The organism is Flexilinea flocculi (genome assembly GCF_001192795.1).
GTDB classification, from domain to species: Bacteria; Chloroflexota; Anaerolineae; order Anaerolineales; family Anaerolineaceae; genus Flexilinea; species Flexilinea flocculi.
In genome coordinates, this window is the sequence record NZ_DF968179.1 from 270311 (window position 1) to 385653 (window position 115343).

Annotated in this window: 85 protein-coding genes and 3 tRNA genes (1 of these 88 cut by a window edge); 52 read left to right on the top strand and 36 right to left on the bottom strand. The window is 41.4% G+C overall.

Features of this window, described 5'->3' with window-relative positions; all coding sequences use genetic code 11:
- The 3 genes from ATC1_RS01160 to ATC1_RS01170 all read right to left on the bottom strand — a co-directional run.
- The coding region (locus ATC1_RS01160; RefSeq protein ID WP_172667686.1) for an aspartate/glutamate racemase family protein at positions 1-481 on the bottom strand (481 nt) is incomplete at its 3' end.
- A gap of 3 nt (positions 482-484) precedes the next feature.
- Positions 485-1075 carry an indolepyruvate oxidoreductase subunit beta gene (locus ATC1_RS01165; RefSeq protein ID WP_172667687.1) on the bottom strand — a complete coding sequence of 197 codons (591 nt, stop codon included), beginning with the start codon at positions 1073-1075 and terminating at the stop codon, positions 485-487.
- A gap of 20 nt (positions 1076-1095) precedes the next feature.
- Positions 1096-2883, bottom strand: coding sequence for a thiamine pyrophosphate-dependent enzyme (locus tag ATC1_RS01170; RefSeq protein WP_062277335.1), 1788 nt, complete (start codon positions 2881-2883; stop codon positions 1096-1098).
- A 688-nt stretch (positions 2884-3571) separates the two neighbouring features.
- Here ATC1_RS01170 and ATC1_RS01175 point away from each other — a divergent pair.
- From ATC1_RS01175 to ATC1_RS01185, 3 genes are all read left to right on the top strand, one after another.
- Positions 3572-4447 carry a GNAT family N-acetyltransferase gene (locus ATC1_RS01175; protein ID WP_062277338.1) on the top strand — a complete coding sequence of 292 codons (876 nt, stop codon included), beginning with the start codon at positions 3572-3574 and terminating at the stop codon, positions 4445-4447.
- Between the two features lie 318 nt (positions 4448-4765).
- Entirely contained in the window at positions 4766-6805 is a 2040-nt protein-coding gene (locus tag ATC1_RS01180; protein ID WP_062277341.1) for an ABC transporter substrate-binding protein, read from the top strand.
- A 330-nt stretch (positions 6806-7135) separates the two neighbouring features.
- Positions 7136-7363: a PspC domain-containing protein gene (locus ATC1_RS01185; RefSeq protein WP_062277346.1), complete on the top strand. Its 228-nt coding sequence runs from the start codon at positions 7136-7138 to the stop codon at positions 7361-7363.
- 100 nt (positions 7364-7463) lie between these two features.
- Here the strand turns inward: ATC1_RS01185 and ATC1_RS01190 are convergent, their stop codons facing one another.
- The 3 genes from ATC1_RS01190 to ATC1_RS01200 all read right to left on the bottom strand — a co-directional run bounded on the left by ATC1_RS01190 (position 7464) and on the right by ATC1_RS01200 (position 11734).
- Positions 7464-8750, bottom strand: coding sequence for a Glu/Leu/Phe/Val family dehydrogenase (locus ATC1_RS01190; protein ID WP_062277348.1), 1287 nt, complete (start codon positions 8748-8750; stop codon positions 7464-7466).
- 577 nt (positions 8751-9327) lie between these two features.
- Complete coding sequence (locus ATC1_RS01195) at positions 9328-10476, bottom strand: pyridoxal phosphate-dependent aminotransferase (protein ID WP_062277351.1); 1149 nt, start codon at positions 10474-10476, stop codon at positions 9328-9330.
- 220 nt (positions 10477-10696) lie between these two features.
- Positions 10697-11734 carry a sugar phosphate nucleotidyltransferase gene (locus ATC1_RS01200; protein WP_062277353.1) on the bottom strand — a complete coding sequence of 346 codons (1038 nt, stop codon included), beginning with the start codon at positions 11732-11734 and terminating at the stop codon, positions 10697-10699.
- Positions 11735-12492: 758 nt separating this feature from the next.
- Between ATC1_RS01200 and ATC1_RS01205 the strand changes: the two genes are divergently transcribed.
- The 3 genes from ATC1_RS01205 to ATC1_RS01215 all read left to right on the top strand — a co-directional run bounded on the left by ATC1_RS01205 (position 12493) and on the right by ATC1_RS01215 (position 14268).
- Positions 12493-12565 (top strand) — tRNA-Pro (locus tag ATC1_RS01205).
- A 336-nt stretch (positions 12566-12901) separates the two neighbouring features.
- Entirely contained in the window at positions 12902-13636 is a 735-nt protein-coding gene (locus ATC1_RS01210; RefSeq protein WP_062277356.1) for a dolichyl-phosphate beta-glucosyltransferase, read from the top strand.
- Positions 13633-14268, top strand: a complete 636-nt coding sequence (locus ATC1_RS01215) for a ribonuclease HII (RefSeq protein WP_062277359.1) — start codon at positions 13633-13635, stop codon at positions 14266-14268. Before ATC1_RS01210 ends, ATC1_RS01215 begins: the two co-directional genes overlap by 4 nt.
- Positions 14269-14381: 113 nt before the next feature.
- Here ATC1_RS01215 and ATC1_RS01220 read toward each other — a convergent pair whose 3' ends face one another.
- The 4 genes from ATC1_RS01220 to ATC1_RS01240 all read right to left on the bottom strand — a co-directional run bounded on the left by ATC1_RS01220 (position 14382) and on the right by ATC1_RS01240 (position 19454).
- A complete protein-coding gene (locus ATC1_RS01220; RefSeq protein WP_062277364.1) occupies positions 14382-15668 on the bottom strand; it encodes a glucose-1-phosphate adenylyltransferase in 1287 nt (428 codons plus the stop codon).
- 318 nt (positions 15669-15986) lie between these two features.
- The gene (locus ATC1_RS01230) at positions 15987-18278 is read right to left on the bottom strand and encodes a ComEC/Rec2 family competence protein (RefSeq protein WP_062277368.1); all 2292 of its coding nucleotides are present in this window, start codon (positions 18276-18278) and stop codon (positions 15987-15989) included.
- Positions 18265-18660 carry a GtrA family protein gene (locus ATC1_RS01235; protein WP_062277371.1) on the bottom strand — a complete coding sequence of 132 codons (396 nt, stop codon included), beginning with the start codon at positions 18658-18660 and terminating at the stop codon, positions 18265-18267. Before ATC1_RS01235 ends, ATC1_RS01230 begins: the two co-directional genes overlap by 14 nt.
- The gene (locus ATC1_RS01240; protein ID WP_062277373.1) at positions 18657-19454 is read right to left on the bottom strand and encodes an inositol monophosphatase family protein; all 798 of its coding nucleotides are present in this window, start codon (positions 19452-19454) and stop codon (positions 18657-18659) included. Before ATC1_RS01240 ends, ATC1_RS01235 begins: the two co-directional genes overlap by 4 nt.
- A gap of 424 nt (positions 19455-19878) precedes the next feature.
- Here ATC1_RS01240 and ATC1_RS01245 point away from each other — a divergent pair, with 424 nt between their 5' ends.
- Positions 19879-20628: an MBL fold metallo-hydrolase gene (locus ATC1_RS01245; protein ID WP_062277376.1), complete on the top strand. Its 750-nt coding sequence runs from the start codon at positions 19879-19881 to the stop codon at positions 20626-20628.
- 138 nt (positions 20629-20766) lie between these two features.
- Here the strand turns inward: ATC1_RS01245 and gpmI are convergent, their stop codons facing one another.
- The 5 genes from gpmI to ATC1_RS01275 all read right to left on the bottom strand — a co-directional run bounded on the left by gpmI (position 20767) and on the right by ATC1_RS01275 (position 27950).
- Positions 20767-22335: a 2,3-bisphosphoglycerate-independent phosphoglycerate mutase gene (gene gpmI, locus ATC1_RS01250; protein WP_062277379.1), complete on the bottom strand. Its 1569-nt coding sequence runs from the start codon at positions 22333-22335 to the stop codon at positions 20767-20769.
- Between the two features lie 75 nt (positions 22336-22410).
- Positions 22411-23964, bottom strand: a complete 1554-nt coding sequence (locus ATC1_RS01255) for an LCP family glycopolymer transferase (RefSeq protein ID WP_062277381.1) — start codon at positions 23962-23964, stop codon at positions 22411-22413.
- A gap of 19 nt (positions 23965-23983) precedes the next feature.
- Positions 23984-24199 (bottom strand): Trm112 family protein, encoded by a 216-nt coding sequence (locus ATC1_RS01260; protein WP_062277384.1) that lies wholly within the window; start codon positions 24197-24199, stop codon positions 23984-23986.
- A gap of 318 nt (positions 24200-24517) precedes the next feature.
- On the bottom strand, positions 24518-26392 hold the full coding sequence (locus ATC1_RS01270) for a VanW family protein (RefSeq protein ID WP_062277390.1): 1875 nt from the start codon (positions 26390-26392) through the stop codon (positions 24518-24520).
- A 16-nt stretch (positions 26393-26408) separates the two neighbouring features.
- Positions 26409-27950: a hypothetical protein gene (locus tag ATC1_RS01275; protein ID WP_062277393.1), complete on the bottom strand. Its 1542-nt coding sequence runs from the start codon at positions 27948-27950 to the stop codon at positions 26409-26411.
- Between the two features lie 422 nt (positions 27951-28372).
- On the opposite strand from ATC1_RS01275, the gene ATC1_RS01280 reads away from it, so the two are divergent.
- From ATC1_RS01280 to ATC1_RS01315, 7 genes are all read left to right on the top strand, one after another.
- Positions 28373-29599, top strand: coding sequence for a hypothetical protein (locus tag ATC1_RS01280; protein ID WP_062277396.1), 1227 nt, complete (start codon positions 28373-28375; stop codon positions 29597-29599).
- Between the two features lie 74 nt (positions 29600-29673).
- Positions 29674-30744, top strand: coding sequence for a GDP-mannose 4,6-dehydratase (gmd, locus tag ATC1_RS01285; protein WP_062277400.1), 1071 nt, complete (start codon positions 29674-29676; stop codon positions 30742-30744).
- Between the two features lie 17 nt (positions 30745-30761).
- Positions 30762-33548: a DNA polymerase I gene (gene polA / locus ATC1_RS01290; RefSeq protein WP_062277403.1), complete on the top strand. Its 2787-nt coding sequence runs from the start codon at positions 30762-30764 to the stop codon at positions 33546-33548.
- Positions 33549-33733: 185 nt separating this feature from the next.
- Complete coding sequence (locus tag ATC1_RS01295; protein WP_062277406.1) at positions 33734-34348, top strand: RNA polymerase sigma factor; 615 nt, start codon at positions 33734-33736, stop codon at positions 34346-34348.
- On the top strand, positions 34349-35158 hold the full coding sequence (locus tag ATC1_RS01300; protein ID WP_062277409.1) for a hypothetical protein: 810 nt from the start codon (positions 34349-34351) through the stop codon (positions 35156-35158). It begins immediately after the preceding gene.
- Positions 35159-35530: 372 nt separating this feature from the next.
- On the top strand, positions 35531-37687 hold the full coding sequence (gene glgP / locus ATC1_RS01310) for an alpha-glucan family phosphorylase (protein ID WP_062277414.1): 2157 nt from the start codon (positions 35531-35533) through the stop codon (positions 37685-37687).
- Between the two features lie 77 nt (positions 37688-37764).
- Positions 37765-38295 carry a DUF2179 domain-containing protein gene (locus ATC1_RS01315; protein ID WP_062277416.1) on the top strand — a complete coding sequence of 177 codons (531 nt, stop codon included), beginning with the start codon at positions 37765-37767 and terminating at the stop codon, positions 38293-38295.
- A gap of 423 nt (positions 38296-38718) precedes the next feature.
- Here the strand turns inward: ATC1_RS01315 and hcp are convergent, their stop codons facing one another.
- Positions 38719-40356 carry a hydroxylamine reductase gene (gene hcp, locus ATC1_RS01320; RefSeq protein ID WP_062277420.1) on the bottom strand — a complete coding sequence of 546 codons (1638 nt, stop codon included), beginning with the start codon at positions 40354-40356 and terminating at the stop codon, positions 38719-38721.
- A 575-nt stretch (positions 40357-40931) separates the two neighbouring features.
- Between hcp and ATC1_RS01325 the strand changes: the two genes are divergently transcribed.
- The 7 genes from ATC1_RS01325 to ATC1_RS01360 all read left to right on the top strand — a co-directional run bounded on the left by ATC1_RS01325 (position 40932) and on the right by ATC1_RS01360 (position 49125).
- A complete protein-coding gene (locus ATC1_RS01325) occupies positions 40932-41846 on the top strand; it encodes a CPBP family intramembrane glutamic endopeptidase (RefSeq protein WP_062277423.1) in 915 nt (304 codons plus the stop codon).
- A 125-nt stretch (positions 41847-41971) separates the two neighbouring features.
- A complete protein-coding gene (locus tag ATC1_RS01330) occupies positions 41972-43249 on the top strand; it encodes a hypothetical protein (protein WP_062277439.1) in 1278 nt (425 codons plus the stop codon).
- Positions 43250-43551: 302 nt separating this feature from the next.
- The gene (locus ATC1_RS01335; protein WP_062277442.1) at positions 43552-44874 is read left to right on the top strand and encodes a M16 family metallopeptidase; all 1323 of its coding nucleotides are present in this window, start codon (positions 43552-43554) and stop codon (positions 44872-44874) included.
- A complete protein-coding gene (locus ATC1_RS01340; RefSeq protein ID WP_062277445.1) occupies positions 44861-46144 on the top strand; it encodes a M16 family metallopeptidase in 1284 nt (427 codons plus the stop codon). Before ATC1_RS01335 ends, ATC1_RS01340 begins: the two co-directional genes overlap by 14 nt.
- 2 nt (positions 46145-46146) lie before the next feature.
- A complete protein-coding gene (gene acpS, locus ATC1_RS01345) occupies positions 46147-46518 on the top strand; it encodes a holo-ACP synthase (protein ID WP_062277449.1) in 372 nt (123 codons plus the stop codon).
- Positions 46519-47199: 681 nt separating this feature from the next.
- Positions 47200-48186, top strand: a complete 987-nt coding sequence (locus tag ATC1_RS01355; protein WP_152024192.1) for a TolB-like translocation protein — start codon at positions 47200-47202, stop codon at positions 48184-48186.
- Between the two features lie 186 nt (positions 48187-48372).
- Complete coding sequence (locus tag ATC1_RS01360; RefSeq protein WP_062277458.1) at positions 48373-49125, top strand: EFR1 family ferrodoxin; 753 nt, start codon at positions 48373-48375, stop codon at positions 49123-49125.
- 94 nt (positions 49126-49219) lie between these two features.
- Here ATC1_RS01360 and galE read toward each other — a convergent pair whose 3' ends face one another.
- The 13 genes from galE to nagA all read right to left on the bottom strand — a co-directional run bounded on the left by galE (position 49220) and on the right by nagA (position 64505).
- Complete coding sequence (gene galE / locus ATC1_RS01365; protein ID WP_062277462.1) at positions 49220-50233, bottom strand: UDP-glucose 4-epimerase GalE; 1014 nt, start codon at positions 50231-50233, stop codon at positions 49220-49222.
- A 195-nt stretch (positions 50234-50428) separates the two neighbouring features.
- Positions 50429-51397, bottom strand: a complete 969-nt coding sequence (locus ATC1_RS01370) for a glycosyltransferase family 2 protein (protein WP_062277465.1) — start codon at positions 51395-51397, stop codon at positions 50429-50431.
- A gap of 186 nt (positions 51398-51583) precedes the next feature.
- Positions 51584-53851 carry an ATP-dependent helicase gene (locus tag ATC1_RS01375; protein ID WP_062277468.1) on the bottom strand — a complete coding sequence of 756 codons (2268 nt, stop codon included), beginning with the start codon at positions 53849-53851 and terminating at the stop codon, positions 51584-51586.
- Between the two features lie 58 nt (positions 53852-53909).
- Positions 53910-54974: an A/G-specific adenine glycosylase gene (mutY, locus tag ATC1_RS01380; protein ID WP_062277471.1), complete on the bottom strand. Its 1065-nt coding sequence runs from the start codon at positions 54972-54974 to the stop codon at positions 53910-53912.
- Between the two features lie 260 nt (positions 54975-55234).
- Complete coding sequence (locus ATC1_RS01385) at positions 55235-55537, bottom strand: hypothetical protein (RefSeq protein WP_062277474.1); 303 nt, start codon at positions 55535-55537, stop codon at positions 55235-55237.
- Positions 55527-56249 carry an MBL fold metallo-hydrolase gene (locus ATC1_RS01390; protein ID WP_062277476.1) on the bottom strand — a complete coding sequence of 241 codons (723 nt, stop codon included), beginning with the start codon at positions 56247-56249 and terminating at the stop codon, positions 55527-55529. Before ATC1_RS01390 ends, ATC1_RS01385 begins: the two co-directional genes overlap by 11 nt.
- A 328-nt stretch (positions 56250-56577) precedes the next feature.
- Entirely contained in the window at positions 56578-56943 is a 366-nt protein-coding gene (locus tag ATC1_RS01395; protein ID WP_062277479.1) for a YccF domain-containing protein, read from the bottom strand.
- Positions 56940-58496 carry a hypothetical protein gene (locus ATC1_RS01400; protein ID WP_062277482.1) on the bottom strand — a complete coding sequence of 519 codons (1557 nt, stop codon included), beginning with the start codon at positions 58494-58496 and terminating at the stop codon, positions 56940-56942. Before ATC1_RS01400 ends, ATC1_RS01395 begins: the two co-directional genes overlap by 4 nt.
- A gap of 7 nt (positions 58497-58503) precedes the next feature.
- The gene (locus ATC1_RS01405; protein WP_062277483.1) at positions 58504-59628 is read right to left on the bottom strand and encodes a glycosyltransferase; all 1125 of its coding nucleotides are present in this window, start codon (positions 59626-59628) and stop codon (positions 58504-58506) included.
- A 3-nt stretch (positions 59629-59631) separates the two neighbouring features.
- Positions 59632-61032 carry an oligosaccharide flippase family protein gene (locus ATC1_RS01410; RefSeq protein ID WP_062277485.1) on the bottom strand — a complete coding sequence of 467 codons (1401 nt, stop codon included), beginning with the start codon at positions 61030-61032 and terminating at the stop codon, positions 59632-59634.
- Positions 61033-62004 carry an SDR family NAD(P)-dependent oxidoreductase gene (locus ATC1_RS01415; RefSeq protein WP_062277487.1) on the bottom strand — a complete coding sequence of 324 codons (972 nt, stop codon included), beginning with the start codon at positions 62002-62004 and terminating at the stop codon, positions 61033-61035.
- A gap of 3 nt (positions 62005-62007) precedes the next feature.
- Positions 62008-63327, bottom strand: coding sequence for a nucleotide sugar dehydrogenase (locus ATC1_RS01420; RefSeq protein WP_062277489.1), 1320 nt, complete (start codon positions 63325-63327; stop codon positions 62008-62010).
- Positions 63324-64505, bottom strand: a complete 1182-nt coding sequence (gene nagA, locus ATC1_RS01425; RefSeq protein WP_062277490.1) for an N-acetylglucosamine-6-phosphate deacetylase — start codon at positions 64503-64505, stop codon at positions 63324-63326. Before nagA ends, ATC1_RS01420 begins: the two co-directional genes overlap by 4 nt.
- A 489-nt stretch (positions 64506-64994) precedes the next feature.
- Between nagA and ATC1_RS01430 the strand changes: the two genes are divergently transcribed.
- The 6 genes from ATC1_RS01430 to ATC1_RS01455 all read left to right on the top strand — a co-directional run bounded on the left by ATC1_RS01430 (position 64995) and on the right by ATC1_RS01455 (position 72024).
- Positions 64995-65546 (top strand): NADH-quinone oxidoreductase subunit NuoE family protein, encoded by a 552-nt coding sequence (locus ATC1_RS01430; protein WP_062277493.1) that lies wholly within the window; start codon positions 64995-64997, stop codon positions 65544-65546.
- A complete protein-coding gene (locus tag ATC1_RS01435) occupies positions 65539-67419 on the top strand; it encodes an NADH-quinone oxidoreductase subunit NuoF (protein WP_082174606.1) in 1881 nt (626 codons plus the stop codon). The genes ATC1_RS01430 and ATC1_RS01435 overlap by 8 nt, the downstream gene beginning before the upstream one ends.
- A gap of 8 nt (positions 67420-67427) precedes the next feature.
- Positions 67428-69173: an NADH-dependent [FeFe] hydrogenase, group A6 gene (locus ATC1_RS01440; protein ID WP_062277495.1), complete on the top strand. Its 1746-nt coding sequence runs from the start codon at positions 67428-67430 to the stop codon at positions 69171-69173.
- A 288-nt stretch (positions 69174-69461) separates the two neighbouring features.
- Positions 69462-69533: transfer RNA gene (locus ATC1_RS01445), tRNA-Ile, on the top strand.
- 297 nt (positions 69534-69830) lie between these two features.
- The gene (locus ATC1_RS01450) at positions 69831-70775 is read left to right on the top strand and encodes an NAD-dependent epimerase/dehydratase family protein (RefSeq protein WP_062277499.1); all 945 of its coding nucleotides are present in this window, start codon (positions 69831-69833) and stop codon (positions 70773-70775) included.
- Positions 70768-72024, top strand: coding sequence for an aminotransferase class I/II-fold pyridoxal phosphate-dependent enzyme (locus ATC1_RS01455; protein ID WP_062277502.1), 1257 nt, complete (start codon positions 70768-70770; stop codon positions 72022-72024). The genes ATC1_RS01450 and ATC1_RS01455 overlap by 8 nt, the downstream gene beginning before the upstream one ends.
- Before the next feature lie 216 nt (positions 72025-72240).
- Here the strand turns inward: ATC1_RS01455 and ATC1_RS01460 are convergent, their stop codons facing one another.
- The 3 genes from ATC1_RS01460 to ATC1_RS01470 form a co-directional block, all read right to left on the bottom strand.
- Complete coding sequence (locus ATC1_RS01460; protein WP_062277505.1) at positions 72241-74088, bottom strand: formylglycine-generating enzyme family protein; 1848 nt, start codon at positions 74086-74088, stop codon at positions 72241-72243.
- 595 nt (positions 74089-74683) lie between these two features.
- A complete protein-coding gene (locus ATC1_RS01465; protein ID WP_062277508.1) occupies positions 74684-75322 on the bottom strand; it encodes a hypothetical protein in 639 nt (212 codons plus the stop codon).
- 84 nt (positions 75323-75406) lie between these two features.
- Positions 75407-76420, bottom strand: coding sequence for a S66 family peptidase (locus tag ATC1_RS01470; RefSeq protein WP_062277511.1), 1014 nt, complete (start codon positions 76418-76420; stop codon positions 75407-75409).
- A 600-nt stretch (positions 76421-77020) separates the two neighbouring features.
- On the opposite strand from ATC1_RS01470, the gene ATC1_RS01475 reads away from it, so the two are divergent.
- Together ATC1_RS01475 and ATC1_RS01480 are read left to right on the top strand one after the other, a co-directional pair.
- The gene (locus ATC1_RS01475; protein ID WP_062277514.1) at positions 77021-77596 is read left to right on the top strand and encodes a hypothetical protein; all 576 of its coding nucleotides are present in this window, start codon (positions 77021-77023) and stop codon (positions 77594-77596) included.
- A gap of 192 nt (positions 77597-77788) precedes the next feature.
- Positions 77789-78916 carry a hypothetical protein gene (locus tag ATC1_RS01480; protein WP_062277517.1) on the top strand — a complete coding sequence of 376 codons (1128 nt, stop codon included), beginning with the start codon at positions 77789-77791 and terminating at the stop codon, positions 78914-78916.
- Between the two features lie 96 nt (positions 78917-79012).
- Here the strand turns inward: ATC1_RS01480 and ATC1_RS01485 are convergent, their stop codons facing one another.
- On the bottom strand, positions 79013-79348 hold the full coding sequence (locus ATC1_RS01485) for a cupin domain-containing protein (protein WP_062277520.1): 336 nt from the start codon (positions 79346-79348) through the stop codon (positions 79013-79015).
- A 49-nt stretch (positions 79349-79397) separates the two neighbouring features.
- Between ATC1_RS01485 and ATC1_RS14870 the strand changes: the two genes are divergently transcribed.
- The 3 genes from ATC1_RS14870 to ATC1_RS01495 all read left to right on the top strand — a co-directional run bounded on the left by ATC1_RS14870 (position 79398) and on the right by ATC1_RS01495 (position 84433).
- A complete protein-coding gene (locus ATC1_RS14870) occupies positions 79398-79550 on the top strand; it encodes a hypothetical protein (protein ID WP_172667688.1) in 153 nt (50 codons plus the stop codon).
- A 94-nt stretch (positions 79551-79644) separates the two neighbouring features.
- Positions 79645-83043: a YfhO family protein gene (locus ATC1_RS01490; RefSeq protein WP_062277523.1), complete on the top strand. Its 3399-nt coding sequence runs from the start codon at positions 79645-79647 to the stop codon at positions 83041-83043.
- A gap of 46 nt (positions 83044-83089) precedes the next feature.
- Positions 83090-84433 carry a YfhO family protein gene (locus ATC1_RS01495; RefSeq protein ID WP_062277525.1) on the top strand — a complete coding sequence of 448 codons (1344 nt, stop codon included), beginning with the start codon at positions 83090-83092 and terminating at the stop codon, positions 84431-84433.
- A gap of 192 nt (positions 84434-84625) precedes the next feature.
- Here the strand turns inward: ATC1_RS01495 and ychF are convergent, their stop codons facing one another.
- Positions 84626-85702: a redox-regulated ATPase YchF gene (gene ychF / locus ATC1_RS01500; RefSeq protein WP_062277529.1), complete on the bottom strand. Its 1077-nt coding sequence runs from the start codon at positions 85700-85702 to the stop codon at positions 84626-84628.
- 52 nt (positions 85703-85754) lie between these two features.
- On the opposite strand from ychF, the gene ATC1_RS01505 reads away from it, so the two are divergent.
- From ATC1_RS01505 to ATC1_RS01540, 8 genes are all read left to right on the top strand, one after another.
- Positions 85755-85835 (top strand) — tRNA-Leu (locus ATC1_RS01505).
- A 454-nt stretch (positions 85836-86289) separates the two neighbouring features.
- Positions 86290-87030, top strand: a complete 741-nt coding sequence (locus ATC1_RS01510; protein ID WP_062277531.1) for a DUF6754 domain-containing protein — start codon at positions 86290-86292, stop codon at positions 87028-87030.
- Positions 87031-87039: 9 nt separating this feature from the next.
- Entirely contained in the window at positions 87040-87678 is a 639-nt protein-coding gene (locus tag ATC1_RS01515; protein ID WP_062277535.1) for a hypothetical protein, read from the top strand.
- Positions 87675-90194: a hypothetical protein gene (locus ATC1_RS01520; RefSeq protein ID WP_062277537.1), complete on the top strand. Its 2520-nt coding sequence runs from the start codon at positions 87675-87677 to the stop codon at positions 90192-90194. The genes ATC1_RS01515 and ATC1_RS01520 overlap by 4 nt, the downstream gene beginning before the upstream one ends.
- Positions 90191-90883 (top strand): hypothetical protein, encoded by a 693-nt coding sequence (locus ATC1_RS01525; RefSeq protein WP_062277540.1) that lies wholly within the window; start codon positions 90191-90193, stop codon positions 90881-90883. Before ATC1_RS01520 ends, ATC1_RS01525 begins: the two co-directional genes overlap by 4 nt.
- Position 90884: 1 nt before the next feature.
- On the top strand, positions 90885-92636 hold the full coding sequence (locus ATC1_RS01530) for a glutamate mutase L (RefSeq protein WP_062277542.1): 1752 nt from the start codon (positions 90885-90887) through the stop codon (positions 92634-92636).
- A 200-nt stretch (positions 92637-92836) separates the two neighbouring features.
- Positions 92837-93904: a hypothetical protein gene (locus ATC1_RS01535; protein WP_062277544.1), complete on the top strand. Its 1068-nt coding sequence runs from the start codon at positions 92837-92839 to the stop codon at positions 93902-93904.
- A 15-nt stretch (positions 93905-93919) separates the two neighbouring features.
- Positions 93920-96007, top strand: a complete 2088-nt coding sequence (locus ATC1_RS01540; protein WP_062277546.1) for a hypothetical protein — start codon at positions 93920-93922, stop codon at positions 96005-96007.
- Between the two features lie 145 nt (positions 96008-96152).
- On the opposite strand, the gene ATC1_RS01545 is transcribed toward ATC1_RS01540, so the two are convergent.
- Positions 96153-97616 carry a phosphoglucomutase/phosphomannomutase family protein gene (locus ATC1_RS01545; RefSeq protein ID WP_062277550.1) on the bottom strand — a complete coding sequence of 488 codons (1464 nt, stop codon included), beginning with the start codon at positions 97614-97616 and terminating at the stop codon, positions 96153-96155.
- Positions 97617-98077: 461 nt separating this feature from the next.
- Here ATC1_RS01545 and ATC1_RS01550 point away from each other — a divergent pair, with 461 nt between their 5' ends.
- The 6 genes from ATC1_RS01550 to ATC1_RS01575 all read left to right on the top strand — a co-directional run bounded on the left by ATC1_RS01550 (position 98078) and on the right by ATC1_RS01575 (position 104864).
- Positions 98078-98761: an acetyltransferase gene (locus tag ATC1_RS01550; protein ID WP_062277554.1), complete on the top strand. Its 684-nt coding sequence runs from the start codon at positions 98078-98080 to the stop codon at positions 98759-98761.
- Positions 98762-98770: 9 nt separating this feature from the next.
- The gene (locus tag ATC1_RS01555; RefSeq protein WP_062277557.1) at positions 98771-99196 is read left to right on the top strand and encodes a bactofilin family protein; all 426 of its coding nucleotides are present in this window, start codon (positions 98771-98773) and stop codon (positions 99194-99196) included.
- Positions 99197-99429: 233 nt separating this feature from the next.
- Positions 99430-100614: a DegT/DnrJ/EryC1/StrS family aminotransferase gene (locus ATC1_RS01560; protein ID WP_236688099.1), complete on the top strand. Its 1185-nt coding sequence runs from the start codon at positions 99430-99432 to the stop codon at positions 100612-100614.
- A gap of 18 nt (positions 100615-100632) precedes the next feature.
- The gene (locus ATC1_RS01565) at positions 100633-101544 is read left to right on the top strand and encodes a PH domain-containing protein (protein ID WP_062277560.1); all 912 of its coding nucleotides are present in this window, start codon (positions 100633-100635) and stop codon (positions 101542-101544) included.
- A gap of 147 nt (positions 101545-101691) precedes the next feature.
- Entirely contained in the window at positions 101692-103725 is a 2034-nt protein-coding gene (locus ATC1_RS01570) for a hypothetical protein (RefSeq protein ID WP_062277563.1), read from the top strand.
- Between the two features lie 32 nt (positions 103726-103757).
- The gene (locus ATC1_RS01575; protein ID WP_062277566.1) at positions 103758-104864 is read left to right on the top strand and encodes a glycosyltransferase family 4 protein; all 1107 of its coding nucleotides are present in this window, start codon (positions 103758-103760) and stop codon (positions 104862-104864) included.
- Between the two features lie 31 nt (positions 104865-104895).
- Here ATC1_RS01575 and ATC1_RS01580 read toward each other — a convergent pair whose 3' ends face one another.
- Positions 104896-106371, bottom strand: a complete 1476-nt coding sequence (locus ATC1_RS01580; RefSeq protein ID WP_062277568.1) for an oligosaccharide flippase family protein — start codon at positions 106369-106371, stop codon at positions 104896-104898.
- A 392-nt stretch (positions 106372-106763) separates the two neighbouring features.
- Between ATC1_RS01580 and ATC1_RS01585 the strand changes: the two genes are divergently transcribed.
- From ATC1_RS01585 to ATC1_RS01610, 6 genes are all read left to right on the top strand, one after another.
- Positions 106764-106979 carry a hypothetical protein gene (locus ATC1_RS01585; RefSeq protein WP_062277571.1) on the top strand — a complete coding sequence of 72 codons (216 nt, stop codon included), beginning with the start codon at positions 106764-106766 and terminating at the stop codon, positions 106977-106979.
- Complete coding sequence (locus ATC1_RS01590; protein WP_062277575.1) at positions 106976-108376, top strand: class I SAM-dependent methyltransferase; 1401 nt, start codon at positions 106976-106978, stop codon at positions 108374-108376. Before ATC1_RS01585 ends, ATC1_RS01590 begins: the two co-directional genes overlap by 4 nt.
- A 59-nt stretch (positions 108377-108435) precedes the next feature.
- Positions 108436-108780 carry a hypothetical protein gene (locus ATC1_RS01595; RefSeq protein ID WP_062277578.1) on the top strand — a complete coding sequence of 115 codons (345 nt, stop codon included), beginning with the start codon at positions 108436-108438 and terminating at the stop codon, positions 108778-108780.
- Between the two features lie 165 nt (positions 108781-108945).
- On the top strand, positions 108946-110883 hold the full coding sequence (locus ATC1_RS01600) for a sulfatase-like hydrolase/transferase (RefSeq protein ID WP_152024193.1): 1938 nt from the start codon (positions 108946-108948) through the stop codon (positions 110881-110883).
- 177 nt (positions 110884-111060) lie between these two features.
- Positions 111061-113295 carry a hypothetical protein gene (locus tag ATC1_RS01605; RefSeq protein WP_062277583.1) on the top strand — a complete coding sequence of 745 codons (2235 nt, stop codon included), beginning with the start codon at positions 111061-111063 and terminating at the stop codon, positions 113293-113295.
- A gap of 1 nt (position 113296) precedes the next feature.
- A protein-coding gene (locus ATC1_RS01610) for a glycosyltransferase family protein (RefSeq protein WP_062277586.1) crosses the window boundary here: on the top strand, positions 113297-115343 show its 5' portion. Its footprint extends 200 nt past the window's final position; the window shows 2047 of its 2247 coding nt (coding positions 1-2047); the start codon lies at positions 113297-113299; the stop codon falls past the right edge of the window.

Sequence of the window (115343 nt, forward strand, 5' to 3'; positions counted from 1 at the left end):
ATGCGGGCTTTCCCTTTTCGGGATCGGCATCCATTTCCAGCACGGACATGCCCAACACCGGTGAAGCAGCATAGGACTGAGACAATCCGCGGAAAGCGGTGTGCCATTCACGCGTGGGTACGCGGCGTTTCATGCCGGTCATGATGGAAAATTTATGACCCAGCATGGCTGCCACATGCAGCGTGGATTCTTCAATGCCGATAACCGGAATTTTGGAGATTTCTTTTGCCGCGTCCAGTCCGGGATCGGAGAAACAGGCAATGATAATGGCATCAAAACCGTCTTCATTGGCTTTTTTGACCAGATCCATGATGTGATATGCGGCAAGCGTTTCATCATAGGCCGATTCAATCGAGACTGGCCCGTGTTCCGGACAGATCACCGTCAATTCGCAGTCTTGCCGGCGGATCTTATTCAGTGTTTCGCGCAAGTGATTGGTCACACTTGTCGAAGAATTGGGGTTAATCACACAAATACGCATTATCTATTTTCCTTTCATCCAATTGCGGCCTTCACGGAATGCCTGGATATTGAGTTCGGTGAACTTTTTCGGAACGCGTTCTTCCAGTACTTTTTCCCAGACTGCTGCCTCGATATCAAATAACGAGGATAACGCACCCAGCAGCACAATATTCAGAACCTTGGAATTGCCGATGCCCAGTGCCAGATCAACTGCCGGGATCTTGTAGATGGCTTTCGCCGTGCGGTTCAGAGAAGTCTCAATGACTTCATCGGACGGGTATTCTGCCAGACCGCTGGAGACCAGCACCGGATAGATCTTCTGCTGATTGACCAGAATGGTTCCGCTTGATTTGACCTGTCCCAGATGACGCAGCGCTTCCAATTGTTCAAAAGCGACGAGATAATCCACGCGGCCTTCCGGTACGATCGGTGAATAGACTGTTTCTCCCCAGCGCACATGCCCCAGCACGGCGCCGCCGCGTACGGACAAACCCAGCAGATCCGACTTTTTGACATCATATCCGGCTGCCAAACCGACCGCAGCCATAATTTCACTTGCCAGGACAGTTCCCTGTCCGCCTACTCCGGTAATTAAGAAGTTGATTGTTTCCATTTTCATCCGTCCTTTTCCGTTCATGCAGCCTGGGTTGATACAATTGCTTTGCGTGGACATACCTGCGCGCAAATTGTACAGCCGACACACAGCACCGGATCGATCGACGACTTCTTCCTTCCGGTCTTCTCATCCACAATCTCCGACCTGGCAATGGCAGAGCATCCCAGTTTGAAACAGGTGCCGCATCCGTTGCAGTCTTGTGTCACCGTAAAAGCCGGTTTTGTGTTTTTCCCGACAAAGAAGCACGGACCTTCGACAATAATGAAGGACAGACCCTCATGATTCAGCCCTTCTTTGATGGCTGCATCAACCGATTTGACATCAAACGCGTTCGCTTTGAGCACATGTTCGACACCGATCGCCCGTACCAGCTTCTCAATATCAACGCGCTTGCCTTTCCCTTCCAGTGTGTTCTCGGTGCCCGGATGGTCCTGATGGCCGGTCATGGCGGTGGTGGAATTGTCCAATACCATCAGCGTCACATTGCTGCCGTTGTGCACCATATTCAACAGCGGCGTCACACCGTTATGGAAGAAAGTTGAATCGCCCACGATACCGATGATCTTCTGCCCCGTTTTTTCGATGCCGCCGATTTCAAATCCGTGCGCCACACCGAAACCAGCCCCCATGGAACCCATAAAATCGGTCGCATGAAAAGGCGCCAATGCGCCCAGGTTATAACAGCCGATATCGCTGACGATGATCAGGTCTTTGATTTTTGCCAGATTGAAGAACGTGCTGCGATGCGGACAGCCCGGACATAAGACGGGGGATCGTCCTGGAAGTCCCTGCGGTGTCAGAGCACGCTGTTCGGCGACTTTTTCCCAGGGGATGATACCGGCCTTGGCACAGGCTTTCTCAATGTCTCCGGTCAGCAATTCGCCATATCGCGGGAAGATGTCTTTGCCGATGCAATCAATGCCCATGGCTTTGACTTGCTGCTCAATAAAGGGATCCAATTCTTCGATGACCATCACCTTTTCAACACCTGCAGCCAGTTCACGGATCAGCCCTTCCGGCAGCGGATACGTCATGCCCAGTTTCAAAAAGGTTGCATCCGGGAAGATCTCTCTGGCATAGTGATAGACCGGTCCGGAGGCAATGATGCCCAGTTTCCGATCTCCCCACTCCAGGCGGTTGATCGCGATCTTGTTGGAGGTCTCGACCAGTTTGATCAGCCGTTCTTCGATCATGGGGCGTTTCTTCTGAGCAAACATTGCCGAACAGACATATTTTTCCTGATTTCGAACCCATTTCTCAGGAATCTTTTCATCATCCCAATTCCGTTCACCCAGTTCCACCGGAGAAGCGGAATGAGCAACCCGCATACAAGTTCGATACAAAACCGGAACATCCCATTCTTCGGACATCTCCATCGCGATTTTGACAAAGTCTTTCGCTTCCTGACTGTCAGCCGGTTCGAGCATCGGCATCTTGGCGAATGGCGCATAATGACGGTTGTCCTGTTCATTTTGTGAACTGAACATGCCCGGATCATCTGCGACAATAATCATCAATCCGGCTCGCATTCCGGTGTAGACTGCGAAGAAAAAGGCATCCGCAGCGACATTCATGCCAACCTGTTTCATCGTTGTAATCGCCCGCCGTCCGGCATAGGCTGCCCCGATTGCTGCTTCTGTGGCCGTCTTTTCATTCGTTGACCACTCCGCGTAGATTTCTTTATATTGGACAATGTTCTCCAGTATTTCCGAACTGGGTGTACCCGGATATCCGGTTGCTGCTTTCACTCCGGCTTCATAAGCCCCGCGTGCAAGCGCTTCATTGCCCGTCATCAATTTCTTCATAGAATCTCCTTTTTTTTATTTATTCCTGAAAAATGAACCAATAAATTCAAAATACAAATAGACCCTCTGACCAGGTGAAAATTAAATATATATCACATCGCAAACCGCAGTTTGCCGGTTCAGAAAGGTAATTATTGTTTTAAACGAATTCTGATAATTTGAACGGTGGGGAGACTATTGGATTGTAAAGTATTGAACAGTAAAAGATCAGAGAATCGGGATTCCCCTTTTTCTCTCAGAGCAACGTCACTGACGGTCTGTATATTTTTTACTGTCATTTTCCCTATAAACCTTTAATAAAACCAGTTTAGTTTACATATTTATTGAATGAATGTCAAGGTTTGCACATAGCAACCAGACTTGGAAACGCTGGAAAGATGATTTGTAATTGTGTTGTTTTTACATGGAGTGTAAAAACAACACAATTACAAACTTTCTCTCTTTTTTTCTATTATCTTCTTAACTTTTCGAATAATTATCCATAGATTATCAGCTTTACCAGTAATTTGATTTATGAAAAGAAATCATTGTTGTACTGATAGCTTCGCGCGAAACCATAAGTACAACAAATTTTCTTGATTGATTCAAAAAGATAAATCCAGATTTCGAATTGCTGCAACTTTACATTGTTTCTGCATAATGATATGATGTTCGACAATTACTAACAATATGACAGGAATAATATTTCATGGAGATTAAACTCAGATTAGAAAGTGAAAAAGATCATAACGTTACAGAAAATGTTATCCGCGAATCATTTTGGAATCATGACCAGCCTGGTTGCGAGGAACATTTCATTTTGCATCAACTGCGACTGACAGCATCTTTTATTCCAGACCTTTCCTGGGTTGCAGAAATAGGGGACCAAATTGTCGGAAGTATTGTATATAGCAAGGGAGAAGTGATCAATTACAATTCTGAAAAATTTGAAATCATCTTTCTCGGACCAATGGGTGTATTACCAGAATGGCGAAATCATGGGATTGAAGAAAAACTGATTGATCATACGCTGAAGTTGGCAGAGGAGCTGGGATTCAGCGTTGTTGCTACGTTTGGAGATTTAGAATTTTTCAGTCGTTTCGGATTTGTAAATTCCAATCAATATCGAATTAGAGCAATCGATTACAAGAATTCCCATCCTTTATTGATCAAGGGATTTTTCCCAGATAAACTGGAAAAAATCAGCGGAAGACTCACCTTGAATCCGGTTTTTAATGTCGATCAACCTGCATTGGCTGAATTTGATGCAAATTTCCCACATAAAGAAAAAAAAGTAACACACCAATTGGATGAAATCTCGATGCATCATCAGGAGATCAAGTGGAAGCGTTATAACCGGATTGGCGGTTTTTTTATGGGAGCTTTAATTGCATTAATTTTATTCGGAATTCCTGAGTCCTGGCTTGATGATGGATTGCGATTGACGATTATGCTGGTCGTGGTTCTTTTTGTCCCGCGATTTCTTGAAAAACGTCTGAAAAGGGATTTACGTCTTGGCAGGTATTGGATGGCTGGAACGTTGGCTGCCGGTATCCTTTTCTATATACTTCTTCACTTTATCTGAAAAATCGAAAAATCAGTCCTGATTTCTTATTATTTAAGAATCATTCAGAAAAAAATGAATGAACGAGGTGATTAATCAGCAGTATTCATTTTGTGATTACCTGTAAAATAATTTGATTTTTTCCCTTATACATCAACAACGATAATACGAATTTTGAAAAACTCTTTGGAAAAGAAAGGAAATTTGTTATTCTTTAATATTTACGCTCTGCGTAAAAACTACAGAATAACCAGTAATTCTTCCTGTATTTCGAACTGCTGTTATAAAAGTGATTCCTGATAAAAAGGTATAATCAAAAAAGATTGTCTAAGGAGTAATATGGGGAAAATATCGATTCGAAAAATCCTGTGGCTGTGTTTTTTTATCTGTGTAATTTCGGCTTGCAATATACCTTTATCGAGTACAGGCACAGAGAATCCGAAAAGTTCAACCAGTATTGAAACAATATTAACGGAAATGGCGATGAAGACGATGGAAGCTGCTCATAGTGGAACGAACGAAACCACTGGAAAAACGCCAGAACCGGAACCGAGTCAGGTTCATACGGTTGATCCTTCAAAAGTTCTGAACGTTTGCCTGGGAAAAGAACCCGAAAGCCTGTTTTTCTACAATTCTTCATCCAGATCCATGTGGTCAGTGCTTGAAAGCATCTATGATGGACCTTTTGATGTGATGAATGGAGAGAGTTACCCGAGAATTTTTGAAGATATCCAAATTGAAAAAGAAGCAGTATCAGTTTCTGAAGGATCTCTGATCACCAATGCAAGGGGTGAATTGGACTCTCTGAAAAAAGGAGTTGAGATGATTCCTGCTGAAGGCATTGGACTTTGCGGAGCCGATCAATGTGTTTTCACATGGGATGGAGCAACTCCAGTTACCATGATCCAGACGACAATCATTTTTACAATCAAAGCCGGGATCAAGTGGTCAGATGGCGAATCACTAACCAGTAATGATTCTGTTTTTTCCTGGAAAGTGGATGCTGACAAGAATGTGAAAACATCTAAAAAGTTTCAAAAATTAACTGAATCTTATACTGCTTTGGACGACCTTCGGATCGAATGGAAAGGTGTACCGGGGTTTATCCCGCAAAAGAGTTCTGACGTTTTTTGGATTCCGCTGCCAGAACATTTGTTGTCTGGAAAGGCAGTTGCCGACATTTTAAAAGACCCTGAGGTCAATACATCTCCGATCGGTTGGGGAGCTTATAAAATTCATAAATGGATTCCCGGCGATAGGATTACTGCGATTCGAAATGAATACTACAATAATTTTTCTGAAACAGAGCCATTTTTTGATCAAATCGTCTTTCGATTCTTAGGATCAGCCGGAGATAATAATCTTGCGGCTTTGGAAAGCGACAGTTGTGACATAATCGACACAACCGTTGAGCTTCGTAAGGATCTGGAACCAATTTTGGAAGATGTTCGTGATGGAAAGATGGCAGTTTATGTCGCACCTCAATCCTCATGGGAACAAATCACCTTTAATTTACAACCTGCTGCAGCGGATCAGATCCGTTTCTTCTCTGACATAAATGTCCGCACAGCGATTGCCAAATGCATTGACCGGAACCAATTGATTCGGAAGGTTTTCTATGGTCAAACTGAAGTTCCATACGGTTTTTATCCGGGGGGACATGCGCTGTATGTTCCGGATGCTTCGGCATTATCCTATGATCGGGAAGGAGCTGACAGTTTACTGACAGCTGCAGGATGGGTCGACCATGATCAAAATCCAGAAACACCGAGAATCGCGCAGGGAATTGAAGGAATTCCGGATGGAACAGAAATGATTTTGCGATTCGAGACTTCCAATTCAACACTCCGCCTTCAAATTGCGGAAAATATTTCAGAATCATTACAGACTTGCGGAATTGGTGTGTCATCGAATACGAATACTTTGGATCAGTTTTATGCTCAGGGACCGGATGGACCTCTTTTCGGAAGAAAATTTGATATTGCGATGTTTGGTTGGTCTGGAGCAGACCAATTCCCTTGTTCGATTTATTTGAGCAACCAAATTCCGACTGATGAGAATTTTTGGATTGGTACCAACGTGGGCGGTTATCAATCGAGTGAATACGATCGTCTATGCGGAGCAGCAAGAATGAGTAATCTTTTCTCGCCGGGAAAAAACGATGATCAATGGGCTGTTCAGAAAGTTTATGCCGCTGATCTTCCGGTAATTCCGCTGTATTTTGATTTTTCTATTGCCGTATCGGATGTTAATATCTGCGGGATACGCAATGAATCTGGTTCAAGAAGTCTTTTATGGAATCTTGAAACGCTATCATCTTCAGAAGATTCCTGCGCAGTTTCACAATGGAATAATATCTATGCGGATAATCCGCAATGATGATACGATCGGATGAGCTCTGATTGAAAACTGCAAATCGAAATATGAAAAATATTATTTTTATTGTTCTTATAGTTTTTCACTTCGAGTAAAACTATAAGAACAATAAATTTTCTTTCTTTATTCAAAAAGTCAATCCAAATTTCAAATTGCTGGATAGAAAAACGATTGTTCGATGATTGACAGAATGATCCTGCATTTGCACAATGGAGCGATTGAGAATATCCTGGAGCCGGTTTAAGATTTGCATTGTAATCAGGTAAAATGAAAAAGACATGAAACGAAATAATCGCTTTTCCGTATACTTATGTAGGATACAGAGGAGTAAATATGAAAAAGAAACTATATCGTAGTGTAAAAAATCGAGTCGTTGCAGGTGTTTGCGGCGGTTTAGGAGATTTTTTTGAAATTGATGCCAACCTGATTCGAATTGGTGTCATTATCCTGAGTGTTGCGTCTGCTTTTATTCCGATTCTAATTGTTTATGTTGCTTGTGCATTATTAATCCCGTTGGAACCGGAAAAACCTGGCGACATGACGATAGATATCAAAGAATAAGGCCAAATCTTACTGCAATGTAAATAATACTTAATCAAACAATCCCGCTTTTTGAAGCGGGATTGTTGTTGGAAAAACAATTGAAATTCAGTAACGGAACCTATACCCAGCCGCGCAGCTTCATGGCTGTCACGACTCGTTGGATTGAGACCATATAAGCAGCATCCCGCATGTAAACTTTACGTTCTTTTGCCATTTCATAGACAGAATTGAAAGCAACGGACATCTTTTCATCTAACTTACCGTTGACTTCTTCTTCTGACCAGTAGAAATTCGCATCATTTTGAACGCTCTCGAAATAGGAACAAGTGACGCCGCCGGCGTTGCAGAGGAAATCAGGAATAATAAAATACCCTTTTTGTTTGATGATTTCATCGGCATCCGTTGTAGTCGGACCATTTGCGGCTTCAGCAATAATTTTTACCTGGCTGCTGATCTTATCGACATTGTCTTTTGTGATCTGTCCTTCTAGAGCTGCAGGAACCAGTACATCAACATCCATGCTGAGCCATGCATCACCTGATAGGACTTCATATCCTTTTTCGCTTGCTTGTTTCTTGTCGATCATACCATATTGGTCTGTAATTTCCATCAGGAAATGCGGATCAATACCATCGGCTTTGTAAAATGTATAACTGGTTTTGTCGATACGATCCCAGCAGGAAACGCATTTGACAATACCTTGCAGTTTTTCAATAAAATTAATGGCTGTAAATTGAGCAACATTGCCGAATCCCTGAATGGAAGCAGTCATTCCTTTGGAAGCCAAATTTAATTTTTTCATCGCTTCGCGGATGCATACCACGACACCAAATCCTGTTGCCTGATTCCGGCCTAATGAGCCACCGGCTCCTACCGGTTTACCAGTGACAACGCCCGGTGTATATTGCCCGGAGAGTTGTGAATATTCATCCATAAACCAGCACATCATTTGCGCATTGGTTCCCATATCTGGTGCGGGAATATCCGTACGCGGTCCGAAATCTTTCCAAAGAAGCCGGCAATAATTGCGTAATAAACGTTCTTTTTCATGAACGCTCAGTGTTGTCGGATCAACTACTACACCACCTTTACCGCCACCCAGAGGGATATTCGCAACAGCGCATTTCCAAGTCATCCACATTGAAAGAGCACGGACGGTGTCAAATGTTTCATGTTGATTAAAACGCAATCCGCCTTTATTCGGACCAAGTGCATCATTATGTTGTACACGAAAACCGTCAAAAATTTTCAATTCGCCATTATCCATCCTGACAGGAATTCGAACATGAAATTCTTTTTTTGGATAACGCAGATATGCCCGTACTTCTTCATCCAGATCCAGCATATCAGCAACATGGTCAAATTGTTTTTGTGCCATTTCAAACGGATTTACTACTTCAGTCATTTTAATTTATCTCCCTTTTTTTTATAATGAAAAACGGTATTCGAAAGAATTGACCGCTAATCAACAACATAAGGACAGAAATACCGCTACAATTTTCTAAAAGAATTCATTGCCTGTCAACAATTCAATTCGGATAAATAACTTTCAATAGTGGTGAATTGCAACTGATTTGTCATGAGGCTGTACACAAAGAAGAATAAATCATCTGTTATAGATGTTATATTTTGTAGATGTCTGACAATTTTATCTAACCACCAAGTTCAAATTATAGTACAAATTTTTATTATTTGAAAAATACGCAAGAACTTCACAATAGCAAAGTATCCCCGATTGATTCGAATCGTAAGCAAATATTTCGAATTACTGAGGAATGATATCCTGCTGCTATTATTGATGCGAATCTGTTGGCAGAGTGCGTTGTAATACTCTGCAAAAATTTATCAAGAAAAAACAGACAGCGGTTCATCTTTAAACCGCTGTCTGTTATTTTATTTTTTGGAAATTAATTCTGAAAACAGGTTTGTAAAGTAATTTTTTTGAAGTATCTACGAAAATCTTCCGCTTGGATGAATAAACGTCAGAGTCGATTAACAAAGCGGTCAATTCGCTGCAGCGCCTGTTCAATTTTTTCGTATGAAGTTGCATAAGATATTCTGACGCATTCTTCGCCTCCGGGTCCAAAACCGGCGCCAGGAATCAGCGCTACTTTTTCTTCTTTGAGCAGTCTCGTTGCAAACGTGTCACAATCTAATCCCGTGTTTGAAATTTTTGGAAATGCGTAGAAAGCCCCTTTTGGTTCAACCATATCGAGACCGATTTCCTTCATACCTTTCACAACCAACTTCCTTCTGCGATCATATTCAGCAACCATTCGATCGACGTCTTCCTGTGTGTCTCTCATGGCTGCGATTGCAGCATGTTGTGAAATGGAAGGAGCGGACATGATGAGATACTGATGCATTTTAAATGGACCTTCGATAATTTCAGCAGGTGCAGCAACATAACCGATTCGGAATCCTGTCATCGCATATGCTTTTGAAAATCCCCCAAGAAGGATTGTCCGATCATAAATTCGTTCAATTGCCGGAATACAAACGTGTTGGACACCATAGACTAATTGATCATAAATTTCATCGGAAATAATTGCCAGGTCATATTTTAAGGCGAGATCACATAATGCCTCGATGGTTTCTCTTGACGCAACTTTACCTGTTGGATTGCTGGGGAATCCTAAAAGAATTCCTTTCGTTCTTGGTGTGATGGCTGCTTCTACAGCTTTCAAATCCACATCAAAATTATCTTCAAATTTGCATGCCACTTCCACCGGTTTCCCGGACGCTAAAATAATTGCTCCCTGGTAAGAAACAAAACAAGGGGTAATAACGATCATCTCATCACCGGGATTGATTAATGAGGCTACTGCCAAATAGAGACCTTCAGAAGCACCGACAGTAATTAAAATTTCTTTTTCTGGATGATAATAAACTCCATATTTCTTATAGAGGTGCTGGCTGATAGTCTCTCTTAATTCGAAAACACCGAATGATGAGGTGTAATGAGTTTTCCCGGTTTTCAGAGCATCGATTCCGGCATTGATTGTCGGTCCTGAAGCATCGAAATCAGGCTCACCAACCCCAAGGGAGATTACATCTGCAGGAACATCAAAAAACTTTCTGATGGCAGAAGGTTTGATGTTTTTTGCCCGTTCGGAAAACTTATTCCACATAGATCAAATCCTCACTTTGTTGTTAGATTTTTGAATAAAAACTAAATCACGATTTGTTGAAAATACCGGCAGAGTGCAGATTGGAAATTTCTTGTCTGGTCTATTAATCTCTCAGACTTGAAGACAATCGGCTCTTTTAAACGGATCTCTGGCATGTTTTTTCAGCAAAAAAGCATACTGAAGTAATGAAATCACTGGTGATCATCGATTATCGGTTGAATTAATCGTCTCCCGTAATTGAATTGTCTCCAATAAATAGACGTTTTGAATGATTGTTAATTTGTGCTTTAGTTCCAACCATGCTGTCCTTCATCACAATATTGGATATTACCGATTTCTCAGCAATGATGGTGTTTTCAATTACTGCATTTCGGATTTCACATCCCCCTGCAATCGATACATACGGGCCAATGCAAGCGTGTTCAATAATTGCATCCTCTGCAATGAACACCGGCGGAATAATGGCTACACTTTTTCTTTGGCTGGCTACGGATGAGTTGTCATTACCGTGATCCAAAAAATATTGATTGGATGATAGGACAGTCTCGGGTACTCCTGTGTCCAACCATAGTTTTGTTTCTTCTGTTCGGAATTTTGCGCCGTGTTGAATCATGACGTTGATTGCATCAGCGATGTAATACTCATTTTTCAAGGAAATGTTTTTACTGATTTGTTCTTCAATTGCTGCGATTAAGTCTTTGCCTTCGCTGAAATAATAAAAACCTACAATTACTAATTTGTGTTCATCTGTGGCCGGTTTTTCAATAAACCGTTCAACCTGGTTGTTCGGGTCAGTGATGGCGACACCAAAACGTTGTGGCTCGGGATTCCATTGTACCCAGGCGATGCCATCCGATTTTTCATTTGCGAGAAAAGACAGGTCTCCTTCAATAATTGTGTCTGAAAAAGTCATCAGCATCGGACCGTGGATTAACTCTCGCGCCAAATAGATCGCATGGGATTGTCCTTTCATTTCTTCCTGAACAACAAATCGGCATTTCACGTCAGGATAATGGGATTCCATATAAGATTTAATTTGCCAGCCATTTGGAGCAATGATGAAAATGAATTCCTGTTCAAAATCTTGATTAAGACTTGAAAATTCAGAAAGCAGATAATCTAATGATGTTTTTCCAGCAATGTCGATCAAAGGTTTGGGTTTACTCCAGGTTAAAGGCCTCAAGCGGGATCCGAAACCTGCCATTGGAATAACAATTTGTATGTGCTTTTTCATAATTTCAATTTGTCCTGTTTTCATATTAATCTTCGTCGAAAGATGAGAATAAGAGCTGTATTCTATTTTTTTTAGAATCTGTTCATCTTCGATGAGATAAAAAAAATTAAAGAATTTTACAATTATATTCTGTTTTAAACTTTTTCGAATTGGGTCGTTCCATGCCAGTGATTTGAAATATCGAGTATTTTTTCAAATGAAGAGATTCTTTGTAATGATTCTATGTATCTTGTGTAAAAACATCATCACAAAATTTTGCCTCACCCTGTTTTAAATATTGCGGAGTGATTCGTAAATAAAAAACCTTAGAATATCTCAATTATTTTAATGAAAATTACGGTTGGAGAAGACTGTTTATTTCAAATTTAGTTTTGATTATAACCGGTTGCTATTATTTAGAAGTATTTCAATGATCAGCAATCCGAAATTGGGAATTCGGAGATACGAATAAAAAATGTCGCAAAAATATTAAAAACGCTTGTTTTATTAATAATGGTATTTATGAAATTCTTTGAAAACTAGTTAAAGGTAATGGATGAAACCCGTCATTGTTATAACTCTGTAGAGGCAAAGCAATCTCCTGCTACAAGCAAGAATAGATTGCTTTGTCGGGCTACCGTCTCCTCACAATAACAGATTAATCCATGAATGATTCTTCCTATAAATCTTTGGTCCAAAGTATAAAAATTAACTCACAACAAAAATTCCTGATGAATTGATGAACAGATCATCACTTTTCTTGACGAATTTATCAAATTGAGTGTATACTCTTACTGCATTTTCGGGGTGTAGCGCAGTTGGTAGCGCACCGCGTTTGGGACGCGGGGGTCCGCGGTTCGAGTCCGCGCACCCCGACTTTTTTGGACAGTTCTGAATTTTTCCATGAAAAATTTGGAGCTGTTTTTATATCAAAAGAATCCTTGAGGATCTTTAGTCAGGACAAAACATAATCTGACAGGAGATGATTAAAAGCTTTATTGGTGCTTATTTTTTTTCAAACAATCGGCTCCATCATTTCGAACGATGGATCTGATATTCAGATCAAACGAGAAAACCTATTGTTCTTGCGCGGAACAAAAATAATACCACAACAATATATTCATTTTTTCCAAATTGCGAAACACTGATCAGTATCGGAATTGTTTCTATGGTAATATTTGTACATATACTATCGAAAAAACAGGTTATTTCTTGAACACAGACGTTTTATTATCGATCATTCTCCCTGCATATAATGAAGAAGAAAGACTTCCGGACTGTATGGAAAAAGTAGCCGGATTTATTTCCCGCCAGAACTTCCCTGTCGAAGTATTGATCATTGAAAACGGGAGTAAAGACAAGACGTACGAGTTGGCAAAGAAATTTGCAGAAAAATACGATTGGCTGCGCGTATTTCGTGAGGAAAAACCGGGGAAAGGTCGTGCAGTTCGCCGTGGAATGTTAGAATCTCATGGACAATATCGATTTTTCGCGGATGTCGATTTTTCTATGCCGATCGATGAAATATTGCATTTTCTGCCTCCGGCTTTGTCAAATTATGATGTGGCTATCGGTTCTCGTGAGGGAAAAGGTGCTATCCGATATAATGAACCTCCATTTCGCCATTTTACCGGACGCGTATTTAATTGGATTGTCAGAATTATGGCAGTTCATAAAATTCAGGATACGCAATGTGGATTTAAGTGTTTCCGTGCGGATACTGCTGAAAAACTATTTTCCGTTCAGTTATTGGATGGCTGGGCTTTTGATGCGGAAGTTTTATTTATTGCGCAGCATTATGGCTTTAAAATCATTGAAGTTCCGGTTCAGTGGTACTATAACGGGCAAAGCAAAATCAATGTTGTGAAAGATTCATGGCGGATGTTTAAAGAATTAATACAAATACGGAAAAATTACTATAAAGGTCGTTATCAGATTCAGAAATGATTGAGAAACCAACCTTAGATCTTGAGAAAGCCTTGTGGGAACAGGGTTTTTTTTATATTGCAGGGATTGATGAAGCTGGCCGCGGCGCCTGGGCGGGACCGGTGATGGCTGGCGCAGTCATCCTTCCTGTTGATCAGGATTTACTGAACATCATGGATGGCGTACGTGACAGCAAACAAATGACTGCATCGGAACGCGATTATATGACAGCGGTTATTATGGAACATGCGCTAAGCTGGGCAGTCGGTTCTGCAGATCATCAGGAGATAGACCAATTTGGGATTCTACCGGCAACACGCCTGGCGATGGAACGTGCAATCCAGGGTTTATCCATAAAACCGCAATATTTATTGTTGGATTATGTCTGGCTTCCCCGTCAGATGACACCTCAGCAATCGATGCCGAAAGGTGATGTCCATTCACTCAGTATTGCGTCTGCATCCATCCTCGCAAAAGTATTTCGGGATCGCTGGATGACAAATGAAGCGGCGGTGAGATATCCGGTTTATGGGTTCGATCAGCATAAAGGATACGGAACGCAACTGCATCAGTCACGTCTTGAGGAATATGGTCCGTGTGAAATCCATCGGAAAACATTTCATCCGATTTTGAAAGACCTTTCGTTGTATTAAACAAAATTCCAGACAAACATTGTCTGGAATTTTGTTACAATTCTGCCGATTATAGACGAATTTTCTGTACTTTTCGTATTTAAAATTGCAAGAGAAAATTTTGTGTATCGTTCCTATTTACTGGCAGGTTCAATCACAGTACCGGCTTTAATGACAGTATTTTTAGGGATGATTACGATGCCATCTCGAACATAATATTTTTTAATAGGATCCGGATCATCGAATTCCGCATCATCAGGGAACGGGCGGATGATCACATTGTCTCCAATTCTTGCATTTTTATCGATAATTGCTTTCTCAATAAAACAATTCTTTCCGATTCCAAGCGGAATATTAAAATACTTCTTGTCGGTTGAACTCTTTTCGAAAACATCATCATCCACACCCATAATAATCGTATCTTTAATTTCTGTACCGCTATCGATTGAACTGCGAAGACCAACTATGGAATGCTCAATTCGTGCTGCCCGTATCTTACAGCCTTTTGAAATCAGCGCTTTCTGGATAACCGTATTATCGACAGTCGTGATTGGCATGGTTGTATTGTAGGTATAAATCGGATATCGCGGATCATAAAAATTAAAATTCGGTTTATCTTCTGTTAATTGAAGATTTGTCTCATAAAATGCACGAATGGTTCCAATATCTTCCCAGTAGTCATTAAAAATCCATCCGTAAACATCGTAGCGATCAATGGTATATGGTATTAAATGTTTACCAAAATCTGAATAGTCCAACGAACTTAGCAGACCCACCAGAAGATCTTTGTTAAAAAGGTATATACCCATAGAACCTAAATAGGGCTTTTCTTCATCCTCTAAACTTCTGAGATCTTTCAGTATTTCCGGATCATTCGGCTTTTCTTTGAAATCCGTAATCTTGTCTTCTGGATTGCGTTTTAGAATGCCGTACCGATTCGCTTCATTTTTGTGAACAGGCTGAGTTGCTACAGTTACATCTGCATTGTGGTCGATGTGAAACTGCAGCATCTCGGCATAATTGCAACGATATAGATGATCTCCGGAAAGGATCAGGACATAATCTGTTCTGGCAGTGATGATCTCACTGAGCTGTTTTCGAACCGCGTCCGCAGTTCCTTGATACCAATCATTATTATCAGCCCTTTGTTCTGCAGCCCAGATTTGGACCCATCCAGGATGAAATGTATCGAAGTGATACGTACCGGAGATGTGCCGATGCAAAGAGACAGAGTTAAATTGCGTCAATACAGCAATTTTATATATTCCGGAATTAATGCAATTGCTGATTGGAATATCGATCAGGCGATATTGCCCTGCAATCGGAACTGCCGGCTTTGCTCTCATTTGAGTCAGGGGGAAGAGACGCGTCCCCCTGCCTCCTCCAAGAATTACAGCTAATACTTCATCTAAAGGCAACATAATCATCCTCCTGAAATATACTGTGATGCGATCAATTGGATCAGTAATCCGAAATTTTGAAAAAATTTTTTTCAAAAGAGAGAAAATTTATTGTTATTTATTTTACGCTCCAGAAAAAAACAACACAATAGGTCTTAATCTTTCGCTGATTTCGAATTCCTGCTGTATTGATTTGATTCTATCAAAGATTTGTTATTTCGAGGTATTCTTTTATAGCAATTTGAAGAGCATATTCATATTGTGAACTGCTGATTCTTTTAAGGCAATTTTATTCCAGTATTGAACTTGATCGATTACCTGTTTTGGGGGATATGATTTTCAGTAAGCTATCCCATCATATAACCAGAGATCATTTCCATTTGAGTAAATTTCCATATCCTGGTTTTTTACCGCTTCAACGATGACAGGGAAAGCATTACAAATGCCTTCTTTGCAGGTAAAGCTTTGAATGAAATTCTTCCAATCATCATAATTATCATTCTTGCCCAATAAAATTATGGTTGTCTGCTCGATGATATCTTCTCTGTTTTGTTTTTGAATTTGACGAACTGTAATGCCCATCGGGATGAAGAGCTGCATCTTTTTGTAGCCTATCATCCATCCATGATGATGCAAGTAGGCAATAGGATTACTTAGGGTCATATCTTCCGTTTTCATTTCAAATCCCTGCGATATTTTTGGCAGATTAAAATGGAATAAATCCATCTTTTGATTGGCCGACACGCCATCCAGGTAAATGATTTCGGGCATATCGTGAATATTTTTCAAGAAGTTGTCTTTCATCCAGACCTCTGAAAAATCGAAAACAACTGCTCGTACGGTATCCACATCAAAGATGCGTCTTTCCAGCAGATTCTGAGCAGCGTAGTTGGAAATATTGGATGCAATCAGAATTTTCTGATGAAATGGTGTCTGAATTTGAATCTGCTGTGATTCGCTATTCTCAGAATATACAATCTTTAGCCGGTGATCATTTTGATCCAAAGCCTTTTTCCAGATCATGACTGACAAGAGGAACAATAAAAACAAACCTTTTTCAATCAATTTTTCTTTTTCCCATCGAAAGATATTTTTCCGGAAGATCCAGAGAAAAAGAATTACGGCGATAATAAGCCAGGCAGATTTTTCAGTGAGTTTGACAAATCGGGACGCATCCGGCAAACCAGCACAGAGCTGGACAACGCGGATTGTATATGCTGGTGCAACCCATACCAATCCTGCAACAAGCGTTCCCAACGGCTCGAAAAGGTAACTTACAGCGACAGAAAGGATACCCCCGAGCATAATCATTGACTGAAACGGGGTGATCAAGAAATTGGCGAACAGAGAGACCATCGAACATTGCTGAAAAGCAGATGCCGAAATCCAAACTGTGAATATTTGTGCTGTCAATGAAATCAACAACATCTCATCAAGAAAATTGATAAGAAATGTTCTTGCTTCTTCCGGTAATTTGCGGATTTTTTTTAGTAAATAACTGAAGCGTGTTAGCACCGGATCTTTAAACAGCAGAATCCCTAACGTAGCCATGACGGATAGCTGTAAGCTGATCTCCAGCAATGATTTTGGATTTGCAATACCGATCAAACATACCGAGAACAGCAATGAATGAACTCCGCTTTTTGAACGTCCGATTGTCATACCGATAATTGTGATGGAACACATGATCGCAGCACGGAGAATCGCGGATTTGCCACCAGTGATCAACGCGTACAGAAAAATCAGCGGAATGGTCACCAGGGGCGACCACCAGCGATGAAACAGCGCTTTGGATAATTTAAGCAGCAGCCAGGTTAAAACCGCGAAATTAGCGCCGCTGATTGCTATGATATGCGCTGTTCCGGTTCTTTGAAATGCTTCTTCAATATCCGGCGAAATTTTGCTTTCGTCTCCTAAAATAATCCCTGCCATTAATGCACTTTCAGGAGCCGGATAGAGCTGATAAACGCGATTTAAAAGCTGTTTTCTGATTTTATAAATTCCAGCCAGAAAGCGGCTACCCTGATTTTGGGCATTTCTTTCTATCGCGGGGCTGTACATCAGCGCATCGACATTTTGAGAATCCAGATATCTTTGATAGGACGATAAATTATCTGTTCCAATTAAGGTGATTTTACCGCTGAGGCGAACTCGATCGCCATATGAAATTTCGTCGTCAGCCTGATAGAGAATTGCCAGGATCGTTCCTTTGATCGGAATTTCGGATTCCTGATGGATGGAATCCGCCTGGACTCGCAGATAGGTTCGATTGGTTTTTACTTCAGGCGGACGTATAACGATTCCTGTGACAGATATTTTTTCATCCAAATTGATCTCTGCGAAACCGGTAAAAGGGTTTTTTAAATCCGAATACTGAAAAGTTGTTCGAGACGCAGCCATGCAGAATAAAACCAGCAACAAAGCGATGCGGGCGGCTTTTTTGGATGGTTGTTCCAGAATATATTGAGCGGATTTTCTACGAAACAGAAAAAAGAGAATGAGTGACAAACAACCTGTGATCATCCAGACAGCGACAGCGATTTTAATTTGCTGCGCAATCAAGAGACCGGCAAGAATTGACAGATAAAAATATATTGCGTCGGAAGGTTTGAAAAGCTTATTGTCTGTCACCGAATGCTGCCAACCGGTTTATGAAAAACTGAACCAAAGCAACAAAAACGATTGAGAATAATTTGGTTAAGAAAATATCAACCTCCAATAAATTTCCAAGGAACAAGATTAAAGATGATAATCCAAGGCCAAAAAGACCGGTCAGGTAAAACAAAGTAAATCTTTTTTTTATTTTATCGGTTTTTCGAAAATTATATCGGCTGTTCAGAAAAAAGCTTAGAAAAATGCCGCAGTGAACACTGAAAATATTTGCAATAAATTCATCGATACGAAATCCTTTATAAAGGGATGCAAACACAGCAGCATCAAAACCGGCGCTGATTCCACCAATAATTCCATAAAGTATCAAATTACGTAGAAATAACTTCTTATCTTTCATCATTCGTTATTGCTTTCATTCATAGCAGTTCTAAGTTCCTGCAACAAAAGTGGATGAAGCGTTTTGTTGGATAACAGATATTCATAGGGCGGCTGAAAACAATTTGGATTCCCATCCAGATCGGTTATAACGGCTCCGCTTTCTTTTGCAATCACAAAACCGGCTGCCACATCCCAGGCAGAAAGACGCATCTCCCACATCGCATCCAGTCTGCCAGCTGCCACATAGGCAATTTCAAGGGCGGCGGATCCCATTCTTCTGACACCGGCAGTATGTAGCATAAAGTGTTTGAAGACAGAAAAATTATCTTTTCCCATTTCAATAAGTTTCATGCTGAATCCAGTTGCCATTAATGCCATGCTGATTTCGGTTTCTCCGGACGTTTGAATCTTTCGCCCATTGCAATATGCACCCTTGCCTTTTTCCGCATAAAAGCATTCATCCCGCATGGGATCGTAAATAACGCCCATTGTTAATGAATGATTCTTTGCGTATCCGATGGAAACACAGAAGAAAGGAACACCATGGGCATAATTCATCGTTCCATCCAACGGGTCAATATACCATACATGTTCTCCATCCCCGTCATGCAATCCAGTTTCTTCTGAAAGGATTGTATGGTCAGGAAACATCGATTTTAAACGTTCCAATATGAATTTCTCTGACTTTTTATCAATCTCAGTCACAGGATCCTGAATACCTTTTTGTGTTACTTGATGAATTTTTCCAATTCCATCCGAAAGGATCTGTCCGGCTTGTCTGGCAAGAATGCAAATATCCTCGAGATTTGGTTCCATTTTTCATCCGTCTCTTATATTTTTTGAGAAAATTATAATCCACTGTGTAATACTTCTCTCGCTTTCCCAGAAATTCGAAATGTTAAGATGTTATTCGAATCAATCGGTAAAAACTTGTAGTTGTGACGGTTTTATGCGAAGCGAAAACCGTCACAACTACAAAGAACCCTTTCAAAATTTTGAATTGCTGGTAAATAGGTTATAAAAATTCTATGAACACAAGTAAAATAATTACCATACCGTGTTCTTTGACAGCAATTCGAAATACGGATTGACTTTTTGAATATAGAATGAAAGTTTGTTGTTCCTATGGTTTTGCACGAAACGCAAAACCATAGGATCAACAAAGAATACTTTTCGTATTACGAATTACTGATTCATTGCCTTCTCTATAAAAAATATTTCAACAGACACCGAGGGTGAAATGATCAAAATCACTGCTTTAGGAACCAATGGCTGGTTTGATACGCAAACCGGCAGTACGACCTGTATGATGATTCAAACAAGTGAATACACGATTGTATTGGATGCCGGATATGGAATTACGAAAATAAAACAGTTAGTCGATTTTTCAAAGCCTGCCTATATCTTTCTATCCCACCTGCATCTGGATCATATCATTGGACTGCATACGTTAGACTATGTCAAATTTGAACTTCCCTTGACAATTGTGGCTCCTTTACAAGGGAAAAAAGCATTATTGGAAATTCTCCGTCCTCCTTATACCACTGATTGGAAACGTGTTCCATATGAAGTTAAAGTGCTGGAAGCTGAGGAGATTGCATCCAGTGGATTCCCGTTTCAGGTAAAGGCATTGCCGTTGATTCATGCGGTACCGGATACCGGATATCGATTTGAAATCGAAGGTAAGGTGATTGCTTTTCTATTGGATACCGGTTATTGTGAAAATGCGGTTGCGCTGGCGAAAGATGCTGATTTTGTGATCACCGAGTGCGGGATGCTGCCTGGGGATGTCCAACCAGGCTGGCCGCATATGAATCCGGAAGTGGCGGCAAAATTAGCTGTCGATTCTGGAGCCAGGCAGATGCTGTTAATTCATTTCGGCGCCGGTGCTTATGACACCATCGAAAAACGTCAACATGCTGTGGATACAGGACGATCTATTTATCCCAATCTGATCATGGGATTAGATAATATGGAATTCATTCTTTAATCAGCAGAAGAATATTTAAAAAAAAGAGCGCTCTTGCGAAAACCGATTGGTTTTACGCAAGAGCGTTCAAACAATTATAGCAAAAACAACACTACAACAAATAATCCTTCCCGTAGGTCAAATCGCTGATTGTAAAATTTAAATCATTGGCTTTTCCCAAATTTCGGGAATATCCAATCCCATCATCTTCGCGATCGTTGGCGCTACATTGGAAAGGCCATAAGTGCCATCAAGAATTGTATAACTGGTTTCTTTATCATAAATGATAAAAGGTACCGGATTCAGTGAATGTGCCGTTTTCGGCTGAAGTTTGCCTGATTTTGTCTTTTCAATCATGTCATCGGCATTGCCATGGTCTGCCGTCACAATCAACGTAAAATCATGTTCATCCATAGCTTTAATGATTCGTGTCAAACCCAGATCCACTGATTCAACGCCAATGATGGTTGAATTGAAATCACCGGTATGTCCGACCATATCTCCGTTTGGATAATTACAGCGAATAAAGCCGTATTCTTCCGAAGCGATTGCTTCCAAAACTTTATCTGTGATTTCTGCGGATTTCATCCATGGACGCTGATCAAAAGAGACTTTATCGGAAGGTACTTCACAGAAAACTTCCAATTCCTCGCTTGTCTTACCGCTTCTGTTTCCATTCCAGAAATACGTGACGTGCCCGAACTTTTGGGTCTCAGAGATTGCATACTGTTTAATACCGTACTTAACCAACAGTTCGGATAAAGTATATTTAATTTCAGGGGGATTGACCAGGAAAAGGTTTGGAATTTTCAGATCTCCGTCATATTGGAGCATTCCGGCATAGATAACATTGGGAACTCTGACTCGGTCAAAACGATTAAAATCCGGGTAATCGAAAGCCATACTGATTTCAATCGCGCGATCTCCGCGGAAGTTAAACAGAATGAAGCTGTCATGATCTTCCACTGTTCCGACCGGTTTTCCGTTTTCCGCTATAACAAAAGCCGGAAGATCCTGATCAATTACGTTCAATTCTTTACGATAACTTTGAATCGCTTCGGTTGCGCTGGAAAATTGCGATCCGATCCCGAGCACATGCGTATCCCAGCCTTTTTTAACCATATTCCAGTCAGCCTGATACCGATCCATGGTGATTTTCATTCTACCGCCGCCAGAAGCAATTCGTGCATCAAATGCTTCATCATTCAAAGAAGCCATGAATGATTCGATATCATCGATGTATTGAAGTGCGGAAGTTGCTGGAACATCCCGTCCGTCCAGAAGAACATGAATTCGAACTTTGTGGACATTTTGCTTTTTGGCTTCTTGTATCATCGCTTTTAAATGATTGATGTTGGAATGAACATTTCCATCGGAAAGTAATCCCAGAAAATGAAGTGTCGATTGATGATCAATGACATTCGTAATCAGTTTTTTCCAGGTTTCTGATCGAAACATAGCGCCGGACTCAATGCTTTCATTGACCAACTTGGCTCCCTGAGAGTAAATTTGTCCGCATCCGAGTGCGTTATGGCCGACTTCACTGTTCCCCATATCGTCATCTGACGGTAAACCCACAGCGATTCCGTGTGCTTTTATTTGAGTATTGGGACAATGCTCTCTCAGCCAATCCAGAGTCGGGGTATTGGCTTTTTTTACCGCATCACCCAAATCATTTTTCCCTATTCCTATACCATCCATTACGACGAGAACAATCGGTTTTTTCATAATTTAACCATCCAAAAAAAATAATATGTTTGAAGTTCTCTCTGAAAAGAGAGAACTTCAAAACCTTTTTATAAATTACATTGGATTATTTGCTGCCCAGGCATCCGTGATCGTCAGTACCAGATCAACGCCGTTATTGGGGATGTAATTCATCGTTATTGCACCTGTTGGAATTGCCATCAATTCAGTAAGGAATTTAGCGGTAAATGGTTTTCCGCTGTTGATTTCCAGTGAGTTATAAGCGGAATTGGCGCCTTGTCCTGTATTGACGATTGTGATTCCAAATGATTGCAGGTATGCGATTGTACGGTCTAAAATATCAGGATTCGAAGAACCATTGATCAAGGTGATCCGTGCTCCTTCGGCTTTTATCAGTGATGCGCGATCCTCGCTAACTGTAACGGGTGATGCTGCGATGCTGGTACTGAAGATGACATCTCGTGCCTCGCGAATTTTATCCGGAATCGGGATTAAGATTTGCTGTGTTCCATCAGCTGTTTTCCCATACTCTACTTGATACGGTGGAGCTATCACGCTTTTAATAATCTGATATGGCTTGAGGTCGACAACTGTCCAGGCGATTTTCATCATATCTTCGAAGGTCAGATTCGTAATCAGCGCTTTCGATAAACTGGCATAGAGCTGGTCTGATTTCATCAGCATTTTCGGAAGCTGCCATACCATTTGCTCGTAAAGTGCATATAAAACATCCTGCTGTCGTTGTGCACGCTCAAAATCACCGCCTTCACTGTATCGAAACCGAGCGTAAGCAAGCGCAGTTTTTCCGTCCAGGTCCTGAACACCCGGCAGTAATGTAACCGTATTTCCTGGCCCGATCGGATCAACTGTAATGCCTTCTTTAACGTTGATTGCCAGTTTATCAATTGAGTCGATAAAATCGACAAAACCTTCAAAACTGATCACGGCATAATATTGAATGTCGACTCCCAATAAAAGTTCCACGGTATCTGTGGCAAGCTGCGGGCCGCCTCCCGGCAGATGTTCTGCTTCACCCAGAAAATATGCTGTATTAATTCTGCCATAACCGTGATTCGGAATTGAAACCCATAAATCACGCGGAATGGAAAGCATTCCCGCATATTTCGTAATCGGATCATAGGTGAGCAGCATCATCGAATCTGTACGTGAATATTTTTCGCCTGCTTCCCAGTCACGATAATCCATTCCCATGGCGAGACAGGTAATCCGCGTGCTTCCATCCCAGGATTGTCCTTTTTCAGCGCCTAATTGGGACATATCCAATTCTGAGTCGATGTCCGGCTGCAGTGTTCCAAGAGACTCTTCAGTAGGATTTACAGCCTGTTTTCCTGAATCATCAATTACAGGCGCACCAGGAAGGCTGATGATTGTCATCGATTTCGCATATTTATTTACCTGCAAAAAAACAAGGGATCCGATTAAAAGACCAATCCCGGCAAAGATTCCCAGAATGATGAATTTCTTGTTCTTTTTGGGTTGTTTCCCTTTTGGATTTTGTTGAGGAGGGAATGACACCGGTTGTCCGGGTTTTTGGGGATGCTGTGGATATTGCATCGGATTTTGCGGCGCATTATTCTGAGGCATCGGTTTTTGACCGTAAGGATTTTGAGGAAATTGCTTTTGTTCCATAATCTTCCATCTTCTTAATTTATTTTTCTGGCGGAATTTTGAGGTCTTCCGGTTTGGTTTCGATCCATTTTGATCCTTCGCTGATCAACATGATCGGAATATCTTCCACGATTGGATATTTTCGATGGCAATTTTCACAAATTAACCAGGAATCTTTATAGAGCGTCAGATTTCCTTCTCCGTTTTTTACACAAACCGGACATCGTAAAATTTCCATCAATTTTTCTTGTATCATGATTTCCTCCGATTCATTTCACTTTGTACGAATTTTACCATATTGGATTTTTCCGTTTTGGTATCAACAATTCGAAATAGGGATAAGCTTTTCGAATAAAAAAAGGAAATCGGTTGATGTAATGTTTTTGCGTTTTGCACAGAAGCGCCACAACAACAATATATTTTTTCCAAATTTCACTTTTCTGCCTGGTAATCATCGACAAGACAGCCCGTTAAATTATATGCAAGAATCAGGTGATTTCGCACAAGGATATAATTTTTGGTAACGACAAAAAAATAATTACGAAATCAAATTTTCATTTTCACCGTTTCTTTCTTACGGAGTTTCCTGATCCTTTTTGGATTCTTCTTCCGGCGGCATGCCCTCTGTTCCTGGTCCATATTCAAAAATTGCCTGCCATGGCCGATATTGTGTCTCAAAAACATCCTGAATATGAATCAGACCATCCTGATAGACAGTTCGCTTGATTGTGACATCAGCTCCTTTTACGGCATAATCAACCTGTTTAATTTCACCGGGAGCCAATGTCTGATTTTCACGATAGATCGGGTCTTCTGGTTCTGTAATATTAATGGGACCGGTAGATTCCCACTCAACGTATCGATTGACGTCGGTGCTATAAAATTTCCATTGTATCGAAGACGTATTTGGATTAACATAGGTTTCCATCAATATCCAGTACGGTGTGTCATTCTTAAATTTCAAATCCAGAATCGGCACATAAACAGATGCATCCAGTCCGGAAAGTTTGGGATCAATATTGCCATTGGCAATTCTTTCGTAATAAAAAACCCGATAGGCATGAGCATGTCTTTCTACGATGGGCAGCCCGTAGAAAAAAGCAGTTCTAAAAAGTGTTGTTGAAACCTGACAGACACCGCCGCCGATTCCCTGAACTGTTTCGTTTCCGAAAATAACCGGCGCTTCCGCATAACCGTTGTCGATGTCGATATCTCCAATCTGATTAACCATGGAAAAAGTTTCACCAGGGGCTATCAGAACGCCATGAAAACTGGCTGCTGCTGCGGTAATGTTCTGGACTCTTGCCGGATCGGAATAAAAAAAGTATGTGTATTGCGATTCGACTAATTGCGTGATTCCGAGGTCTTTTCCATCCGCGTTGCTGGTAACAACGGGTTGTGTGATGATCATGGCAATTTCCGCCTCATGCTGACCAGTCTGGATTGCTGCAGCAATATTTGCCATTGTCTGTTCCGGATCTGCTTTTGTACCGATAACTGCTTCAGCGATTGGTTCAATAATGTGTGTTGTGTCATTAAACACAAAGCGCGCATTTTGCGGTTTTTTTTCAAGCTGGACGGCAATTTCAACCAGCCGATTATAAAAAAGGTCACGTTTAGGACTCATTTGGATCTTGACCAGTCCATTTTCAATAACAGGTTCAAAAAGGATCCATCTGGCGAGCGCATCTGCCTGAATAGTTTCAATTGGCTGATGTACTCCGTTTTGATTAACATAAAGAACGAAATCCTGTCCAATCATTGATTCCAGTTTCGATTTTTCCTCCTCAAGATTCGAAACAGTCGGTTCAAAAATCGCAACAGGCAATTCAATCTGCGCAGTTTGAAGATTTTCTCCCAGTATCTGGAGTTGAGTCATTGTCATCAATTTGTCAACTGCTTTCCCCGCCTTCCCCGGTTCGATGATCACCCGGGATCCTTGCAGTGTGATCGAAGGCAGTTCATAAGGCACATCGATATATCCGGACAGTGAAGAAATGAAGTTGTATGCAACTCTTTCATCGAACATTAACACCGGTTCGAGGTCATACGAAAAGAGTAGTGCTGCCATACAAATCCGCAAATTTTCGAATATATCCGGAGTTCGACCAATCGTCCAGGCTTTTTCAATTGTTTTGCCGAATTGAATCTGCATACCTAATTCTTCAGGAATAGCGTGCCATACGTCCGAACCATAGGTAAATGCGAAAGCTGCTTCGGTCGGGTATTTTAGATTCTCCCTCAGTTTTTGTTCAGCTTCTTCTCTGGTCAACCCGCCAATGTTGATTCCTGAAACGGATATCCCCCGATAGATTTTTTGCTGAAATTCCCGGTTGTAGAAAATCAGAAAAATGAAAAAAAACAGGATTCCTAAAAGAATACTGCTCGTAAAAATCAATAAGAATTTTTGAAATAGAGATGATTTGTTCCTTTTTGATACTTCCTGCATAAATGTATGTTTTCCTTTAGTTTTTCGATGAAAGAACAGCAGAAAGATTTATATCGTAAATATAAATATCATTTTCGTGTAGATTCAGGTGCTCGCGATAATTTCCAAATTCAGCCACAATCAGTGCTTCATTCAGACCGAATTTCTTGTTTTGACTGACAATGATGAATCTGGCATCGTAATCGGATGAATACCAGTCAGTTTTGGATGCCCAACTGGAGGGAATTATTTTTCCGTCGCTTGTTTCAATCGGAGCTACCTGCAGTTCATTCCCTGCGTAGTAATTCATTGCATGTGTTTCCCAGTAAGTGCCATAACCGTTTGCCAACCCGCGATCTCGCAAGACTTCTGCTATTTCGATATACCTGCGGTTATTTTCCGGAGAAGACCGGAAATTGAGCGAAATATTGCTGGCAGCGAAGATGATGAGCGGGATGTAAATAATAAAAGCGGCTTTTCTCATTTTCGGGAGCTGTTCCTGGAAAGTGCGTGAGACTAGAATGATGGCAATGAAAAAAGTGGGGCTCAAATAACGGACTGCCGGTTCCCCGTTGGTTATTTGTGTGAATGTGAAACTTCCGATAACAAATGCGAAACCGACGGCCATAACCTGTGTTGTCAGGTCTGATTTAAAATAATGCAAAAAAATTGGAATTAAAGCGGCTAAGACGATCAATGCTGACAGAAATCCTGCCATTTGTCCGATAGAATGGAAAGGATTTGAATTTTCATACCGGTTGAAGCCGAAAATGATCAGCCATGTATTGTATGTGTTCTGAATATATTGAAAGATGTTTTCGAACGAAATCATTTGAAGTTCCGTTGATCCGGTTTTTAAAAATCCGAAAACATTAAAAAGACTTGTTGATGTTTTCCCGATGACTGCTGCCAAAAAAGCCAGGAGTGCAAGCCAAATTTCATCAATCGATTTTGAACGAAATTGTCTGATGATAATTGACAGAATTAATGGCAGAATAAAGTAATAGAGGACGAATCCGTCAGCGATACAGCCGGCAACAGCGATCAGAAAGAACAACCCAAACAGCCATTTTTTCTTAAAGTCAGACTGAATCGATGAAATTCTTTGCGTCAATAGCAACAGGATCAGCATATATGCAACCGCTATTCCATGCATGCCAACCGTCATGAAAGGGTGACGCAGTGCTGGCGGTACAAAAAGGATCAGCAGCAGCAAAATCAGGTTGCCTATCCTGAATTTCCGATTGTTGTGGAATGGCATTAAAAACCAGGAACAATATACAATGATGGCATACGCAATTGGCCCGATCAGGTAAAGAACAATCTTTCTGCTGAAGAACAACCTTAGCGTGGCTGCCCATAGAAGATCACCGGTGAAAGCAGAAAAAAAACCGCCATTCCAATTTTTCAAGAATGGATTTCCAGTGATCATTTCTTCAGCTGCCCGAATGAAATAGGCATTATCCGAGTTGACGGAGAAGGCAAAACTATAAAAATAGATGTAATAAAAGATGAGAGCAAAGAATGGCAGAATAAGGATGGTAGCGTAAAGCCAGGTCTTTTTGTTAAGAATTATCATGGGATTAAGTATAGTATATAGATTTCAAAATATAAATTTCGCTGTTTGAATTATTGACCAGCATTTCGGATCAATTGAGGGATTTTTTTTAATACTGTTGCTTTACGTATAGCGCAAAAACTGCAGAATGGCAATGAATACTCCTGATATTTCAAATTACCGGGCTTTTATTGTTTGCAACATTTTGATATGATTATTTGTAATCAGTATCGAAAAAAATGCATATTTTCAGTAATTATAAAAATAGAAAAACCTTTTAAAAATCGAGCAAAGAATCTCTCTCGTAGTACGTATTTCAGATTTATTGATTGGTGATTTTACAAGATTTACTGCGACTTTTTATAGTGGTTGTTCGTAAAGCTGCATCGTTTGATTTGTATAGTTAGTGTCCAAATGCGCAAATTGCCGGGAGTGTAACGATTATGAAACGGGCATGTAAATTGATCCTATTTTTTATCTTCATGATTGGAATACAATCTTTCAGTTTCTATGATCCTGATAAAGAAGCAAATCGTGTGGTAACAAGTGTCGTACAAAAAGCACAGATACTCGATGATGATAATGCATCGCTTGCATTGCTGCGCCTGGATGGAAGAGTATATTTTTTCCAAAATATGTATGGCTTGCAGCCGATCGATCTTCAAATCCCGACAGAATTCTCTATGCCGTACTTTGCCAGTAGAATTCTGACAGATTCTCACTTTATTTATTTTTTGCAAACGTCTCCTTTTTCGGAAGGTCTGACGCTGATCAATAAGGCAGGTGATCGAAGATTTATTTCTTCCCCTTTACCGAATTCCATTTTGTATGCAGCTTTTCCCTCGCCATTGGGAGATCGTTTGTTTTGGATTTATGATGCCTCTCCGGTTCCGATCAGTTTGTCTGCTCCCTGTGATGAGAATCCGGATTGCCCGGGTTATGTTTTTGAAGTAATTTCCAGCGATTTGTCCGGTAGCGATACTCAGCCGATTATCCGGATTGAAACCGGTGTGAAAGAATATGGCTTGCAAGTATTTTTTGATGGTTGGAATCTGCAACGGGATGCTTTTCGAATAAATGTCAGTTTTTCACAGCCAAGTGCTTTATATTTACCGGAACAAGGGCTCGTTTATGAAATAAATCCTCTCAGTAAAGAAATAATCACTCATGGAGATCCTTTTCAAGGATTATTGCTCAGTCCGGATGGGTTATGGTCGGCGAATGCATACTGGGGAGATCAAAGTATTTTTGAAATTCGTCAGAAAATTACGAATGAAATACGACGTCCTGAATTGATTTTTGGAGAATCGACCCTGGTTGATCAGCTCTCCTTCTCCCCTTCCGGGAGTTCTCTGGCATGGATTGCATTAAGTTGGGATTCCAGCCAAAGTCTACTGAAAGAGATTGCACTTCAGGTGATGGGTATGGAATCCGGAGAAATCTGCAGTTTGCTTTTACCATTGCCAGAAAAAGATCAATATGGGAGATTGAATCTTCCGTATTTGCCAAAATGGATCAATGAAAAATTTCTGGTTGTGAATTCGGAAAACGGCAGCCGAATATTCAATATACAGTCAATGGATTGGGAAATTGAATGGGATACGGTTCTGCATGGAGAGGATGACTTTCTGGCGCTTGGTTCTTTGACTGAAATGGTTGACTTTTCTTAGATTTGCTGGAATAGCTGTGCCGGATCGATCTCAGATGGCTCGCTATGATACAATAAAAAAACGGAGATAAGAATATGAAAAAAGCATTGATTACGGGAATAACCGGTCAAGATGGTTCATACCTGGCAGAATTGCTGCTGGATAAAGGATATGAGGTGCACGGAATTATTCGACGTGCCAGTTCATTTAATACACGCAGAATTGATCATATTTATGCGCTTTCTCAATCCGGCGATGCATCGATTCCATTTTTCTTGCATTACGGCGATATGACTACATCGGAAGCCTTGCTGGACATCATCTACAACGTCATTCCGGATGAAATCTATAATCTGGCGGCGCAAAGTCAGGTTCGTGTCAGCTTTGACATCCCGGAATATACAGCTGATACAACCGGTCTGGGAACCATTCGCATTTTGGAAGCCATGCGCAAAACGCGATGCCATGCACGCTTTTATCAGGCCTCAACCAGTGAACTATTCGGCAGCGCAAAGCCGCCGCAAAATGAAAATACGCCTTTTGAGCCACAGAGCCCATATGCTGCAGCGAAACTATACGCTTATTGGATTACCCGAAATTATCGGGATGGTTACAATATGTTTGCCTGTAACGGGATTCTATTCAATCATGAATCACCCCGAAGAGGTGAAACCTTTGTTACGCGGAAGATCACGCGCGCGATTGCGATGATCATGGCTGGCCTTCAAAAGACTTTATATCTGGGAAATTTGGATTCAAAACGTGATTGGGGTTATGCGCCAGAATTTGTTGAAGCCATGTGGAAAATATTACAGCAAGAAAAACCGGACGATTTTGTATTAGGTACCGGAGAATCTCATACGATTCGCGAGTTTCTGGATGAAGCTTTTGGATATGTCGGATTAGACTGGAATGAATATGTCCGATTAGATACTCGGTATTTTCGCCCGACTGAAGTGGATTATCTGCTTGCAGATACAACCAAGGCAAAAGAAGTGCTGCAATGGGAACCGAAAATAAAATTTCATGATTTGGTACGAATTATGGTGGACGCAGATCTTGAATCGCTGGGTATGGAATGTCCGGGAGAAGGCAAGAAAATCTTGTTGAAGAATTTTGGTAACTGGCACCGTTGGGAAGACCAGATTATCAGTATGGAGCGCTAATTATTGCGAATGATATTATGGGAAAGAATCTGACACTCATTGATGGACATGCGATTGCATATCGCTCCTATTATGCATTAACATCAGGGACAAATACGGAGCGATGGCATACGTCCCAGGGAGAACCGACCGCAGGTATTTTTGGATTTTCCAGTATCCTGTTGAGCCTCCTTGAAAAGGATCGACCGGATTATCTGGTGATTGCTTTCGATACCGGTAAAACATTCCGCAATGATTTGTTTGAGGGATATAAAGCAACACGCGCAAAAATGCCGGATGACCTTCGGCCGCAGATCGATCGGATGCGTGAATTAGTAGATTCTTTTCGTATTCCCAGGTTGGAATTGGAGGGATTCGAAGCAGATGACGTTCTTGGAAGTCTGGCTTTTGCTGCAGCAGAGCAAGGATACCAGGTGAAAATCATCACAGGTGATCGCGATTTGTTGCAGCTTGTTAACTCCCAAGTCACTGTAAAGTTGGCGGGTAGCAAACTTTCTGACTCTGTAGAATATTCTCCCGCAATGGTAAAAGATTTTCTGGGTATTCCACCGGAACTGGTCGTAGATTATAAAGCGCTGGTCGGTGATCCTTCAGATAATTATCCCGGTGTTCCCGGCGTCGGTCCGAAAACAGCCGTGAAACTGCTGGAAGATTACGGATCATTGGACGGAATTTATGAAAACCTTTCTTTGATAAAAGATTCTATCCGAATGAAACTTGAAAGTCATAAAGAGGATGCATATCTCAGCAGGACTTTGGCAAAAATTCGCACAGACTTGAAATTGACCATTGATTTTCATGAAGCTTCCACAGAAAAACTGAATTTTCGTGCAGTTGAAGAGCTCTTCAAAACACTTGAATTTAAGGTTCTTCTTCCGAGACTGAAGGCGATCGCACCGTCCTTCCTGCCAGCAGATCACCAACTGTCATTTTTTGGAGTTCCTGTTGCCTCAGAAAGTCGAACAGACATAGAGACCTATTCGCCGCAGTTTCAGATCATTGATGATGAAGAGGAACTGAAAAAGCTCATCCAAAAGTTGAATGCTGCTGAGTTGATCGGACTGGATACTGAAACAACCGGAATTGACGCAATGAGCTGTCGATTGGTTGGTATATCACTTTCAGTCGAACCAGGCAAAGGTTTTTATATACCGGTAGGACATGTGACTGGTGAAAAACAACTGCCTTTGTCCACCATATGTGATGCACTGCGTCCAATTTTACAGAATCCGAAAATCGGGAAAGCCGGTCACAATATTAAGTTCGATGCGCTGGTTTTGAAAAACCATGGACTGGATATTTCTGGAATCGTCTTCGATTCAATGATTGCAGGATGGGTTATCGATCCGACTTCAAAGAATTTGGGGTTAAAACCGATGGCGGAGTCATTGCTTGGAATAAAAATGATGATGATTCAATCGCTGATCGGAAAAGGGAAAGAACAGAGAACGATGGCTGAAGTTTCGGTGCAGGAAGTAGCGCCTTATGCATCAGCAGATGCCGAAGTAGTGTTGCAGCTCATGCCGATTTTGCAAAAAAAGCTGCAAGAGTTGGGAACGGCACATATCCTGACAGAAATGGAAATTCCGTTAATCCCAGTTTTGATCGAAATGGAATACAACGGAATTAAATTGGACGCTTCCTTTTTAAAGGAAATGTCTAAGAAGCTTGCAATCCGATTAAACGAAATTGAAGAAGAAATTTACCAGTTGGTCGGATATCGATTTAATATCAATTCCACGCAGCAGCTCTCGCGTGTACTGTTTGAAACGTTGCGATTACCACAGCCATCCCTGGGAAAGAAAACGGTTTCCGGTCATTTTTCTACTGCTGCGGATGTTTTGGAAGAAATGCAGGGAATTCATCCGGTGATTGATCTGATTCTCGAAAACAGGGAATTATCGAAATTAAAAAGTACCTATGTTGATGCCCTGCCGTCCAGTATGAATCCTGTGACACACCGTATCCATACATCCTTTAACCAGACTGGAACAGTAACCGGTCGTCTTGCCTCTGCAGCACCGAATTTGCAGAACATACCGACCCGTACCGAACTTGGGCGTCAGGTACGCACTGCTTTTGTGGCGGATCAGGGAAAAGTTCTCCTGTCAGTCGATTACAGTCAAATTGAACTGCGAATCGTTGCCCATATGGCACAAGATGAAGGGATGCTGAGCGCTTTCCGTGCAAACCAGGATATCCATGCTGCAACTGCTGCGGCGATTTATAATTGCGATATCCACGCGGTCACAAAGGAAATGCGACGGCATGCAAAAGCCATCAATTTCGGATTACTTTATGGGATGAATTCTTTTGGATTGAGTCGATCTGCCAAATTGTCCCGAAAAGATGCCAGTGATTTTGTCGCTGCGTATTATGCCCGTTTCCCTGGTGTGAAACGATTTTTAGATGGCATCCGAGTACAGGCAGCCAATGACGGGTATGTAGAGACGATGATGGGAAGGAAACGATATTTTCCCGGCCTTGGAAGGCAGATGAACCACCTGATTCGCGATCGCGAAGAACGAGAGGCGATTAATGCTCCTGTCCAGGGAACGGCAGCGGACATATTAAAAATTGCCATGATCCGGCTCCCGTCCGCTTTGGACCAGGCAGGATTGAAATCGAAAATTCTGCTGCAAGTACATGATGAACTCTTGCTGGAGTGCGCATCTGAAGAATTGGATGAAACCAGAAAAATTGTACAGTCTGTCATGGAAAGCGCTGTCAGTCTATCCATTCCGCTTCTGACAGAAGCACGCAGCGGTATTAACTGGGGTGCATTAACGACTGTTGAAAATTAACGAGAACCTGGAAATTTCTTGTATTTGACTGATCCAGCTGATTGATTCCAGTTATCATCAATGTGAAAAGAATTATTTATTGTTGTGTTGTTTTTGCGTTCCGCGAGAAAAAGTACAATAAAAGGAATTCTTCTCTTATTTCGAATCAATGACTCTGTTGTATATTAATATGGATTGAAATAATCATGGATCTTAAAGAATCTAAGCTGATTATGCGGGCGATCCAGGGGAATCTGGATGCTTTCAATCAGCTTGTCGTCATCTATCAGACAGCCGTATATAATACGGCTTTACGCATCATGAACGACAGTGAAGCAGCAGATGATATAACCCAGACTGCTTTTATTTCTGCCTGGCAGCATATGGAATCCTTTAAAGGAGATTCTTTTAAACCTTGGATCTTACGTATAACGATTAATGCCTGTTATGATGAAATTAGGCGATTGCGGCGTCACCCTTCGACACCACTTGAGCCTGTTACAGAGGAAAATGAAGAAAACGAAGATGCGGTTTGGCTGATTGATCCCAATTTACAGCCCGATGAGGTTTCACTTCAAAAAGATACCATGGCGGCAGTAGCAGAATGTATGGGATCTCTGCCCGAAGAATATCGGACAGTACTTATGCTGATTGATGTTCACGAATTTAATTATCAGGATGCTGCTGATATGATCAGCAAACCGTTGGGTACCATAAAAAGCAGACTGCTTCGAGCGCGATTGAGGATGCGGACCTGTCTTGAATCCAAAGGGGAACTTTATCGTTCTCAGAATCGTACCGATAATAAGGATTTATCGTAGATGAAAAAGAATAATCATACCAGAGAGCTTGAATGGGCTAGCAGTTATTTGGATCAGGCGCTGAATGCAGATGAACTGGCAGACTTTGCGCAGCAATTGTCTCAGAATCCAGAAATAAGCCAAACGATTTCAGATTTTGCACAGATAAGACAGTTGGTCAGATCCATTCCTCAAGAAAAACCGCCCCGCAGTTATATCCTGACCAGACAAATGGCATCTGAAGCCAGAAAGCCAGGAATATTGGAGCGTTTTTTCCCTGCGTTTCGGACGGCAGCCATCTTATGTGCACTGGGTTTGATTTTTACCTTTATTCTTCCTTTCGCACAAACACAGCAGCCGGCTTCCTTACCGGCAGAATACTCGAAAAAATCTATCGATCCGTTGCTTCTGGAGCAATCTTCTGATCTTGAATTCACGAAACAGGCAGAGATTACGACAGCAGTAAGCGGATCCGAAAAAGAACCGCAGCCTGTTTCTGAAACTCAGGCAGATCCGCTTGAAGTCAGAAAACCATCTCACGGATTTAAAGGTGGTAGCCCCAAGAATGAGTTATTAATGGTCTCAACTCGTATACTTCCGGATGATCATCAAGAAGAACAGTCTACTGTGATTGCGGATCTTGCTGCAGAGAATCAGGCGAAAAAGAAATCCGAGAACACTGTAAATCCCGTAATATCATCGTTTTTGACCAATGAAGTGAATTTTTTGGATGCAATTCTTCAAATCATCCGCTTTGTTTTTATCATCGTCCTGGGTCTCAGTTTTATCTGGATTCTCCTTACGCTATACGAGCGAAAAAGAACCTTTTGATCAGTGATTCGAGAATAAACATACTTTTCAAATATTGCGAGAAAGTTTGTTGTTGTTTTGTTTTGTACTGAAACTACAAAACAAAACAACAACATTTTTTTTGCAGATTGATTCGAAAGTCTGGTTCATATTTCGAATTGCTGCTTGATCATGTTTTGAAAAAAATCGTGTATGATTAAAAAACTGGCTGTATTTGTATAGTGGCAGGAGGTGAAATTGTATTTTTCTGCCGGTAAATACTTCAGGAAAAGAAAAAATGGGTAGAATCCGTTCATAATTAACGAATGGTATCGATTTTAGAACGGTTTCTTGATAAACTGAATTTTTTACCGATTGTATCGGCAAGAATTCGGATTCGTAATAGGGAGTTTTATGATTTCAAAAAATATAACTTGTACAGTTCCAAAGGCAAACTTTCTTCCGGAAAGAATTGAACGGTTAAATGATTTAGCGTACAACTTATGGTGGTCCTGGAATCCGGAGGCGGTCACTGTCTTTTCAAAAATTAACCCTGTTCTCTGGGATTCAGTATCGCACAATCCGGTTGCTTTCTTGCAGCAAGTATCACGATCCATGCTCAATCAGGTTTCAAATGACAAACAATACCTGATACTTTTCGATCAGACCATTGAGGCATTTGATGCTTACATGAACAAAAAAGAAACCTGGTTTATGCAGAAGTATCCGAACATAAAGGATAAGACGATAACCTATTTATCCTTTGAATTCGGATTGCATGAATCGATTCCAGCTTATGCCGGGGGATTAGGAATTCTTGCCGGGGATCATCTGAAAGAATCCAGCGATATGGGTCTGCCTCTGGTTGCTATCGGATTTATTTATAATCAGGGCTATTTTGTACAAAAAATCACAGAAGATGGATGGCAGGAAACATCCAACTTTTATCTGGATTATAAAAAACTTCCGATGATTCCATTGCAGGATGAAAAAGGCAAAGATGTTTTGATTGCTGTTCAGCTTCCTGGAAGAGAAATAAAAGCCCGTGTCTGGCAGATTAATGTCGGTCGTATTCCACTGTATTTGCTGGATACAACTGTCAATGAAAATACACCTTATGATCAACAATTAACAGCCAAATTGTATACTTCTGATCTCGAAACGCGGATTTCTCAGGAAATCCTTCTCGGAGTGGGCGGTGTACGGCTCATGCGCCTGCTGGGATACAATCCGGCTGTCTGGCATATGAATGAAGGCCATTCAGCATTCCTTTCCATTGAACGCTGTCTGGAATTGGTAAAACAGGGAAAAACTTTTGATGAGGCGGCAGAAATTGTACGCAAGGGAAATGTTTTTACTACCCACACTCCAGTACCCGCTGGAAATGACCGATTTCCTGTATGGTTGGTCGAAAAATATTTCCATCAAATATGGCCGGAACTGGGATTGACCCATGATCAGTTTATCAATCTGGCAAAAGAAGAAAGCAGTTATGGCGATCAGTTCACCATGCCGATTCTGGCGTTGCGACTTTCGGATCATTGTAACGCAGTGTCAGAATTACATGGAATGGTATCCCGTGATATGTGGCACTTCCTCTGGCCGGATCGGAAAGTGGCGGATGTTCCGATTACACACATTACAAACGGTGTCCATTCCTTCAGTTGGCTTTCCAGAAGAATGGGGATCCTTTTTGACCGGTATTTGGGTACAGAATGGCGGGAAAATCCGGACAATCCCGAAATCTGGGAAAAAGTTGATTTAATTCCGGATGCTGAAATCTGGGCTGTGAAACGACATCAAAAACGAAAAATGGCGCGATTCATCAATGACCGGGCTCGAGCGCAATGGCTGACGGGAACTGTTCATCCGGTGCAGACACTCGCGGCAGGCGTTTTGCTGGATTCCGATGCATTGACGATTGGATTTGCTCGCCGATTCCCGACGTATAAACGCGGTTATCTGATCCTGCATGATTATGAGCGATTGCTGCGATTAATCAATAATGTAGACACTCCTGTTCAGATTCTGTTTTCAGGAAAAGCTCATCCGGCTGATGAACCGGGGAAGTTGATTGTTCAACAGCTTTATCGGGCAATTAAGGATCATCGATCCGGCGGCCGGCTGGTTTTCATTGAAGACTACAATATGGAAATTGCACGTTATCTGGTGCAGGGTGTCGATGTCTGGTTGAATACTCCGCGCAGACCGAATGAAGCTTCCGGTACTTCCGGAATGAAATCAGCGATGAATGGTGGGTTGAATTTTTCCATTTTAGATGGATGGTGGCACGAAGGATATAACGGGAAGAACGGTTGGTCAATTGGCTCGGAAAAACAATATGATTCGACTGAAAAACAGGATGCCGAGGATGCACTGAGTCTGTATGAGATTCTGGAAGAGCGAATCGTCCCGCTATATTATTCCAATCGGAGCGATGCCAATATTCCGACAGGCTGGATGATGAAGGTGAAGAATGCAATACGAACACTATCACCGCAGTTTTGCACCCGCAGAATGGTCAGTGATTATGTGAGGAATATGTATATTCCAGCCATTGAAGAGCGTTAACAGGTACTGTCGATTATATACCGGTCGATAGTCAGGACGTCTTATCGACCGGTTTTTTTCTTAAGGGAGGAGACATCATGGAGATGTTGTTTACGAAAGAGATTCTGGTAGGTGGATTATTAATTTTTGTATTAAGAGTATTGGACACATCTATGGACACGCTGCGTGTTCTGTTTGTCGTCCGCGGAAAAAAAGTCCTTGTATGGCTGCTGGGCGCAACGCAAGCTACGCTATTTATTCTGGCGATCAGCAGAGTATTGAGCGGTGAAAACAACCTGATCACGATTTTAGGATATTCGCTTGGTTTTGCAACCGGCAATATCATCGGAATGACGATTGAAGAACGTCTGGCTGTCGGCTATAAGAAGATCAGTATTATATCCCGCGATTCCGGATCCGAAATTGCATCAGCTTTGCGCGATGCCGGGTACGGTGTAACAGAACTATGTGGTAAAGGAAAAGACGGTGATGTTTGCATGTTGCATGCGAATATTAAGCGGAAACATGTGAAAGATGTGGAAAAAATTGTCAACGGTATTGACAAAAATGCCTTTATTACCTCAGACGATTTTAATCCTGTCAATCGCAGTGGATTTTGGCGCAAATAAGGGATAGAACAGAAATCAGCCATCTTTATGATGGCTGATTATTCTTTCCTTGCAGTCTTTTTCGTTGGAAAAGGCTGCTTATAGTTCTCACTTCGCCCCCTCCTGGAGAACCCCTTGCATATATTTATCTTAGCATAATCATTTTTTTTTACAAGTTCATGAATTACATATATCCAACACAAACGGGATTATTGTAATATATGAGCTATTTTTCACAAAAGTAACGGTAATGGTATTTAGTAACTCGGAATATGAAAAAATTCTTTATTGGTTCGAAAAGTCAATCTAAATTTTGAATCACTGAATCGTATTATCCCTCTTTTTCAAACATTTAAAAATCAGCAGAAAAAAAAGAGCCATTTATTTACCTGTACAGGTGAAAAATGGCTCTCATTTTAAATAGATGCTCGCGTTATCGCAGTATTATCCACAAAAAATCTTTACGTCTTCTTCCACGGTGGAGATACCACTGATGCCAAATGAGCTGACCAGGACATTGGCGACATTGGGAGAAAGGAATGCCGGGAGGGTTGGTCCCAAATGGATGTTTTTGATCCCAAGCGCTAATAATGCCAACAACACAATGACCGCTTTTTGTTCATACCAGGCGACATTGAATTCAATCGGCAAATCATTGATATCTGCGGCCTGGAAGATTTCTTTCAGTTTCAGCGCAATAATTGCCCAGGAGTATGAATCGTTGCATTGTCCCGCATCCAGAACGCGCGGAATACCTTGAATATCTCCCAGTGGAAGTTTCAAATAGCGATATTTTGCACATCCGGAGGTGAGAATCACAGTATCTTTTGGCAGTGCTTTTGCAAAATCCGTGTAGTATTCTCGAGATTTCATGCGACCGTCACAACCGCTCATGACGATGAATTTCTTGATGGCGCCTGATTTGACTGCTTCAACCACTTTTTCAGCAAGCGCTTCCACCTGGTGATGCGCAAAACCACCGATTATTTCACCGCTTTCAATTTCAATCGGTGGCTGGCATGTTTTTGCCAGATTGATGATATCGCTGAAATCTTTTTGTTCACCGATTTCACCTGCGATATGCTTACATCCGGGATATCCTGCAGCACCAGTTGTGAACAATCTGTCTTTGTAGCTGTCTTTCACTGGAACAATGCAGTTGGTAGTCATCAGAATTGGACCGTTGAAGCTTTCAAATTCTTCTTTTTGTTTCCACCATGCATTCCCATAATTACCGGCGAAATTGTCATATTTCTTAAATGCCGGATAATACTGTGCGGGCAGCATTTCGGAATGGGTATAAACGTCCACACCCGTTCCTTTCGTCTGTTCCAGCAGCATTTCAAGATCGCGCAGGTCATGTCCTGAAATAAGAATACCCGGGTTTTTTCGTACACCGATATTGACTTTGGTAATTTCCGGATTCCCGTATGTGGAAGTGTTTGCTTCATCCAGCAAAGCCATGCCGGCAACGCCCTGATTTCCGGTCTCAAGCGTCAATGCGATCAGCTCATCAACAGACAGAGAGTTGTCTCGGATTTTGACTAATGCGCTTTGAATGAACGCATCGATTTTTTCATTTTCTTTACCAAGCACATTGGCATGTTTTACATAAGCTGCGAGACCTTTCAATCCATAGGCAATCAGCTCACGCAAACTGCGGACATCTTCATTTTCTGTCGATAAAACGCCAATCGTTTTGGCTTTTTCTTCCATTTCAGATAATTCACCGGCATCCCAGAGGGCTGCTTCTGAAAATTTGGATTTGTCGGCTACATGAGCAAGCAGTTCCTTCTTGATAGCCGATGTGTTGCGGATTCTTTTCACAATTGCATCTGCATCGAAATTGGCATTTGTAATCGTAGTGAAAAGATTCGTTGTGACCAGATGGTTCACTTTTACGTCCACTTTTTTCCCTTCATTACGCAGTGCGGTGGTGACCTCGGATAATCCGGATGTAACATAGCGGAGAAGATCCTGTAGATTTGCGACCTGCGCATTTTTGCCGCAGACGCCTGCTTTTACACAGCCTTTATTCCCGGCAGTCTCCTGGCATTGAAAACAAAACATTGAATTTTCCATCATAGCTCCTGTTAGCATGTTTTCCTGTACAAAACTTGTTAGACGATTTATTTTTTCATATTCGTTATTGCCATTATACAAAAAATCCTTTGCTTATTATGTTGTTTCTACAACAATAACCAACGATCTATCAGAATTGGATTTTGTAACGGCGGAAAGAATCCAAACAAAAAAATTTTCTTTCTTTATTCAAAAAGTGAATCCGAATTAGGTAAAAAAATGATGGTGAGTTGATCTTTGCGCTTTGTGCCAAAGATTTATCATATGAATCATTCATGGATAGATCTTTCATTGCGATCATAAATAAGCATTGGATTCCTGCAAGTGGCTGGAGATTGCTTCACCCCAATGGCGTAATAACAATGACAGGTTTCAATCATTCCAATTGACTTGTTTTCTGATGATTTCAAATAAAACATCATTTATTAAGGTAAAGATTTTTAAATTATTTGGACGAGACTTATTCGTTTCTCATAATTCTTCTATTACGGATTGCAGTATCTGCGCTTTAAACAATGACTGTGTATTATGATAAGATAAATCTATTCTTATACGAGGATATATTGAGGAGTCATATGAAGCGTGTATCAATTTTTCTCATTATCACATTTGTGCTTACCTGGACAGTTGAATTTTTCATGTGGAAAAATGGAGGCCTTGAGAACCCTGCAACCCAAATGCTTCTGACCGGAGTGATGATGATTCCGGCATTCAGCGTTCTACTGACCAAATGGTTCACTAAAGAATCCTTTCATCTGAAACCACTCAGACTGGAATTCAAGAAGTATTTTCGCTACTACCTGATCGCCTGGCTGGGTCCATTTTTTCTGATCATTATTGGTACAGCACTCTATTTTTTGATCTTCCGATCCAATTTTGATCCTGAGTTGACGCTGCTGCGAAAATCGATGCAGGCAGCTCAAACACAACAGCCCATCGAGATTACCAGTCAAATGCTGATCACTACGATATTAATCCAAAGTCTGATCAGCATGATTTTTGCTCCTGTGTTGAATATTTTCCCAACACTGGGAGAAGAAATTGGATGGCGAGGTTACCTGCTCCCCAAATTGGATTCACAAATGAATCGCCGGATGGCTGTTTTACTCACAGGTATCATCTGGGGTTTGTGGCACGCTCCAATTATCGCCATGGGACACAATTATGGAAAGGAATATGCCGGCTATCCGTTTTGGGGTATTCTGGCGATGATTGTTTTCTGTGTTTTTGTCGGATCCTTCTTTTCCTGGCTTACGTTTCATGTTCATAATCCCGTTCCGGCTGCAATTGCTCATGGGGCTTTGAACGGATTTGCCAGTATCGGATTAATCTTCATAAAAAATGCACCCTCCGTTTTTGTCGGACCATTTCCGACAGGAATTATCGGTGGTATCGGTTTTGTAATCGTTGGTATCTGGTGTTGGCTGAAAATTGGAAAAGCCGGAGTTGAAAAGGCAGCGGATACAGAAATTGATTCCAGTATGGCTTAATTCTTGCAACAAATAGCAGTATAGTCAGAAAGTTCGGCGAAATTGCAGTGAACGTTGATGAAACAAGATCAGGCAGTTAAATTTCTATACTGCGTATTTTTTACAAAATTATGCCGGAGGCAACGATGAAACACAAAAATATCCAAGTTTTATTTCTTATCATATTGGTATTTCTTCTGAGTATCAGTATGACTGCTGTAAACGCGGAAGGCGAGCAGGTTTTTCCGTCTTATACAATCACCGATGTAATCCCCGGTGCAAGTGTCACGTTAATCACACGAGATTTTCCGGCTAATTCGGATTTTGTCGTGAGTATGAAAGATATGAACAGCACAGGAGATTTTGTCGATGTCGTTAAATTTAATACACAGGCTGGCGGCAGCTTCTCTGTGAAGATTGAGATTCCAGAGGATCTGAAGTCAACCAGAGAAATTGCCATGCTGGTCAGCAACACGGATGGAATTCAAATCCCCAGTTCTTTCCATAATCATACGCCGGATCAGGAATCGAATCCAGTTATCAGCGGCGGTATTTATACCGGTACACCCTCCTTTACGATAACAGAAGTGATTCCGGGAGAGAGCGTCACCATCAGTGCGATAAATTTCCCTGCCAATGTGGTCTTTAATGTAACGATGGGATCTTACAATCCCTGCGGATTTGGGCAACTGGTTGAATCCTTTAATTCAGAAGCAGGCGGTTCCTTTGAACGGACTATCGCAATACCGGCCAACCTGAAATCCGTAACACCGATTTCTATCCGACTGGATAGTGTAGAAGGGTTTTACGCTTTCAACTGGTTTGGTAACGTCGCTCCGGCAACAGTCGAAGGAGCAGAAGGCTCACCAGCAGTGGTGGAGCCGGCAGCTCAATGTAATTTCAGTGTTTTCCCGTCCTTTACTATTCAGAGTGTTGTCAAAGGAGAAAGCGTTACCATTGATACGCTTAATTTCCCCGCAAACAGCAGCTTCACCGTAAAAATGGGATACTATGTTAAAGGATCTCATCCATTCTTTGGATATCATGACTGTGGTCCGGATTGCGGTTTCGGTCCGACATCATTCAATTTCCAGTCATATAACGGATATTTCACAGGCTCTGGACCGATGGGAGGGTTTAATCCGTTCCATTCGGATCACATGAATCCGCCATTCAATGGACACAGAAGCAATCTGGCTTTTGTCGGAATTGAAGTCGGAACCTATGATACCGGTGACGGCGCTCCTCAGACTTTGACCTATCAAATTCCTGCTGATCTAAAAGCATATGATCCGATTATTGTCTGGATTGAGGACAAAGGAGCTTGCGGTTTTTATGCATTCAACTACTTCTGGAATAGAACGACCGGAACAGCGCCTGCTGCGAATATTCCAGTTGTCGAAGTGGAACAGATTGCGAAATAGCCGATCGAATTCAGCATAAGAAAACGATACAAAAGACTGCCAATAACTTCGGAGAACCGGAGTCGTTGGCAGTCTTTTCTGTTGTCAAAGAATACAAGAGAATACTGCTGAATAAAAAAGAAAAAAAGAACAACAATGAATTCTTTTCATATTTCGAATCGCTGGATGAATTGGACGACTGTCTTTTTCATTCAGATAAGGTAAAATGATTGATTAGTGAAACGGATTATAAAAATATTTGGGTGATATCTTCAGCGGAAAACCTGTCATCCAATTCAATTGAACAGGAGGTCAGACACTGCATGGCAGAAAAGCTAATCAAAACAATTTTAGACAATGGTTTGAAAGTCATGTTAAAAGAAATTCACTCAGCTCCGATCATCACCCATTGGGTCTGGTATCGGGTGGGATCCAGGAACGAAATCCCCGGATTAACGGGAATTTCACATTGGGTGGAACATATGCAGTTTAAAGGTACGCCAAAATACCCGGCGGGTGTGTTGGACAAGGAAATCTCCCGTGATGGTGGTTATTGGAATGCGTTTACGTATATTGACTGGACTGCATTCTATACAACCATGCCGGCGGATAAAATCTGGCTTCCGATTGATCTGGAAGCTGATCGGATGCAGAACAGTTTGTATTTACCGGAAGAAGTAGATTCGGAGCGTACGGTGATAATCTCTGAACGGGAAGGTTCAGAGAATGAACCAATGTTCCGTCTGGAAGAAGCCATTGCCAAAGCAGCGTTTATGCACCATCCTTATGGTGTGGAAGTAATCGGTGAAAAAGAGGATTTGCTGAAAATTTCACGGGATGATCTGTTCCGGTATTACCGCAGCTATTATGCTCCGAATAATGCTGTGTTAGCAATGGCGGGTGATTTTAATGCGGAAAAAATGCTGGACCATTTGAAAAAAGTATATCAAGATATTCCGGCACGAGAAATTCCAGATTCAAAGATTAAGCCGGAAGGTTTCATTCAAGGTGAAAAACGCGTAGAGATTTCAGGTCCGGGGGATGTAACATATCTGAATATCGTCTGGCGAGCTCCGCAGGGAAGCAGCAGAGATTTCTTCCCGCTTGTCATTTTAGATAGTATTCTGACCGGTCCGCGCAGTTTAAACATGTTTGGCGGAGGCAGTATTCCGAATAAAACCAGCCGCCTCTATCGATCCCTGGTTGAAAGCCAGATTGCTGTTGCTTTCAGCGGAGATTACGTTGCATCCATCGATCCATATCTCTTTACGATTTCTGTAATCATGAATCCGGATCATTCTGTAACAGAAGCGCTGGACGTAATTGATTCCGAAATTCAACGAATCAAGGACGGGGACATTCAGGAAAGCGAACTGCAAAGAGCAGCAAAACAGGCTCGAGCGCTTTTTGCTTACGGTTGTGACAACATCACAAACCAGGGTTACTGGCTTGGATATTCAGAAATGTTCGATTCATATAGCTGGTTTGAAAATTTTGTTTCATCATTGGAAAAGGTTTCAAAGGAGGATGTTATCAACATTGCGAATCAGTATTTAGGGAAAAATCAGCGCGTTATCGGTGTTTATACGCCATCTTCATCTGAAACTTCGCATATGGAAGGAGAAATGACCGATGAATTCGCATAACTCGCTGCCAGGTCCTGATGATATTTTGCGTGAAGAATTGCCAAATGGCATCGTAGTTTTAGCTCGAGCTAATTTTGCAAGCCCTTCGGTTGCGATCAGTGGATATATGCCCTGTGGATCCATTTTAGATCCAGCTGAAAAAACAGGATTATGCGGTTTTTTATCTGCCTGTCTGATGCGTGGCACTGCCAGCCATGATTTTTTTCAGATTTACAATCAAATTGAATCCAGCGGCGCCTCGTTGAATTTTAATGCCAGTACACATAGTGTTTTGTTCAGTGGAAGGTCTTTGTCAGAAGATCTTGCCATGATTTTGGAACTTATTGCAGAAGTATTGAAATCTCCGACCTTCCCGGAAACCCATATCGAACAGATTCGAAGCCAGATTTTGGCTTCGCTCTCGATTCGAAGCCAAAGTACGCAGGATATGGCGGAAGTCATTTTTGATCGCGAACTTTTTGGCGCTCATCCGTATGGCAGAGATGATGCCGGTACTCCAGACAGTATTCGTTCGATTAACCAGGAGGATATGCTACGGTTTCACAGTGACTATTTTGGACCGAAAGGAATGGTCATTTGTGTTGTCGGCGGCGTTGAACCGGCTGAGGCTGTGCAGCAAGTACGCAATGCGTTTGCATCCTGGACGAAAGAAACTGTTCAATTTCCTTCTTTTGATAATCTGCCTATGGTTCAAAATCCGAATAAACTTAAAAAAGTTCATTTAGAAATTGCAGAAAAAAGTCAGATGGATCTTATTATCGGCGGTATCGGGCCTGAACGGAAATCGCCATTTTTTCAGGCTGCCCAAGTGGGAAATTGCATTTTGGGACAGTTTGGCATGATGGGCAGGATCGGAAAAATTGTGCGGGATGATCATGGACTCGCATATTATGCAGGATCAAATTTAAACAGCAGCTTGTTAAGCGGATCCTGGGAAGTTTCTGCCGGTGTCAATCCAAAAAACCGGAAAAAAGCGTCAGAGCTGATCATTGCTGAGCTTAAAAGATTTGTGGATTCACCGGTTTCTTTGGAAGAGCTTGAAGATGTCAAATCTTACTATATTGGACGACTTCCGCTGGATATGGAAAACAATGCAGGTGTTGTTTATTATTTATTAAATATGGAACGTTATAGTCTTGGATTGAATTATTATCGGGATTATGAGAACCTCATTCGCTCGGTTACAGCAGAAGATGTTTTATCAACTGCACGAAAATATCTTGATCCGGAGCGGTTGCTGATCGTTTCTGCAGGGACGAAGAACGGATAAAGATGGCTTCCGTATTGAGGACGGGCATTGACTTGATTGAGGTACATCGCATCGCAAATCTGAAACCAGAAATCCGCAGCCGTTTTCTTGCCCGTGTCTATACAGAAGCAGAACTGGAGTATTGCGGAGGTCGGAATGAACGGTTATCAGGGCGCTTTGCATGCAAAGAAGCTGTATCGAAAGCACTTGGCACTGGTATTGGAACCATCGGCTGGCAGGAGATTGAAATTTTGAATGACAGTAATGGGATGCCGATTTTATTCCTGCATGGAAAGGCAACTCAGATATCCGAAACGTTAGGGATCCTTCAATGGTCAGTCAGCATCAGCCATATACGGAATCTTGCAGTAGCGATGGCAGTCGGGACAGGCTGAAAATGACGGAAATGGCTGGAAAGCAGTTAAAAATTCTGTCGATTTCGGATGTGGAACTCAGTTTGCTTTATTGTTCCCAAACGGCAGAGCGTTTTTCGGATGTTGATCTGGTGATCAGTTGTGGTGATTTACCTGCTTCATATTTGGATTACATTTCAAGTTCCATCAATGCCCCGCTGTATTATGTATTCGGAAATCACCAAAACTGGAATGAAATACATCAGGAAAGAGGCGAAAACCCATCTTTATCGGTTGGATATGATTTACATCGACGCTGTCGCCAGTATAATGGACAGCTTCTGATTGCCGGTATTGAAGGGTCGATCTGTTACAATCAGGGTCCAAAACAATACACACAGTTTCAGATGTGGATGAATATCTTCGCTTTATTCCCTGTTCTTTTCTGGAATAAATTACGAATGGGCGTTTTCTGGATATTTTTGTCACGCATGCATCCCCTTGGAAAATTCATGACCAGGAAGATTCGGCTCATATCGGTATTAAAGCTTTTCGATGGTTTGACAGGGTTTTCAAGCCGTTATATCATCTGCATGGACACATCCATGTCTATCGTACATCCACCGTTACCGAGACAATGTATTACCAGACAAGAATCGTCAATACGTATGGATATCGTGAAATATTTTTGGATCCATCGATGCTGCATAGGAAGGAGCGACGATGAAGAAAAAAACGATCAAAAGCCTGTTACTTCTGATGGTTGGGAGTCTTTTAATCTTGATCGCTATTGCTGCTTGCAGCGTTTTTTCTGTTTATCAGGCGGTGGATCCCCAGAATGCAACCTTAACTGCTTTAATAACTCCGACATCGGTTGAACCGACTCTGGATTTAAAAGGAAATCGCGTGTTAGAAGATCAATCCTGTCTGATCACATCGCTGGCCAGCATTTCAACATTTGAAAATGCGGAAGATGGTGGTATTTTTCGTTGGGCAGATGATCAGAACCTGTTTGCTTTTGTTGCACCGGAAAATCGCTATTGGGGGTGGTTTTCCGGTGCAGCTGTTGTTTTAGATTTTCGAAATAATCCAAAACAACCGGTCGAGATGATAACCAGCGGAATCCATGTTTTTGGAGATTTTGCATTCAGTCCGGATAACAGCAAACTGGCTTTTACAGCATTTCGTCCTTCTGATAATGTTTATACTGTGATGGTTGCTGACCTCGATTCCGGCCTTCGAACCGTTACGGATTTATTCCCCGGTTTGGTTGCGGACACGGACGATTTCAGCAGTTCCAAATCAGTGATTGAATGGGTCAACGAGACGGAACTGCGCCTGACGACAAGCTGCGGTGTGGATTGCGAGCGAATCCTGGTCGCAAACACAAAAAGCGGAACCCTTTCGCAACAGGAAGAAGTCCGCAAGAAAGGTCATTCTGGGAGAACGTTTCCTCAGCATGTGATTGAATATGACGACCGGTTATACCCGGCGATGAGTAAAGCGAACTGGTCTCCGGCGGATACATATGTCTTCTACACTGACACGCAGAATAAAACGTGGATTTTGAATGACCGGGAGAATTACCAATTCGCATTGCCGATCAGCGGGGACACCGTTTTACAATCCCTTTGGTCAGCGGATGAAAGATTTCTTGCACTGCGTTTTTCTGAAAAGATTTCGATTTATGATGTAAAATGTAAACAATAACTCATCCATTTTCGATTTTGAACCAGTAATTTGAAATAGAAACATGCTTTTTTGGTTGAAAGAGAGTACTTATCGAAGTATTGTTGCACGGAGCGTAATAACATTATGATGAATAATTATTTTCCATATTCTAAATTTTTAATTTCGAACGGCAGTTTCCATTTTTAAGAATCAGGGGGTTGTCAAATGATCTATTATTTTTCAGGCACAGGAAATTCTGAATGGGTTGCCAGACAGATCGCTGTCGGAACAGGCATGAATCTGGGAAACATTGCGCAATTGAGCAACACAACGGCTGTATCGTTTCCCTCCCAAACAAATGGCGTGATCGGATTTGTTTTTCCGGTTCATGCATGGGGAGCTCCCGAAGTTGTACTTGAATTTACGGAACGGCTGCAAATTCAGGAGAGTACCTACCGTTTTGCGGTTGCCACCTGCGGGGATGAGGCAGGTTTTGCACTCGATGATTTTTCGAAAAAATTCTCGCTTCAAAGCGCCTGGTCAATAAAAATGCCGAATAACTATATTCCCATGGCGGATATTGATACACCTGAACAAATCCGGCAGAAAATAGCTGAAGCCCGTCGTCTGATACCGGAAATATGCAGCCATATCCAGGCACGGAATCCTGTATGGCAGGTTCATAAAGGAAGTTTTGCCAGACTTAAATCCCGCATCATCAATCCATTATTCCGCAGCTATGCACTTTCGGCTAAAGGATTTTACGCTGAGGATCATTGCACGTCTTGCGGTATCTGTGTAAAAGCCTGTCCGATGGAAAACATAGAACTGAAAGAAGGACGGCCGGTATGGAACGATCGTTGTGTTCAATGCATGTCCTGTATTCATCGTTGTCCAGTGCGGGCGATTCAGATTGGAAACGCTACAAAGAAACGCGGCCGGTATACCTTTGAGGCATTTGAGTCCGGCAATTTCTGATGTTGTAGCACTTCGAAATGAAAGAAAGATTGATTTGCTGTACGTTACTTTTTGCACAAAGCGCTAAAAGTAACGTACACTGTGTTTACACGCTTTATTCAAAATGAAGAATGCTTTCGCGGATTTTTCCCCATTCCAACGCCGATCGAATTCCTTCATCAATGCTCAATTTCGCTTCCCATCCCAGCAATTTTTTAGCTTTATCGGCATTTGCATACGCACCGGCAATATCGCCAGGACGCGGTTCTGCAGTTCGTTTGTTGATTTTCTGTCCATAGACACGCTCAAACGCTTCGACCAGTTCAAAAACCGTCACACCTTTTCCAGATCCGAGGTTGATTACCAGATAATTATCTTCCGGATTTCCTGCCCTTTCGAATGCCCGATCAAAATTTGTCAGTGCTTGCAGATGCGCTGACGCCAGATCCCAGACGTGAATATAATCCCGAATACCTGATCCGTCGCGCGTCGGCCAATTTGTGCCGGTGATTGTAAAATACTCCTGTTTTCCCAAGGCTGTATCAACCAGTTTACCGAGCACATGCGAAGGTTCTTTGATATGTATACCGGTGCGGTATTTGGGATCCGCCCCGATCGGATTAAAATAACGGAGGGCAATTCCTTTCATTCCATAAGCACGGCAGGTATCTTTCAGTACCATTTCCATGATGAATTTCGTTCGGGCATATGGGCTGCTCGGAGCCAGCGGTGCTTCTTCAGTCACCATGAATTGGTCTACCTTATCGTAAATGGCGGCTGAAGAACTGAATACAATTCGTTTACAACCCAATTCGTTAAGGATATGGAACATCTCGTTCGATTTGGAAACATTTTCTCGATAGTATTCATAGGGTTTGGTGACCGATTCCGGTACTACAATCAATGCAGCGCAATGCAGAACCGCATAAATATCCGGATGGTCGGAAAAAATTTTTTCAATGACGTTCCGATCTGCAATATCTCCCTGATAAAAAATTCTGCCTTTTGTAAATTCCATTCTGCCGGTGACCAGAGAATCAAGAATGACAGGAGTATGTCCTGCGTCTTCCAATGCTGAGGCAACAGTTGAACCAATATAGCCGGCACCGCCGGTAATGAGGAATTTCATAATTTTTTGCCTTCCTTGTCCTTTATATGCAGTAATTCGAAAGAAGAGAAGGATTCTTTTTTGTTTTGTGTTTTATCGGATATAGAAAAAGACAATACAATAACGGTTTCCTCTCTTTTTTAAGCTTTTCAGAATTTCAAATTCCTTTTTTATCAGCAGATATTTTATGCCGAATACATCCTTAGCCAGAATGTTTCATTTTTTCGTCAAGTTGCTGTTTTGTCGGGTATGGATTTGTCCAATTTCTTTTTGTATCACATAATTCGGTCTGTGTTTGACTTCCTGGAAAATATACCCGACATAAACTCCAATAAAGCCGAGAATAATCATCAAAACAGCTCCGATGATTAACAACATAAACATGAGAGAACTCCAACCTGGTTCAAGTGCAGTAATATCCCCTCGAATCCAAAAGCTCAGTACATAAACAACTTCCACGACAGCCAATATCAGGAAGAACAACCCTGCGGATAAGCCAATATACAACGGAACCATGGAGAATGAAAAGATGGCATCAGAAGCCAGCCTCAGCATCTTTTTCAGCGAATATTTGGTTTTTCCGGCGATACGTTGTGCCGGTACAAATGGAAGAATGACTGATTTAAAACCAAGCCATGCAACCATCCCGCGAAGAAAGCGATGATATTCCGGCATTGCCAGCAAATTGTCCAACACCTGTCTTGTCAGCAGGCGGAAATCCGCTCCCCCCGGCAATGTCTGCGTGTCGCTTATCCAGTTAATCACACGGTAGAAAAGTCTGGAGGTGCCCATTTTTATCAGGTTCTGACCTTTTTCATCCAGACGTTGAGTCAGTACAATATCATATCCTGATTCTGCCATTCGGATCATTTCTGGAATCAATTCAGGCGGATGCTGCCCGTCACCGTCCATAGTGATAATCAGATCCCCTTCGGCATGTTCCATTCCGGCGCATAAAGCACTTTGATGTCCAAAATTTCGGCTGAGTTGGATAATCTGAGCTCTTGGATCTTTAGCCTGAATTTCTTCCAGTTTGTTCTGAGTCTGATCTGTGGAGCCGTCATTGACGAACCAGAACTCAAATGAATACGGTTGTGTATGAATCACCGCTGTCAGTCTATCGAAAAATGATTGAATCAGTTCCTGTTCGTTAAAAAAAGGGATCACGATAGATACCAGCTTCATAAATCTCCCTCGATTATGCTGTCTTCGATTTTTTCAGTATACTCGATTTCCAAAAATTTTAAGTCAATTTTTCATGAAAAATCGAAATATACAGAGGGATAATTGCCGGAACAACAACACGTAATCCCTCCCATATTTCAAATTGCTGCCTGAGAATCCAGGCATAATAACCATGGAATGTCGTGATCAGCTCACTTTTCGAATTTTCGAAAGGGGAACAATCAGTCGTTTTAGACCGACTGAATGGAAATTTACACTGACGACTTCTTCCCCGTCTTCAATCTTGCTTTCGATGATGGTTCCTTCGCCCCACAGCGGATGCGCCACTGTATCGGACGGTTTGAATTGCATTTCTGTTGTTTTACGCTGTTCAGCAGAGCCGTTTCTGATTCTGCTGCCAGAGCTGTGGAAACCGGATGAAGAGAATGAAGAACCGGCAGCCTGCGCCCAGACCGGTTGGTTTTCCCATCGCGTATCGCAGCCTGCGCTTCTGGGGGATTTTTGTTTCCCCGAGTCATTCATTTCGCGCAGTAATTGGCGCGGGATATCTGCAAGGAAACGGGATGGAATGGTTGTCTCAGGAATACCAAAATTTATGCGCTGATTGGCTCGTACCAGGGTCACATGGTTGCGGGCTCGGGTGATTCCGACATAAAAGAGCCGTCGTTCTTCAGCCATTTCCTCCGGATCATTGAGGCTCCGGCTGTGCGGTAGGACACCGTCATCCAATCCGATAATAAATACGCGATTAAACTCAAGCCCTTTCACAGCGTGCAGCGTCATTAGTGTCGGCGCATCTGCATTTTCGGTAATTGTATCCTGATCGGAAACCAACGCGAGATTCTGCAGAAAATCAGCAATACCACGCTCTTCATATTCAAAAGCCATTTTCCTAAGCTCTTCAACATTTTCCCAACGGTCAATATCGTCACTGTCATCGGATTCTACATAAGTCTGAAAATTTGTTTCCAGAATAATTCTTTCCATCAGAGAAGAAATACTGGCATGAGAAACAAGCTCCGTCTGCCAATCGATCAATTTTGACCCAAAATCAGCCAACGCCAGCGCTCCGCGTCCTAAATCAGGCCAAAAAACGGAATCCGGTCCGTTCTTCCCTAAATCCAGGAGAATTTCACCGGATGCTTTACCGGCTTCTGCTGCGGTAACCCGCAGATTTTGCAGTGTTTTCCCGCCGATGCCACGAGGAGGTGTGTTAATCACTCGGGTCAGGCTGATTTCATCCTGCGGGTTGTAAACCAGACGCAGATAAGCGATCATATCTTTGACTTCACGTCTGCCATAAAAGCGCTGAGCACCAACCAATCGGTATGGCATTCCGCGGTATAAGAAAGCGTCTTCCAATAATCTGGATTGCGCGTTGGTGCGGTACAGAATGGCGAAATCACTACCTTTGGCATTTCCGTTGTCGATCAGACGGGAAATCGTTTCCGCAACATAATGTGCTTCTTTACGGTCATCTTCTGCTTCATAATAATCGATCTTGTCACCACAGCCGCGATCAGAGACCAGGTTCTTTTTGGTGCGATTTCGATTCAGGTCAATCACACTACGCGCAACATCAAGCACATTTTGGGTCGAGCGATAATTTTGTTCGAGTAAGATTTTCTGATGGTTTGGATAATCCTGTTCAAACAACTGAATATTTCGATAATCAGCTCCCCGCCATCGGTAAATTGACTGATCTTCATCACCAACGACAAAAATATTTTGATTGGCAGAAGCCAGCAGACGCAATAGACCGTATTGTGCCGTATTGGTGTCTTGAAACTCATCAACCAGAATGTGACGGAATCTGCGGCTGTAGCGATTTCGAATTTCCGGGTTGTTTTCCAGTAATTTGTATGCCCATAACAACAGATCATCGAAATCCACTGCATTGCTGTTTTCCAGTGCCTGTTGATATTTTTCATAGATTCGGAATAGTGTCTCTTCGTGATAGTTGGAACGAGGCAGATCTTTTGGAAATTGCAGATTATTCTTGGCACTGGAGATTTCGTTGTGCAGTGAATTAGCACGATACAGTTTTTCATCCAGATTGAGTTCTTTCACAATTTGTTTGACCAGAGAAACCTGGTCATCAGCATCCATGATGACGAAATTGTGATCAAAAGGTAGCGCTGATGCTTCTCGCCGCAGAATGCGGGCACAAATTGCATGGAAGGTGCCCAGCCACATATTACCTTGCAGACTTGCACCATATAAATCTTCAACGCGATCCTGCATCTCACGGGCAGCTTTATTAGTAAAAGTAACTGCTAAAATTTCGTTAGGCCGAATTCCCATATCTTTCATCAGATAAAGAATACGCTGAGTAAGAACGCGGGTTTTGCCGGATCCAGGACCAGCCAAAACCAAAATTTGACCGTTTCCGGCGGTTACAGCCTGATATTGCTGCGGATTTAATTTTTCCAGATAATTCATTCCATCTTCCATTCAAAAAGTTCCTTCGGCAGTTTTATTGTATAGTTGTGCGACCGGAGAAATACTTATTTTAAATATTTTTAATCCGTTCTGAGATAAGTCGGTCAATTTTTCCCATCGGAAAGCGATCCAGTTCATCTGCTGCAGCCCAGGCGATTGCCTGTGCTTCCACTGGCCGAGGAATCTGTCCATTGATATCACAGAGGAAAGCCTGCAATGTCACACGGAAATGGGTATACGCATGGCGGTACGTTCCAAAAGGTTCTCGGATGGTAACTGTTGTATCCAGTTCTTCTCTGATTTCTCTTTGCAGACACTCCTGTACGGTTTCATCCGCTTCGATTTTTCCACCAGGGAATTCCCATAAGTTTCCAAGCAGTCCTTTGGCAGGCCGCTGAGCCAAAAGGTAACGATCAGGCTGATTGTCTTCTGCTTTACGGATCACAGCTGCGGCAACCTGGTAATGCGGAATCGATTTAACCGCAGTCTGTACCGGGCGAATTGCTACAGTATGGTTGCGATATGCAAGACAGAAAGATGTAATCGGGCAGCTCTCACAATGCGGGTTCGTCGATGTGCAAACCGCATTTCCCAAGTCCATTAATGCTTCATTATAATCACCGGGACGATCGGGATCCAGCAGCTCTTCAGCCATATTCCAGAGAATTTTTTCGCACTCGGATGTTCTCTGCGGCAGGGAAATATCTCCTGTACGGGAATAAATGCGTCGGATATTTCCATCCAAAGCTGCAGCCGGAATCCCAAATCCTATTGAGGCGATGGCTCCGGCTGTATATCTTCCGATACCCGGAAGTTTTTGCATGACTTTGGGATCAGAAGGAAAGATTCCATCCATCGTTTGATTGATCGTGATTGCTGTATGATGGAGCGATCTGGCACGATGGTAATACCCAAGACCTTCCCAGCATTTTAGAACAGTTTGTTCATCCGATTCTGCAAGCGCCGCGATATCCGGAAATTTCTCCATCCAACGCAGAAAGTATGGAATGACTGTCTCCACTCGGGTTTGTTGGAGCATAATTTCCGAAATCCAGGTACGATACGGTGTTCTCTCTACACGCCAGGGCAGTAATCGTTTGTTTTGATCAAACCAGTCCAGCAGGTCTTTTTGCATAGTCTTACTATCTCAAAAAAAACCAACAGGCTGAATCGGAAAGTATGTTCTTTTATTCCTCTGCCAGCCTGTCGATGTTCTGAAAAATTTTATCAATTCGAAATAAGAATTAACCTTTCGGACAAAAAGAGGAGATTCGTTGTTCTTATGATTTTTCGCTCGGCGTAAAACGATAAGAACAACAAGGCTTCTTTTTATATTTCGAATTACTGGAAATAAACTGTATCAGGAGTCTATTCCTGCCAGTAATATTATGGAAGCTAAAACTGAAATCCCTGTTTTGCAGGAACCAACTTGTATTCAAAATTTTGGATATACTTTTGCAGTTGTTCCAATAATTCCATCCATTCGTTTTTTGCCATCCGCTGTTCTGCTTCCAATTCATCCGGAAGAAGCGCACAGATCATTACTTGCGGTTGTTCCCCGTAAATTGTCGCCCAGGCATCCGAAAGCTCGAAACCCATACGATTCAGGCTTGGAACGAATTCGCGAACAAGAAAATCAAAATACTCTTGTTCATGATTCGGGAGAATATCCCAGGTCATGATCAGTTTAACCGGCATGGCTTTCCTCATTCAGAATGGGTTCTGAGGCACTGCTTTCATCTGCCGCACTTTCATCGATGGTCCCCATTTCATCACGTTGCGGATGATTGAGGATGATTACTTTCGTCTCTTCCGGAAGCTGAGCGATGTTGGTGATCTTGTAGGAAGAATAAACGTCTTCGGTTTGCGTGATTCCCATTTCTTTAAGAAATTTTGATAAAGGGTCGAGATTGGGTTTGGTCAGCGGTACCGCATAGTGCATTGGGATCACTACATTGGGTTTAATCATACTGATCAGCTCTACAGCTTTCGAAGAATTTAGCGCATTGCCGCCGCCGACAGGGATGAGCAAGATGTGTGTAGTACCAACATTCTCCAGCTCAGACAGTGTCGGTATGCGATTTAAATTACCCAAATGTGCTATAAAAATACCATTATATTCAATGATGTATATGGTATTGGATTCTTCATCCTTCTGATTTGTTTTATAACCGTTAATAAAAACGTTATTGATTTCGTATTCACCGGGGCCATCAATGATAAACGGTTCACCTTTGATGCCGGCAGTAAAACTATGCCCGGGTTTATTGCAGCTGATAGTGACGATGTCGCTTTTCAGCTTTAATGGTTCATATCCGATTGCTTGGTAATCATATGGGTCGCAGACGACACTGCCCATTCCGCGTTCTGAAATTCGAAAACAGGAATGCCCGTACCAGGTTATTTCCATGGATCCTCCAAAATTCATTGTTCGATCGAAAAAACACTTATTTTGTTTTCCGATCTTCCCTAATTATACTGCCACACAAGAGTTAGCCTGTAAAAACGTAATAATTCGAAATATGGATAGAAGTATTTGTTGTTATTATCGTTTTACGCGAACCGCAAAACGATAATAACAACAAATTATCTTGATTGATTTGAAGAGTCAACCTATATTTTTAATTGCTGGCATAAACGTGAATTGCCAACAATTCGAAATATGGAAAGAATTATTAGAATCAAATGCGAAAGACTTGATGCACTGTCCATCCATCTTTGCCGTTATTGAGATCGCATCATTTTGAGACGATCGATGCACCGAAGGGCATCAATGCCAACTGAGCCAGTTTGAAGCATTGTTTTCCAAAGGGAATTCCAATAATGGTGAGACAGAAAATCAATCCATTGAGGGCAGAGGTAGCTGCCAAAGGAAGTCCGCTTGTCACCAGCCAGATGATGTTCAACAGCAAAGAAACGGGTCCTCCTCCAAAGACAACTTCTTTACCAAAAGGGAAAAATGAAAGTCTGGCAAATTTGAAACATTGTTTTCCTACCGGAATGCCAATAATCGTGATACACCATACAATACCATAAAGAAACCAACCCATCCCTTGCAGCAATCCGCCAAACAGAAACCATAGCAAATTTCCTATAAATTTCATCTTTTCTCCTTATTTTTTCTGATCTTCTTTAAAATCGGCTGGACAAGACCGCTTGCAAATACTACTGTGCTGCAGATCACAATATAGACAACCGTTTTCCAGAAAGGAAAGCGGTGGATAATGTCTGCATAGTAACGGCTGAAATACCATTGCGAAAAGAATCCGACAAAAATAATCTCGATGAGAATCCAGCGGATCAGCCATCCGTCTTTGATCTGTTTTGCATAGCGGAATCCCCAGGCTGTAAAAAACGCCAGCCAAGGTAGAAAGATGACCCGGTAGCGGGGATTATCCCATTGATCACCGCCAGCTCGCAGTGAACTGACGAAAATCCATCCGATCAGGAAAAGGGTGTTGATTATCAGCAATCCGCGCTCTTTGCTGTTTTTTGCTCTCAGAGTGGTAAAAAATGCATAGAAAAGGAACGGAACCATGGCATACCAGCCGACAGCCCGGAAAATTCCGACTGCTTTCCAGAAAGGTGTGGTTGGTCGATAAAAAAGAATTGCAGGCAGCACCGGCTGAGTGATTCCATAAACTGCCAGAAAAACTGTTCTGAACCGGCCTCCGATTTCACCAACGACTTTCTCCACCCAGCCTGAGTTGATTTCGGTTGTGTGAATATCGTAATGGATAAATTCCTGGATTGACGGTAACGCAGCCACCAGGATTACCAGACCGGCCAGTGCGATTCCGATCACACCTGCCCAGAGCCATTTTTTGGAGCGGGATACCAGGCTTTCAATCCAAATCCAAAGCACAGTACAAATGGCAAGCGCTCCGGCAACGAATGTGGAAAGCGGGAGAATGGCAAAAAAACAAAGGAGCAGGACTATGCCAGATTTTTTCCAATGATCGTGCAGTGTGCAGAGTGCCCAGAAAGCAATAGCCAGAATACCAGTCAGGAACGGTTCACGCATCGGTGAACCTGCATATACGATGCTGTCCGGATATAAAACGAAAATCCAGGCGGCGATGTTTGCCATTGGCAAGTCCCAGCGATTTTTAATGGCTTTCCATAAAAACGGTACGCCGGCTGCCGTCAGGAATGCGCCCAGGAGAATTATGAGAGAAAATCGGCGTTCGTCAGGAGATAAATATTGATAGATCCAAATCCCCAAAATTTCCATTCCGCCATATTGATCGTTGTTAAATTTACGTGTTAATGGTTCGAAAAATGTGGGATCCTCATCCTGGACGATACGCCATGCTTCTTCATCCCGTCGGTAGGCATCATCAAAAAGATACCCCTGTTTTTGTTGAGGTTCCTCTCTGTATCCATATATGGGGAGCAGTTTTTGTGCAGTCATTCCGAAACCCAGTCGCAGAATCCAGGCGGCAAGCATCATTCCAGCCAGCATACGGCTTCTGCCGCCCCAATTCCACACAATCTGAAGCAATATAAAAGCAGGAATGCAAAGAACAAACGCTGCGAACCATCCTTTATAAAAGTCACCCCCCTGAACAAAGGCATATAAAATTGCTGTTATTGCAGAAAGGAAAATGGAAATCAACAGAATGATGACAACGCTGGTCCGATTGTTGTGTTTCATAGGTTCTCTATTTCATTGAAGACAGGATTTTTTCCTGTCTTTGTTTCCAGGAATATTTTTTACTTTCTTCGAAGGCAGCGGAGGCTAACGATTCACGCAAGGATGGATCGTCAAGCAGTTTTTTCACCCCATCTGTCCAGGATTCAATATTTTCAGGTTCGCAGAAAAGCGCTGTATTCGCGTTTAAAACTTCGTGAATAACTGGCAGATCACTCGAAATGATCGGTTTGCCTGCAGCCATGTATTCAAACATTTTCATCGGACTGCAGATATCGGCTGAATTTCCTCCGCTGCTTCCTGCGATTTCCCTGCCATAGGGCATGAGCACAATATCAGAGGCTGCGAGTGCCAGAGGCAATTCACTTTTTGGAATAAAGCCGGTGAAGAAAACATTTTCCAGCCCGAGCTTTTCCGCTTTGGAACGATAATTTGTAACATCCTCTGCATTGCCCCCAAACCAACAGAAAGAAGCTTCTGGGAATCGTTTTGCCAACTCCAGAAAAAGATCCGTACCTCGTCCTGCATAGAGATGCCCACAACAGGATACAACCAGCTTATCCGGAAAATCCATTTCTTTCTTCGCATCCGCAGTACTTGGCAAGCTCTGATAATCTTCCAAATTCACACCGTTGGGAGCAACCAGACAGTCCTCTTCTTTTAATTCCGGGAATATCTGACAGACGTGTTTTTTTAATTCATGCGAAATGAAGACTACTTTTTTTGGTGTGGATGATTGGATATAATAACGGAACCAGCGGACACCCCATTTTCCGGAAGGGATATCATGTGCTTCAAAGATGGAGCTGCATCCAACCCAGGCTGCGAATGTTGCAATCTGGATATTCCACGTATATTCATAGGTCGGATTGAAAAAAAACGTTCGAAGAATCGTCAGGATACTGAAATCAATTCGATGTAAAAATTTCAGAGATGGCAATTCGTATAGTCTAAATGCGCGGCAGGTTAATCCATAATGGCTACGCAGGGCTTCAAATCGATTCACTTTCAGATGTGGAACCCACAGACGGACTTCATGTCCGTTTTCCACCATACCTTGACAAGCCATTAGCACTTGAATTGAATTTGCCGTTTCTGAAGGAATTTTTGATGTACTGCTGACAGCGATTTTCATGAATCATCTTCCTTTATGTTTTGTTTGATATGGTTCGCGAAGAACTTCTGTTTCTTTCTGGATTGATCTATGCAGTAAGAGCAGACCATAAAATGTCATGATGATTACTGATCCCGCCAGATAGGCGGAAAGTAGGATGCTTTCCGTGATGTACGGACCACGTGGAACCAATACGATTGTTCCAAAAACTTTTATCAGCATCGCATAGAAGCTGACATCTGTTGCATAACCGGCTTTGCTGAATGCCAGTAATAAAGTCCGATTCCAGAATAGAATGTTGGCGATGCCGTAACCGCCCATGAGGATCATGATGATTTGGAAGGAAGGTAAAAAATCTGTTGAAAAGATCTGGAATGAATAACCGAAAAAGTTGACCGGATGAAAAAGCAGTATTTTCCCGAAAAACAGTAATCCGATGAACGTCCCTGCTGTCCAACTGAAGGAGACTAACGTTACTTTCGAAAGCAAGCGTTTGATTCGGTTCCATTTTCGATTGACAATCGCTCGCATGATCTCCGGATAGGTTGTATCGATGAACGGGTTGATCGGAGTGAGAACCATATTAATGACCGTCATAGCCGTTTTATAATAACCGGCATAAAGCGGACTAAGCAACGCGCCGATCCAAAGCACTTCACCATCCCGGGCGAACAGATTGATGGTGCTGCTGATATTCGTGGATACGGTAAATTTAAGTATTTCTTTCTTATTCGTAATGAGACTGAGTGGCGCTTTCCACCATTTCTTTCCGAGAAAACCCGGCAGCCAAGCCAGATCAAGGATTACCGGTGCGATACCAAGAATCATCTTACCAAAAAAATAAGCAAAGAGGATTGCTTTCAAACCGAGACCGGCTTTCGCTGCGATCAACACCAAAATGGCGACCAGTACATTTTGGATCAGGCTGACGATTGCTATCGCGCGATAGCGGTTAATGACGCGCAGGACACCATTTGCTGTTTCCATGGCGATTCCGGTCAGAATGGTTAAACCATAGAAGATGATTGAACCGGAAAGAGCAGCATCATCCAGGAAAATTCTCGCACCGAATTTTGCGGTAATTACCAGGAATGAAAATGCAGCCAACGATGTGACGGTTTCAATCACGGCTGCAAATTTGATTAAGGCGCCTGCTTTTGCCAGATTGCGCTGCTCGTAAGCTTCACTGACAAAACGAACGACCATCTCATTCATTCGGAAAGAGAAAAACTTATTGATGTTCGTGACATAACTGGTAATGATTCCAAGAACCCCATAGTCGTAAACACCCAAAAGCCGGGTGATGTAAACCGTCAGAAAGACGCTGATCAGATTACTGATGATCAAGTAAAAAGAATTTCTGACAACACGTTTAAAAACATGGTCATTGAACCAGTTTTGGATGCTTTTTAACAATGATTTCATCTATATACGAAGATCCGCCAGCCAACTGCGTTCCTTGCGATACCAGTCAACGGTTCTTTCCAATCCTGTTGATAGATTGATTTCCGGCTGCCAGCCAAGAATTTTTTTTGCCTTGGATATGTCAGCCAGATTGGCGGACATATCCGCCTTGAAAGCAGGTTTGTATTCGAGGATAGCTTTTTTGCCAATGATTTGTTCCAATTTGGAGATCAGATCATTAATGGAGATCGTCTCATGTCCGCCGAGATTCATAATTTCATATCCGACTTTTTTTAGCCCCAGAATGGTTCCGCGAGCGATATCATCGACATAGGTAAATCCGCGCGTCTGATTCCCGTCCCCGTTGATTTTCAGCGGGGTTTCTTCAGAAATCCATTTAATAAATCGCAGCATTGCCATATCCGGTCTGCCGGCTGGTCCGTAGACAGTGAAAAACCGGAAAATGGTCACGTCAATTCCATACAGATAATGGTACGCATGACACATCGCTTCAGCGCCTTTTTTACTGGCTGCATACGGCTGAAGCGGATGATCAGAATCAGCGGTTTCCGGAGTGGGATAGGGGGCATTTTCGCCATAAATACTGGATGTGGAAGCCTGGATAAACTTATGAATGTCATGTTTGCGACATTCCTCAAGCAGGTTCAGGCAGCCTTTGGTGTTGGTTTCTAGGAAGATCCATGGATTTTCAACGCTCAATCGAACGCCTGGAACTCCGGCAATGTTGATTACTGCATCAAATTGCGTTTGTTGAAACAAAGACTCCAATTGGCAGGAATCAGTGATGTCCCCATGAAAAAAATGGAAACCATCCAATGTCTGCAATTTTTTCAGTCGGTATTCTTTAAGAATTGGGTCATAGACCGGATTGAGATTATCTATTCCGGTGACCTGAATTCCATCATTTAGTAAAAATTCGGCTATTTTTGAGCCAATAAAACCGGCAGCACCGGTAATCAGGACATGATTCATAGCTTACAGCCTTACGACTTTCGGATTATTTTTTCCAAGTTTGCCCATTCCATTGCGTGTATCAACAATTAACCTGGCTTGATCATTGATTTTTTCATAGTCATAGCAGGAATGATTGGTTATGATGACAGTGCAATCCGCTTCTCTGATGGCCTGGTCAAGGTCTTTGACACTTTGATAATTTTCGTTTTCCAGGCTTAGATTTGGCACATAAGGATCGTGATAAACTACGTTTGCCCCTTTCTGCCGCAGCAGATGGATGACGTCCAAAGCCGGGCTTTCCCGCATGTCATCGATATTTGGTTTATATGCAACACCAAGGATGAGAATTTTCGATCCTTTCAGACATTTTTCACGCGTATTGAGCGCATCCTGAATTTTTGTGACGGTGTATCGCGGCATACCGGTGTTGATTTCCGAAGCCAGATCGATGAATCGAGCCGTGTAATGCAGCGATTTCAATTTCCAGGATAAATAGATCGGATCGATGGGAATACAGTGCCCGCCCAGTCCTGGACCAGGCTGAAATTTCATAAAACCAAAAGGTTTTGTCGCTGCGGCATCAATCACTTCCCAAACGTCAATATTCAGACGATCGCACATCAGCGCCAATTCATTGACCAGCCCGATATTGATCATTCGAAACGTATTTTCCAGCAATTTTGCCATTTCAGCCACTTCCGGTGAAGAAACCGGAATGATCGTATCCAGCGCCTTTTTGTACCATAGCGCGGCAATTTCAGTGCATCGATCGGTCATTCCTCCGATGATTTTCGGAGTATTCTTTGTCGTCCAATCCTTGCGTCCCGGATCAATCCGCTCTGGAGAAAAGATCAGGAAAAAATCTTCACCCACGACAAAATGGTTTTTTTCAACCAGACGGGGAAGGACCATTTCGCGTGTTGTTCCGGGGTAAGTGCTGGATTCAAAAACGATGGCCATGTTTTTATGTATATAAGGAGCAATTTTTTCAGTTGCTGAAATAATAAAAGAAAGATCCGGATCTCCTGTTTTTCGCAGCGGTGTCGGAACGCAGATACTCACCAGATCAATGTCCTGAAGAACACTGAAGTCATTTACGGCTTTCAGACTGCCTTGTTCTGTCAATTTTTTCAGCCTGGCGGACTCGATATCCGGAATATAACTGATCCCTTGATTGATCATGGTTGTTTTTTTCTCATCCAGATCAATGCCGGTCACCTGGAATCCGGCTTCGGCGAAAACAACAGCCAATGGCAGACCGACATAACCCATTCCGATTAAGGCCATTTTGGCTTCGTTTTTGATAATTTTCTCTTTCAGTATATCAAATGAACGATTCATACAAGGCCTTTGGAAAAGACGATTTCACCTTCAATCATCGTCATCTTTACATCATAGTTTTCATCCATCAGGATGAGATCCGCAAGTTTTCCTTTTTCAATACTGCCGGTATCACTGGAAATTCCCAGATTAATGGCAGCATTCAGACTGCTGCAGCGCCAGGTTTCTTCAAGTGAAGCGCCGGTATTTTGTGTAAAGTTGCGTAAAGCCTTGTTCATGGTAAGGGCACTTCCGGCAAGGTTACCGCTGGATAACCGGAGATTGGTTCCATTTTCGCTTACAATGACACTTTCATTGTCTGTGAACGGGTAACTGCCATCTGGCAACCCGGAAGGACGGATGGTATCGGTGATTAATGTAATTTTTTCATTCCCCTTAGCCAGCCATGCGAGTTTTTGAGCCGCAGGATGAGAATGGACGTTATCGCAGATTAATTCACAGGAGTACTCCGGAATGGTTAATGCACCCCCGATTGTTCCCGGTTCACGATGGCTAAAGGCTCCCATACCGTTGAAAAGATGCGTAATTACAGAATATCCATGCTCAACAGCCTTTAAGAGCTGATCATAATTGGCATTCGTATGCCCAGCTGCGACTGTAATTCCTTTCGCTGCAAACAAATCACCGGCTAAGAGATTCTCTTCAAATTCAGGCGCCATTGAAATCAGCTTAATAGATCCGGCACTCAGAAATGCATCAATTTCTTCTTTGGTTCCTTTGCGAATATTTCTTGGATCTTGAGCTCCGGCTTTTACCGAGTTAAAGAAAGGTCCCTCCAAATGAACGCCTAGTACTTTCGACCATTTCCCACGTAATCCAACCATCGATGAAGCAGCTTCAATGGCTCGAAGGATATTCTCTTTCTGATCGGTCAATGTCGTTGGCAAAAAAGCGGTGACACCGTGTGAGGCATTTCTCTCTGCCATTGCACGGATTTTTGTTGGATCGGCATCCATGGTGCAGAAACCAAGGCTGCCATGTGTGTGTTCATCAATAAAACCAGGCAGCAGGTAATTTCCTCTGGCATCGATTGTGTCAGAAATTAGCGATTCCAGTTCAGCGGGCGGCAGACCTTTTTGGAAATTAAGGATTTTTTTATCGGAAATGAGTAGCCATCCGGTGAACATTGCAGATAAAGGTGTGATCACCTTTGCATTCTTAATTAATTTGTAATTCATATTTTTCCTCACAAAATGAGTCCCCTGTCAGCGCTTCGAAACGCGGGGAGATTTTTTGTTGCTGTGTTGTTTTTGTTACATTATGGGCAAAAACAACAGAATATCAAGTTTTTTCAAAAATTAATCCAAACTTCGAATTGCCAGTTTCCTATGTAATTCTATCGGTTTTTTTTAACAATAAAAAAAGGAAACGAGAAAAATAATACTTTTTTTCACAATTAAAAACTTTTTAAACGAACTTCTATATTATAATATCAATACAACTGCCTATGAGTCGACAATAGCGCAGTTGCAATTCTGCATAGAATCTTATTTCTACAAACGCAGATACAGGCAAAGCTTCTTTGACGCAGAATTGTATCAACAACCATCGGGGGTTTTTCTATAAAATAAAGTTACAATCCCACAAAGAAATCCATTCTACAGATTTTCATATAACTGAATATTTTTGAATATCACATCAAAGTTCACATCTTACGGAGGATATTTATGGAAAGAGTGAGATCCAAGGCACAGGAACGGCAACTTCCCCCTGAGCTATATATTAAGCTGGATGAATATATCGATAGTTTGAAGATCAATCCAAGAAGTGATCGAAGGAAAGATTCTTTAATTCAGGTTCTTCACAAAGCACAGGACATGTTTGGATATTTACCGGAAGAACTTCAAAAACATATTGCCAATCGTTTTTATATTTCACACGCAGAAGTTTCAGGCGTTATCAGTTTTTACAATTTTTTCACAACAACTCCAAAAGGAAAAGTTCGAATCAACGTCTGTATGGGCACAGCTTGCTATGTCAACGGTTCGGAAAAGGTATTAGATGAATTTGAAAGAGTATTGGGAATAAAATCTGGAGAGGTGACTCCGGATGGAAAATTCTCAATTGAAAGTATTCGCTGTCTGGGAGCCTGCGGTTTAGCTCCGGTTGTGATGATTAATGATAAAGTCTATGGCAAGGTTCAGGTTGAAAAAATCCGTGATATCCTGGAAACCTACATTGTTGAAACGAGTAATGAAGAGGTAACTTCCCATGAATAGAATTAATTCCTACTCAGAGTTATTAAGCACTTGTGAAAGTTTGAAACCGCTTCTGCATTCCCGCTTGAACACCGGCATTCGCCCGGACGAGAAAAAATTGATCCTGATTTGCGGTGGTACTGGATGTCATGCGTCGGAAAGCGATAAGATTTTAGCGAAGTTTGAATCCTTAATTGATGAAAAGAATTTACAGAATGTTGTTGCTGCGTCAAAGACCGGATGCTTTGGTTTTTGTGCGAAGGGTCCGATTGTAAAGATATTTCCGGATGATGTTTTTTATGTTCAGGTAAAAATTGAAGATGCAGAAGAGATCATTGATCAACATATCGTAAACAATCAGGTTGTAAAACGCCTGTTATTTGAAGATCCCATTTCCAAACAAAGAATTCCTACCCAACACGAAATTCCATTTTATAAGAACCAGAAACGTATTGCATTAAGAAATTGCGGTCTGATTAATCCAGAAAAAATTGAAGAGTACATTGCTACCGGCGGATATCAGGCACTCGGACGTGCCGTAGCTGAAATGACACCGGAAGAAGTCATTGAGGAAATGAAACGATCCGGACTGCGTGGACGCGGCGGAGCAGGTTTCCCGACAGGGAAAAAATGGGAATTTGGCCGTTCTTATAAATCCGATGAAAAATTTGTGATCTGCAACGCTGATGAAGGCGATCCCGGTGCATTTATGGATCGTTCCATTTTGGAAGGTGACTCTCACAGTGTGCTGGAAGGAATGGCATTAGCTGGTTATGCCATCGGAGCCAATAAAGGTTATGTATATATCCGAGCAGAGTATCCGCTGGCAGTTGAACGTTTGAAAATTGCAATTAAACAAGCGCATGATGCCGGTGTGCTCGGTAAAAATATTTTAGGATCCGGTTTTGATTTTGAAATTGATATTCGTCTGGGAGCTGGTGCTTTCGTCTGTGGCGAAGAAACCGCATTAATTAACTCTATCCAAGGTAAACGCGGTGAGCCGCATACCAAACCACCGTTCCCTGCACAAAGCGGTTTGTGGGATAAGCCAACAGTTGTCAATAATGTTGAAACGCTTGCAAACGTTCCGATTGTTATGTTGAAAGGCGCTGACTGGTTTAATACAATTGGTTCTAAGACTTCCAAAGGAACGAAAGTATTTGCTTTAGCTGGTCAGATCAATAATGTCGGCCTGGTTGAAGTTCCGATGGGAACGACACTGCGCGAAATTATTTACGATACCGGCGGCGGTATTAAAGGCAATCTGGATTTCAAGGCTGCTCAGACAGGTGGACCTTCTGGTGGTTGTATTCCCAAACAGTTCCTCGATACTCCAATTGATTACGAATCACTTGCGTCCATTGGATCCATGATGGGATCGGGCGGTATGATCATCATGAGTGAAAAAGATTGTATGGTGAATATTGCCAAATTTTATCTTGAATTCACTGTGGAAGAATCCTGCGGCCGCTGCGTCCCATGCCGAATTGGAACAAAGAGACTGCACGAAATCTTGTCTTCTATAACTGAAGGCAGGGGAACTGAGGCAGACCTTGCAGAATTGCAAAGTTTGGCTAAGGTTATAACCGATACGGCTTTGTGTGGTTTGGGACAGACAGCACCGAATCCGGTTCTCAGTACATTGAAATACTTTATGGATGAGTATGAAGCTCATGTCAAAGAAAAACGGTGTCCCGCCGGTGTTTGTAAATCGCTGCTTAATTTTGAGATTTTGCCTGATAAATGTATTGGCTGTACTACATGCGCCAGAAATTGTCCAGTAAATTGTATTTCCGGCGTCGTGAAACAGCCGCATGTGATTGACCAATCTCGCTGTATCAAATGTGGAACATGCTACAGCAAGTGTAAATTCCAAGCGATTATCAGACATTAAATAGGAGTATGACCATGATTAATTTAATCATTGATAACAAACCTGTAACCGTTGAAGAGGGAACGACAATTTTAGAGGCTGCGAAGCAGATTAATATTAAGATTCCTGCCCTTTGCTATATGGATCTGGGCGAATTAAAGATGGTAAATAAAGTCTCTTCCTGCCGGATTTGTTCCGTTGAAGTAGAGGGACGCAGAAATCTTGCCCCATCCTGTTCTACTCCTGTAGCAGAAGGAATGAAAATTCACACCAATTCGAAACGGGTTTTATTTGCTCGACGGAAATTATTGGAGCTTATGCTTTCAAACCATCCGTTTGATTGTTTGACTTGTAATAAATCAACAGATTGTGATTTACAGACATTGGCTGTGCAATTTGGTGTCAATGCCAAACATTTCAAAGGTGTCCGATCTTCTTTCCCGGTTGACACTTCGAGCCAGGCTTTAAGACGTGATCCTGAGAAGTGTATCATGTGCCGTCGCTGTGAAACGATGTGTAATGAAGTTCAAACTGTCGGCGCCATCACGGCATTTGGCAGAGGTTTCAATACGGTCGTTGCACCAGCCGAAATGCAGCCGCTGGTCAACTCCAATTGTGTGTATTGCGGTCAATGTGTCACGGTCTGCCCTACCGGTGCTTTAACAGCAGTCGGGTATATGAAGGAAACCTGGGATGCACTATTTGATCCTTCCAAGAAAGTTGTGGTTCAGGTTGCTCCGGCAATTCGTGCAGCAATCGGTGAAGAATTCGGCATGCCGGATGGTACAGCCGTAACCGGAAAACTTGTCGCGGCTTTACACCAGCTTGGTTTTGATGCGGTTTTTGATACTACCTTTGCCGCAGATCTGACTATTATGGAAGAGGGAAAAGAAATTATCGAACGGATTCAAAAGAATGAAAATCTTCCGATCCTCACTTCTTGTTGTCCGGGCTGGATCAATTTCCTGGAATTCCATTTCCCGCAATTGAAATATATGCCTTCGACCAGCAAATCTCCGCACCAAATGATGGGAACAGTGGTAAAGACCTATTATGCGGAAAAAATCGGTGTCAAACCTGAGGATATGGTGGTCATTTCTGTCATGCCTTGTATTGCAAAGAAATACGAAGCAGCACAACCTAATCTTGAGACCAATGGCATTCGGGATGTGGATTATGTGATTACAACACGCGAACTTGCCAAGATGTTCAAAGAAGCTGGTATCGATTTGAAAGATATGCCGGATGAAGAATTTGATAATCCTCTGGGTGAATCAACTGGTGCAGGTGTTATTTTTGGATCATCTGGCGGTGTTTTGGAAGCAGCTTTGAGAACTGTTTACGAAGTTGTAACCGGCAATAAACTGGAGAATATCGATTTTGCAGCAGTCCGTGGTTTAGCCGGAGTCAAAGAAGCTTTCATTGACTTGAATGGCAGAATTATTCGCGTTGCTGCAACTTCTGGACTGGGAAATGCCAGAAAAATCCTCGAGAAAGTTGAAGATGGATCAATCAAGTATGATGTGATCGAGATTATGGCTTGCCCGGGTGGCTGCGTCAATGGCGGCGGTCAGCCGTTCTGCCATGACCGACAGGAGAAGATTGAAGCCCGTATGAGAGCGATTTACGAAATCGACCATACCACTAAAGTCCGCAAATCGCATGAGAACGCATCGGTTCAAAAACTATATGACGAATTCTTTGGCGAACCTGGCAGTGAGAAGGCTCATCAACTGCTTCATACTGATTACTGGTTTGACGATTCGAAAGCCTAAAAAAGAATTCTAAAGAAACTTACGATGAAGAACCGCTCATTTTTGAGCGGTTTTTTTTTTATTCTGTATGCTATATATTTTCCACGTATTTCGAATTGATGGGTTTATATGCAATACTTTGAGATCTGAAAAGAATTCCTTGTTGTTGTTATGGTTTTACGTGAAGCGTAAAACCATAACAACAACAAGTTTTCTTTCTTTATTCAAAAAGTCAGTCAAAAACTTTGAAGCAAATTTATAAGAAAAATTACATGATTTGAAAATATTCAATTATAATAGGGGAACTGCGGGCCTATAGCTCAGTGGCAGAGCAGGGGGCTCATAACCTCTTGGTTGTAGGTTCGAATCCTACTGGGCCCACAAATATCTGAATCGTCCAATCCTATGAATTTTCATAGGATTTTTTATTTTCCCTGTATATACGTCCCTCTCCTCTTATGGGAGAGGGAGGGAGATGGGAGATAATCTGGTTTATGGAGAAGTATCGGAAAATCAAAATTCATACTCTGCTTAGCATTGAATATTTGCGTTAAAATTGGTTTGAGAAAATGTCGGACAAGTTTTTTATCCCGAATTTATTAAGGAAATGTTCGATTAACGCATCTTCTAAGAATGGCATTTTGCTCCGCCAGTAGCAAAATGGGATGAAAGGGAAAAATGAAGAAAATTCTTGTCACGGGTGCTTGCGGTTTAGTCGGAAGCGATCTGGTTTTAGCATTAAAGGCGAAGTATGGTGAGAATACCATAGTCTGTATGGATTGCCATCCCGCGGATCAACATTTTGAAGGGGTCATGGAAGTAGGGGATGTGTGCGATGTCGCCTATTTGCGAACGCTTCAAAAAAAATATGATTTTGGTCAGATCTATCATCTTGCTGGATTGCTTTCTGTCGGAGGGGAGAAAAATCCGGATCGTGCCTGGAGAGTGAATCTGCTCGGCTTGAAAAATATCTTAGATATTGCTCGGGATTACCAATGCAGAGTTTTTTGGCCAAGTTCTATTGCAGTGTATGGGGAGACAACGCCGAAAGCATTGGTCCCGCAGCACGCCAGTTTTGAACCAACCACAATGTACGGTGTAACAAAAGTGGCTGGTGAATTATTATGCCAATATTATTTTCACAAATATGGTGTTGATGTCCGCAGTATCCGATACCCGGGATTGAATGGATATAAAGCAGCTCCCGGTGATGGAACGACCGAATATGCGATCCATATATTTTATGGATTAATCAAAGAGAATCGTTATGAATGTTTCTTGAAACCGGATACAAGACTTCCGATGATGTATATGGATGATGCAATCCGGGGGACAATTCAGTTAATGGAAGCGCCGGCAGAAAATATCACGATTCGCACCAGTTACAACTTTACGGCAATCAGTTTCACACCGGCCGAGCTGGTGGCTGAAATCCGAAAAATCTCTCCTGATTTTGAAATCATTTACAATCCTGACGATCGACAGAAAATTGCTGAAAGCTGGGCACAAACGATCGATGATTCGAAAGCGAGAGAAGATTGGGGCTGGCAAGAAGAATATGATCTGCCAAAGATGACCATGGCGTTATATAAAGGAGTCAAAGAAAGGTTGGAAAATGTCTAAAGCAAATTTTTATCATTCACTGCAAAAAGAATTATCCCGACTGGATGAATCGGGCACTTCGAAACGGAATGAGCATTTCATTGAGGATTTCAATAACGACCCTTCACCGAAAGCGATGATAGGCGGTAAAGCATATTCGATTTTCAATTCGAATGATTATTTGGGATTAAGACACCATCCGAATCTAAAAAGCGCGGAACATGCGGCATCCCAAAAACTGGGAACCGGTCCTGGCGCTGTTCGATTTATTTCCGGTTCTTTTGCTGTGCATCGTCAGCTTGAAAAACGACTGGCAAGATTTCATGGCAGGGAAGATGCAATTATTTATTCTTCAGCATTTGCAGCCAACCTGGCAGTGATTTTCAGCCTTGTACGTGGTCAGAGCAAAGACTCTGTCATCAGTAATAGTGTACTTGTGATTTCAGACGAACTAAATCATCGCAGTATTATTGATGGTGTGCGTCTGCCTAATTTAGGCAAAGAAGAAAAAGCAATTTTTAAGCATCTCGATGCAGATTCTTTGGAGCAAATTCTCAAGAGTCAAATCGGAAAATTTTTACGAGTGGTTGTGATTACGGACGGTGTTTTCAGCATGCTGGGTGAGTACCAGGATCTTCGGAAAATCCGTTCTGTCATTGACCAATATGATCAACAATATCCAGAGGGAATCCTCCTGATTGTGGATGATTGCCATGGAGTGGGAGCATTCGGATCGACTGGAAGAGGGTGTGAGGAGGTTTCCGGTGCGAGAGCAGATGTTCTGGTTGGTACCTTAGGAAAAGGTTTTGGAGCAGATGGCGGATATGCTGTCGGGGATCAGACCGTTATTGATTATTTACGTGAATCCTCTGCGACCTATATCTATTCCAATTCAATTGCTCCGGGTTGTGCAGCCGCGGCACAGGCGGCAATTGATTTGCTGGATTCTTCAGAAGGAGCGGCATTGCTCCAAAAGCTGAAAATGAATATTGAAGCATTGAAAAACCAGTTGAAAGAAAAAGGATTTCAGCTTGCTGCTGAATCTTCTCATCCAATCCAGCCGGTTTTAATTGGTGACTCCTTGCAAACAAAAGCGCTTGTCAAGAAGATGTTTGAGCGTGGTTTCTTAATTTCAAGTATTAATTACCCGGTGGTACCCAAGGGCAGAGATGAAATCCGCGTTCAGTTAAGCGCTGCTCATACGCTTGAGGATATTACGGATTTTGTCAATGCATTGTCCGAAGCTGCACGGGAACTGGAAATAATCTGAAAAGTAAGATCAGGTTCGTTGAATAGAAAAGTCAATCATAATTTCGACTCGCTGCAATTGATTAATTGTGTGCGAGATTTCTTCAGAACGGCGTTATCGAAACATGTCGCTGAGGAAACGAAACATTAAAGATCACATTATTCGTTAAAAATAGAAAGGGATCTATTACAGTTTTCATTTGAAACCAAATAGATCCCTTTCTTCGTTTTTATTATTCTATTGTGCCGGACGCGCGCAGCGAAATCCCCAGTCATAATTGGAAGCCCCCGGATCAAAGCTTTTTCTTGCGGTTGTACGTGTTGCATTAAAACCAGTCAGCCAGGATCCTCCGCGCAAAATTCGATTGTTCCCTGAAACCGGACCGGTCGGATTTTGTGTCGAGGCATTGGGTGTGCTGTAAAAGGTTTCACTGTACCAATCTTTGACCCATTCATATACATTCCCTGCCATATCCAGAACGCCATATGGGCTTGCTCCGGAGGGATAGTTTCCAACCGGTGTCGTATCTCCGATTGAATAATAATAATTCAGATTTCTTCCATCAAATGTATTTCCCCATGGCCATAGAAAACCCTCCGTTCCTCTGGCTGCTTTTTCCCATTGAGCTTCTGTCGGCAAACTGCCTCCGATCCACGCACAATATTCGTCTGCCCGATATGCGTTGGCATAGATGGCAGGGTAATTTGCATATTCTGGCTGCCCATAATATTTTTGCCTTGTATAGGATTGCTGGCTCCCGAGCAGTTGACAGGCACCTGCGCTGACGCAGCGGCTGTACATGGCATTCGTAACCTCTGTCTGATCAATCCAATACGCATCTAAATAGACTTCGTGCGCTGGCCCTTCACCGGCATTCCCTGATCCGGTACCCATAGTGAAAGTCCCCGCAGGAATGTAGATTTCTGTCATCCCATCCTGATTTCGAATTCGAGAAGATGGAGTTGGCGTTACAGTCGGCCAGGTTTGTTCAATCGATATATTTTGTTGTTGATTGGCTGATGAAAATGTAGGATTGGATATGGATGGCTGCAAATTAAATTGATTCATTCCTTGATAGGGAGGTAAAACCCCCGGCCCGTTTTCAATTTGAATTTGCCAACTTGTTTGGACTGACTGGTTATTCTGTTCAATTTGAATGTTTTGGACCATTTGGGTCGGCTGTGTACTTTGCTGTATTTGTTGTGCTTGAATGATTTGATTGTCCTGTTGTGTAAAAGGTCTTGCACAACGGAAACCCCAATCATAATTTGCTGCACCCGGTGCAAATTCTTTTCGGGTTGTTGTTCGAACTGCATCCATGTTGCTGAGCCACGAACCTCCGCGCAAGATCTTATCCTGACCGGAGGAAGGACCCGCTGGATTTTCTATCGATGCAGCTTGCGACCGATAAAAATCTGCGCTGTACCAATCTCGGACCCATTCAAAGACATTTCCTGCCATATCATAGATACCATACGGACTGATTCCTTCTGGATAACTTCCAACAGGAGTTGTATCACCCACCACATAATTTGCATTGAGATAACTGGCATTAAATTCATTGCCCCATGGCCACAGATATCCTTCAGGACCTCTGGCTGCTTTTTCCCATTGGGCTTCAGTAGGGAGACTGCTGCCTGCCCATCGGCAATATTCTTCAGCACGGTAGTAATTGGCGAACACAACCGGAAATTGATCATAAACGGGATTACCATAATATTTTGCCTCAGTGTAGGATTCCTGACTGGCTAATAATTCACAGCCGCCTGCGCTGACGCAACGACTGTACATCGCATTGGTAACTTCTGTTTGATCAATCCAGTAAGCATCGAGGTATACTTCGTGCGCCGGATTTTCATTGGATTTTCCTGTGTCATTTCCCATCCAAAATGTACCAGCCGGAATAAATATTTCGACCATTCCATCTGTATTGCGCGTAATTCCATAACCGGCAGGAATTTGAGAAGTCATAATCTCGGCGGGAGATGAAACTGCAGAAACAGGAACGCATAATTGTAAGATCAGTATAATGATGGCACATAGGGTGGTTTGGAAAACCTGACCCATTTGAAGCTTGTTGTTCATAGCTGCCTTTCAAAAAATCATTCTGATAAATAAGGCATTTTGATAAAAGTTTCGATAAATTATCAACAGTCTTTTGTAACGTAAGAAGTATTGTTTATTGTTATGTCTTTTTTCTTCATAAAAAAGATACAATAATAAAATTTCTCTTTTTTCAACAGGCTTTTCCAGGTTTCGAATGAATGATTTATCAATATTTCTCTGATAAATCCAGTATAGTATTTTTTTTTATGATGTTTCAAGCATTTCTTAGTAATTCAAATTACGGAATAACCTTTCGAAAAGAAGGAGGATCTTTGTTGTTTTTATGGTTTTACGCTCTGCGCAAAACCATAAAAACAACAATTTTTCTTGATTGATTGGAGAAGTTAGTTTTATCTCGAATTGCCGGCATTTCTTCAACAATTCGAAATTAGGAAGAATCCTCCAAATCATTTTGGCGGAAATTCAGCAGTGATTCAACTGTTGATCTATAAATCTGAAAAAAGATTTCTTTCCGATCACCATTCTCTGAAGAGAATCAGCTGTTATCAAAGATATCTATTTCTTTATTAAATGAATTTACTGGATACAAGTTTACGGTAGGTTTTTCATACCGCTACGCTGTGAAATAGACGAGCCCGCCTGAAAGGTTTGTAGTCTTATACCAAAGTTGAAGATCAAAGACAATTTCATGTCCTTCGTCTGATGCATGAACAATAACCTCTGTATTGTCAATTTCCGCGGAGGTGATTGTGATCCAATGCCAATTCTGAAGTTTCTTCTCTTTTCCGTTGGAAAGCGCCAGAAAACTGATCGGACAGTCTGAAGACAATCCGTCTGCGACAAAGTCTGCGATCATTGGAGAGGCTTCTCGTTGACCAAAAGGAGCCCTTTCGACATCCAATTTATGGGAGCTTAATTGAATATTTCTGGAGGATGCAAAAGCAATGACACCTTTTATAAAAAGTGAAATCTTATTCACGCCCATGAGTCCAGGCGTGACAAATTGATACAAATCATTCATGTGAGTTATAAATTCTTCCAAAACCATTTTGGAAGGAGCATACAGAGGTCTTAAATACGGGCGTGTGAAGGCAAGATAGGCTGTAACGAAAGCAGCTGAAGTCGGACCGCATCCTGCTTTTGTTCTCCATTGATCTGTAAACCATGCTTGATCAGGACCATAATATACTTCATTTTTCGTTTTGTCGGTGATTGTCAAAAAATTTGGATTTTTTAATTCATATTTTTTCATTTTAGAATTACCTGACCAATTGATTCAAAGTATTTATTAAAATGTTTTTTGCTGTTTCTACTATGATGAAATCGATTCCATTTTTTATGATTGATACGAAAAAACCGGTGACTCCAGAAGAGTAACGGTCTGTTTGTAAGCGTCAAGTCTGACTTTACATCCGATCGGAAGTGTCAGCATCGGGTGTGTATGGCAGCAATCGAATTGTGCAAGAACAGGAAAGGAAGTTTGACCCATTATTTCCAAAAGAATGTCATACGGTTTTCTCCCGGATCCGCAGTCTTTGAATAATTCATGTTTTCCAAGAATCAGTCCACCAATCCGGTCAAAAATCCCATTGATTTTCAAAAGCGAGAAACTTCTTTCAACGATGGCGGCATCTAACAGGGAGTCTTCCAGAAATAAAATGTCCCCTGTTTGAATTTTTGGCATGAACGGACTGCCCCAGATTCCTTGCATCGTGTTTAAATTTCCTCCGATGATTCGACCTTCTGCAATTCCGGGATGGATCGTGATCAATTGGTTGGATAAAACGTTTTTCTTTCGATTTTGCGTTTCCCAGTCGATGAACTCATCAGTCCAATCATCTGGTGTAGGTAAGATGTACGGAATCGGCATATTTCCAGCCACAATATTTTTAAAATAGGTCCAAGTATCATCCACTAATGGCGGCAGCTCACCCAATGAGGCTGCCATGGCAGGACCATAAAAGCAAATGAGCCCGGTTTGGGCATAAATGCCCAATAAAAGGGCGGTTACATCGGAATATCCGACGATGATTTTCGGGTTGTCTTGCAGGCTTTTATAGTCAATGTACGGAAGCAATGAATTGGAGTTCCAACCACCAATCGATGACATAATACATTGGACTTCCGGATCCTGGATGAGTTGATTTAATTCATCAACGCGTTCCTGTATCGAACCCGAACGATAATAATCTCTTTTACCGGTTAGCGCTCCTTCTTTTACTCGAAATCCTTTTGATTCAAGGAAGGACTTTCCGCGTTGATATCGTCGTACCGCTGTGCATGTGACTGGAGAAGATGGCGAAAAAACGGCAATTGTATCTCCTGTTTTAAGTTTTGGAGCGAGAAGCATTTTATGCCTCCTTCTTGATATTTCTCTAAGTATATTGTTGATTCTACAGATTGAAAAATTTTTTATGAATCTCAATTTAGACTGCAATGAAAAGTTTTACAATGACAGTATTTTTTACTGATCAGTAAATCGAAACAAGAAAAGAATTCTTTGTTGTTCTTATGGTTTTGGACTTCGCGCAAAACCATAAGAACAACATATTTTCTTTCTTTATTCAAAAAGTAAATTCAAATTTCGAATTGCTGTTAAATTGCTGATACTTAATTGAATAAAAAGTTCCCATACACTATAATGGTTTTATAATATGCAGCCTCAATAAGAATCTATTCTGTTTTGAAATTTGGGAATGCTCATTTATTCGTATTCAGTATTTTGAAATTTCGGGAAGCCTTTTGAGATAAGAGAGAAAATTTGTTTTGTGCTTCGCGCAAAAACAATGTTATAACAATTAATTCCTCTCATATTTCGAATTGCTGATTGTTATTATTTATTCGCGCGCAGCGATGAAAGAATACTTATAAAATTACTCTCTTTAGTTGAAAAGTCGGTCATATTATTTTAATAATGCTGAAATCTATTATGAGAAGGAGAATTTTTCAAATGATAAGAAGAATTTCACGATGTATCTGTTTTATTTTATTGTTGTCCTGTATGTGGACGACTGTATATGCTGCGGATGACAAGGAACAATTCACTCCATACTCCATCGTCTCGATTTTTGATTATGGCGACTCCGGACAGGAAGTGATGGATTATGTCACGGCAGTCGAAGGCTTAGAATGCGAAGCCGTGACAGATGAAATCTGGGGAAAAACAATTTCCTGTTCCGCAGAAGATCTTCATAATGAACGTGATTATTACACGTTTTATTTCGCTGATGATGAAACCCTCTACATGATGAAAGTGGATATTGTTTACACAGGCGGAGATTTATCACTTGAGGATTTGTATAATGATGTCGGCAGCAATTTCGAAGGTATTGAGATGGCTGATTATTCCGAAGGAGCTTTCTTTGAATATATTCAATCAGGATCCGTTGCAGCCAGATGCGGAATAGTAGACGAAACCTTGTATATCTGTATGAACGCCATTGAGGAAACTGAAGATAATTATCCGATAATAACCATTCACTATGCAGGATCTGATTTCGTAAAAGGATTTGATTCTGAGGATTAATCTCTTTTGCAGCACATACTAAGAAATCTTAATGGTTCAGTAATTCGAAATTTGGAAAAACCTCTTGAAATACAAGAAAATATTTGTTGCTGTGTTGTTTTTTTACCTTTTATACAAAAATACCATAGCAACAAATAATTCTTCCAATATTTCGAATTACTGCTTAATTTCTGACCTTAGGAAATGGGTAAAATGGATACCTTTAATATAAAATCATCTTCTTCTATGATACTTGTAAGTATTCTGATGAGTATTCTTCTCTTCTGCCATTTCAACTATGTCTTTGCTCAAAATTCAGACAAGCAATTAAGTGCTTATACCGTTATGGGGATTTTCAATTTTGGTGATTCAGAGAACAAGATGAATGAGAAGCTTGCTGATCAGGAAGGCTTTGATTGTAAAAGTCAAACAGATGATACATTCGGTAAAACGATCTTTTGTACGAATGAATATGATAGTGAGAAGGATTTTTATACGTTTTATTTGGATGGTGATCAACGATTCTATATGGCAAGAATAGACCTGGTCTACACCGGGGGAGATCTGCCAATTGATGAGATTTATCGTTCTGTCGCATCCAATTTCGATGCGATTAAAATGGATCCTTATGTCGAAGGCGCGTTTTATGATTATATGTCCAAAGGATCTGTTTCAGCAGAATGCGGAATTGTCAATCAGAACCTTTACATCTGTATGAATAGTGTGGCAGAAACCGATGAGAATTACCCGTTTGTCTCAGTTCATTATGTCCTTCCTGCTTTTGTGGAAGCTTATGATAAAGGTTTGTCCGTACCCTTTCATCAGCGAGAACAAGTAGCAATGGTTGATCCTTATAATGTCATCGGGGAAGTGTTCCATTTTGGCGATGATGGAAATTTTGTCATGGAAGATATGTCCTCCCGGGAAGGACTACACTGCGAACCAAAAAATGATCCGGAATTCGGAAAGGTCATTCTCTGCAATGTGGATGTATCTGATTATGAAAGCGATCAATATACCTTTTATTTTTCTGATGAAGAACTTCTCTATATGGTCGGCGTTGATATGTTCTATAAAGGCAATGAATACACAATCATCGAACTGTTTGATCAGGTTGCCGATCATTTCAGTGAAGTAGAGATGTTGGCTCATAATCAGGGGAAACTTTATGAGCGAATCCGGCAAGGAACGGAAGTTGCTGCCTGCGGGGATATCGTTGATCAAAACATGGTGGCTTGTGTTTCTGCTACTGAAAAGACAGATAACAACAATCCTTTCATTACGCTATATTATGTTGATATTGATGCAGCGAAAAGAATTGACGCAGGTGAATCGAAGTAGATCAAGTCCGGATCTTTCTGTCTGTATCATAAAAAAAATGGAAAGATCCGGTCTTATATAACGATCATTTTTAAAATATATTCTTGGTAATAAGCGCTAAGCGTCAAAGCGATCATTTTCAGTATAAGGAGCGAGGATAAATGCTGTTTTGGCATTTGTGTCGCCGACATTTTTCATCGCATGCGTTTCACCCGGTTCAGCATGCAACAATTCTCCCGCTTTAAGAATGTGTTTTTCTCCGCTGATCGAGAATTCTATTTTCCCTTCGATGACATAAAAATTCTCTTCCATAATTTTATGGTAGTGTCCGGGTAGTTCTTGTCCTGGTTTTAATAAAATGATCCCGAAATTTGCTCGTGGGCCGCGCAGCAGGTATTTGGGACCGCTGTCTCCAAAGCGATATTCCATTTCATTTTCTTTGATGATTAACATAGTGGATCCTTTCTGAAAACTGCAATTTGCTTTAATTCTACTCTGAGGAATGAACGAAAAACCAGGAGAAAAAATACCGATCGTGATTCAATTTATGGAAGGAATTATTTGCGATTGTATCGGTTTTGCACGAAGCGTAAAAATTGCATCACGCCAAATTTCGAATACCCGAATTCTTATATTTGAAATTGAAAAACGTTAAAATTGGGATGGATAATCAAATATTTTTGAAACCATAAAATTTTGAATCATAGAAAATAGTCGAAAACCTCTTTTCCAGGTTCGGGAGAAAAAGCATGAGTCTCGGGATAAAACAGAAAAACGAAATATTACTGAAAATGAAACAAATACAGGCAGCGGAATGGATCTTGAGTTTCTGGTTTGCTGTATCAGTATGCTTTTTAATTGGTTATCGTTATCTATCCCTTGATGAAATACTGGGGCGATCCGAAGTGATTCGACTCGCAATTCTGTTTTTCCTGACATTCTTCATCAGCATCGTACTATCAGTCTTTTTATTTAGAAAAAACAAACGCAAGGGAATCCTTTTATTTGTATCCATGCTTTTCGGGATGGTATTCGTTTTCATACTACCCAACAGCAAGAGCATGACTGTGGAATTGATCACGGATTATCAGCTCACGGTCATCGAAATGGATGACGGAGCTGAAGTGGGATTGGGCTGGGCATATTGGGCAGATTTTCCGGATAGAAGTGATGCTGAAATCATGGATTATAAGCACTATCAGGATATCAGTTTCAGTCAATTTAATCAGATCGGTACCTGGCAAGTTACTGAAGAAGGCTATTTGGCCACAACAGAAAAAGGAGCGTTTCTTCAATTCAAGAACCGCGGACTGCATTTTCATTCGCCGGTTCTATGTATCCGATCAAAAAACGGCCGGGCGTTGGTCTCAGAGTCCTATAATGGCAAGGTTCAATTCTATACACTGAATGGAGTGGATGTCGATCCGCTGCCGACGACCGGTTTCAGAAACTCATTGATAGGAAAAGCAATCGGAAAAGTATTGTTTGGCCTGTCCTATGGTGGAATCATCGCTTTGGTCCTGAATTCGCTGGTCAGACTGTTGAAAAGACCAATTGAAAAAATTCTTCCCTATTATACAGAAATCTCAGAACGGAAAAAATGGTATCAACAAAGCTGGTTCATTGCGGTAATGTCATTCTTATTACCGTTGTTGCTGATGTTGATCATGTGCGCAATGCTCCGGATCTACCCGCTTGGAAATAAAACGTTTCTGCGAGTGGATATGAACGGACAATATGTGGATTTTTTGGCATATTTACGATCTGTACTTACATCAGGGAATAATCTTTTTTACTCGTTCAGCAAGAATCTGGGCGGTGAGATGTATAGCCTGGCTGCATATTATCTGAATAATCCGATAAACTATCTTGTCTGTCTGTTTCCACTGCAGGATTTACCCAAAGCGGTCTCATTTCTGATAATTCTTCGGATCGCCTTTTGCGGGCTGACTTCGAACCTTTTCTTACGATATGTTGGGAAAGCAGGTTTTTCGTCAGTGATTTTTTCAACTGCATATGCCATGATGACCTATTGCATGGTCAATGCTGAAAATTACTTTTTTATCGATGGCGTCATTTTCCTTCCACTGGTGGCTTTGGGCATTGAAAAGATCGTTAGAGGAAAATCGATTTTCGGCTATGTCTTGTCATTGGGTGCGATACTAATGATCAATTTCTATATGGGATTCATGATTTGCATCTTCAGCGTATTGTATTTCCTGTACAGCGTTCTGATCCAGAATGGTTTTCATTCCCTCGTGAACACAAAAAAGCAATGGATTTCATTCTTTTTTGGATCGTTATTATCAGCCGGATTGGCCGCAGTTGTTCTGATTCCCGTCTTTTTGCAGCTTTCGGACAGCCCCAAGTATATCGATCCGTCACGTTTGAATTCATCGGAAAGTTTCCATTTGATAGACCTGATTTCCAAAAATTTCAGCGGCGCTTACAATCTCAACGAATATAAATTTGGATTGCCGGGCATTTATGCCGGCGCGCTGGTTACGGTGTTGTTGATTTTATATTTTTTAAATGGGAAAATCCAAAGCAAGGAGAAATGGCTGACTTTTGGATTACTTGCCGTGTTTTTCATCAGTTTCCAGAATCAATCTTTGAATATGATCTGGCATGGATTCAGCGAACCAAATTGGTGGCCGTTCCGTAATGCCTTTATCTTCAGCTTCCTGCTGATCAGTATATCCTGGCAAAGTTTCCTGAAGAGAGATGGACTGACACCGCGTATGCTGCAAATTTGCATGCTGATCATTCTTTGTATATCGATTTTCCTGGCGAAAAGTGGTTATTCCTATTTGTCATCTGCAAAAATCTATTTTGAAATTCTCATCTCCGGTTTGTGTTTGTTGATTTTTTATTATTGGCACCAAAATGAAAAGATAAACCAAGTTAAATCCTCGAACGTTATCTTCCCGGTGCTGCTTTTATTCCTGGTGTGTGCTAATCTGATCATGAACGCTTATTCAATTTTAAAGCTGAATATCGGAGAAGCAATCACATTGGATCAATATTTCGAGTCAACATATCCATCGGATGAAACTACACAAAGCATTCAGGATAACGATAGCGGTTTTTTTCGAATGGAAAAGTTGTTCTATCGAACGGTAAACGATGCTATGCGGATGAATTACGCTGGTATATCTCACTTTTCATCATCAACAAGACAATCTGAATTAAGTTTTCTGGCTAAGATGGGAGTTAATCAAATCTACTATTACACAGAATACGGTGAAGGATCAACAACGGCTGTGGATAGTCTGCTCGGAATTAAATATATAATTTCAAAAAACGATGATTTTTTGAAACCTTATCCGGAAATTAAATCTGAAAATGGGATTTATTTTTTCCAGAATCCTTTCGCCTTACCGCTTGGTTTCATCGTTTCCAAAGAGGTATTTTCTCTGGCTGGTTATACGGATGATCTTTTCGTGCTCCAGAATCAGATTTTTTCAAGCCTGACAGGAAATTCTCTGGGAGACATCTATACCCCTGCCAAAGTTGATCGATTGGTTGATGCGGAAACCCGCAACGAAACCTGGAAAATTTATATCGATCGATCGGATGCCTTGTATACCAATTTTTTTTCTCCCAAAGAGAGGCCTGTTTCGGCAACTGTGAATCAGATTTCGCTGATGGATCGATTTGCTGCGAACCGGTATGGAATTGTCCCCCTGGGGAAGTTTGAATCCGGTGATGTCATCGTCATGGAATTTGATAATTCAATTTCTGAAAATTATGCAATTCCTCCATATTTTTATTACGAGGATATCGATTTACTCAAACAATATTCTGATTTCCTGGGTAGAAATCCGGTAAATTTGCAGAAAAAAACCAGTTCTCATCTCACAGGATCATTTATTGCCGAATCTGAAAATCAGTATGCCTTTTTTTCCATCCCATATGATCCGGGCTGGAAAATATCTATCGATGGAAAACCCGTTCAGGCAATTCGCATGGTCTATGATCTGACGGGTTTTAAAGTTCCTTTTGGAGAGCATCAGATTGAGATGTATTATATTCCGGCAGGCTTTATATCCGGCAGCTGTATATCCGCTGCTTCTGTTGTACTTCTTGTTGTACGTTCGCTTTTTCGTAAGAGCGTGGCATTGGACGGGGATCCAACCGCGATCTAATGAAGAATCCTCGTTTTAAATACCGGTATTGCTGCGAATTGATTCTATGAAAAAATTGCTGAACATCATTTTTCCATTTTTCATGATTTTTTTCCTTTTGGGGATCAATTTGCAGACAGCTCACGCTGCAGACGGTCAAGCGGATGATTCTCAAATATCGAACATCGACTCTTATTCTGAATTTATCGCCAAAGTTGACTCGGTTTTGAACCGAATCCATCTTATGGATGGCGGCTTTTATCGCATCGAGAAAGATTTTCAACGTGATTTGAATGATGCGATGCAGTTTCGATATCATGGTTTATCGCATTATTCATCAACGACAAAAACGAATACATTGGATTTTCTATTAAGGCTGGGAATTAACCAGACCTATTACTGGACGCGATATGGCAGCGGATCAACCGCTTTTGTAGATTCTTTGCTGGGTATCCGTTACTTTCTTTCCAGAGACGAAGTCCCGGCAAAAGCGTATCCAGAACGATTCTCTCAAGACGGAATCCATGTATATGAAAATCCGGTAGCCTTTCCGATCAGTTTTCTCGTCGGGAAATCAGCAGTCCTAGGAACAGATGTTTATACAAAAAACCTGTTTGACATCCAAAATCAGCTATATTACAGTCTTGGCGGAGAAGCTGACAAACAACTTCTGATCCCTGCAAAAAATCCCAAAACTTCCTTGCTAAATATCAATACCGTAAAGGACGAAAAAGGAGTCCTTTATGCAAAGATTGACGGAAACAACGAAAGTGAGATTTCCTGGACGATTGAGATCGATAATCCCAATCCGCTGTATCTTTATCTGGAGACTCCAGATCGGACGAATGACGATACGGCTGAAATTTATGTCGATAATGTTTTCATCGGAAAATATCTGAGTGTGGATCGATATGGGATTCTCCCTTTGGGAAAATTTCAAACTGGCACGACCGTCATCGTTAAATTAAAAATGCTTAAGCCAAATTTGAAATTGAATCAGGCATATTTTTATTATGAAGATTGGGATCTGCTTCAGAATTTCTCAAAAAAAATACAGGAAAATGCGGTGACTCTTTCCGCGGTCAGCGGTTCTCATCTTTCAGGAAATGCAGTCGTGAATTCTGATGACCAATATTTGTTTTTTTCTATCCCGTATGATGATGACTGGTCTGTCAGCATTGATGCGGAAGTTGCAGAACCAATCCGAATATTTGATGCATTAATGGCAGTTAAAATCGATTCCGGGAATCATACGATTGATCTCCAGTATATTCCGAAAGGATTTCATACAGGTATTCTCCTATCCATCCTGAGTCTAATCCTCCTTATCGTGGTGGCTTTTTGGAAAAAAATTCAGAAATCAACGAATTTTCAGAATCAATCTGACTGCAGTGATACGAAATATCGTTAAGATTAATTGATGTTGTGATATTTATGCGCACAGCGCATAAATATCACAACATTAAATTTTCACGCTTTCCTCAAGAGGCTTTTCTTAATTTTGAATCCCAGATCTGACCGCTGTAATTTAATGTCGGAAGGATGAGAGTACAAACCAAATTCATAAAAAGAGTCTCGTTCATTTTGAACGAGACTCTTTTTTTTATTTGGACACATTGAATCGAATGTTGAGAATATCACCGTCCTTGACGATGTATTCTTTGCCTTCCAGTCGTAATTTCCCTTTTGCTTTTGCCTCAACCATTCCACCTAATTCAATCAGATCCTGATAGGCAATGACTTCTGCGCGAATAAATCCTTTTTGAAGATCCGTATGAATCACACCGGCTGCTTCTGGTGCGGTGGAATTTTTTTGAAGCGTCCAAGCTCGGCATTCATCAGCCCCGGCGGTAAAAAAGGATTCCAGTCCAAGTAAATCATAGGAGAGCCGGATTACCCGATTCAGTCCTAATTCTGTGATGTTGTATTCCTCCATAAACATGGAAACGTCTTCAGCAGGGAGCTGCGCCAGTTCCATCTCGATTTTTCCGCGAATGGAATCGATTTTACTACGTTGATGCGAATATGCAATCGATGGTGGATTTTGTGTTTCATCCAGGTTTAAGAGAATTAATATTGGTTTTCTGGATAATAATCCAAAACCCGAGATTGTTTTTTCTTCTTCCGGATTTAATTCAATGTCCCGCAGTGGTTTTTCTTCAACGAGGCATTCATGCATCCGATTAAAAAGGTCGATATCACGGTCGATGAGCGCTTTGTCTCGCCCACCGCCTTTCTTTTTCTCCTCCGTCAGTCGTTCCAACCTTTTTTCTACCGCGATCAGATCATTGATAATAAATTCACTGTCCATCGTTTCGATATCTCGTTCAGGGTTGATACTGCCATTTGGATGGATGACCTGATCATTTTGAAAACAGCGCACCACATGAATGAAACCGTCCATTTGAGCAAGTTTGTTCAACAGTTCCCCTGAGATTCCTGATTTTCCGGCGCTGCCGTCTAAACCGGCGATATCCGCGTAATTTACTTTTGCATAAATCGTTTTCTTTGGATTAAACATGGAAGAAAGCACATCCACACGGGCATCCGGAACATCCACCACTGCATCATGAATTTCAATTTTTCCTGTAACTGTTCCGGTTGGCTGTGTTCCACGCGTAAGTGCATTGAAAAGGGTTGTTTTACCACTTTGAGGAAGTCCAAAAATACCTAATCGCATGAAATACTCCTTGACCCTTTTGGGTTTTATGATTAGAATAATAGAGCTTAAAGCCGAAGTGGCGGAACTGGCAGACGCGCACGACTCAAAATCGTGTACCATTGGTATGTGGGTTCAATTCCCACCTTCGGCACAAAGATTATATCATAATCACTCTTCAATCCTCCGATCAGGAGGTTTTTTTTTGGCACTCATCAGACACATCGGACAGCAATGAATTCTTTTTCTACTTAGAATTACTTTACATCGATGTTTATTGTCTTGAGTAGAAAAAGGAATGAATAACTATCTGGCTGGATTTCAGATACTCATTATTTGGTAATCATCAAGGTTGTTGACTGATTTCTTCCAGTACTTCAAATTTTTTTGTCCGGCTTATTGTATAAACTTTCTTTCCTTTATTGAAAATGATCTGATTGACGAATTCCCGTTGAACAAAAAATGATATGATTTTATGGAGAGTTATTTTTTTTGACAGATTTATTCTTGTCAAGCCATTTTCGTATCACTTTAATTTTCTATATGCTATACTATAATTATTAATATAACAATTTTACGTATTAATTCATTATAAAAAGGACATATTGATGAGTTCATCACTGACAGGATTATTCATCATTTTGGGTGTGCTGGTCATTTATTCGATATCTCTTGTTTGTCAAAAAAGAAAAAAATATACTGATCTCTTTTATGAAAAAAAGTCAGCTAAAAACCTGCGATACCAAATAGCAAACAGTATTGAAGAAGGAGCGATGGTTCATTGTGATATCTGTAATTTGGAGGGAGCAGGTTTCTTTTCAGAAGGTACGCTTACAGCACTTCATACTACGCAAAAACTTTCCAATCAATTATCTTCTGCCGATGAACCGTTATTATTAACCAGTAATGACAGTGTACTTACTTTCTTTGGTAAAGAAGCCATCAATCAAGGTCTGAAGAAAAGCGGATTAGAGAATGAATTTGATCCGAATCAATCAATATTTGCCGGATATTCTCCTTTGTCCCATCAAGCGGGCATCATCGGCATATTGGATGGTGAAGCTTCAGCCTTTCATCTGAATATCGGCGCATTTGGTCCTGAGATTGCGCTGCAGGATTCCGCATTTGATTCTTCTGAAGGCATAATCGCTGCCGGAGACAATCTTGCAGCTCAAGCGGTCAGTTACGTGACTGCGGATGACGTGTTTATTGGTGAGGAAATATTTGAGCTGCCTCAAGTCATTCAGGAAAAACCGGAAATGGACAGCGGTTTGATTGCGATGGATATCATCCGTTTTGGGATCATTATCGCTTTGATCTCTGGAGCAGTATTAACGTTTCTATTCTGAGAAATCAATATGACGAATAAAAAAGCAACGAAATGGATTCTTTTACCTGCAGCAGTGATCGGTATTTTGATACTTGTATCAGGATATTCTGATTTGGATGTAATTATTCAAATCAGACAGGCTGTTTTGCAATATGCAGGATACCTTTTAGGATTGATTCTTTTCTTTGCTATTGTTGATTTTATTCTTGGACGAATCCGCAATTTAGGGGATAAGAACAGCAGCTTCATCAATAATTTCATCACGATTGCCGTTTTTTTTGCAGTTCTGATTTATGGATTGTCTAACTCATTTGAAAATCAAGGTTTTCAAAAGACGATCCTTGATATGCAGCGTTCTGTTGAATCCGGATTGGCTGGTTTGATTTGTATTGTCATGATTGGCGGCTTATACAGGTTATCAAAGTTTCGCAAAGGAAGGCTTAAGACTTTCTTTGTATTGAGTGCAATCATATTTCTTATCATTTATAGCGGCATTTTTTATTTTTTCCCTGAAAATCAAGTTTTATTATCCATACTTGGTTTTATTCAAACATTGCCAATGGGTGGAATTTATGGACTGCTGCTTGGTATTGGAATTGGCGGATTGGTTACAGGTATTCGCGTGCTGTTTTTAGCTGAACATCCATATAATGAAAGGAAACGATGAAGGAATTTAAGTGCCCTTTTTGTGGAAGTTCAAATAGTGAAGATGCGGAATCTTGCAGCGTCTGTAAAGTAGATTTTCGCCAGCTTCCGGAAGAAATCATGTCATCCGAAACCCCAAAGCCAAAAGAACAATCGGATGCTGACAACAGTTCGAAAGAGGTACCGGATTGGCTTGCTGACATTATCAGACGAAATCGAAAACCGCAAGGGAAAATGCCTTTTGACAGCTTTGCTGATGCTCTGATGGGAATAAAATCCGTTGATGATTTTTCCGATTCTATGAAAAAGGATTTTTCCGGTTCAGAAAAAATTGAAGAATTCCTGAACGAAGAGAAAAATCTGACAGAAGACTCTTCTGATCAAAATCGCGGTTCCCTTTTTTCAATTTCTCATACAAGTCGGAAAAGTATTCCGAACCACAAGTCGGATTCAATTGTCTCTCCTTCTGTATCGGAACAAAGAAAAAATGAAGAACAGCAGTTGGAAATCCCGGAAGTCATTAATTCTCAGGATGAAATTTCCGAGGATGAAGAACTTTATCGCGATTTTTCTGTAGAAAGACCCGCTCAAAAATGGGATTTGCAGCCATTGGCAATGTCCGAATCTTATGATCAGACAGATTCTGCAGAAAATGGAAATCAGCCGGGAGAATTCGTTCCCGATGTACAAGCAGATGATACTTACATCGAAGCGATTCAAAATGTTGAATCTGACCTCAATCCCGCAGAAAAAAATGAGGACAACTCGACAGCATTATCATCTGGTGAAAAAGCGCCGCTTGTTATAGCTCCCGATATCGAAGAGCCGGTAATATCCGATGAGGAACGACTTTTCAATCTGCCTTTTGAAGATGACCTCAGTTTGACAGAAGAAAAGATCACGATGGATCAACCTTCTGATGAAGCTGCACGGATGAATTCTGATCTTTCTTCAAATCAAATTGAAGTAATGCAGGAAGAACCTTCAAGCATATCCGAGGATTCTGCCAAAACTTCGATAACCACTGATTTTGCCCCCGAAAAATCTGATGAGAAGACAGAGGAAACTGCACCGGCTGTTGAATCTGCTGATCATCCCTTGGAAAATGATCCGATTGAGGTACCTGAAAATACAGAATCGGATGAGAGGGATGAACAGAATCTTGTGAGTGAATTCTTATCCCAAATCAATTCCGATGTTCCTTCTTCAGATTCTGCAGCCATTCAAGAACCGCATGATTCTTCCGATGGAAGCTTGCCTGAAGAAAGCGAAAACGATATTGCAGAGCTCCATTCAATTCTTTCCGGAACGCAGGAATCCCCAGACAGCTTACCAACAGATTCCGATCTGACTGAGATAGACTCCGGTATGCAATCAACGAGTGAAACTGTGGGATCAGATACGACTGCAGTTACCGTTGCGGGAGACAATTCGATTGCTGAGACGAGAGATCAGTTCGATAAGGCAGAAGATTCCGATGCGATTCCTTGGAATTTATTTGAGAGTGCTGATATATTTTTCCCCGAAAATCGAAAAGAGCCTATATATTCGTCATTTTCAAAGGAAAAAATTCCTGCTGATTACCAGGATCGAAATTATCAACATCGCATGATTACAGCTGTACTCGTCAAATTGTTTCAGACTGAAAATCATAATCAGCCGTTAAAAAAAGCTGACACAAGGAAAACAAATAAGATTATTCAGACAATTTTTGCTCTTTTGGTCTTCTTTGGTGTGATAACGATATTAATTTCCGGAGTTACTGATTTCATCGATTTAAGACCGGTCGACGATAAACAAGTATTGTCCTTGTCTACGTTTAACTATCAGATCTCATCCCTACAGGAAGGGGAACAAGCATTATTCGTCATTGATTTCACTCCAGGATATATCGATGAATTATATGCTCCAACATTAAAACTGATTCAAAATATGACTGAAAGAAATGTGAAGGTACGACTTGCTACTATCTCGCCATCTTCGGAGATGATTTCTCAGAAAATTATCATGGAAAATCCGCAAATCTCTGTAGAGAACCAGGGATTCTTCCCTGGACAGGTTGCAGCTATCCAATCCCTGATTGCTTTGAATGCTGATGAAATCAAAGCAGTTTTCATTATTTCTTCAAACTTTCAGACCTTAAAAACCTGGATCGAACAGATTCATGTGGAACCAGTAAAATTCTCTTTAAATATTCTTGCTTCAGCGCAGATGAATTCATTGTTAACCCCTTATTACGATTCAGGTCTTATCGAGAGTTCTCTTTCCGGAATGATTGAAAAGCGTTATTTTTATGCGGATAATTTCTCTGATAAGAAAACAAATCGAGAGATTTTTAGTGTATGGTTCATTATTTTGGCAGCGATAATCATCTATTTGACAGGTTGTATTGATTTTTCGATGGCACAAGCCACAGATAAAGATGGAAAACATCCTGAAAAAAATCATACGATTCAATCGGATGCCAAAAAGCATTCGGGCAATTCTGCCGATACCGTAATCGATAAGAACACAAATCGGAATGAGGAGAAAAAATGATTGTATCGAATGAATTCTTGATTCTCCTGGCTGGATTACTGCTCTCCCTTTTTACTTTCAGTCTGATTCTGGGAGACAACTGGCTGTTCCGATTTGGTGCGTCGGTTTTATCGGGATTATTATCCGGCTATGTCTGTATATTATTGATCGACAAGATATTCATTACAAAAATGATTGAGCCGTTTACCGATTTTTCCAGTAATTGGACTGAAAAAATTGTGATTATCCTTGTCATCCTTTCGGGAGTGTTTTTGTTTCTGAAATTCTATTTCCGAAAAAATACAGGTGGAAATCTCATTTTAGCCATATTGCTTTGTATTGCAACGGCATTAACGATTTCCGGTATTGCCAGTGGAACAATTTTTGGCTTGTTTCAGGGGATAATTTCACGGTTTCAATTGGCGGAAAATCATACTGGAGTTCGCTACTGGGTGGAAACAGGGATTATACTCATCGGCACAATTACCTCTTTATTGTATACGCAGCATTATTGGTTTGATAGGAAGGATCAGACTATGACTGATCAAAAAACCAGTCTGCATGTATTTTCCTCAATTGGCGAAATTTTTATTGGAATTGCATTAGGGTCAATTTTTGCCGGATGTTTTGTCGCCTCTGCGATGATTTTAGTTCAGTATTTGTCAAGAATGATTAGTACAAGTCAATTCTTACTGCAATGGATAAAATAATATGAATCAACCGCAGGATCTTGCCAGGACAGTACTCTATCTTGATATTGGGACGGTTAATACCCGAGTCAGTTTGTTTGATTATCGCGATCAATCCTATCTCTTCATTGGTGCTGCTTCTGCTGCTACTTCCGGAGGCGATTCGAATTACTCCATATATTCCGGTGTTGTTGATGCGGTTCGAAAACTTGAACGAGCCACGAAAAGGCGATTTTTAGATCAGAATTCCAATTTCGTGATACCCATGAAATTGGGTATCACCGGTGTGGATCAAATCGGATTTTCATATACTTGTACATCAGATCCGCGGATTGCACTGATGGGTTTGACGCGGACAGGATCTTTACAGAATCTGCGCAATTTACTCGCAAATACAGGGATCAGACCGGTTGTGGAAATTTGCGCAGCAGATGGACTGGATATTTCTGAAAATATTGACCGTTTACTGAATGCCGATCCACGAATTGTTATACTTGCCGGTGGAACTGAGATCGGAGCGGAAAAAGCAGTCTACAGACTGGGAGAAATTTTGATGTTAGCGTGCAAGAGCCTTACGCGCGAACAGAGGCCGGAAATTCTTTTTATGGGCTCTGCACTTGCAGGACAGCAAATGGAACGCGTTTTTTCAAAAATTTCCGATTTTTCTTATGCTCCGAATGTTCTGGAAATCGGATCCATTGGTCATTCTTCGTTGGATTCATTGTTATCCGTGATGAACAGGAATGCTGAGAAGCAAGTCTTAGGTCTAAAAGATTTGGTCGAAAGGTCAAAAACAACAGGTGTTCCTGGTGAATTCGCTTTTGGCCGAAGTGTCCGCCTGATGAGTCGTCTTATTAAAGAGAATCAACATGTTCTTGGAATTGATATCGGTTCAGATCATACGGTGGTGGCAAAAGCAAAAAACTTAGACCTGTCTTTAGAGGTACTTCCGCTTGGAATGGGGAAACGGATTACTGAACTTCTGAATAACTTCGAATTATCAGAACTGCAGTCATGGATAGGTTTCCAAATAAAAGAATCCGAAGTGCAAGATTATATCTGTAATAAGAGCGTCTATCCGGATCTGGTTCCTGGAAACCAATATTCAGCGCAGATTGAGCAAGCGCTCACGCGATTTGTATTAAAAAAGTGCGCGAAAGAAGCCGGCATGAATTCCATATTAAGAGATGGCAGCCTTGGAATGGTGTTATTATGCGGATCAGTAGTCAGAAATGTCGAAGATCCCGGAGACTCCCTCTTGATTGGCATGGATGGACTTCATCCGTTTGGAGCTGTGGATTATTTTCTTGATATGAATGGATTAACATCGGCTGTCGGAGCGTTAGCCCAACTGAATCCAATTCTTATTTCACACATCATGAATGCGTCAACTTTCCTGAATTTGGGAAAGGTCATAACACCTTACTTCAACCAAAAAAACAGCAAGATTCAGGATGGGAAGAAATTTATGAGTGTAGCTGTACGGGACGACGCAGGAAATGTCCGAAAATTTGATGTACCGAGAGGAAGAATCTATCGAATCCCGCTTGATTTTGGGAAAAACTATGAGCTGGATTTTCTCAAGATTCCCAAGGAAGTTTCAATCCCGGGTGTTAGGACATGGACACCGCTTGGATTTAAAAGTGGATGTTTTGGGATTGTGTTTGATACGCGCGGTGATGCTCTTGAATTGCCCAAAGACCGCACTTCCCAAATTAGCAAACTGAAGTTTTGGAAAGACGAATTAGGCCCATGGACAATTCAACCATCTTGATACAGTGATTCGAAATTTGGAAAACCTTTTAAAAAGAAACATCAACCCATAAGCCTTTCCGTTTTTTCGAATCGCTCGTTGAATTTCAGATCAGGATGAAAATTTCATGTAGAATTTTTAAATAGCATATCTGTTTTATTGCTTATCTTGAAATGGATTCTTAAATAAAGCAGTAATTTGGAAAAAAACTGAACTAAAAAATGAAAAACTCATCAACGAATATCATCACTTCCGGAAATATCCGCTGTTCACGCCTCCTATCTGAAGATGGCTCGGTGACAGTATTCCCCGGTCAGGCTGTAGATCCGTCGACACAGATCGCCTACAGGAAAATTTGGCGAAAGCATTTTCTCATGAATGTTACGGAGTCGCTTGGAATAGCAAGTGATGAGAACATTCGGGACTTTTTAACCATAAAAGAAGGCGAGTTTGTTTCTGCAGGAGAAGTAATTGCCAAACGCGGCGGTAAAAAAAATCAGGTTATCACCGCACAGGTTTCCTCCAGATTCCTTGGACTTTCTTCCGGCAATCTCATTTTCGAGACAGATCCGGATGATATTGAAAATGTTATTGCAGGATTTCCAGGAGTTGTAACGGATGTAGTTCCATCCAGAGGCGCTTTTCTGGAAACGATAGGCAGTTACTTACAGGGAAAATGGGGAAATGGGAAAAAAGGACAGGGCATCTTATTATCGATGGATATGGAAAAAGGCGGAATCTTTGGCCAGGATAATATTACGGTCGATATTGCAGGCGCAATCGTTTTTGCAAACACCTGCCTGGATCCTGACGCGTTGAGATCCTCTGTAAAAATGTCTCCGGGAGGATTGATTTTCGGCTCGCTCCCCTCATCTATGCTATCTGTTGCAATGAAAATGCCTTTCCCGATCATTGTAACCGATCTAATTGGAGTTGGACGGTTAAGTGATCCGGTTCACATGGTGCTGGGGGAAAATATCATTCGTTTTGCTTATCTGTATTCGTATTCTTGTGGGATTCAAAACAAGCAAAAACCGGAAATCATTATCCCGCAGGAAGAATATGTACCGGAAGGTGAAAGTCTGCTGAAAAAATTAAAAAAAGGCGACCAGATTCGAATTATCGAAGGATTTCATGGCGGTGAACTTGGAATTGTGGTGGAATTGCTTCCAGGTATGGAAAATGATTCTGAAGCTCTTTCTGATATTGACCGAATAAAAGTTTGCATCGATCAGAATACAGAAGTTGTCTTACCACTAAGTAATGTCGAAATGATTCACGTGAAATAAAAAAGAGGAACCCTCATGATGGATTTTGACCATGACGAAATCTTCGAAAATTTTGAAGACGAATTTCTAAAAAGAAAACGGAAAAAAAGGCAGGGAACGGCCATTCCTCCGTGGATGTTTATTCTATTCATTCTGATCATTATTTTTGCAATCCTTCTCATCAGGAGAAATCCGAAACCTCAGGAGATACTTTCCGAAACAACACAGCCGAGCTTTGTTTTTACAGAGACGTTTGTAATACCTGATCATACATCATCACCTCAGGCTGAGGCTGAATCTGTAACGATGCTTGATTCGAACCTGCTGGCACCAAGTTCAACGGCGGTTGCTGTCGAAAGTGCTGATATTTCCACGCTTCAAAATAAAGAAGAATCAATCCTTCAAGTCACAAAAATATCCGAAATAATTCCCATTGTCGCAACTGAAGGACACTCTCCGATTTTAACTATCATTCCAGAGAGCACTCAAACAACTCCTGTAAAAGTTACAGGAATACCCCAGAATCAATCTGATTTTCCGAAAATGATGACTGAAACCGAATCATCAGAATCGATAATTCCGATTGTTCCGTCTGCGGCACAGCCTGCTGCCATCCAAATCGCAACAGATCAAAAGGTTGAAATTCAACCATCGGCAACTGTACAGGCTGCAGCAAAGTTCACGGTCAGTGATCAACCACGCACACCGATTGTGATTCAGAAAACGTCAACAACAATTGGTCAGGAAGCGACATCAGCTCCTGTGGCACCATCAATTGTATTTTCACCGGTGACAAATTCTGTAACTGACGATTCGAATTCTTCTCAAACAGTACCTTCTGTAGTCAAAATTGTTCCAACAAAACCGTTAAGCACGCGGACAAATGCTGTCATCGTGACGGTAAATGTCTCAATGGAAAAAGAAATATCTGAAACTGCCATTCCTGCAGAAGCCACTCAGAACGATCCGGTTGCAGTCAATGCAGTATCTGCTGTCCCTGAGGTAATCGGAACTGAAACACAGGTATTGCCAGATTCTACTGAGGCTGTTGCGTCAAACTCGGATACGACACATGAAAATGAGAATTGGTTCAGAAAATTTATAAATTTCTGGAAGCGATTATTTGGTATAAAGCCGTCAGTTTCTTCTGTTGCTACATTTACTGCAACTGTGGAGGAAAATCCAACGATGGCAGTTCCTCCGGTAGTAACTGAAGCCACAACAGCGATTATTCAAGCGCACACCACTGAAATTCCGATGGATCGTGAGATGATAACACCGGAAATTTCTGAACTGGTCCATATTGAATCCAGTCCAACGAACAATTTTCCGGCAACAATGATTCCAGCCGAGACTTTGTCAGTATCGGAAACGGACATAGCAGAGCCTAAAATTGTCACGGAGCCCAAACAGGAAGAAGATCTTAGTCTGATTCAAAAGTTGTTGGATTCAATTCAAAGACTCTTCCATAAAGAACCCGAATCGATTCCAACTATATCAGTGATTGAAGAACTGGCAAAGCAGGAATCAGAAAATAGAACTGCGGATTTACAAACCGTTTCTACACCTCCAATTTCAGAAAGCCAGACTGAGAATGAGGCAACGAAAACTGTTGCTGCAGTGATTGATGAACCAGCTCGCGATCTACCGAATGCGATTTCAGGACCTGCAAGGACAAGTGAAGTTCCTATTGATGGAAAATTATTCGTGTCGAATCCTTCATCCATGAAAGATGTGGAAATTACTGCTACTTATTCTGATTTGGATGATGAGCCGCTGAAATTTGAGGATGTTGATTATTCCAATGAACCGACCCGTACTCCGATTTCAGAGAATACTTCGGAGCCGCTGCCGACAGAAATTACACCTGCAGTTACGAAAATTGATTTGGTGCGAATTATTACCTTGCCGGTTACGAAACTGACGCCGGTTCGACAGACAACGGTTACTATTTCTTCCCGCGATTCAGGTGCAACCAAGGTGCCCGTCATTCGTGAGACGATACTTCCAGAGACGGGATTTGCCGACCGATTGAATCTGCCAATGGTTATTTTTGTAATCATGGTTCTGTTGGTGTTGATCTTAAGCGTGCGCGTAATGCGAACAAAAAACCGCATGAAGTAAATGCGGTTTTTCCCTGCAATTATAAAATTTGGGAGGATTCTTTGTTGTATTGATTATGCGCTTTGTGCACCATCACAACAACAAAGGATCCTCTCTGTATTTTTCAATATTGTTGACTGTTGATTTTTTCTCTGTGTTTTATCGATCAACTGACATTTTCAGCGACTTGATTTCCATATCCCAACAATTCCTTTACCATTTGATGCGTTCGCCCTTCCGCGTAAACCCGCAAAACCGGTTCGGTGCCGGATGGACGGATAAGCAGCCAGGAATCATCCGCCATGATGTATTTCACACCATCGAGCGTACTGATTTCCGCAATTTTTTCTCCGCCGATTGAAGCCGGTGCGTTGTCGATCAGGTATTTGATCATTTCCTTTTTTGCCACCGGTTTTTTCAACCGCAGATCGGTTCGATCATAAAAGGCGGGACCCACATCGGCAAGGAGTTCGTCGACCAATTCACCCAGTGTGGCGTGGCTGGCGGCAACCATTTCCGTGATTAATAGTCCCATGATGATTCCATCTCCTTCAGGAATATGGCCTTTGAAGGAGATACCGCCTGATTCTTCACCGCCGATCAGGACATCTCGTTCCATCATATGATCAGAAATATGATTGAATCCGACAGGTGTCTCAAACACAGGCAGTCCATATTTTTTTCCAAGACGATCAATCATCCGCGTTGTGGAAACAGTCCGTACCAGCGCGCCGTCTAATCCTTTTTTCTCATGCAGGTATTTGATGGAAAGAGCCATAATTTTATGCGGATCGACGAAATTACCTCTCTCGTCCATCGCGCCAGTCCGATCGGCATCGCCATCGGTTGCCAGTCCTAAATTACCGAGTCCGGAAGCGATCGCGCTTGCCAATGCGCCAAGATTGCGGTTGATCGGTTCGGGGTGAATTCCTCCGAAACCGGGATTCATCTCACCCCGGATTTCATTTACCTCAACCCCTGTCCCCTGAAGAAGATTCTTGATGACCCCGCGTCCGGAACCATACATGGAGTCAACAACAACCCTAAGATCCTTTGCATCTGCGATAATGTCGAAATCAATCAGTTTCCGAATATGATTTCCATATTCGAGAATTGGATTGAATGTTGATATTAGCCCTATCTCACGTGCTTTATCATAATCCATCAGATTTGGCCCGCGACCTTGCGTTTCATTATCATTGAGGAAGACTTCAACCAGCGTACATTGTTCCGGTAATGCAGAACCGCCGTAGGCGGCTTTCAATTTAACGCCGTTATAGCGCGGTGCATTATGCGAGGCAGTGATCATCACGCCGGCGATGGCGCCATAAAATTTGACAGCATAGGAAATTGCCGGTGTGGGGGCGCAGGATTGGCTGATGAAGACTTTAAATCCGTTCGCAGCTAAAATACGCGCTACCTCTTTTGCGTATCGGTCGGAAAGGAATCGGGTATCGTATCCGATAACGATTCTGTCTTTATTGGGAATCTGATCAACTTTTGATAGTTCCTCCCATGAAGATGAAGATACGGCATTGGCTATAGCCTGAGAGACGACTCTCAAATTTTCAAATGTAAATGTGTCGGAAATAACAGCACGCCATCCGTCAGTTCCAAAATTGATCGCCATAAAATGAGTCTCCTATGATGTTCTTCTTGATTGGTTTCGGAATAAATATATCACTGATTAGAGAATGGGCGATAAGCGTATGTAGCCATTGATTTGTACATGTGCATCCTGTTTCCCATTTTTATCGCAATAGAAAAAACTGAATGTTATCTGACAGAGGATATTCAATATTTTCATTCGTATAACTTATATTTTAATCCAGTCAGGTGATTTTTTGAGTGTGAAATTTTCTCGAATTCTGATGGATTCTTTCCGGTAAATGGAGTGTTTCAATCCTGAATTTTTTTTCGTGCTGCGAATTTATAATAATCGTTCGATGCTTAGATTGGATTTTCAAATCAAACGCAAATTTTTATTGTTGAGATGATTTTGCTCTTTGCGCAAAATCATCTCAACAACATTTAATCCTTCACGTATTTCGAATCGATGATTGCTGAATATTTATAATGTAAAATACAGATATGAAAAAACCGATATTTATCTATGGTGCAGGCGGTCATTCGAAGACTGTCATCGATCTGATCCTATCATTAGGCGACTGGGAAATTGTTGGCGTTGTTGACGATGGCGTTGAAACAGGTACGCTGGTGATGGGGTATCCTGTGCTTGGAAGTGCGAATATTTTATCTTCCCTCCAGGGAGAAGGCATTGTGTCGGTTGTAAATGCGATCGGTGGAATTGGAAATTATCAAGTTCGCTGGCGCATTTTTGAACGCCTGCGAAAGATGAATTTTGAGTTTCCAAATTTGATACACCCGACTGCATATATTGAGAAAAGTGTTCATCTGGATGAAGGAATTCAAATACTTGCCAAGTCCTATATCAGCAGTGAAAGCCAAATTGGATTTGGCTCCTTAATCAATGCTGGTGTGGTATTATCCCATGAGTGTAATATTGGAACTTGTGTTAATTTATCGCCCGGCGCATTGTTGGCAGGGAATGTGGAAGTTCATGATTTTGCTCAGATCGGTATGGGAGCTACGATTAATCTTGGTGTGCGGATTGGCAAAGCGGCACGGGTGGGCAACAGCGCTGTTGTAAAAGGAGATGTTCCAGATCAGGGACGCGTCTATGCAGGGACCATCTGGCCTTATTCTAAAAATGAAATAATACAAACTGATCGTGATTTTCGAAAAATCGCATAGGCATACAACGTGTTTAAAAAAAATCCATCCAGTAATCAACCACAATCAGGAACAACCATTGAACGTGTCACATCGGTCTTAGGACCAGGTATTAACTGGCGCGGAAATTTACGAGGAGCTGGCGGTATACGCATTGAAGGGACATTTGAAGGCGAAATTCAGATTCGCGGAATGGTGGTTGTCGGAGAAACCGGCCGTGTTACTTGTATGAACCTGAGAGCGAATACTGTAGTCATTGCAGGTACCTTACGCGGAAATATTACTGCAGAACGGCTCGAAATTCGCAGTACCGGCAGAGTTTGGGGGGATGTCAGCGTTGTCAGTTTCTCAACTGAAGAAGGAGCGTTTTTGCGTGGACAGGTTCGGATGGAGGAAAAAGTGATTATTGAGCCTCCAATGCAGGGTAATCCTAACATTCCTTACTCAAATTTTTAGGGAAATTCGATAAGCTTTCGAGATTTGGGAATACTTTTTTCAAAGAGCGCAAAATTAACACAACAGCATATAATTCTTTTCATCTTTCGAATTGCTGGTATTTCGAAGGATGGATTGACCTTTCGAATATATAGAAAATATTTTATTCTTGTGGCTTTGCGCTTTGTGTAAAACAATACGTATAACAAAGAATTCTTTTGATATTTTGAATTAATGACTTTTTAGGAGCAATTATGGATTATATGAAAAAGTTCAGCATCCCGATGTCCCAACCCGATATTACCGATGAGGAACGGGAAGCTGTCGCCAGTGTGTTACGGACAAATTATTTAAGTATGGGACCATATGTTCTTGAATTTGAAAGACTTTTTCAGGAATTTACTGGCTGTCGGCATGCAATTGCAGTCAATTCCGGTACGGCAGGACTTCATTTATGTGTCCGATCTGCCGGATGGAAAGATGGCGATTGGGTCATCACAACACCCTTTTCATTTGTGTCCTCTACCAACGCGCTGCTTTTTGAAAGAATTACACCGGTTTTTGTTGACGTGGATCCGACTACCGGAAATATCAATCCGGAACTGGTTGCCGCCGCTGTTCGGGATTTGACGGAATCAAGAGAATTGGCGAAACAATGGCTGCCTGAAAAAGGTTTTTCAACGGATGGTGCGCTTAAAGGAATTCTTGCTGTTGACACGTTTGGTCAGCCTGCCGCTTATGAACAGATCAACACATCTGCAAAAGCTTATCAATTGAAAGTAATTGAAGATTCCTGTGAAGCCTTAGGTGCGATGTATAAAAATCGGCCTGCAGGTCGGTTAGCCGATTATGGCGTTTTTGCTTTTTATCCGAACAAACAAATCACAACGGGGGAAGGCGGCATTGTCATCACGGATTGTGATGAGGATGCTGAGTTGATTCGTGCGTTGAGAAATCAAGGAAGAGCGCCTGGCGATACCTGGCTGGATCATTCTTTCTTGGGATATAACTATCGTATGGATGAAATGAGTGCCGCGTTAGGGGTAGCACAGATGCGACGTATCGATCAATTGATTCAAGCCCGTGAACAAGTCGCAGCCTGGTATAAAGAGGAATTGTCCAGCATCGATGGCGTTGAATGCCCTAATTCAGAACCTACTACGACTCGTGATAGTTGGTTTGTGTATGTGATCCGTCTAAAACCGGGATTGGATCGTTCCGCAATTTCTCAACGCATGACCGCGATGGGAGTTCCAGTCCGTCCCTATTTTTCACCGATCCATCTGCAGCCGTATATGAGGGAAAAATTTGGATATGTTCCCGGAAAATATCCTGTGGCGGAGGATTTAGGACGCCGAGGACTGGCGATTCCCTTTTCCGGAAAAATGACTCGTGAACAAGTTCAGGAAGTTGCATCTATTATTCAGCAATCTTTGTAATTTTTATTACCTGAATCTATGGCAAACGCAGAAATTTCAAAATACCAGTTTTCTCCGGAACGAACGCTTGGACTTTTTGTACATCTTCCTTTGCTCCTTTTATTGGTTCTGCTGGATTTTGCTGGTTTTCTGTTTTTTTTTCGTCAAAAGCCAGGATTGCTTTTCTTTGTCCTGTTGATTATTTCTCTTTTGCTGTTGATTCCGATATTTTTCATCGGTTATCGAACGTTGGCTTTAATCTTTTCATCCTATCGAATGGAGCGAGACGGATTTCATATCCAATGGGGATTACGAAAAGAGATTATTCCGCTTACTGAGATTGAATGGATTCGCACTCCAAAAGAAATGCCATTTGAAATACCCTGGTCATTTCTTCCGATGCCGGGAGCATATCTTGGAAAGGTCTCTACAGAGAATTATCCATTAATGGAATTTATTGCTTCAGATGTGCTGACAATGCTTTTCATTGGCACATCGCGCTGTATCTATGCGATATCACCTGCAAAACCACGCTTATTTTTAGAGTCTTTTTCCCGTATTTTACAGCTTGGATCACTTTCTGAGATTGAATGGCAAACGATCCGACCGGTTGACTGGTTATCTGAATCCTGGAAAAATCGGACTGCACGTTTTGCTGTTATTACTTCGATAACTTTGTTATCCTTCTTATCGCTCTGGATCGGATTTCGTTTTTCATCTCATCAGGTGATTCAGTTGGGGTATTCTGCAGCAGGAATTCCACAAGAATCGATTCCTGTCGAAAATGTTTTACTGATACCCATATTTGGCGTCCTATTTTGTTTTTTTGATTTATTTATCGGAATGCATTTTTATCAACAGGATTCTACGCGCCAAATGGCAGATTTTTTTTGGATCGCCAGTGTGTTAGTTTCATTTCTGCTGGTTTTGTCCGGAATTGCTGTCTTATGATACAAACGAACAGCAAGATTTGAGGAATGATAAAAAAACTTTGCCGTATTTTACAGTAGTGCAAATGAATTTTTTTATGTTACGAGTTACTGATTTTGAAACACTGCGGAAAAGAAATATAAAAAAGAAAATGGTTCTATCATTGCTATGAGAAAAAGATTCCGAAATATTCAAATCCCTTTTATTTTCCTTCCGATACTTTTACTGATTTTTTCATTTTTCAGTTATGGGATTCTGGCAGGAAAATTAGGAATTTACTGGGATGATTGGGCTTATGTTTGGACCAGACTGGAACTCGGATATAAAGGGCTTTTACGGCATTTCAGCTTCAGCCGCCCTGTTGCCGGACAAATTCATAATCTGGCAATTCTGATGACAGGGAAAAATCCACTTCGAATTCAGTTGTTCGGCTTGATCATGCGAGTCTTGAGCTCCACGATGGTCGGATATCTGGTATATCAGATCTGGGGAAAATCACGATACATTTCTTATCTATGCGCATTGTTTTTTATTGCCTATCCCGGTTTTACGATGCAGCCGATAGCTATCAATTTCAGCTTTTCGTATTTCTTGATTGGTATTCTTTGTTTGTCTTTTCTATTAACAATCCGGGCGATCCGAAAACATTCCAGAAGGATTCTTTTAGAAGGATTTGCTCTTATTTTATCTGGCGTTAATCTTTTTGCATCAGAATATTTTTTCCTGCTCGAACTGATCAGACCATTGATCATCAGCGTGGAAATTTCTAAATCAGAACCAAATCGCAGGCAGATCTTTTTAAAATCAGTCCTACGATCTGCGCCTTATGGAATTCTCTTTATTTTTGCTGCGATTTATCGGATGTTTTTTAATCAGACACAAACATCCTATTATGATTTCAGCATACTTCGTGAGATAAAAACACATCCGTTCACAGCATTGGCTTCATATGTCGTCACGGTTATTAAAGACTGTTACAAAGTTTTAGTTTCAGCCTGGCTCGAAATTTTTCATTTTCCATCTCCTGAAATTTTAGGGCAGCGGACATTCCTGATGTATGCGGCTATTTGTTTGATTCTGTTTGTTTCTGTTTTGATTTGTCTTTATTTCTTGCGAAACTCAATAGATCCCAAAGGAAAAAGACCTGCAATTCAATTGATTTTAATTGGTATTGTCAGTCTGATATTGGCAGGACAGCCATTTTGGCTGACTAATACCAATCTGTCGTTTGTTTTCCAAAACAGTCGATTTACACTTCCATTTATTTTAGGAGTCAGCTTTGTTTGGGGAGGTGTTTTCTCGCTTTTCAGGAAAACGCGAATTTTATTTGTCGGACTGGCTGCAATTTTAATTGGATTATCCGCGGGAAGACATTTTGTAAATGCTAACGAATATCGCAGAGATTGGACACTAACCAAAGATTTTTTCTGGCAATTAAAATGGCGTGCGCCTGCTATTGCTGAGAATACTGTTTTCATCACCAATGTTCTACCGATACGTTTTAGTACGGACAATTCTCTTACGGCTCCTTTGAATTGGATATATGCAGATGGGTATGTCAATCAAACGATGCCCTACATGTTATATACCAATACCAAAAGGGAAAATTCGCTCAGTGGCATGGAAGCCGGACAACCTGTTTTTCAGGAGTATCTCTCAGCACAGTTCTTTGGCAAAACCAGCGATGCAATCAGCATTTATTTCAATGCGCCGGGTTGCGTTCATGTGCTGGATCCGGAGGTAGATTTATTCAACCAGATGATTCCGATCATTGATCGTGATGCCGCGCTTTTAAATAATTATTCGAGGATATTGACCGACGTTTCCTATCAGCCGTTGGATTCGGTTATTTTTGGACCTGAACCGGTTCATGGTTGGTGCTGGTATTATGAACAGGCTGATCTGAGTCGGCAGCGGAAAGATTGGCAGAAAGTGGTTGATTTGGGAAATCAGGCGTTCTCGTTGTCGGACTATCCAAATGATCCGATGGAAAGAATTCCGTTTATTGAAGGATATGCGCATGTTGCTGATTGGGAGCAAGCGGTCGCTCAAACGACTGCAGCGTTGGAAGTCACTCCGATGATGAATAATCCGTTATGCGTATTGTGGAATCGGATTGACAGGGATTGCCAAAATTCTGAAGAAAAAAACACTTCGGTTAATAAAATTCAAAAAATTTTGGACTGTTCATTTTTGCCGTAGTTTGTTGTAATATGAAAACAGGAAATACTGGTATGGAACCGAAAATAAAGATTCTTCTGATTTGCCTGACCCGTCGCGGCGGTTTGCTGCATTTTCATGATTGTTTGGCAGAAAGCCTGAGCAAACTTGGTATTGTCGGAATGATTACCGCAGAAAACGCGGAACATATTGGCGGGGTTCTTAGCAATCCGGATATTCAACATTTCCCATTGAATACTGGAATCGGAAAAAAGGGAACAATCCAACGATTGCTGCATCCGGCTACCTGGCTGCGTATCATTCAAGTATTTTTCCATTTCAGACCGGATATCGTGCATATCACGAGCGCGCAGGAATGGAATCCATTTTTGGGCTTTTTTATTCGTTTCCTATGTCGAAAACCGTTGGTTTATACGATCCATGATGTTGTCCATCACGAAGGAACGCCGCGTTATTTTCGTATTACTGAATCGATATTCCGGAAAATTCCGCGATATTTCGTGGTTATGACAAACCAGGGAAAGGAAATCCTTATTTCTCAAGGTTTACTTCCAGAAAGAATTCTGGTTGTTCCGCATGGAATTTATGATTTTTTCACACAAGGTTCAAAGGAAACCGATTTAGCACAGAATGAGATTCTATTTTTTGGAAGAATTGAACCCTATAAAGGATTAGATGTTTTACTGAAAGCTTTACCCCCTGTATTTGAAAAGCATCCGGATTGGACGTTTCATATCGCCGGCGGGGGGGATTTAGAACCATATCGTCAAAATCTGGATAACGAGCGGATTCATGTAACCAATCGATTTGTTACAGATGAAGAGGTAGCCGCTTTTATGCGAAAAGCATCCATTGTCGCATTACCGTACCTTTCTGCCAGCCAATCCGGTGTGATTCCGACAGCTTTTGCTTTCCACAAAGCAATTATTGCGACAAAAGTAGGCGGAATTCCGGATATGATTGAAAATCGCAAGACAGGACTCCTCATCCCGCCGAATGATGTCGCTGCCTTAACGCAGGCATTGATGGAACTGATTGAACATCCCGTGCTGCGTGAAAAGATTGGTGAGAATGGTTACATTTTTGCGAATGAAAATCTTGGATGGACAGCGATTGCCAGAAAACATCTCGATTTTTATCATCAAATTCTCTCCAAATAATATTAGCTGTTATTCAGAATCCTTCCCGGTTTTATCGAATGATCTTTTTCTTCAAAGGCTGAACGGATGATGTGACAATGTTTCTGGATTCTCTGTCTAAAGTAAACCAGGCAAAAATCAGGAAAAAAAGCGCAAACAGACTACGAAGCAGAAAACTCCACCCCCATGAAATATTTCCAAAAATCACACGCGTCTGCATCCAACATGTTATCCCATAACAAACTAAAAGCGAAAGAAAATATCGATAATTCCATTGAATCGGGAAGAACCGATTTGAAATTACCCAGCGGCCGCTCATGGCGGCAACATATCCCAGCAATTCTGAGATAACAGCGCCGTAAAGCCCCATTTTTGAAGTTAATAGCCAATTCGATCCAAGATTCACCAGTACGGCAATTCCCAGGATTATTGAAACCCAATAGGTTTTTCCGGTTTTTGCAGTTCCCGGATCGATTAAATAAACACCCATTGTAAAGATCCAGCGCAATTGCATGATGCCGAGTAATCCGATACCGGCGAGGTATTCTGGTGGAGCTAAAAACAGAAAAAGTTCTCTGGCGATTGTCATCACGGCTGTACATATTGCCAGCGCTCCGAAAGTATATAGGGAGAGCATCGCAGGCAGTGTTTTGCGAATTTTTTCAGTTTTATCCAGAAGAGAATACATGGTTGGTTCCCAGGCATTGCAAAAAGCCTGCGTTGCCAGCGTGATGATAACCGTTGCTTTGTTGGCTAACCCGTAGTAGGCAACCTCCACCTGACTGGTTGACGCATTCAGAAAGATGCGATTGTTTGCGGATAAACTCCAGCCAAACAGGGTGCCGGGTACTAATGGAAAACTATATTTTGCCAGTTTCTTAAACCAGTAAGGTGAAAATTGAAACCCCAGATACTGACGTGAAAGGAAAAGGGCAATACATGCTCCAATTGTATTGGCAATAATCTGCGAATAATAATAACCGGAAATACCTGAATGAAGAACTGCGATAAAAAGAATGATACTGCCCATATAAATCACGGAAACTGCAACGGCGGTTAAGATATAAGGTAACGCTTTATTCTGGATGCGGAGCAAACAAAGTGAATACGTATAAACAGCTACCGGGATAAGAGCACTGAATGCTAATCGAATAATTCCGGAATACGAAAGATCATTAAACAGGTTTTGGGAAAAAATTGGACTCAACAAAATGGATAATAGCGCGATCATGAATCCAGTAAGAAATACAAAAAGAAATGTTGTGGAGACAAGGCTCTTTCGATCATGGGTTTGTTCGTCAGCGGCATAAAAAAAACGGTAAAGACCGCTCATTGTATTCAATCCGATCAACAAAGAGAAATATCCTGTTGCAGCAGTGATGACCTCAATTGCGCCATAATCGTGCGAGCTTAACACCCTGGTCATGATGGGGAGTGTGATCAATCCGGCAGCCTGTGACATAGCACCGCCCAAACCATACAGGACCATATTCTTTACAATCGTATTTTCTTTCTTATTTTCTTCCAAATTTCCTCCTGAAGACAGGTTGGCTAATAACAGCGTTAATTGTATACGATTTCTTTGACCCCAGATTTAGGCCAGCATTTTGAAAAATGGATTGACTTTTCGAATTTCGAAGTAAAACTCGTTGTTCTCATAGTTTTAGGTTTTGCGTAAAACTATCAGAACAACTATGTATTCATTTTTATATTTCGAATTACTGGATTTAAGCAGTTTAGTCTATACCAGAAAAAATCGTGTCATATGTAAAAAACGGATAGGTGATTAAGATGGGGAAAATTTCGACGAATATTGTGATTTTTGCAATAATAAAATAATAAATTAAATTGAATTCAATAAAATAGTGATATTTATTGCTGATATAATAGGGATTATTTATAAATAACAAAAGGGGAAAAATGATTATCCATCTTGATCTTTTATTATCACCACGTAATTATCTGGATCCGGGAACGGGCAGTATGCTGTTACAGGTGATTATCGCAGCTCTTGCAGTGATTGGCGGGTATTTATTTATGATCCGTGATAGAGTAAAAAAAATTTTTACGAAAAAAAGAACGGATGAAACTGATGCCGATAAAACCGGACAAGAAGAGAAGTATGAGGAGAAATGAGAGATTCTGGTTCTTTTCGCGATCCATCCGGATTTATCTTCTTTGACAATAACATACTATATCGGCAAATAAATCTTCCCTATCAAAAACAATATGATCATCTGATGAAAAGCGGCTTATATGAAGCGCTAGTTCATGATGGCATATTCATATCACATAAGGAAGTATCATATCCTCTGAATGATCCTGAAGCCTGGTGCGTGATCCAGCCACAGCGGATTCCAATGATTTCATATCCATATGAATGGTCATTTGGTGCTTATAAAGATGCCGCATTAGCAACACTAAAAATTCATCGCAAAGCTATTGATTATGGGATGATCTTAAAAGATGCCAGTGCCTATAATATACAGTTTGTTCAATGCTCTCCAAAACTGATCGACACACTCTCGTTTGATTTTTATGAAGAAGGGCAACCATGGGTTGCCTATGGTCAATTCTGCCGCCATTTTCTTGCGCCATTGCTGTTGATGGCCAATGTTGATATTCGTCTTTCACAGCTGATGCGGATTTATATTGATGGAATCCCTTTGGATCTGGCGAGCAAACTGCTGAAACGGAAAGGCGGATTCACGGCTTTGCAGCATATTCACTGGCATGCTAAGCTATCTGAAAAACATGCGGATGATGGGAAAAAACAGGAAATAAAACGAATTCAACCGATCAAAAAGAGCGGTTTTATCGCAATCATTGATGGATTAATTCGGGCTGTTGAAGGGATCCGGCTAAAAAATATCCAGACTGAATGGGGCGATTATTATTCAGAGACAAATTACTCTCAAGAGGCATCCAAGCGGAAAGAAGAGATTTTGGCAAACTGGATAAAGAAAATTGAGCCGCAGACAGTATGGGATTTTGGAGCAAATGATGGGCGTTATTCTCGAATTGCAGCGGATAACGGGGCACATGTGACTGCGTTTGATATTGATCCGATTGCAGTCGAGCGGAATTACCAACAAGGCAAAAAGACAAAAACTGACATTCTACCGCTTGTTCTGGATTTGACAAATCCGAGCCCTGCCATAGGATTTGCCAATCAAGAACGCAGCTCGATTGAGCATCGGCTGCAGCCGGACTGTATCATGGCGCTGGCATTGATCCATCATCTGGCGATCTCCAATAATTTGCCATTTTCGATGATTTCGGAGTGGTTGTCGCAAATTTGTAAATACTTGATCATCGAGTTTGTTCCAAAAGATGATTCTCAAGTCCAAACACTGCTGCGAACACGAAAAGACATTTTCGACCAATATACATTGGAAGGGTTTAAAGCTGCATTCGAGAAAGATTTCTCTCTTATCGCGGCAGAACCCATCACCGGAAGTGATCGAATTTTGTTTCTATACCATTCAAAAAAACTCAAAGATGCTGAAAATTTTCAGTTAAATCAGCAATAATTCTCTCATCAAGAGAATCATTAATAATAAATCGAATACCTTATGGACAAAAAACCTCCATGAAAAAAGTCTTCATCTTCTTGATTGCTTCTACTTATCTGATTTTATTTTTATTCAGTTTTATTGTGATCATGAAGCCAGGAGCTTCAATTTTTTATCATAAAGATACGATTCCATCACAGGAAATGACATGTCAAGGGCAGACTTGTGAATTCCAAATCAAGTACCCGCTCTTTCTTCTTGATTCAGATTCAATTGTTATTTTGGAAGATCAGCGCATATTTGATGGGGGGACACTCGAATATACGCAATCGGGAATCAAAGGATCATTTTCTGTCAAACATATCTATAGTGATCTGATTACGCTGATAATCAGTCCAACAGTTCCCACCGATTCCATATAGGATCATACTTATGAGATCTATATCCGCCCTCATATAATAAAGAGGAAGTGGGGCGTGTTAATTTTTGTCATTCTGAGTATCGGTATCATTCGTTTTTTATACTCAAATCTCAGGAATTCATCAAACCGGAGACGATTTCTCCGATTCCCTTTGGGACCAATACAATTGTGGTATGAAAATATAGCAAGAATTCTGACTGAAAAAAATCTATACATTCAAGATCAAAAACCATATTGGAAACGATCGATTGCCCAAACGATATTGGCTGCATATTGTTATGTTTTTATGGAATGGCTCTTTCAAATTACCAAGCCATCTTTCATGGATGATATGCAATTATGGGCGAAAGTTAAGATTCTATTGATTTCCGGTTTGTTTGTAACATTACTGATCATGATCTTCTGGTTCGTTTTATTTTTGTTGCAAATGACCATTTCAAAGCGATTTCCATTATGGCACCATTTAATCTTTCAGATTCCAGCGGCTTCTATATGGTCTTGTCTTTTTCTGATTCTCATCGATAATTTCACTTATACCGTTTTAAAAATTGGAATTTTGAGTGTTGGAACACTGTGTCGTGTTTTATATGCAGTCATCTTTCTAACTGTTTTTCTCTATTTGTTGAAGCGACTATCAGTATCCAATCGCTCTGTGGCAAAGGACAAAACTGACAAAATCTGCAAATTTACTGCAGGTATTCTCGTCATCATTTCGTTCGTCATGGCAGGATTTGTCTACCGGTCTGGGAGTCTGGAAAATGACCCGACTGGAATCGGGATGCAGGCAAGCCGGCGTCCGAACGTGATCCTGCTCAGTACAGACGGATTGAATGCTTCTCATATGTCCGTGTATGGATATGAGCGGGATACAACACCCTTCATTACGGAACTGGCTAAGAACTCTTTGATCAGCAGGAATCATTTTACCAATTCCTCAGCAACAACTGGATCTATAACATCAGTTTTAACGGGAAAAAATCCTTTAACCACGCATGTCTTGAAACCTGCTCAAGCTTTAATGGGATTGAATATGTATCAACACCTGCCCTGGTTTATGAAGGTAAATGGTTATCAAACCATTTCGATTGGAATCCCATATTATGTCGATGTCAACGTCATAAATTTTAAAAATGCATTTGATGAGGTCAACCAGCGGAATAATACTTCAGAGAAATTGATCAGCAATTTTTCATCTTCTGGTTATGATAACGAGATGTATTTTTTAGTCACTATTTTCGAGAGAATCAATGACCGATTGAGACAGATATTTTTTATTAAAAGCCAACAGTCAAAAAACCTTAAGATTCCAAATTTTAACCAATTAACCGGATCTGCAGATGATGAACAACTGGATTATCTTTTTCACCGAATGGATGAAATTTTTCGTATGAAGCAGCCTCTGTTTGTACAAATCCATCTATTGGGAACTCATGGAGAGGTATTCAATCCATCTGATCGGGTCTTTTCCAAGGATCTGAGTCAAAATGAGGAATGGATGACCGATTTTTATGACGATGCGATACTGAATTTTGATCATCAAACAGAGAAAATCGTTGAATATTTGAAAGAAAACGGCGAATTTGATAATACACTGCTGGTCATTTACTCAGATCATGGACAGCACTGGACCATAACTGATAAACTCCCCTTGATTATCCATTTTCCAGAGGATGCATATCAAGGTATTCTCACTGCTAATACGCAGAATGTGGATATTGCACCAACTATTCTGGATTATATGCAAATTCCGATTCCATCATGGATGGAAGGCAATTCTCTGATACAACCGCTGGATCCTGTTCGACTCATTGTTGCACCACTGCATAAAGGAGATGAACTGGTTTCGGAGAAGGAACTGGAACAACAGAATCAAAACAGTACAAAGATCGATAAGCCCAATGATCTGTTCAGACTGTTGACAATCATTCAATGTCAGAATTGGTACTTGTTCGATCTGAATGAACAGAAACTCGTGAAAGAAGGTGTTTTTGAAGATCATTCGTGTCCATGTTCAGACGAAGAGATGGATTCTTTGCTGGATATCGAGAAGAAATTAGGTAAGATGCTGACGCTACACGGGTACCCTGTTCCCGCGGGATGGTGAATATTATCCTTATCGAATCTGGTTTGACTTGTTTCTTTTTGTCTCCATTTTCTCAATCTGCTAAGGGAAATACTTTTAATAAATTTGGAGCAGGTACTATGATATTTGTATTTCAGCTTGTTGCAAGTAGCACTTGATTTGAATCCAAAGAGGCGATTTCATTTTATAATCTAACCTATGATTCATAAAATCCTGCAAAACCGTCAGCTGTTGAAAATGGGCAAGCTGTTTTCTGCTGCTGGAATCATGATAATTCTGCTGCAATCGATTTTAACTGCGTCATGTCTTTCGCAAACTGTAATTGGTCCGCTAAAAATTGCAGCCATCCTGGTACTGTTATATCTCTTCTTTTTCTTGTTGGATCAAAAAAATTCAACATCATCCGATCTGTTTTATTCCGCCTGGATTCTGATTCTTGCCGGGATTCTCTGGTATGTAATCGTTTTATTACTCGGTGTTTATCAAGTGGATTCAAGTCACCTGCGCAGCGTTGAAAAATGGTCTTTTATTGGACTGATCTGCTTGTTCAGCGGAATCGGACTCAGAATGAAGGCTTTGCTTTTTGAAGCGAATGACCTGAATTTGTTTCGATTTTCTTTCAAAACGAATTTCCTTTTAGTCTTTCTTTTCCTGTTGCTAAATCTGCTTCCGATGTTGCGCAGCGGATTCTATTGGGACGATGCCTTTCATTCATCGCGGATGAATGCGATTCAGGTTACCGGAGAGTCTATTATTCGAACCACCCTTTCTGAGATCATTCAATATGGAAAATTGGGACGATTGAATCCTTTTGCGACTTTCCAGTTTTTAATGTTCTATTTGTTTTCGAATCCATTTCTCTATAAGACCATTATTCTGATTTTTGTCCTGGCAGATTGTTATTTGTTTTACCGATTGATGAAAAAAATCTTTCAGAATGAATGGATTCCGTTGATTCTTTTGATTCTGTTTCCGCTGTGCGTTCAATTTCGGATTTATCATGATTCCATTTTGTCTTATTATGGTTTAATGGAATGGATGTTTGCCGAGTTGATGCTTTCTCTGCTATTCTTTTTGAAGTATCTTGAAACCTCTTTTCAGAAATATCGGATTGTCAGTTTGCTGTTTTTCACAATCGGATTATTGTCATACGAAATGTTTTATCCCTTTATTTTATTTTTCCCGATGCTCACATATTTTCGCAAAAAAAAGATATCGGAAAACGTGAAAATTTATCTGCCCTATATCGTGATCGAATTTGTCCTGTTAAGTGTTTCGATGATTTTCCGGCAGCATTCATCACAGACTGCGATGGTATATAATGGTACGACCTTCAGTCTCCAACCAGGAAAAATTTTTTTCGCATGGCTTTATCAGACATTAGCAGCATTTCCACTAAACTATCGCATGGCAGATACTGGTGCATCATTATTTGGTAAATGGATCCAGGAACAGCAACTCTTTGATTTTTCCTGGAAAGGTTTCTTCTCAAATCTGCAATGGATTGATTTGATGGGGTTGACCATAGCCGCTGTTCTCAGTCTGAATTTTCGCAGAAATATCCAGGATTTCCGTATGAAGGTTGAATATTGGGCATTTGGTTTGTGCCTTTTGTTATTACCCGGTTTAGTCATTGCTATGAGTGCGAAATATCAGTTTCAACTTCTGCCTGGTTTAGCATATATTCCGGTTTATTTCGCGTACTTTGGTGCTTGTTTGCTGATTTTTCTTATTTTTTATAGCATTTTTCATGGACTTCAGAGAATTCTAAGTAAAAATTTGCTGTCGATGATTCTTTTTATTTCTTTGAGTGTCGTTTTTCTCCTGAACAACCAAACCAACCGCAGTGTAATTGAAATTTTAAATGAATATTTTCTATATCCCCGTCAGACAGGAGAAGCAGCCCTGCAAAGCGGAATTCTTTCGGAATTTGATCAGACTACTTCGAAACTTGTCAGCAATAATGAGAATTATATTTGGGAACGAGGCTGGATGGGCGAGCCATATCAAACTGCTTTTATCACATCGAATCATGGTTCTGAAATTGAAACATTGAGTGTGCCTGCCTTTCAGGATTTATTAGTCCATGATGTAGGAACATTACAGCGTTACTACCTCCGGGATACTTATGTGCTTGAATATTCAGGTTCATCAAAAACCGGACTTGCGAAATTTGGAAAGATTTTAGATACCGGCTTTAACCCGGACCGCGAAGTACTGTTGAATCCGGTTGTAAACGAAGTAAAATTTTTCGTTTATGGAAAAGCGGAAATTCCGGGAACAATTACCTGGACAACAAGAGACGGGTCTGCTCATGAAAAGGAAATATCCGAAAACTGGCTGATTCGAGAGACCAGCCAGGGGAATTTGTATAAACTGGATGAATCAGATTCCATCCTTTTTGACTCTATTGGATTGACCGGTTATCAATAAAATGAAACGACAGCTTCCGAAATATGTCACGTTGATTGCTGCAATTTGCCTTTTCATCACGTTTCTGAGCAAATTTGGGGCAGTGCAGCCATGGATTTTTTATTTATCCTTTTGTTTTCTGATAGTATGTATCCTGGATTTCTTCCAAAATGGGTTTCATGTCACGACGCTCGTTCCGTGGGCAGCTATATGGCTTGGCTTACTTTGGGAAGTGATCAGCGCATATCAAGGATCTGTCAACTTATTTCGTGTTCCTGTTCAAATGCTTTGGCGTTTTTCATTTTTCTTCTGGCTGAGTCTGATTATCGGAATTGCTGTCAGAATTCGTTTTCTGTTGGATCAAACTCATTTTTCAGGATTGACTATCCAAGGCATTCGCAGTGATTCTCCCATTTGGAAATTTCTTGTGACCTGGAAATCAGAAATACTGATTCTGCTCATCACGATCTTATCTTTAAAACCCTTGTTCCATAGCGGGTATTATTGGGATGATGCAGTCAATTCAACGGCTTACCTGTTCGAGAAATATGATCAATTGCCGTTACTGCAGAATTTGCTGATTTTCATGCGCAGATACCTGGAACTTGGCAGAATCAATGTCCTGTCCTGCTATTATTATTTTCTATTTTATATTGAAAATGTGTCGATTTATAAAGCAATCATTATCGGACTGGTCGGTGTTGACATGCTTCTACTGGGACTTCTTGTTCGAGAAATTGGTGGATCACGAAAAATCAGCCGGCTTGCGATGCTGCTGATTCCAGTCTTGATCCAATTTCGCGCGTATCAGGACCCTGTGACCGGATTCTACGGATTGATGCAGGTGATCATGGCCGAAATAATGCTGTCAGCATTTTTTTTGCTGCGTTTTCTGCATACTGGAAAGAGGAAATATTATCTGCTCAGTCTGATTCCATTTTTGATCGGTCTGATGACGTACGAAGTATGTTTCCCTTTCATTCTGCTGATTCCATTAATTGTTTTTCTGGAAACAAAGAGTTGGAAGAAGACATTCCGGTATTCCATTCCTTTTGTATTGATCGTTTTTCTATTAATAGGGGCAATCTGGGTTGTGCGCATGAAATTCGCTCAAGAATCCACATATCCCGGGGTCGCTTTCAGTCTTGATCTGTTTTCTATCCTCCGGACCTATTTCTATCAGTTGATGGCTGCGCTTCCGCTGAGTTTTTATTTTTCTGGCAGACAGCTTGCGATTCTTGGTTCTAATTATTTAGCACAGGATGTATTATCGTATCAACTGACCGATGTATTAAAAGCTGTCAAATTTGATGACTGGATTGTATTGTTGTTGGCGATTTTTGTACTTATATGGAATCGAGTAAAGCAATTTGAAAATCCTCGATATAAAAATTGGGGATTATTGTTTGGCATGGGCCTTTCGTTTTGGTTATTGCCGGCGGTTACCATTGCTGTCAGTCAACGCTACCAGGGACAATTGATTCCAGGTCTTGGGTATTTGCCGGTTTTTATGGAGTATTTTGGAGTCAGCTTACTGATTGTTAGTCTTTACATAATATGGTTACAAAAAATTCGGAATCCGCAGGTTCTCATCATTGGGAAAGCAGCGGCTATTTGCGTTTTATTTCTGACGATTTTGATGAATCAGCAGAATAATAGAACAGTCAACGAATTACTGAATCGATCCTTCCTTTACCCGCGAGAGGGTGGTGAGAAAGCACTGCAGGCGGGAATGCTTGATTTTTTACCGAATCAGACTGTATTAGTTTCAGCAAATCCCGGTGAATACATTTGGGAAGCAAACTGGGCAAATGTCGGTTTATATCCGGAGTACTACGCAGTACAAAGCAAGCGCGATTTACAAGCCGCTGGAATTCAGACAATGAATTTATCAGAATTCATTGACCATGCGATTTCCAGCGAGCATGCCAATTCCGGTAGTCTTTTAATTCATCCGGATGGCGCTTCCATGATTGCCTATGATGGCGGGGCAGATCTCGGACTGGCGAAAATGGGAAGAATAAACCAGTTGAAGACAGACTCATCATATGGAACAAATCTGGAGACAT

Coding starts and splice junctions, on each gene's coding strand:
- ATC1_RS01165 (WP_172667687.1), bottom strand. CDS start 1,075: ATGGAAACAATCAACTTCTTAATTACCGGAGTAGGCGGACAGGGAACT.
- ATC1_RS01170 (WP_062277335.1), bottom strand. CDS start 2,883: ATGAAGAAATTGATGACGGGCAATGAAGCGCTTGCACGCGGGGCTTAT.
- ATC1_RS01175 (WP_062277338.1), top strand. CDS start 3,572: ATGGAGATTAAACTCAGATTAGAAAGTGAAAAAGATCATAACGTTACA.
- ATC1_RS01180 (WP_062277341.1), top strand. CDS start 4,766: ATGGGGAAAATATCGATTCGAAAAATCCTGTGGCTGTGTTTTTTTATC.
- ATC1_RS01185 (WP_062277346.1), top strand. CDS start 7,136: ATGAAAAAGAAACTATATCGTAGTGTAAAAAATCGAGTCGTTGCAGGT.
- ATC1_RS01190 (WP_062277348.1), bottom strand. CDS start 8,750: ATGACTGAAGTAGTAAATCCGTTTGAAATGGCACAAAAACAATTTGAC.
- ATC1_RS01195 (WP_062277351.1), bottom strand. CDS start 10,476: ATGTGGAATAAGTTTTCCGAACGGGCAAAAAACATCAAACCTTCTGCC.
- ATC1_RS01200 (WP_062277353.1), bottom strand. CDS start 11,734: ATGAAAACAGGACAAATTGAAATTATGAAAAAGCACATACAAATTGTT.
- ATC1_RS01215 (WP_062277359.1), top strand. CDS start 13,633: ATGATTGAGAAACCAACCTTAGATCTTGAGAAAGCCTTGTGGGAACAG.
- ATC1_RS01220 (WP_062277364.1), bottom strand. CDS start 15,668: ATGTTGCCTTTAGATGAAGTATTAGCTGTAATTCTTGGAGGAGGCAGG.
- ATC1_RS01235 (WP_062277371.1), bottom strand. CDS start 18,660: ATGATGAAAGATAAGAAGTTATTTCTACGTAATTTGATACTTTATGGA.
- ATC1_RS01240 (WP_062277373.1), bottom strand. CDS start 19,454: ATGGAACCAAATCTCGAGGATATTTGCATTCTTGCCAGACAAGCCGGA.
- ATC1_RS01245 (WP_062277376.1), top strand. CDS start 19,879: ATGATCAAAATCACTGCTTTAGGAACCAATGGCTGGTTTGATACGCAA.
- gpmI (WP_062277379.1), bottom strand. CDS start 22,335: ATGAAAAAACCGATTGTTCTCGTCGTAATGGATGGTATAGGAATAGGG.
- ATC1_RS01255 (WP_062277381.1), bottom strand. CDS start 23,964: ATGGAACAAAAGCAATTTCCTCAAAATCCTTACGGTCAAAAACCGATG.
- ATC1_RS01260 (WP_062277384.1), bottom strand. CDS start 24,199: ATGATACAAGAAAAATTGATGGAAATTTTACGATGTCCGGTTTGTGTA.
- ATC1_RS01270 (WP_062277390.1), bottom strand. CDS start 26,392: ATGCAGGAAGTATCAAAAAGGAACAAATCATCTCTATTTCAAAAATTC.
- ATC1_RS01275 (WP_062277393.1), bottom strand. CDS start 27,950: ATGATAATTCTTAACAAAAAGACCTGGCTTTACGCTACCATCCTTATT.
- ATC1_RS01280 (WP_062277396.1), top strand. CDS start 28,373: ATGAAACGGGCATGTAAATTGATCCTATTTTTTATCTTCATGATTGGA.
- gmd (WP_062277400.1), top strand. CDS start 29,674: ATGAAAAAAGCATTGATTACGGGAATAACCGGTCAAGATGGTTCATAC.
- polA (WP_062277403.1), top strand. CDS start 30,762: ATGGGAAAGAATCTGACACTCATTGATGGACATGCGATTGCATATCGC.
- ATC1_RS01295 (WP_062277406.1), top strand. CDS start 33,734: ATGGATCTTAAAGAATCTAAGCTGATTATGCGGGCGATCCAGGGGAAT.
- ATC1_RS01300 (WP_062277409.1), top strand. CDS start 34,349: ATGAAAAAGAATAATCATACCAGAGAGCTTGAATGGGCTAGCAGTTAT.
- glgP (WP_062277414.1), top strand. CDS start 35,531: ATGATTTCAAAAAATATAACTTGTACAGTTCCAAAGGCAAACTTTCTT.
- ATC1_RS01315 (WP_062277416.1), top strand. CDS start 37,765: ATGGAGATGTTGTTTACGAAAGAGATTCTGGTAGGTGGATTATTAATT.
- hcp (WP_062277420.1), bottom strand. CDS start 40,356: ATGGAAAATTCAATGTTTTGTTTTCAATGCCAGGAGACTGCCGGGAAT.
- ATC1_RS01325 (WP_062277423.1), top strand. CDS start 40,932: ATGAAGCGTGTATCAATTTTTCTCATTATCACATTTGTGCTTACCTGG.
- ATC1_RS01330 (WP_062277439.1), top strand. CDS start 41,972: ATGAAACACAAAAATATCCAAGTTTTATTTCTTATCATATTGGTATTT.
- ATC1_RS01335 (WP_062277442.1), top strand. CDS start 43,552: ATGGCAGAAAAGCTAATCAAAACAATTTTAGACAATGGTTTGAAAGTC.
- ATC1_RS01340 (WP_062277445.1), top strand. CDS start 44,861: ATGAATTCGCATAACTCGCTGCCAGGTCCTGATGATATTTTGCGTGAA.
- acpS (WP_062277449.1), top strand. CDS start 46,147: ATGGCTTCCGTATTGAGGACGGGCATTGACTTGATTGAGGTACATCGC.
- ATC1_RS01355 (WP_152024192.1), top strand. CDS start 47,200: ATGAAGAAAAAAACGATCAAAAGCCTGTTACTTCTGATGGTTGGGAGT.
- ATC1_RS01360 (WP_062277458.1), top strand. CDS start 48,373: ATGATCTATTATTTTTCAGGCACAGGAAATTCTGAATGGGTTGCCAGA.
- galE (WP_062277462.1), bottom strand. CDS start 50,233: ATGAAATTCCTCATTACCGGCGGTGCCGGCTATATTGGTTCAACTGTT.
- ATC1_RS01370 (WP_062277465.1), bottom strand. CDS start 51,397: ATGAAGCTGGTATCTATCGTGATCCCTTTTTTTAACGAACAGGAACTG.
- ATC1_RS01375 (WP_062277468.1), bottom strand. CDS start 53,851: ATGGAAGATGGAATGAATTATCTGGAAAAATTAAATCCGCAGCAATAT.
- mutY (WP_062277471.1), bottom strand. CDS start 54,974: ATGCAAAAAGACCTGCTGGACTGGTTTGATCAAAACAAACGATTACTG.
- ATC1_RS01385 (WP_062277474.1), bottom strand. CDS start 55,537: ATGCCGGTTAAACTGATCATGACCTGGGATATTCTCCCGAATCATGAA.
- ATC1_RS01390 (WP_062277476.1), bottom strand. CDS start 56,249: ATGGAAATAACCTGGTACGGGCATTCCTGTTTTCGAATTTCAGAACGC.
- ATC1_RS01395 (WP_062277479.1), bottom strand. CDS start 56,943: ATGAAATTTATAGGAAATTTGCTATGGTTTCTGTTTGGCGGATTGCTG.
- ATC1_RS01400 (WP_062277482.1), bottom strand. CDS start 58,496: ATGAAACACAACAATCGGACCAGCGTTGTCATCATTCTGTTGATTTCC.
- ATC1_RS01405 (WP_062277483.1), bottom strand. CDS start 59,628: ATGAAAATCGCTGTCAGCAGTACATCAAAAATTCCTTCAGAAACGGCA.
- ATC1_RS01410 (WP_062277485.1), bottom strand. CDS start 61,032: ATGAAATCATTGTTAAAAAGCATCCAAAACTGGTTCAATGACCATGTT.
- ATC1_RS01415 (WP_062277487.1), bottom strand. CDS start 62,004: ATGAATCATGTCCTGATTACCGGTGCTGCCGGTTTTATTGGCTCAAAA.
- ATC1_RS01420 (WP_062277489.1), bottom strand. CDS start 63,327: ATGAATCGTTCATTTGATATACTGAAAGAGAAAATTATCAAAAACGAA.
- nagA (WP_062277490.1), bottom strand. CDS start 64,505: ATGAATTACAAATTAATTAAGAATGCAAAGGTGATCACACCTTTATCT.
- ATC1_RS01430 (WP_062277493.1), top strand. CDS start 64,995: ATGGAAAGAGTGAGATCCAAGGCACAGGAACGGCAACTTCCCCCTGAG.
- ATC1_RS01435 (WP_082174606.1), top strand. CDS start 65,539: ATGAATAGAATTAATTCCTACTCAGAGTTATTAAGCACTTGTGAAAGT.
- ATC1_RS01440 (WP_062277495.1), top strand. CDS start 67,428: ATGACCATGATTAATTTAATCATTGATAACAAACCTGTAACCGTTGAA.
- ATC1_RS01450 (WP_062277499.1), top strand. CDS start 69,831: ATGAAGAAAATTCTTGTCACGGGTGCTTGCGGTTTAGTCGGAAGCGAT.
- ATC1_RS01455 (WP_062277502.1), top strand. CDS start 70,768: ATGTCTAAAGCAAATTTTTATCATTCACTGCAAAAAGAATTATCCCGA.
- ATC1_RS01460 (WP_062277505.1), bottom strand. CDS start 74,088: ATGAACAACAAGCTTCAAATGGGTCAGGTTTTCCAAACCACCCTATGT.
- ATC1_RS01465 (WP_062277508.1), bottom strand. CDS start 75,322: ATGAAAAAATATGAATTAAAAAATCCAAATTTTTTGACAATCACCGAC.
- ATC1_RS01470 (WP_062277511.1), bottom strand. CDS start 76,420: ATGCTTCTCGCTCCAAAACTTAAAACAGGAGATACAATTGCCGTTTTT.
- ATC1_RS01475 (WP_062277514.1), top strand. CDS start 77,021: ATGATAAGAAGAATTTCACGATGTATCTGTTTTATTTTATTGTTGTCC.
- ATC1_RS01480 (WP_062277517.1), top strand. CDS start 77,789: ATGGATACCTTTAATATAAAATCATCTTCTTCTATGATACTTGTAAGT.
- ATC1_RS01485 (WP_062277520.1), bottom strand. CDS start 79,348: ATGTTAATCATCAAAGAAAATGAAATGGAATATCGCTTTGGAGACAGC.
- ATC1_RS14870 (WP_172667688.1), top strand. CDS start 79,398: ATGAACGAAAAACCAGGAGAAAAAATACCGATCGTGATTCAATTTATG.
- ATC1_RS01490 (WP_062277523.1), top strand. CDS start 79,645: ATGAGTCTCGGGATAAAACAGAAAAACGAAATATTACTGAAAATGAAA.
- ATC1_RS01495 (WP_062277525.1), top strand. CDS start 83,090: ATGAAAAAATTGCTGAACATCATTTTTCCATTTTTCATGATTTTTTTC.
- ychF (WP_062277529.1), bottom strand. CDS start 85,702: ATGCGATTAGGTATTTTTGGACTTCCTCAAAGTGGTAAAACAACCCTT.
- ATC1_RS01510 (WP_062277531.1), top strand. CDS start 86,290: ATGAGTTCATCACTGACAGGATTATTCATCATTTTGGGTGTGCTGGTC.
- ATC1_RS01515 (WP_062277535.1), top strand. CDS start 87,040: ATGACGAATAAAAAAGCAACGAAATGGATTCTTTTACCTGCAGCAGTG.
- ATC1_RS01520 (WP_062277537.1), top strand. CDS start 87,675: ATGAAGGAATTTAAGTGCCCTTTTTGTGGAAGTTCAAATAGTGAAGAT.
- ATC1_RS01525 (WP_062277540.1), top strand. CDS start 90,191: ATGATTGTATCGAATGAATTCTTGATTCTCCTGGCTGGATTACTGCTC.
- ATC1_RS01530 (WP_062277542.1), top strand. CDS start 90,885: ATGAATCAACCGCAGGATCTTGCCAGGACAGTACTCTATCTTGATATT.
- ATC1_RS01535 (WP_062277544.1), top strand. CDS start 92,837: ATGAAAAACTCATCAACGAATATCATCACTTCCGGAAATATCCGCTGT.
- ATC1_RS01540 (WP_062277546.1), top strand. CDS start 93,920: ATGATGGATTTTGACCATGACGAAATCTTCGAAAATTTTGAAGACGAA.
- ATC1_RS01545 (WP_062277550.1), bottom strand. CDS start 97,616: ATGGCGATCAATTTTGGAACTGACGGATGGCGTGCTGTTATTTCCGAC.
- ATC1_RS01550 (WP_062277554.1), top strand. CDS start 98,078: ATGAAAAAACCGATATTTATCTATGGTGCAGGCGGTCATTCGAAGACT.
- ATC1_RS01560 (WP_236688099.1), top strand. CDS start 99,430: ATGGATTATATGAAAAAGTTCAGCATCCCGATGTCCCAACCCGATATT.
- ATC1_RS01565 (WP_062277560.1), top strand. CDS start 100,633: ATGGCAAACGCAGAAATTTCAAAATACCAGTTTTCTCCGGAACGAACG.
- ATC1_RS01570 (WP_062277563.1), top strand. CDS start 101,692: ATGAGAAAAAGATTCCGAAATATTCAAATCCCTTTTATTTTCCTTCCG.
- ATC1_RS01575 (WP_062277566.1), top strand. CDS start 103,758: ATGGAACCGAAAATAAAGATTCTTCTGATTTGCCTGACCCGTCGCGGC.
- ATC1_RS01585 (WP_062277571.1), top strand. CDS start 106,764: ATGATTATCCATCTTGATCTTTTATTATCACCACGTAATTATCTGGAT.
- ATC1_RS01590 (WP_062277575.1), top strand. CDS start 106,976: ATGAGAGATTCTGGTTCTTTTCGCGATCCATCCGGATTTATCTTCTTT.
- ATC1_RS01595 (WP_062277578.1), top strand. CDS start 108,436: ATGAAAAAAGTCTTCATCTTCTTGATTGCTTCTACTTATCTGATTTTA.
- ATC1_RS01605 (WP_062277583.1), top strand. CDS start 111,061: ATGATTCATAAAATCCTGCAAAACCGTCAGCTGTTGAAAATGGGCAAG.